The sequence below is a fragment of the Fibrobacter sp. UWOV1 genome (assembly GCF_900142495.1).
Taxonomy (GTDB): Bacteria; Fibrobacterota; Fibrobacteria; order Fibrobacterales; family Fibrobacteraceae; genus Fibrobacter.
This window is the reverse complement of the sequence record NZ_FRBA01000002.1, coordinates 1-115,343: the sequence shown is the minus strand read 5'-3', so window position 1 is coordinate 115,343 and position 115,343 is coordinate 1. Positions and strand designations below refer to the sequence as shown.

Genomic DNA, 115,343 nt, shown 5'->3' with positions numbered 1-115,343 from the left:
CGGTGCGGTCATCGTGATGCTCTTCGACGAAGAAGGCCAGGCCACCAACTATGAGCGCCGCGTACAGATCGCCGCCCGCGCGTACGACATCATGGTCAAAAAGCTCGGCTTCGACCCCTCCGACATCATTTACGACCCGAATGTTTTGACAGTCGCTACGGGCATGGCAGAACACAACGCTTACGCCATCGACTTTATCCGCGCCGTCCGCTGGATTATGGACAACCTTCCTGGCGTGCGTATTTCGGGCGGTCTTTCGAACCTTTCGTTCGCTTTCCGCGGCAACAACTACCTGCGCGAAGCGATGCATACCACCTTCTTGCATTACGCGATTCCGAACGGCATGGGCATGGCCATCATGAACCCGAGCGCGATTATCGAATACAAGACGATTCCGCTGGAACTCCGCATGGCCATTACCGAAGTCATCTACAACACGGAACCGGATGCGAGCGAAGCGCTCATCGAAATTGCAAGCCGCATGACCGCAGCCGCCGCTGCCGCCAAGGAAGCGGGCACCAAATACGACCCGAAGGCGATTTTCGCCATGAGCACAGGCGCAAGCTCTTCTGACGACAACGCCAGCGCTGCCGCCGAAGCAAAGCCTACCACACCCGAAGAACGCCTGCAAGAAGCATTGCTCAAGGGAACTTCCACGACGCTTCAGCCCGACTTGATGGAACTTATCAACCGCGGCGATAGCCCGGTGGGAATCATCTCTGGCCCGCTCATGGACGGCATGAACGAAGTCGGCCGTCGCTTCGGCGAAGGCAAGATGTTCTTGCCGCAGGTGGTGAAGACTGCACGCACCATGAAGAAGGCCGTGGAAATTTTGCAGCCCTACATCGAGGCGGGCAAGGACGCCAATGCATCGAGCCGCGGCAAGATCGTAATCGCCACCGTCAAAGGCGACGTGCACGATATCGGCAAGAACATCGTCTCCGTGATCATGGCCTGTAACGGCTACGAAATGGTGGACCTCGGCGTGATGGTTCCCGAAGATGTCATCGTGAAGGCGGTCATCGAAAACAAGGCCGACATCTTGAGCCTTTCCGGGCTGATTACGCCCTCCCTTGAAGAAATGTGCACTGTGGCGAAGGCCATGCAAGATGCAGGCCAACGCATCCCGATTATCGTCGGCGGCGCAACGACCTCGCCCACGCACACTGCCGTAAAGATCGCACCGTGCTACGACGGTCCCGTATTCCACGTACGCGATGCCGCAAGTAACCCGGGCCTCGCCCAGAAACTTTTGGATCCGGCTACTAGCGAACAGACCATCCGCGAAAACCGCGAAGAACAGCAGCGCATTCGCGACAAGCAGAACGGCATCCAGACCGAAGCCGCAAGCGCCATGGCTGCAGCAGAGAAGACGCCCCTCGAACGCCGCTACCTTTGCGACTGGAGCAAGTACCAGCCCGTGGAACCGCCGTTCATGGGCGAAAGCAAGCTCCCGCCGATTCCGCTCGAAAAAGTCATCCCGCTTATCAGCTGGGAATACTTCTTCTTCACCTGGAAAATCAAGCCGGACCAGGAAGAAGCAAAGAAACTCAAGGCCGACGCAGAAGAACTTATCAAGAGTCTCACAAAGCCCGAGTATGCGCTGCGTGCCGTGCAGGCGTTCTACCCTGCAGCCGGTACGGAAAATTCCATCAAGTTCAACACGGGCCGTACCGGCACCGACTCCGACCTTGTCGAAGTCGCCACGGCACGCCAGCAGAACCCGGAAGGCACCTGCCTCGCCCTCTGCGACTACGTGGCGCCCGCCAATGCGAACACCGCAAGCGTCTTCGCCGCTCCCGCCGGTAAGGATGTTTTCCGCGACATCGTGGGCGCCTTCGCCGTCACCGTGAGCGACGCCTTCGTGAAGCGCCTCGAAAAGCTCAAGGCCGAACAGGGCGGCTGCGACTACGACGTTCTTTTGATGCAGACTGTCGCCGACCGCCTCGCCGAAGCCGGCGCCGAATACTTGAGCCAGGAACTCGCGCGCACCAACGGCTGGAAAGGCATCCGCCCAGCCGTCGGCTACCCCGTGCTCCCGAACATCAAGGAAATCTTCAACGTCGCAAAACTCATCGATTTCGGCAGTGTCGGAATATCGCTCACCGAGAACGGCGCCATGTACCCGCAGGCCTCCGTGAGCGGCCTCTACATCAGCCACCCCGAAATCGATTATTTCCACGTGAAGGTGTAATTTTTATATATTCCCTTTAAGTTCATACAACTTAAAGGGATTTATATGGAAAGCAAAGAAGATATTCAGGCCGAAGAAAACAACACTGAAGTTTTCGAAGGCCGCGAAGAAGCAATGGCGGCATCCGCTGCAGATATCAGGGCCTACGCCCGCGAAGCCTTGCACGGCAAATGGGGTTACGGCATCATCGTCTGGCTTCTGTTGATGCTACTCGACACACTTTTCTCCCTACCAGAATATATCGCAGACGAAGGAAGTTCTTTCGGCGACATTTGGGGCATTATTTCAACAACCTTTAGTTGGTGCATGTGGTTTGGTCTCATGGCGTGTTTCCTCGACGTCGCCCGAAAAACACACCTATCCTATAAACGACTTTTCACGGCATTCCGTAACGTCGAATTCTTTTTCAAGTTTGTCATTACGGAGATATTACAGACAATATTCCTTATCTGCTGGTACCTTCTCCTCATCATCCCCGGCATCATCAAGTACTATTCTTACGCCATGACCGAATTCATTCTCATGGACCACCCGGAATACGGCCCCCTGCAAGCAATCACCGAAAGCCGAAAGATGATGTACGGCCACCGCATGCAACTTTTCATTCTCGGTCTTTCTTTCATCGGCTGGTTCTTACTTTGTATTATCACGCTCGGCATAGCCTCCTTATGGGTAGTACCATACTACAGCACGGCTAGAGCCAAATTCTACTTAGATATCAAAAAAGAGTACGAAAAGAAACTCGCCGCTGCCCCCATCCAAGAAGCAGAGACGATTCCTACCGAACCCGTTGAAGAAGAAAAAGAATTTGAAGTCGAAGAATAAAGTTTATAATTACTTTTCTACAACGATCAATTCAGCCGCACCGCGCCCCGGGAGCGGCTTAAATATTTTCACGTTTGTCTGAGTTGCCGGGCCACCGAAGGCCTTCATTTCGCAAACGAACAAATAATTCGTTCCGGCCACCACCTGCGTCGAAACAGAAAGCGGCTTGAGGCTCAGGTAAGCGTAATCCTTGGTCGCCTCGGCAAACACGGCGGAATCTTCCGCGGTAAGCGGGCGCTGTTCCGAGTAGCCGCCCAGGAGCATTTCGTCAGTCTTACCCGTTTCAAGATCCGCAAAGAACCCCTCGACTTCCTTCGCCGCAACTTCGGCTCCATTTTCCGCCGTAATTCGCTTGTTCGAAATCCCAAAAGCGAGAGTCACGTTCGCATTCGGTTCGAGTGTCTTGAGTTCTTCGGCAGAAGCCTTACGGCCACCGCTACCATACGTGCAGAACGGCACCACCACCTTGCCGCTCAACTCGTTCGAATCGAGGAAGGTGTAAATCGGCGGAGCGAAACTCCCGAACATAATCGGGTAGCCAAGGTAAACCGTATCGTACTTGGCAATATCCACCTTCGCGTTTTCAAGAGCAGGCCACTGCTTGCTTTCACGTTCGGCACCAACCGCGGCAACAGTGCTGTCGTAAGTCGAGGGGTACGGTTTCACAAGCTTGAGTTCCACCGCATCGGCATTCTTTGCCTTCGTGAAAATTTCGGCAAGTTTTTTTGTCGCGCCAGTCTGCGAAAAATACACCACCACGGACTTCGAGGGCGCACTCGCCGCGACTTCGGCGGATTTCGCAGCTTTAGCCGCTTCAAGAGAATCTTTCTTTGCATCCTGCTCGTTGCAGGCGGTAAACACCATCGAAGCCGCCAATACAGACATAGCAGCGGTCCACTTCATCTTGTTAAACATAGGTTTCTCCTATTTAACTTTTAGACTGTTCCGGAGCGGCACCAGCATCAGCATTCGCAATCACTCCTTCTGGCTGCGGGGGCAGCTTGGTTCTTGCGCCGTATAGTCTTTCCGAAATATGCGTAAAGGCTTCCACGATATCTGGGTCAAAATGCTTACCCGCACCTTCGGTAATAATCGCCATCGCCTTTTCGTAGGTAAACGGTTTCTTGTACACGCGTTCTGCCACCAAGGCGTCGAACACGTCGGCCACCGCCATGATTCTTGCAGACAGCGGAATTTCTTCGCCCTTGATGTGGGTCGGATAGCCGGAGCCGTCCCACTTTTCGTGGTGATAATGCGCCATGTCAATCGATTCGACCATGTAGTCCGCATCGATCGTATCGCCGGCATCTTCCACCATCTTGGTCAAAATCTTCCAACCTTCGGTGGTATGGCTCTTCATGATGGAAAATTCTTCATCGGTGAGCTTACCCGGCTTGTTCAAAATCAAGTCCGATACGGCAATCTTGCCGATATCGTGCAACGGAGCGGCACGTTTCAATTTTTCAATGTAGGCATCCGTGAGCACATCCTTGAACTTGCCTTCGGCCTTGAGCTGCAAGGCAATCGCCTCCACGTATTCGGCAGTTTTCTTAATGTGGTTACCCGTACTCTTGTCGCGGGCTTCAACCACTTCAGCGAATTCCATAATAATGATTTCCTGCATGCGCCGGATACGTTCGTTCTGTTCCTGCACACGCTGGATAAAGTTATAGGTATCGCTCGCCATCGTATAGATGGACTCGTACAAGTGCTCAATTTCGTCGCTAGTTTTGACCCCGATTTTCCCGAGGCGTTCCACGCTATCCCTAATGCTTTCAAGGTCCACCTTTTCGGATTCAAGCATGCTGGCGCGAGTCGTATTGGCGGCAATCTTCATTGCGGCCAACGACATCTGGTTCATGGGAATCACAACGCCGCGCTTCACCAGTTCAAGCACGATACTCATGATGATAATCGAAAGACCAAAGAACAGCGAAAGCATCTTGATAAAGAAGATTGCTTCGTCGTGAATGATATTTTCCATCGAGATATCAGCCGCAACATAGGCAACCGTCTTGTTCGACGAATTGCGGATCGGTCGATATACGGTCAACAACCATCCGTACTTGTCATCCGAGATAATCGGTTCAATCTCGCCGCCGGCCAAAAGAGTCGACAAATACGGTTCAAAACTCGGATCGAATTCCACAACGTCGCCCGGAGAACTTCCCGGTTCATCTTCGGTATCCAAGTCGAATACCACATGGCAACCGTCTTCCCGAATCTGGTACACGTACAGGTACTTGGTCTGGGGGAAGCTTTCTCTAATAGAGTGCAGGACCTTCCTCACAAACGCATAGTCATCGACCTCGTAGCCGCGGGCTATATAATCTTCGACCTTTTCAGGATCAATTGCCGTAGACGCCGCCTTGGTCACACCATTTGCAATACCGATAAAGCTATTGACGGAATTTTCACGATACAGGAAGAAGCCGATCGTACAAGCGAGACCACCCAACAGGACTTCTGCCACAATCACCATGTACACCACCTTGCGGAGCAAGGAATGACGTACCATCTTCTTCATGACATCGTTGCTGTTGACGCGCAGGAACACCCTATTCAAGTGGTTCTTGATGAAGCGGGGAATAAAGCGGAAAAGGAACACCGCAAAAATAACGACAACGCCCTTGTCAAAAAAGTCGAGGACAATGTCGGCCCAAAGCTGCGAAGTAAATTTGCTCCAGCCAAGGACTTCGTGGAATGCAATCGAGAACGGAGCCGAAATGCCTTCGCCAAAATTGAATCCGTACAGGAAATAGGTAAATACAGATCCGATTCCGCCGCCGATCAAGGCAAACGAAAGGATCACGACAAACAGGCGCGGAATGTTCTTGAAAAAGCGCTGGTGGTAAAAGAATGTTGCAAGGGCTGCAATAAAAATACTGATCACCCCGTAGAACATGGTCACGGGTTCCGAAATACCGTTAATCGCATTCGAGGTAAAACCGACGATGACTGCCGGCAGGTTTCCGCCAAGCATGGCGGTAATGATGGTACCCAGGCAGTCCAAGTAAAGCGGCAAATGGAGGGCGAGAGCCATCTTCGCCGGAATGATGTTCAATAACAGGCCGGCAATAATGAGCAATACCACGCTTTTTAAGCTGGAGCCGTTTTCAAAATCAAAAAACTTTTTGAGAGCCGTTTTCATTTGACCCAATACATCCTTCTTAATACTTCTAAAATAAATAAAAAAAGGACTCCCAAGAGTCCTACTTTATAATTTCCACTATTTTTTTGTTGTTTGTAGCGCCCGAAACTACCGAAACATCCCTTTTGTGCACTCCAAAATGGTCTGCCAGGAGTTCACAGATGGCTTCGTTCGCCGCCCCATCTACCGGAGGAGCCTTGACTTCGACCTTGTAGCTCCCGTCCGGGAGTTCACTCACGCTTTCGCGCTTGCTCCGGGCATGTACCTTGATATTTATTCGCATAAAGTACTAGGCGAGCACGTTCCCCGGTGCTGCCGGGCGAGCTTTCAGCTCTTCCTGCATGCGCTGGTCATTTTCCATGGCCGTCAAGAGCTCTTCCTGGCCCCTAATCAAGGCACGGCAACGAATAAAATAGTTTGTACGTAATTGTTTAAGCTGTTCAATTTCCATGCGGAGTTCTTCAGCCTCTTTCTTGGTGGACTCCACCTCGCGGACCGCTCTCGCCTTTGCTTCGGCAACAATAATTTCAGCTTCCTTTTCGGCGGTAGCCTTGACTTCGTCAACAGTCTTCTGCATGGTGACTACGGCGTCTTGAATCGTCTTTTCGATCTGGCGATAGTAATTCACGCGTTCTTCGGCAACCTTCAGGCGTTCCGTAAGGTCGGTCTTGTCTCTGGACATCTGTTCAAATGCGTTGGCAGCTGTTTCCAAGAAAGCCTTGACCTCTTCGGGATCGATTCCCCCGAGATTCTTCTTGTGGAAGTTCTGGTTTCGGATATCCAAAGGTGTAAGTTCCATACTAAACCTGCAAAAAATTGAAATTTGCCGTTCCTGGCGTTGACAGAAATATAACAACTTGCACAGGATGACACCGTTGATATCAAAAAATAAGATATAAAAAGCCCACTAGCCCATTCCGATTCAAATTATATCAAGTTATATTTGTTTTACATCTATATGATAAAGTCCTTTAAACAATTCTGGGGGAATCAGGACACGCTGGAACGTAAAATGTTCTGGTCAATACTAGTGGTCGTCACTTTGGTAGCGACCTGTTCTGCTCTTTTTACCATTTACGAGGGGCTGAACTTTTCAGCATCGCTTGCAAGTCTCGGTTGCGCCGTACTTTGCTTCGTAATCGCCTTTGTCGCCGTAAAAACAACACTCTACAACCAGTGCTACCTGGTCATGTGTTGTGCGCTTAGTTGCTTTCTAATGCCCATGCTGTTCCTATTTTGCGGCGGCATCACCAGCGGCATGCCCCTTTACTGCATCACCTCGCTTGCGCTGATTGCCTTTGCAGTCCGCGGACGCGCCAAGAACATTTCTTTTATCATTTCGCTGTTGATCCAGGCTACCATCATCTACTTATCCTGGAAAAAACCGGACATGCTCTACACCACGCTTGACCGCGACGGAGCCTTCCTCGACATTCTGGTCACCCATATTCTGACCGGCATTACGCTTTTTGCAGTCGGTTCGTTCTCGCTCATGTCTTACGTGCAGGAACGCGAAAAAAGCGAAAAGCTGGTGGCTCGACTCGACTACCTGTCGGTCAGGGATTCCCTTACCGGCCTTTACAATCGCAGGTACTTGCTCAAGTTCCTAGACGAAACCGTCTGGAAACACCGCAATGACTACTTTATCGCCATGTTCGACATGGACGATTTTAAACAAATTAACAGCAAGTACGGACACAGCTTTGGCGACACCGTCATTTGCACCGTCGGCAAGCTCATTCAAAAAAGCGAAGACGAAACGTCGGGCGAAATCGTCACCCGTTACGGCTGCGAAAAGTTTATCTACCTTATCAACGCAGGTTCCGAAGTAGAAGCTTACGCGAAGGTCGAATCCATTCGCAAGGCCGTGCGCCTGATTTCTTTCGAAGAACACCCAGAACTGCAACTTACCATCAGCGGCGGGCTGCTCCCCTGCAGCACCAAGTCCGTCGTCGATGTCAACCAACTCCTTTTCCGAGTAGACGAACTCGTGGTTTCCGCCAAAAAACAAGGCAAGAACCAGATTCGCAACATGGTCGAAAACTAAGTTTTTCTATCTTTACCTCTGAAAAAAATTAAAGAGGTCCATTATGACATTCGAAGAAATGTACGCACTGGCCTGCCAGCGCAAGAAAGATATGCCCGAAGGTAAAGGCACTACGGAACTGTTCAAGAAAGGTCCGCACGGCATCGGCAAGAAGCTTGTCGAAGAAGCTGCCGAAAGCTGGATGGCCGCACGCTTTGAAAGCCGCGACGCCCAGTGCCTCGAACTTTCGCAGGTTCTTTACTATGTGGCCGTGATGATGGCCGAAAAAGGTCTCACCCTCGAAGAAGTGTACGCTAAACTATGATTAAGGTAGCTCTCCCCAACAAGGGCATGCTCTTTGAGCCCACCCAGGAACTTTTGAAGGCTTGCGGTTACAAGGCCTCCAAGCCCTACAAGACTTTGACCCAACTCGATACCAAGAACGGAATCGAATTCTTCTTCCTGCGCCCCAGCGACATCCCCATGTACGTGGGCCGCGGCATTATCGACGCAGGTATTACCGGAATTGACTTCAACGCCGAAGCCAAGAGCCCGGCGGTCAAGGTTCTCGACCTGCCCTATGGCGCCTCCAAGATGTGCGCCGCCGTGCCGAACGAAAGCCCGGTGCAGTCCCTCGATGAACTGAAGAATTCCACTATCGCCACCAGCTTCCCGAACATCGTGGAAGGTTTCTACAAGAAGCCGATGGATTTCGTGGTGCTCGAAGGCGCCGTCGAAATCTCGGTGAGCCTCGGTGTGGCAGACGCCATTGTCGACGTGGTCGAAACCGGCACGACGCTTAAGCAGGCTGGACTTCGCATTGTGGGCGAACCGCTCTTCCGTAGCAACGCCGCCCTCTTCTGCAACCCGCAGAAGACCGAACTCGAAGAAGTCCACACGCTAATCCGCCGCATCGAGGGCAAGCTCGTTGCCCAGTCGTACATGATGATCGAATACGACTGCCCCTCCGAACTGCTCCAGAAAGCATGCGAACTCACGCCGGGCCTCGACGCCCCGACGGTGACCAAGCTCCACGGCCGCGAATGGTACTCCGTGAAGGCCATGGTTCCGCAAGACGAAGCCAATTCCATCATGGACAAGCTTTGGGACGCAGGCGCACGCAGCATTCTCCTGTTTGGGATCAAGAGCGCTCGTATTTAAGACATGCAAACACTCGCCTACTTAGCACGCCAGCCTATCCTCGACCGCGAGGGTAAGATTTACGCGTATGAGCTTCTGTTTCGCGATTCGCCCGAAAGCGACATCGCCATCATTGCAAGCGACGTGCTCGCCACGGCGCAGGTGCTTGAAAACGTTCTGAACAATATCGGCATCGAGCGCCTGATCGGAAACAACAAGGCCTTCGTGAACTGCAGCCGCAACATGCTGCTCGACAACCTGTTCGGACTTTTGAACCCCAAGTACTTTGTACTCGAGGTTCTCGAAGACGTGGAAGTCGACGAGGCAATCGTCAAGGCCGTCCAGCGCTACAGGGCCCTAGGCTTTGAACTAGCGCTCGACGACTTTATTTTCAACGACGAATTCATCACCCGCTTCAAGCCGCTGTTCCCGTACGTAAGCTACGTCAAGATGGACGTGGTGGATAATTCGCAAGAATCCATGAACGCAGCCGCAGTCTTCTTCAAGACCATGGGAATCAAGCTCCTGGCCGAAAAGGTGGAAGACGAAGCCACATTCAAACGCTGCGAAGAAGCGGGCTACGATTACTTCCAGGGATTCTTCTTTGCAAAGCCCGAACTGGTGACCGGCCGTAAAATCGACGCGACCTCGGCAACGCTTCTGCAACTGCTGCTCCGCATCAAGTCGAGACCCAGCCTCGAAGACATGGTCGAAAGCCTTACCAAGCACGAAGACATCGCCCAAAACCTGCTCCGGTTCGTGAACTCCGACTCCGAGACCCGCCATAGCCGCATCGACAACGTCAAGGACGCCATCGTCTGGGTCGGCATGCGCCGCATCCAGGAATGGCTCATGCTTATGCTGTACGCCCGCCCGGAACTCGGTATGACGCCGCAGGCCTCGCCCTTGTTCCAGAACGCAAGCCACCGCGCGAAGTTCATGGAAAGCCTCGCCCGCTGCATCGACGAGAACAACGACGACTTCTGTGCCAAGGCATTCATGGTCGGGCTCATCAGTCGCATGGACGCTCTCGTGCGCGCCCCGCTCGAAACAATCTTGCCGGACGCCCCTGCCGACGACGAAATGCAGGACGCCCTCCTCAACCGCACGGGCCGCCTCGGCACGCTGCTCCGCCTCGCAGACGCTGTGGAACTCGACGACCGCGAAGCCATTCAGGCATGTCTCAAGGAAGAAGGCATCCATTTTGCACAACTGAAACTCTGCCTCAACGAATCCTACAGTTTTGCCAATGAACATTGAGCCGCAAAGTCTTGAAGCGTTAATCGGGGAATTTTCATCGCTCCCCGGAATCGGGCAGAAGACCGCCCGAAGGCTTGCGTATCATATTCTTTCCAAAAACGAAGGCGATGTAGAACGGTTCTCGGCGAACTTGCTGAACGCCAAGAAGAACGTACACCCCTGCCCGCGCTGCTACGCATTCACCGACGAAGACCTGTGCCCTGTATGCAAGGCAAGGCCCGACTCCAAGTGCATTTGCGTAGTCGAAAAAAGCTCCGACATTGTCCCCTTTGAACGCTCGGGCATTTACAAGGGCACCTATTTTGTTCTGGGCGGCGTGATTTCGCCCCTCGACGGGATCGGCCCCGAGCACCTGCACCTGCCCGAACTGGTAAAGCGCATTAAGGACGAAGGCATCGAAGAACTTATATTTGCATTAGGTTCTAGCCCCGAAGCCGACAGCACCGCGCTCATGCTCGACCACATGCTTCAAGGCGTAAACGTCAAGCGCACGCGCCTTGCCCGCGGAATCCCCATGGGTTCGGACCTGGAATTTGTCGACGAAGTCACCATGCTCCGCGCATTCGAAGGGAGAGTCAGCTTATGATGGAAAAATCACCGAAAGGGACAAAGGCGAATTTACCGCCCAAGACCGTTCATCACGGCCCTGTCACGGTAGGCGACTATAAAATCGTCTCCGCTGAATTTGTCAAAGGTTCGACAAGCATCAAGCACCTTCCCGAAGAACGCTTACCGCAAATAGCCTTCCTTGGACGCTCCAATGTGGGCAAATCTTCGCTCATGAACGCCCTGATGGGCCGAAAAGACCTGGTAAAAGTAGGCAGAACCCCCGGAAAAACCCGCGAATTGAATTTTTTCAAAGTCAACGGGCAATTTTTTCTAGTAGATTTACCAGGTGTAGGCTTTGCAAAAGTCAGCAACGCCAAACGCGACCAAATGGCAGACTTTATCCGCGAATACGTGGAAAAGTGTAAAGACCTGAAAGGACTCGTATATTTGGTAGACGTGCGCCATGGCGGCCACGCTATCGACATCGAGACGGTCGAAGCCATTCGGGCCAGCGGTTGCCCCGTACTGATCGTTGCAAGCAAACGCGACAAGGCAAACCAGTCGGAACTCGCCAAGGGACTCCGCAGCATCAAGGAAAAATTCGGGCTCGACCAGAATCCTTTGAGCGTGAGCTCTTTCAAGAAATTCGGACTCGGCGACTTGTGGCACCAAATTTTGGAAGCGATCGAACAGAAGAATGAGAGTAAGGAGCCCTAGAAACTGGCAGCGATTCACAGCCCCTGCAAAGGCATTCCATTTGCTGGGCCTGTTCTTGTTGCGCCGTCCCTTCGGCCAACAAATCGCCTTGTTCTTCAGGGCCATCTCCAGTATATTCGCCAAAAACCGTAGTTTAAAGACCGACTCCCGTAATATCATCATGCAGACGTATTTTACGGCCGTCGAAATTTTCCCGATTCTTATTGTCGTCGCTACCTTGTTCGGAACCATCACCATTATCGAAGTGATTTCGATGATGGGCAAGATGGGCTTTGCAGACTTCGTGGGCAGCATGATCGTGGTAGTCGTCATCCGTGAACTAGGCCCTGTCCTTACAGCGTTCTTGATTGCAGGCCGAAGCGGTTCTTCGCTCACGACCTATATCGGCAGCATGGTGATCAACTACGAAGTCGACGCGCTTGCCACCATGGGCGTAAACCCGATCCGTTTCTTGGTCATGCCGAGCCTGATCGGCGGCTGTATCGCCATGTTCATCATGAACATCTTCTTTAGCGCAAGCGCCATTTGCGGCGGATACATTCTTACCAAGTGCGCGATTTTCATGAGCGGTATGAGCGGCGTCATGCAAAGCGAAATGTCCAGCATTCAGCTGACTTGGACTTATCTGACCGATGAAATCCTGAAAGCGCTTACTCTCGATGACTTCCTCTTTATCGTCGTAAAGCCCCTTGTCTTTGGCGCCATCATTACCACCAACGCCTGCTACCAGGCCCTGAACATTCCGCGTGACGTGCGCCAGGTGCCCAAGGCTGTTTCGCGCTCCGTGATTAAATCGTTCCTGTACGTTGTCATTGCCGATGTGATTATTTCGATATTCTACTTAGTGGACTACATGAACAACCTCAACCAGCTGATCTAATGTTTGACGAAGCCTTAAGAATGGAAGATATCCACCTCGCCTATAGGGACCTCGTAGGAGCGATGTTCTCTAAGCCGAGAATTTTGGGGTATTTCAGAGGCATCGAAATGGACCCGCAAAAAGAGTTGTTCTCGAACGTCAACCTTTCGGTAAAACGCGGCGAAACCATTTGCATTGGCGGACCTTCCGGTCAAGGAAAGAGCGCTCTGCTCCGAGTCATTGCCGGGCTTACCCGCCCCACCCGCGGAAACATCTACTATTTCGGCGAATATATCCCGCCCGAAAAGTTAACAGCCTTGGAAGTCGCCAAGCGTCAGGTGGGAATGGTGTTCCAAAACGGAGCCTTGATATCGAACTTGCGCGTGCGCGACAATATCGCGCTCCCGCTTCGTTACCACAAGATGGGAACAGCCGCCGAAATCGAAGAAAAAATCAACATGGCCATGGACTTGATGCGCGTGCGCGACGAAGCCGACTTGTTCCCGCACATGCTCAGTATGGGCATGCAAAAGCGTGTGGCAATCGCCCGCAGCTGGGCCATGGACCCGAAGCTTTTGTTGATGGACGAACCGACAGCTGGTCTTGACAACTATAACCGCCGTAACTTGCTGCCGCTGATCGACAACATGCGTACGCTGTTTAAAACCACGATCCTTATCGTGACTCACGACTTGATGATTTCCAAGGAACTCGGCTGCAACATTTGCTTTTTGCACCGCAAGACTTTGACGGAGCCCAAGCCCTTCGATTACTGGCTCAACTCCGACAGCGAAATTTCCAGGGAACTGTTCCGCGACCTCCGCAATAGCGGGTAGAGCGGCGAAGCCGCGATGTGAAATGTGAAATGACAAATGAATAATTAACCATTACACATTCCACATCCCACACTACACATTTTACAAAAGGATTTCAAAATGTTTCTCCCTCTACCCGACGACTTTCATGCGCATTTGCGCCAGGGCGATTTAATGCCCGGTTATGTACGCGACTTGGTTCAGCAATTTGGCCGAGCCATCATCATGCCGAACACGGTGCCTGCAATGACATCTGCGAAGGCGATTGCCGATTACAAGACGCAGATCTTGGATGCGGCAAAGGCCATACGCCCCGACTTTGTCCCGCTCATGACGTTCAAGCTGAATCCGAATTACACCGAGCAAGATCTGAAGGACATGATGGCGGTCGGCGTTGTGGCGGGCAAGTATTACCCCGCCGGCGTGACCACCAACAGCGCCGACGGCATCAGCGATTTCGAGGGAATCTTCCCCGTGGTCGCCATGATGGAGCATCTTGGCCTTGTGCTGTGCGTGCACGGCGAAGAACCGGGCGAATTCTGCCTGGACCGCGAGAGCGCCTTCATCAAGCGCGTAGAGACCTTGGCCGAAAAATTCCCGAAGTTGAGAATCGTCTTTGAGCACCTGAGTTCGGCGAAGTCGGTCGAGGCAGTCAAGCGCCTGCCTGCAAACGTGGCAGCCACCTTTACCGTGCACCACCTGATGATGACTCTTGACGATATCGTCGGGGACGCCTTACGGCCGCACCATTTCTGCAAGCCCTTACCGAAGCGGCCGGAAGACCGTGCCGCCATCCGCGAAGCCGCCTTCAGCGGCAACCCCAAGTTCTTTCTCGGCACGGACTCTGCGCCGCACCAGCTGGGCAAAAAGGAATGCCCCTGCGGCGCAGCCGGCGTCTACAGCGCCCCGGTCGCCATTCCGCTTCTGGTGCAAGAATTCGAACGGGCTGGCCACCTCGACAAGCTCCCGAATTTCATTGCCGGCTACGGCGCCGACTTCTACGGCCTTCCGCGCACGACTAAGCAAATCGAGGTCGTCCGCGAAAAATGGACCGTGCCATCAATCGTAAACGGCGTGGTCCCGCTCGCCGCCGGCCAGGAACTCGACTGGAAACTCGCATAATTTTTATATTTGCGCCATGCCATCCGATTCCCGCAAATACCTTGTTGGCCTTGTAGGCCCAGACGTTCTCGAAGCCGCCGAAAAGGACTTGTTCCACCCCGTGCGTCTCGACCTCGACAATTGCGACGCGATCGAAATCCGTTACGATTTCTTCGACGAATCGGAATGGCCCGCGCTCTCGGAAAGAGTCCGCCGCATCGTCGGCAACAAGATCCAGATCGGCACCATCCGCCTGCAACGCGACGGCGGCAAGTTCCCCGACGCCCGCGCCGTAGAACGCCTGGAACTCTGGCAGCGCATTCTTTCGGGCAAGCAGGTTCCCGAATGGCTCGACCTCGAACGCGACTGCCTGAACGATTTTAAGGCATTAAACCTTATGGCCAACCCCATCGGCGTAAGCTTGCTCATTTCGGAGCACAATTTCGTGCGCATTCCGACCGACATGGAACTCGATACCTTTGCCGCCGACATCAAGCGCGTGGGCGCCCAGGGGCTAAAGATTGCCGCCATGAGCAATTCCGACAGCGACTGCGACCGCCTATACAAGTTCGCAAAAAAATACGGCAAGAAATTCCAGCTGTTCGCCGCCTTCGGCATGGGCGAAACAGGCAGGGTCAGCCGTCTCTGGTCCTTAAGCGAAGGCGCCAACCTCACCTACGGCTCTATCGGGCATTCCGAGGCTCCCGGGCAAATCGAAGTCTCCATTATGCGCCGCGCCCTCGAACAAGCCGAAAATTTGCACTCCCAGATGGAAATTTTGGCATTTTTGAACCAATTTTAGTCATTTTTGATATTTTTTCGTTTCAAAGGGCATATTTTTGTCCAAACGGCGCTTTTTTTTGCTAAATATCCATATTGAATATTATAAAAGGAAAACAATATGCGTCTTTCCGAAAGATTTGTCGACAATTGCATCTTGATCAACTCCAAGAGCACGTCCAAGGAAGAGATCCTGAACGAACTCGTGGATACGCTTTGCAGTGCCTACAAATTGGAACACCGCGACGAAATTTTCAATGCCGTCTGGACCCGCGAACAGAGCCGTTCAACCGGTATCGGTTGCGGTCTTGCCGTTCCGCACGCCAAGATTGACTGCGTGGACCGCATGTGCATGGCAGCAGCCACTATCGAAGGCGGCATCGATTTCGCCTCGTTCGACGGCGAACCGGTTTACCTGATTATCTTGATTGTGAGCCCGGGCAATACCGTTGGCCCGCACCTCAAGGCACTTTCCTCTGTCAGCCGTCTTTTGGCCGACGGTGGCGTCCGCAAGGACCTGATCGCCTCCAAGGACCCGGCCGAATTCCTGACCATTCTCCGCGCCGCCGAGGACAAATACCTGTAATCTAGAGCGGGGCTCCGCCCCTCTTAGAGCTTAGAACTTAGACCGCTTCGCTCTTAGAAAAACAACTAAGCTCTAAGTTCTTCCAACTAAGTTCTAGGAATCCCTTGACAAACTGATTTAGATTTTATATATTTGCGCCTACCTCGGACGGTTAGCTCAGTTGGTTTAGAGCGCTGCTTTCACACGGCAGAGGTCACTGGTTCAAATCCAGTACCGTCCACTACCAAGGTTTTAGAAAGGCTTCCTACCCCGGAAGTCTTTTTTGTTTCCTGGGCACTCCGGGCGAGTAATTTTGTTATCTTGTCTCCACAACGCAACTTTTTTAAGCCTGTAGGCATCTAAAAGGCATGATTAACACCAAAGTCCTCATCAATGCATTCTTCGCCATGGCCGCCTTTACGACGGTTTTTGCCGAAGGCACCTGGACCTTAGAAGACTGCCTCAAGCAGGCCAAAAAGTCTAGCCTAAAGCTTGAATCCGCAAAGCTCCGCGAGCAGTCCGCCGACATTTCCGTTAAACAGGCCAAGACGGGCAACTACCCCACCGTAAGCGCCAACATCCAGAACACGCTTTACGACCACCCTTACGTCTATAACGAAGACCATTACCGTTTGAACCTCGGCATTTCCGGTTCCTACACCCTGTGGGACGGCGGCGCCACGAGCCTGAACGTAGAATCCAAGACGCTCACCAAGGAAGCGACGGCCCTTGCCACCCAGCAGACCGAACGCAGCGTACAGGAAAGCGTGCTGAACGCCTACATGAGCCTTTTGGCCGCAAGCGAGAACCTACACACCGCAGACGCCTCGGTCGAACTGGCGCAAGCCGAATTCGAGCACTACACCAAGCTTTACGAAGCGGGATCCATCACCAAGAAGGACCTGACCCAGTCGCAGTCCAACGTACTGCAAAAGCAGACCTCGCAGCTCACGGCCCAGCTCTCCGTCAGCACTGCCAAGACAACGCTCCGCCAGCTTCTGGAACTGGACGACAATGTCGAATTCCAGATTTCCGCTCCCGAAACCAATATCGAAAGTCCCGACTCTCTCGAAGCGCTCCCGACATACGAACAGCTGAAGGCTGACGCCCAGAACGCACACCCCGGACTCAAGTCCGACAGCGTATCCATTCGCGCCGCCCAAAAGAACACGCAAGTCGCCGGCAAGGGCAGTTCCATTACCGTGACCCTGGGCGCCAATTCCAGCACGGGTTTGCAGGCCTGGCAGTCCAAGGCTTACAAGGACCAGCTCAAGTACGGCTGGCAAAATTCCATTACGCTCGGCATCAACATCCCGATTATCGATGGCGGCGCCACCGCAAGCAAGGTCCTGCAGGCCCAAGTCAGCGAAACCGAATCGCAGGTCAGCCTCAAGGAAGACTTGAAAACCCTCGAGAACAACCTCGAAAAGCTCTACCTGAACGCCATGAGCGCCGACATGCAATGGAAGGCAGCCATCCTCCAAGTGCAAGCCGAATCCGAAGCCCTCGTCGTTGCCGAAGAACAGCGCAATGCAGGCGCGCTCACCTACACGGATTTCTTGACCCAGAAGAACAATCTGGAAAAAGCCCAGATCACGCTCACCAACGCCAAGTACACGAGCCTGCTTTCACGCAAGCTTCTGGAACTTTATCAGGGCAAGCTGGACTAGTCTCGCGTTCCGGACTAGTCATGCGTTCCGGTCAAAACGGAAGACATGACGGTTGTAGTTGGAAGTCAGCAGGTAGCATTTGTCTTCCTGCACCGTCATAAACATATTGACAAGGTACATGCGCAAATCGGTCACGCGCTGTTCAAAGTCGGTCAAGTCCATCAGGACTCCGTCGTCTTTAATGACCATCGTCAGGCTATCGGGTTTCAGGTTCACGTCGATTTCGACAAAGACCTTCTTGCCCTTGTTCCGTTCGTAAACCACCATTCCCAATTCTTCTAGAATCAGCATGGCCTTGATTCGAACGTCCCCGCTCACGCCGCGGTGAGTCAAGAGCTTGCTGATACTGTTTCGGTAAAGAATCAGGTTCTTGGGCGTAAGTTCCATGTCATGCATGAACCAGTAATTTTCGATCGAGAATTCCTCGAGTTCAAGCGGGAAATGCCTCTTGCCATGAAGCAGCAAATGGACGGCGACACTCGCGCCAAGCGCCACATAGGGCGCGACACCGAAGGCGCTCCACATGGCCTGTTCGCCCACGAAGGCATGCATGCCGAGAACACCCGCGAAGGGGCAAATGAACATCACCAAAGAAATAAAGACGAACGAAAGCAGCGGCAGTTCGTGCACATGGTAACTGGCGTAAGTCTTGACCAGGGCGAGCGGGAAAAGCCCCACCGCGCAAGCACGAATGGCAAACGCGGTTTCGTCGGCAAGCGATTCGGAATGAATGCCGAACAGATGCGTCATGACGGGCGCAAAAATCACCAGGAACGCGGTAAAGAACACGCCCTCCTTGACAAGCGCCCAGTTAACAAACCGCATGGTCTGCAAGATACCCTTGCCGTTCCTTTCGCCGCGGTAAATATTGATGAGCGGTTCAGCCGCAAGCCAGATCCCGTTGAATATGACGCTCATCTCCACGATTTCGTACACAATGGAAAGCACCGTCAACTTTTCAACGGCGAAGTGTTCGACAAAGTAGAAGTTCAACAAGGCCGTCAGCAAAGAGAAATAAAGGTATTCGCAGGCCTCCGCCATGCTAAAACGGAACGTACGCCCCACGTCGGCAATCTTGAAATGCCATACAAAGCGAAGGCTGTTGTTCTTCCTGAAGAAGTGCAGGCAGAGTACCGCGATACTCAACACAATCGAAAGCAGGGTGCCAAGCGCAATTCCCGACATGCCCATGCGCGTGCAGAGCAAGCAGGAAAGCACAATGTTTCCGACAAGAAGCATGGCATACGACGCGTTGCATATCCTGGTGTCGCCATCGGCAAAAATCATCTCTTGCAAGACATTGCAGAGCGGCATGAAAAACGCGATTCCCAGGAACCAGACATAGAATTCGTCGACATACTGCAACAGTTCCGGATCCACGTGCATAAAGTGGAACATGAATCCCTTTCCGAAGGTAAAGAGGAGCACCATCAAGATCCCAACCACAAACGACAGCAGAATGCTCTGTCCAAAGAACCTGTTTGCGCGGTCACGATCCATGCGGCCAAGCTCTATAGAATAGCAGGCGAGGCTACCCACGGCGACAAGCGCGTTCAGGAAAAAGATGAACGAGAACAGGGGCGAGAAAAACGAAATGGAGGCCAGCGCCTTTTCGCCAAGAAACTGGGCGGCTACAATTTTATCAATAAAAACGTTCGCGATTTCGGCACACACCGAAATCGAGGCCGTCATGAGCATTGCGCGAAACCGCTGCCCGGAGAATGTCTTCTTGATAAGCATTCATCCCTAATTTAACAAAAAACGGGAAATTTCCAAAAATAAACACCCGATGTTGCGCCCCTGAAACAGAGGGCGTTTCTTTTTGTACCCAAAGTCATGCCGGAGCGGGGACGACACCTCCTTTTCGCCCCAGAAAAGCCCGTTTCTTCTTTCACGGCCAAAACTCCTGCAGAATTGGCACGGTCTTTGCTATTAGGTGGGTGTAAACAAAAACAGGGTGCCAAGCCGAGGCAAACCGCCAAAGATTGGACCCACATCCAAAGAGGTTAAAATTATGACACAGTTTATTCCGAGCACTTTCTACGGTATCCAGAACTTCCTTGACAACTTGAACGCCTGCAACGCCCAGAACGAATGCTGCTACACGCCTAAGGCCGACTACTATGAAGTCGACAACGGCTTCATGCTTGAAGTGGAACTCCCGGGCGTTAAAAAGGAAGACTTGGACATCCAGGTCGAAAAGAACATTATCACCGTCAAGGCAACCCGTGCCCGCAAGGAAAGCAAGTGCACTTACGAGCGCAGCTTCCGCCTGACCGACGACATCGACACCGAAAATATCAAGGTCTCCCTTGAAAACGGCGTGTTGTCATTCCAGCTTGCCAAAAAGCAGCAGGCGGCCGCCCGTAAATTGACGGTCGATTAAGGCCTAAAACGGGGCCAAAAACGCGAAAAACGCCCTCAAAATGGGCGCAATTCGTGTAAAAATTTCTCTTTTTCATCATACTCCTTCCCCCAAAAGACCCCGAAAGGGGTCTTTTTTGTGTAAACTTTTTGTTATGGACAGTTTGTCAATGAGCCCTTTGCTTTTTTCGGAACAATACATCCCGCGGAATATATTTTAAGGGCAATGAGGCTTAAAGAGTGTATTTGGGCCAAAAAAGGAGTAAGTATGGGAAAGCAGTTCTCTACGCTGTTGTCAGCAGCACTTGTCGCTGCATTGTGCGGCACAGCATCAGCATATACATTGAGCGGAACCGTTACCGATAAGGATGGCAAGGCTATCCAGGGTGCAGACGTCAAGCTCATCAAGAAAAACAAGTCCACCACCACGGACGCCCAGGGAAAATTCACCTTCAAGGAAGAAACGATCGGCCTTACGCAGGCTCGTAGCGCCGGCGGCTTCAGCGTCACCAACGGTGTCTTGAATTTCACCCAGAACGGCAGCAATCCGGTTCAAGTCAAGATTTTCGACATGGTCGGTAACCAGGTATTTGCCCAAACCTTCCAGGGTTCCGGCGCCGTGGACCTGAATTCCGTTATCGAAGCCCAGGGCACCTACCTCGCCCGCGTCAAGCTCGGTTCCGCACAAGAAACAATCCGCTTTAACGCTTCGGGCAACTTCTCGGGTTCCGCCGTGCAGGGCCACAAGGCTCTCGCAAGACTGTCTAACGACAAGGACACCTTGAGTGTCGCTTTCGAAGGCTTCGATACCTACAAGACGTACCTTCCGAACCTCGACACAACCGTGAGCATCAAACTCACAGAAGCAGGTTCCTCCGTGAATCCGGGCTCGGGTGACGAAGAAACATTCGCCTTCGGTTACGCCTTGAAGAACACTCCGCGTCCGAGTAAGGGTTGCGGCAAGAATTCTTCCATCAACTCGATCGGTTCCGTCGAAAACGGTCAGAAGTTCCAGATCAACGTCGGCGGCAAGAACCGTATCTTCTTCCTCACCTTGCCGAAGAACTACGACAACTCCAAGCCGCACAAGGTTCTCATTGCAAACCACTGCATGGGTTCCAAGGCCGAAGACTTCGTGCACCATTCTCCGGACTATGACCATCCGACTCCGTACTATGGCCAGCAGAACCTGGACAAGAACGGCGACTACATCTTCGCCGCTCCGCAGGGTAATGACAATGGTACTTGGAACGGACAGGAAGACCACGATTTCGTCAACCAGATGATTACGACGATCCAGGACAACTACTGCGTCGATACCACCCGCGTGTTCGCAACGGGCTTCAGCTTCGGCGCCATGTTCACGAACTCTCTCGCCCAGCACATGCAGGACCGCCTCCGCGCTGTGGCTGTGTATGCTACCGCCGACTACAACATTTGGCTCCCGTCCAACACGGGTAAGCCGATTGCATGGATGGGCGTACACGGTAAGAACGACCAGATGTGCAGCTATGACCGCGCCAAGACCAGCGCTCTTCCGCGAATCCTGAAGAACAACGGTAAGCCCGGTGCAGACGGCAAGTTCACTGACGCAAGCTCCGAAAAGCCGACCGAAGTGAACGGCAACACCGGACACGTCTGCTACGACTTCAAGACCGTCGACGAACGCTTCCCGGTCAAGTGGTGCAGCTGGCCGGGTGGACACCAGTGGACCGCCCACGACAACGGCAGCATGAACGTCGGTGCCGGCTGGCAGGAAACCTGGGTGCCCGAAGAAGTCCACAAGTTCTTCGAACAGTTCTAAAATTTCCTACACACACACTCCAACCTCAAGGGCTTGCCGGAATCGGCAGGCCCTTTTGTTGTATGCGAACAAAGATCTATGAGAACTCCAAAAGGATTAACCAGTCATTGCTCTACAAGCCATGACAGGTTCGCCTCGGTAATAGGAATGCATGCATTCCTGCTACACTCGGCTCCCATGTCATCGTTCGCCCTTCGTTTCAGCAACGGGCTAATGCCCGTTGCCTCAACTCGGCACTTGTTATAGCAGCCCACGAGCACCCTTCGGTAAAAAACATTTTGTAGATAAATCGTCCATAAGCAAGGCGATTCTCCATGTAATATTTATCACATTTCAGATTAATTTATAAGAAGGTCTGGTGAAAAAGGAGTCATGATGAAAGCACCTAATCTTTTTACGGCAGCATGCCTTTTGGCCTTCTGCGGCTACGCATCTGCATACACTTTAAACGGCACTGTTACCACTAAAGACGGCAAGGCCATTCAAGGGGCCGACGTAAAGCTCGTCAAGAAGAACAAGGCCACCACCACCGACGAACAAGGCAAATTCACCTTCAAGGAAGAATCGGCCCATTTGAACGCGGTCCGTAGCGCCGGAAGTTTCAGCCTTAGCAACGGTGTCTTGAATTTCTCCCAAAACGGGTACTCCCCGGTGCAGGTCAAGATTTTCGACATGGTCGGAAACCAGGTATTCGCACAGACCTTGCAGGGTTCCGGCTCCATGGACTTGAATTCCGTCATCGAGTCGCAGGGCACCTACCTCGCCCGCGTCAAGCTCGGCTCGGCGCAAGAATCCATCCGCTTTAACGCCACAGGCAACTATTCGGGATCTTTCAGGCAGAATCGGAATGCCCTCATGAAGGTCGACGGCGTCGATAAAGACACCTTGAGTGTCGCGTTCGAAGGCTACGAAACCGTAAAGGTCTACCTTCCGAATCTCGATACGACTGTCGCAATCAAGATGAACGAAGTGTCTACCGAAGAAACTTTCAAGTTCGGTTACGCTCTCGGCAACTCGCCGACCCCGAGTAAGGGCTGCGGCACCAATTCCAAATTGCAAAAAGTCAAGAGCGTCGAAAATGGCGACCAGTTCGAAATTAAGGTCGGCGGCGACTCCCGCAAATACTTTATCACCCTGCCCAAAAACTACGACAACAAGAAGCCGCACAAGGTGCTTTTCGCGCTGCACTGCTACGGCAGCAATGGCGAGGACTTTGTACACCACAAGGCCGACTACGATCACCCTACTCCGTACTACGGCCAGCAGGTGCTTGACAAGAACGACGACTACATCTTTGTCTCTCTCGATGCGGTTGGAGGCCTGTGGAGCAAGGGCCAGGCCGACCATGACTTCTTCGCCCAGACGCTCACCACCCTGAACGAGAACTACTGTATCGATACGAGCCGCGTATTCATCACGGGCTTCAGCTACGGCGCCATGTTCAGCTACTCGCTGATGCAGGACATGCAGACCCGCGTGCGTGCCGCGGCCACCTACGCCGTAGCCGATTACAACATCTGGCTCCCCGAAGGCAACAACATGAAGAACCTGCCTATCGCCTGGATGAACGTCCATGGTGTAAACGACGGCCGCTGCGATTACAACCGTGCCAAAAACAGCGCCCTCCCGCGTATTTTGAAACGTAACGGCAAGGCCGACGCAAATGGCGACTTCACCGACGCAAGTAGCGAAAAACCCAAGGAAGTCAGCGGCAATACGGGACACGTCTGCTACGACTTTACGACGGTCGACGAACGCTTCCCCGTCAAGTGGTGCAGCTGGCCGGGTGACCACCAGTGGACTGCGCATGACACCGGAAACATGGGCGTGGGCTGGAACTGGGAAAGCACGTGGGTGCCGGAAGAGGTACACAAATTCTTTGAACAGTTCTAAGACCGCTCAGCTCTATCGCATAAACCAGAATGTGATATCGCCTCGCTCTCGCAACAGCCCCAGCTTAACGCCTGGGGCTTTTTGCTCACAGAAGACCGCTCAGCCCTAACGCAAAAAAGCCCGCATAAAGCGGGCTCTAAATTATCACATACATGAATCAAAGAAAAACTTAGAGAGTCAAGCTAGGCCAGGCGCGAGCCCCCGTAGCGTACTAAGTCGTACGTGAGGGGGCGAGTAACGCCGCATAGCGAAGACTATATAAGTTTTTCGACTTTAGAGCAGAGGGCTTCGGCCTCAGCCGCAGTCGGTGCTTCTGCAATCACGCGGATTACGGGTTCCGTATTGCTTGCGCGCACATGCACCCAGGACTTTTCGGAACCGAGCCACAGGCCGTCGCGTTCATCCATGGTCCAGCCGGCAAATTCGGCCTTCACCTTGGGCAAGATGTCTGCGACCTTCTTGTCGCCAAGTTCAAACTTTTTCTTGGGCATGGCATAAGACGGATTTTCGGCAACGAACTTTTCCGGGCCACCGTCATGGTGAGCCATCCAGCTAAGCACGAGTGCTGCCGCCACGAGACTGTCGCGACCATAGTGGAGCGCCGGCAGAATCACGCCTCCGTTACCTTCGCCACCGATGACACAGCCCTTTTCGATCATCTGCAGGCTCACGTTGATTTCGCCGACCTTGGCACGGCTGAATTCGCAGCCGTACTTTTCGGCGACATCCTGGTTCATGCGACTTGTAGACAAATTAACGCAAACACCGCCCTTCTTCTGGCTAAGCACTTCATCGGTTGCAATAGCGAGCGTGTATTCTTCGCCAATGCTCTGGCCAAGGCCATCGACAAGGGCGCAGCGGTCCGCATCCGGGTCCACGGCAAAGCCTACAGCGCAGCCGTTATCCTTCACTGCCTTGCGCAAGTCGCCCAGGTTTTCGGGAATCGGTTCGGCGCCACGCGGGAAGGTGCCATCGGGTTCGCAGTGCACGCGCACCACTTCGCAACCGAGCTGTTCCAGCAAGCGCGGCACAATGTAGCTGCCGGCGCCGTTCACGGCATCCACAGCCACCTTGAAATGCCTGGCCTTAATGGCTTCGACATCCACGAACGGGATCTTCAAGGTGCCATCGACGTGAACGCCATCGGCATCCTTCATGTATTCATACTTGCCCATGCCGCGGTAATCCGGATACTGGAAGTTATCGGCATCGGCCAATTCGAACAACTTCTTCACGTCATCGGGCCCCAGGAACAAACCCTTGTTATTCAGGAACTTGAGGGCGTTCCATTCGAGCGGATTGTGGCTTGCGGTAATGATGATACCGGCATCTGCCTTGAGTTCGGTCGTGAGGATTTCAACCGAAGGCGTCGTCGAAAGGCCGACTTCCACCACATCCACGCCCGACAGGCGGCAAATGCCTGCAACGTACTGGCTAATCGCATCGCCGGTAGGACGGCTGTCACGGCCAATCACCACACGCTTGGCCTTGGTAATCTGCAAAAAGGCACTTACATGGCTCTTCAAAACCTGGGGGGTAAGGGTATCGCCCACGATTCCGCGGATACCCGAAATAGAACGCATCAGTTTAGACATGATTTACTCCAATTTTTGCCAAAAGATACAAAAATATTATCTATAATTAAAGCGGTGTCGGGGGGAATGCTATGAATCCTTTATTCAATCTAGAGAGCATCTACGTCGCAAATATCATCGGCATTATTTTGCTTGCCGTCATGATTGTCTGCAACCTTTGGCGCCTGCAAAGTAGGACTCACGCAAACATGAACCTATTGGCGATGATGTTCCTTACCTTGGTCAGTTGCATTGCCGACCCCATCTCTTACACCATGAAAGGCCTGCCAGGGGTTCTCCCGAAAATCGCCGTCTATGCATCTAGCACTTGGCTCTTTGCAGCCAACATGCTCGCCGTTTTCTGCTGGAACCGATTCCTCGCCTACTACCTGAACGGGAGCTTGTCCAAAAAATCCCGGCGTATGTTGAACGCGATTGTATCCTTCGGTCTGCTTCTCCTCGTCATCAACTTCTTTTATCCCATCGTATTCTCGATCGACGACGACAACCTTTATTCCCGCGAAAAGTTTTATTCGTTCTTCTTGATTGCCGACTACCTTCTTGTCATCAACAGTCTCGTTACTTACTACAAAAGCAAGAGAAACGGCGGCATTCTAAAATTCTTCCCTATCTGGGTTTATATCGTTCCCATTTTTATAGGCGGAGTCGTCCAGACTCTTTTTTATGGAATCTCCGTCATCCCGACAAGCATCGCCATTTCTATTGCAGGAATTCTCGCTAGCCTGCAAAACGAAATGATATACCGAGATGTTCTTACAGGCGTTTTCAACCGAGCCTATCTGGACTACAAGCTCAACAAATTCGCAAAGCATCCTAACAAGCAAAGCATCACGGGCCTTATGCTTGACTTGAACGATTTCAAGAAGATCAACGACGACCTGGGACACTCCGTCGGCGACGAAGCCCTGATCGCCACTACAAAAATTCTGCAAAGGGCCATAGGCAGCCACGGGCTCGTCACACGCTATGCGGGCGACGAATTCATTCTCCTCATCAACACGCAAGACGATGACGAAATCCAGACCCACATCGACAGAATACAGAACCTGTTTGACCAATATAACCAAGCTAATGAAAAGCCATACAAGCTAAGCGCATCTATCGGTTCACACAAGCTTAACCTCAAGAAAGAAAGCGTCGATAGCTTTATCAACACTATCGATTTCCGTATGTACGAGAACAAGAAGGCTTTTTACGCATCTCATAGGGTTCTAGACCGCAGAAAGCACTAAAAAGCTCTCTTTGTATTACACCGCATCACAAGAACGCGGGTTCTTACATATTTATTACCTTTTTTGCGAAAAAGATATTATATTAAGGGTGGGGAATCGTATGGAACCGACTTTTCAACTTACAGCGGTTTACGCAACAAATATTTTCGGCATTGTGTTACTTGCCGTTCTGATGGCAGGCAACGCCTGGCGCTTTCGTGAAAAAGGATCCGAGAACGCCTACCTTCAGCTATTACTCTTCTTCACGTTCTGCACCTGTGTCCTTGACCCTATCGCCTACACTGCCGACGGTCGTCCCGGAACAATCGCCCGCATACTCGTATACGGCGGCAACGACCTCCTCTACCTCACCAATATGTTCAGCAGTTTCTTCTGGCTTCTGTTTCTTTCAGAACACCTGAACTACCGCTTTTCGAACGCCCACCGAAACATTCTCGGTTTCATCATCGTGCTCGGGGTAGTCCTTGTCATCATCAACAATTTCGTCCCGATTATTTTTGACATCTCTGCAAACAATGTCTATACCCGCAGATACTTCTGGATCTACACCATTATAGATTACGGGCTCATGCTGGACAGCCTTATCATCTATTTCATTTGCAAGCACAAGGGCGGTCCTCTCAAGTCCTTCCCCATCTGGATTTTCTTCGCCCCGATAATTGCAGGCACTGTCGCCCAATCCCTCTTTTACGGAATCTCCGCGATTTCTTCGTGCACGGCCATTGCGATTGCGGGAGTGTTCTCGTCCATTCACGGCGAACGCGTCTATAGGGACAAACTCACCAACGTTTACAATTACGCCTACCTCGCCATTCTCGGCCGCGCATACAAGAAAAAGAAAGAACTGCATGTCACAGGCATTCTCGTAGACATCAACGGTTTCAAGAAAATCAACAACGACTACGGCAGGGTCACAGGCAACAAGGTGCTTGTGCAGATGACCAAGATTCTGAACCGTGCTGTCGGCGAGCTCGGGCTCATCATCCGCTATTCCAGCGATGAATTTATCGCATTCATCAATACCACGAACGAAATGGCCGTGAGCATGTGTATTACGCGCATCCGCTCAAGCCTCAACGAACTCAACACCTTCAGCAAGTCCTACAAGCTCACCACTTGCATTTGCAGCCAATGCTACGATCCTTCCAAGAGCATGGACGATTTCATCGACGAAATCTCCAGATCCATGCAAGAAGAAAAGACCAGTTATTACACGCAGCTGCAATACAGCCGCCGCGATAACGAAGGATAATTTTCGGTTGAACTACTTCAATGCCGCTTTGATGTCGTCGACGGAGCCGACGACTTTTTGCTTGTTGTTCCAGATGCGCATGAAAGTCTTGCCATAGTGTTCGACCACCACGCGGTTATCGAGAATAAGCACTTTGCCGGAATCTTCTTCGGAGCGGATTAGGCGGCCAAGGCCCTGGCGGAGTTCCATGAACGCTTCGGGGACAAAGAATTCCTTGAAAGCATTCTTGCCTTCGGACTTCATCTTGTTGGTGATGCCGGCGACCAGCGGATCCATCGGATTCGGGAACGGGAGTTTCGGAATGACAAGCAGCTTAAGGGCATCGCCCGGGAAATCTACGCCTTCCCACAGGCTCTGGCAGCCGAGCAGGCATGCGCCGCGAGACTTGCGGAACATCGCCACAAGGCCATCCAGGGCGCCGTCTACATGCTGGCACAAGAGCAGTTTGCCCTTTTCGGCAAAGAGCGGAGCCAAGGCCGCTTGCGCCTTCATCATGGCAGATACGCTGGTAAAGAGGACCATCGTATTTTCTTCGACTTCGGGCAGAATATGCGCAAGCGTATCGTTCACGGCGTCGTTGTATTCCGGAACCGAGGGCTTGGGCAAGAATTTTGCGACAATCACCGAGCGGTTTTCGGCGTTCTTTGCAGATTCGTTATACACGCGCAAGAACGGGGACTTCTTTCCGCCCGGAGCGTCCATGCCCATTCTCTGCACAAAATAAGTCAAGTCTCCCTGAACAGAAAGCGTTGCCGAGGTAAACGTAGCGGACTTGATCCACGGATAGAATTTTTCTTTCCAGGTGGCGCTCGCATCGAGCGGGCTTGCATGCAGCTTGATGGTGTGCGGGTTGAAAGGTTCTTCCATGTAGAAGGCCCAATCTTCGCGGCCCGCCTTGGTAATGAATTCAAAGTCCTGCAAGAAGCGAGAAAGTTCGGTCATGCGGCCGCTCACGTCGCTTAACAAGCCCGAAATAGCCTGCTGTGCACGCACCGAGGCGGCCAAGGTATCGGCAAGCTTGATTGCATTGAGGCCCTGTTCAATGAAGGCGCTCGGGTCGGCTTCGTATTCGGCCAGAATGCCCGAAGTGTAGGTGAAGCCGTTGCGGGAATTTTTCTGCTTTGCGAGTTTCTTGCCAATCTTCATGAAGAAACGGTGCAGGGCCTTTTCGGTTTCAGAAAGCGATTCCGCAAGGTTGACACAGAGCGCACGGATTTCTGTTTCTTCGACAGGAATACGGTTTTCGATTTCGGCCAACAGACCATCCCGATTTTCGTTTTCACGCCCCTTCGACGGAACAAGTGTCTTGATGATGTTTCTGAGCGCAAAGAATGAAATGGTCCGGCCGAATGCCTGGCGGCTCACTTGCGGGAGTCTATGCGCTTCGTCAAACACGATGTGTTCATAAAGCGGGAGCAGGGCGAAATCGAGGCCCATGTCGGCAAGGAACAGCGAATGGTTCACCAGCACCAGGTTGGAATTCATGGCGCGGCGCTTGGCGGCGAGGGCCGGGCACTTATTGTAATGCGGACACTTTTCGCCGAGGCAAGACTTTGCAGAGCTTGCAAGTTTGGACCACAGCACGCGATTGCGGCCCTGGCTAAAGGAATTGCATTCGTTCACGTCGCCCGTTTCGGTGGTAAACACCCACGGTACAATCGCCATAAAGGAGTCGCGTTCATCGCTTAGCAAAAGACTTTGCGGTGCATTCAGAATTTCTTCAAACTTGCGAAGACACAGGTAGTTTTCGCGACCCTTGAGTACGGCGGCCTTCAACTTACCATCAAATAGACTTGCAACCGTAGGAATATCTTTATTCCAAAGCTGTTCCTGCAGCGCCCGGGTCGCGGTGCTTATCACCACGCGCTCGCCCGACACTGCCTTGCAGGCGGCAGATACCAGATAGGCAAGCGACTTGCCCGAACCGGTCGGAGCTTCAAGTACGCAGAGGCCGCCCTTGTGCATGTTGCGTTCCACCACCGAGGCGAAATCCTGCTGATTGTGGCGGACCTGGAAATTTTCCACCTTCATCGAAAGAAGACCGTCTTCTTTAAAGAATTCACTGACGCGCGGGGCACGTTCCTTGGCCGGCGCATCTTCAAGCGGGACATCCGGTAGCCTGTACTGCGGAAATTCGCAAGCCCCGTCCGATTCGTTCCAGACCAGCGACCAGTCCGAACCCCTGGCCACCTTCGAAAGGGCATTCACAAGCCACGGGTCCGCACTTGCAATCTTTTCAAGCGCCATCACAAAGAGCTCGCCACACGCAATGGCATCCGGCAAGGCGCGGTGCGCGCGGCTCCGCTCGATACCCAGTTCCTGCACCAAGGTATCTAGGCGGTGATTCGGCACATTCTGGTAGGCAATGCGCGAAACCGTGAGCGAATCCCAAACCGGGTGATTGTCGAACGAAATGCCCACCTTGGCAAAAGTCTGTTTCAGGAACTTGGAATCGAACATTGCATTGTGTGCGACAATCGGCAAGTCCCCAATGAACGAATAAATCTTCTGGGCGACAGCCGCAAAGGGTTCCGCATTTTCAAGATCGGAGTTGCTAATGCCCGTCAGGCTTTCGATAAAAGGGCGGAGTGTCACACTCGTCGGCTTGACCAAATAATCGACCGATTCGCCTTCTACTCCGTTTTCAAAGCGCACCAGCGCCACCTCGATGATTTCGTCTTTTTCAAAATCGAGGCCCGTCGTTTCCAGGTCAATTGCAACGAATGATTTCATTTCCATTTGAATCCTCTTAAAAACTTTTTGCCGTCATCGCTAAAGCGCGGGTACCACTTCCGTCAAGCTGTCCAACAGGTTTTCGCCGTTCTTGACTTTGAGCGTATCGTTAATGGCTCGCCACGGAGAACCATAACGCAGCGGGTTCACCGAGCCGCCATCCGGCAACATCTTGCCTTCTTCGGGCAAATAATAATCCATCAGGTAAGCGCCTTCAACCAGATCGCCAAAACTGAAGCTTCCGTCGGCCTTGCAGTTTTCGAAATAGTAGTTCTTGGTTTCTGCCGAAAGCAAGCGCACAACCGTCTTCGTAGAGCCACCCGGAATCTTACCGTTCAACTTGGCAAGTTTAAGTTTGCTCACCGTCTCGAACTTTTGCAGGCGCTGGTACTTGAGTTCTATAACCGTATCGCGCTTTCCGTTGCTGTCGGCCGCGGCAAGTGTCGTATCCATATAGCCCATCAAGAAATTCACCGAGACGTCAGTGCCCCACGGCGCGGGCTTTTCAACCGCAAAGCGCACCGGGTCCATCTGCTTCACCTGAACTTGAGTCGTGTCCTTGTTGATTGCGATGTAGAATGTCTGCTCCAGCGAATCGAGCTTGGGCTTGTCGAAGTACACCACCAGCGAATCATCCGGGAACAGGGTCTTCGCCTTGGAATTCGTCCTCACGCCGGCCACCTTTGGCGGAAGCGTATCGCCTTCCATCTTTTTCCATTCCCACTCCACTTCGTTGCGGAGCGTATCGAGCGTACGGAACAGCGAATCCTTCGCCGCCGAGCAAATGAACTTGTAAAGCACTTCCTTTTTCGGCGCCGGATCAAAATAGAACTGCGGGCGATTGGTGCTTGCGCCCAAATAAACCAGTTTCGGATAGAGTTTCTTACTTTCCGGAGATTCCAGGTAACAATTCGACGTATCAGCAAAGGCGGAATCAAAGTACACGTTGCGCGTAAAGGTCGCCTCGAGCACGTTGGCGTAAGGCTGCGTCACAGAAGAAAGTTCGAGCTTGGTCGTGTCCATGTCGGCAATGGCAAGCCATAACGTATCCTTTGTCTCGGCGGTCAACTCCAAGTCACCCGTCCAAAGGCCCACCTGTTCTGTCGAAAGTTCGATTTTTTGGTTGCCGTTGCCATCCATAAAGGCGACAACGCGGTAATGGCCCGCCTTAAGCCCGGTAAGCGTAAAGTGGCCGGCGCTGTCCGCACGCGTCAGGTACAGCGGCGGTTCCTTCAACAGCATCGGTTCCTTGCTCAGTTCCTTCGTTGTCGTATCGCGGTACTTGTCCAGGTAATGCTTGGATTCTCGTTCCTCGCCCATCAAGAACAAACCGATACTCGGGTATTCCTTTTTGCGTGCCATCGCCTGGTCCACAAGCACGCGGCCCGAAAGCGTGAGCGAATCGATTATCGAACCCGTCGAGAACACCACATGGAACGGCTTTGACAAGGCGTTGCCATGCAAGTCCTTGATGCCGCCCGCAAAAGTCACGGTGTAAGTCGTTCCGGTATCGAGTACCGCACGCGATGTGAGCACAAGCGTCTTGCCACTCACCTCAAAGCGCAACTTCTTGTCAATCGGAGGTGAAATAGAGACTGCGCTACGCGGAACCGAAGCGTTAATCCATTCGTCAAATTCGAGCTTGATCATGAGCTCGTTAGGGTGATTCGTCGTATTCGGGGCCGGATAAACGCCCGCAATGCGCGGAGGCAGTTTATCTTCGGGGCCGCCACTAGGCGCCACCTGCGTTGCACACGACAAGAATACCGTCGTACACAAAGCAGCAAAAGCAGTGCCATATTTTTTCAACAACGAACGCATCAGTCAATCATCTGGATAATCTTGCCAAGACGGCCCCAACGGATTCTAAACGGCAGGCGCCACCAGGTAAACGGATTCTTCAAGGCGAAAGCTTCGTCGTCGTTTTCGAACGAGAAGTAAATCACGAACGCCTTGGCGCGAATATTCCTGAGCGACACAAAGCCCCAGTAGCGGCTATCGGCAGAATTGTCGCGGTTGTCGCCCATCATAAAGAACTGCGGAGTCTTGACCACATAAGTATCAATTGGCTTGCCGCCCACGAGCAACCTGCGGCGGATTTCAAACTTCGACTTTGCCGGAGCATCAAGAGTATCGCCTGCCACACCCTCTACGGTCGAGCCGCCATCTTGCGGGGCATCGACTTCTACAAGTTCCACGGTTCCTGCGTTATCTTCTTCGGCCTGGTTCAGCAAAGCCACGTTACCTTCAAGGTCACGCAAGAGCGAGCCTTCAAACGCCATGTAGCTTACCGGGCGCGTGAATCCGCCTTGAATGTTCGGATCGATCATGGGCAAATACGTCATGCGCGAAAGTTCCTTGAAGTAGGCAAAGGACATCACGCCCGAAATCGTATCGCCCTGCGTAAGGCGTTGCTGCAGCACTGTACGGTTTCTGCGGAACAGTTCGTTCAGCGCAAGGCCACGATCGTTTTCCACCGGAATCTTGAATTCCTCGAAATCGTAATTATTGATTTCAACAGAATCCTTCCACAGCGAAATATCGAGTTCCACCGTTTCATCGGGGTTTTCTTGCGCCACCAGGGAACGCAGCCACCACAATTTTTCAAGCGGCATCGATTCAATCGTAAACGTATCGCCCACCGACGGCACTACGAATTCATCGCGTTCATCGCGCGGAGAGAACGTACGGGCAGAAGCCGTGTACTTGCCGCGACCGGGCAGAGATTCCTGCATTTTGCCGTTCACGAAAAGGCGACCCTTGTGGACAGCGACCGTATCACCGCTCACCGCCACGCAACGCTTGATGTAGTCCTTCGGACCGTCAGCGTAGTGGATTAAGTGCGGCTGGCCAGCCTTCGGTTCGTGATCCCAGTAGAAGTTTCCGAACATGAGCGCGTTAAACAAGTGCGTATAACGTTCTGGATTGCCATCAGGATATTCCGGCTCGCCCGGATAGCGGAAAATCACCACGTCGCCCTTGGCCGGATAAGCATACCCCGGGAATTTCTGGTTGCTGAACGGAATCGGCGAACCGTAAGTGAACTTGAGGCCCAGCAAAAAGTCACCCGTATGCAAGGTATCTTCCATAGACCCGCTCGGGATCTGGAAAGCCTGAATCACATACTGGATTACAACCAAGGCAAGCGCCACCGGGACGATGATTTCCCGAAGCAGGCCTTTCACAAACTTTTTCCACGAAAACGGCTGTTTATCTTTTTCCATAAAATTCAACGTTAAAGAATGACAAGTGCAATTTAGAAAAACGCGAATGACTCTACAGTGTTCTAATCTTCTTGACCAAGGAGCGGCTCACCACCAACTGGGTTGCCGCCTTGTCGCGGAGCACCATCACCATGCGGCCCGCATCACCCTTGCGGCATTCGGCAATGTAGTCGATCGCCACGATATGGGAACGGTGGACTCGGGTAAAATGTTTCGGGTCCAGTTTCTTTTCCAGTTCCACCAGCGGGGTATCAATCACGTACTGACCGTTCACGGTGTAAACTGTCGTGTACTTTTCTTCGCTATGGAAACGGATCACCTCGTCAATATTCACAAATACAATGCGGTCGCCCACTTTCACCTGCAAGCGCTGCAGGTAGAGTCCGCTCATGTCCACCAGGTTACGCAGCTTTTCCCAGTTCAAGTCGGACGGGATTGTCGTGTCGTCCACTTGCGGAATCACCTTGCGGAGTTTTTCAATCGCAGAGGCCAAACGTTCCGGAGCCACCGGCTTCAAAAGGTAATCCACCGTATTTTCTTCGAACGCCTTGAGCGCGAAATTGTCAAACGCCGTCGTGAATATCACGAGCGGGACGTCGTCCCCTTGCAAAGAATGCAACACTTCAAACGCATCCATGTCAGGCATCTGGATATCCAAAAACACCACGTCAGGCATCATCTCGTGAATCATCTTGACGGCCTGCGCACCGGAGCCCGCCTCCCCCAAGATTTCAATCTCGGAGGCATAAGGTTCCAAAAGCGAAATCATGCGCTTGCGGGCAAGCGGTTCGTCGTCAATGACTAGTGCAGTACACTGCATATTACTCCTTAGGCTGTTCTTCCTTCTTGACTGAATCAGCAGCGGCAGAATCTGTTTTCTTCGTAAGCGTCTTCGGCGCTACCTTGAAAATGCGAATCAGTTCGGCCTTCATTCCGTCTTCATCTTCATAAACCGTGCCTGCGGCCGTCATATATTGCAAATTGCCGAACTTGGCACGCTTAAAGTTCCAATGGCCTTTATCGCCAGCGAGCGTCACCTTGATTGTACTGTCGGTAATTGAATAAGTTCCCTTCAGGGAGTCCGTTTCCATCGTATCCTTCAAAACCAGCTGGATTGCTTCGACAGAGCTATCCTCACCAAGAGTCATACGCACCATACGGCTGGTGCAATCGTCACACGGCAAGCGGCCAGAATAAAGTCCCGGTACATCCTTCGGGATTTCAATCGGAGGCAAATCCGGCAGGGGCGCGGACTTTTCTTCTTCGCAAGCCATCAGGGCAAAGACAGCAAGCAACGGCATAGCCATTCTTGCGACAGGGAGAACCATGTTTTTCAATATCGTCATGGTTCATAATTTAGCAATAAAAGTTTCAAACAAGCTTTTATAGGGCCTAAAATCCGGCGGAATAAACAACCCTGAAGCCAATAGTCTGGCTACGGTGTGAGGGGACTTTCTTTTCGCGTTCAGCAGAGGCAAGTGCCGGAGCCTTGTCTGACCAGCCTCCGCCGCGAATTCCTTTGTACTTACCCTCTTCCGGGCCAGTGTAATTTTCTTGCGAAACCGTCGGATACGAACCATACCAGTCGTTCACCCATTCGGCGACATTGCCCGCCATATCATAAAGACCGAGCGCATTCGGGATAAAGCCGGCAACCGCCACAGGGCCCTTATCTTGTGCGTAATACGCATATTTCGAGGCAACATCGGTATCCCAGTAGTAAGTGGTCAAGGTACCTGCACGGGCCGCAATTTCCCATTCCATTTCAGTCGGGAGGCGTACTGCCACCACAGCGTAATTCACAGACAAATTAATCAATTCGCCACCATCGTTGACCGAATCATAAACGTAGGCCGTATCTAGCCCCGACTTTTTAGAAAGCGCATTGCAAAAGAGGGCCGCATCATACCAACTCACATTAAAAATCGGATAATCGTCACCCAAGGCATCATCTTCAGGCACGCTTTCCATTACAGTTCGGTACAAGCCTTGACTGACCTCGGTTTTCCCGATTGCAAATGCGTCCACACTGTATTCAACCGTCCCGCGAGAAAAAGCAACAGCGGGAACACTTACCATCTCGACAAGATCATGAATCGAGTATTCCGAAGGTCCCGAATCCGTCGAAGAACTGGAAGTTTCCTTGTCGTCGGAACCCTTATCCGTACTTGCATTGCCCCCTCGATGAGATGTCGGTGATGTATCGGCAGAATCCCCGTTCGCCGTGCAAGCTCCGAATGTGAACATGGCCGCAAGCAAAGCCATAAACAAGGCAGAAGAAAGTGCAGACTTATTCATCATTCCCCATCTCACATTTTCAAGCGTTTACTTCACCACGCCCACGCGGTAGAGCTTCTGCTTGGTCTTGCCGCTTTCAAACTTCACCTTGAGGCGTGCAGTGTAAACGTCAGAACCCAAATCCTTCAAGTCAAGGTTTTCAAACTGGTTTCGGCCCTGTTTTACGCCAATTACCTTTTTCTTGAATACACAAAGGCCTGTAATGTCGTAAAGTTCAAGGGTCGCATTCTGCGCCGCAGCGCCGACTTCAAAACGAGCCTTCGCCACGCCTCCACGGACCGGGTTCGGGAACATGAAGAATTCCGTAATTTCATCTTTTGCGGTCACCTTCTTTACGTCGGCAAGCTTGGAGGCATCAAAGTAACCCGCGCGTTCGTTACCGCCGGCCGGGAGCGTCCATGCCGCCTCCGATTCTGCCGCGGCGCTAGAAGCCTTGCGCAGGCGGAATGCAGTCACGTTATTGCGGTGCAATGCATAAAGTTCCGGGCCCGCAGACTTCTTGTCAGAAACCGCATTCGCCACAAAGATACTCATGGGCTGAATCACGCTCGTAGAATCCATATCTTCGTAACTGCCCGCCGCAATGGGGAAGCCGTCCTTGCTAGTAAGCATCTTTCCCTTGCCGGTCACCGCGTAAACCAGGCCATTGTTACTCGGCACCAGAATTTCAGGCACGTCATCGCCATTGACGTCTACGAGAATCGGGTCGCTAAAGAATCCGTAAACCGGAGCGCCGCGGCTAATCTTCACCGGGAATCCGGCAATGGGGAGTCCCGAACGGTCAAGCGCATAAACCATGTTATCGCCCAGGAACACGACTTCAGGGTAGCCGTCATTGTTGATATCGCCGATGGCGATGCCGGAGGTTTCATCCTTCAGGCCACTTGTGCCTGCAGCACCGCGCTTGTAAAATTTATTCCACTTGCCCTTCGCAATTGCCGTACCGCGACTACCGACAGCGACCACATCCTCTTTACCGTCACGGTCTAAATCTGTACATGCAATGCGATACTTTTCATCAGCACGGCCATTCAGTTTCAACTCGGCGCCATTCAAGAAAACAGAATTCACCGAAGCCACATAATAAGCGATTGCAGGCTTTCCATCAGCCGTTCCGCAATAAGCCATATCTGTCATATCAGAATAGTCGCCGTTAGAACCTTCATTACGCGGGGCAATCTTGCCTTCATTCACATTGTAGGCAAAGAGGCCTTTTTTGGTCGTAAAGTAAACGTCGCCATCAACAATCATCGGCCCCGCCACCGCAGAATCAACGCTAACCGGTTCCTGCGTCGGCAAACCGCCCACAAAGCGGGTCCTTACCAGCTTGTTTGCATGCAGGCTATAAACGTCCTTGCCGTCGCTTGCCATGCCCACCAGCGGACCGTAGCTTGCGCCCACGCGGTACAGCGGGACTTCGCTTTCCGCCTTATCGCGGTTCAACGTATTCCGCTTGATGACCGTATCTGCCGCGAACAAGGTGTCACCCAAAGCGTCAAACACCTGGAGCGTACCATCCATGGCGCCCACAACCAAGAGCTTTTCGCCATCCTTTTCAGGATTGTCCACAAACACAGCTCCACGCACGGCAGAGGCAAGGCCAATGTTGCGCGGGAATGCAGCACCGTCGATGCTTCCGTCGTCAATACTGATGGTCACACTGATCTTCTGCGCACCAAAATTCACCACGCTATCGCCCATGAACGAATTCGCGGTCTTTTCGGTACGGGCGCCCTTCGGGACATTCACCGCAATCTTGATTCCGGTATAGCCACCTTGGGTCGTCATGGTGTTTGCATAACCGGTAGAACCAATCGTCTTGACCGTATCGAACTTTTGCTTGGAATCCTTAGCGGGCTTGCGCAGGTGCGGCAACAAGTCTGTACCCGAACCGTAGTCGTAAGTATCTTCGCCCAGCGCATTCTTGAACGTCTTACCGATGCTCAAGATTCCGTCGGCTTCGACCATCGCAATACCGAACTGGTGATCGCGCAAAGTATCGCCACCCCAGAAGTTTGCAATGCCGTATTCCAGCGTCTGTCGCAAGTACCAGTCATTCACGCGCCAGACCACAATGCCGCTCGCCGGGATACCTGCATCGTAGCTGCTGATGTCGACAATAACTCCCTTCGCTTTTTTCTTGTTGACCTTGCACTTTTTCGCGCAATCTACGCTATCCTCAAAAACCAGGTGCAAGCTGTCTACAGGCACAGTCTTGATTGTGGTATCGGAACTTTCGCCAGCACCGCTTAGCGACACGCTGACATCGCCCTCTTTATTCCAGCTGCGCTGGCGGTTTTCAATCAGCAGGTATTCACTTGCAGAAAGCGGGACTTTCACAATCTCGGTTCCCTTGCCGGTACCCGCCGCCGAAATTTCAACCGTCACGGGCTTGCCGGCCACCGGGCGGACTTCTTTTACCGGAGTCCAGCCCATGTAGGCGCGCTCCCATGCAGCAGGCAGCGAAGGCAAGAACCCGTTGCCCGCATTGTAGCCCGCAAAGTCCATCACGTCGTAATAACCCAGGCGGCTAATGCCCTTCACCACATCGTATGTATTCGGGAGCCCGAGTTCGCGCGCGATCTGGTTCACAATGATTCCGTTCACGCCCCAGTTCAGGCCGTCCTGCGACGCGGTTTCGCTCGTGACCATAATCGATTTCAGCGTATCGATGGCGGAGCCCTTCAAAATCAAGCCCTCGGCCACCAGCGAATCCTTGCCGTTCGCCTTCTTGCCCTCCTTGCGGAAGGCCGCATTCTTGATTGAATCCGGCAAGTACTGCCAGGCGGACTTGTCAATGTATACATCCATAAAGTCGCCCGGCGTATCGGCGCCGCGCGTCCCCATGCTACCGCCGTCAACCAGCCGGCTTGCGCCCGCATGAATGATCATGTAGGCACGTTTGGTATTCGGGTTTTCCGAAAGCGGTTCGTTAAACGGAGAATCACCCGATTCGTGCGCCGCCATCACGGCATCATAAATAAACTGCAAGTAGTCGCGACTGCGGGCATCGTCGAATTCCGCCGTCTTTTCGCCTTTCATCTTGCTCGTGCGGTTATAGTCGATAATCTGCTTTTTCAGCTTGTAGGCACTCGATTCCTTCGGGTAAACATGCGCATCAATTACTACGTTGCCATTACTCGCCTTGTTAAAATAGGCGTTGGCAAACTCAAAATGTTTTCTCCAGTAAGGCGTGCTGTTTCGCACCCCCTGCGGGTCCAGGCTATAGGCGTCTTTTTTCGCCTTGTCAGAATCAAAAAGCCCCGTTCCGGTTGTCAGGCTATTATCTGTTTTTTCTTCGGCAAATTCTACGCGAATGGCAAAAATCTGTAGCGTATCCGCAGCAAAAGACGTCGCTAAAGCGAATAGCCCAAAAACCAATGCAAAAATCTTAGCATTTAACTTCATAACCATAATTTACAAAATAGACGAAAACCTAGACGCGACTCATTCTAGATTTTTGACACAACGGACTGGATTCGCCGAATTTTTCAGTCCGGAAGACATTGACAAACGCGTCGAATACGCATCAAAGTAGGCGATTTCCGCCATTTCATTTTCAAACGCGAGTCCGGCATACATATCCTCTCTAAACGACCAAAAACCGGTATAATATTTATTGGCTTGAAAACTATACTGGTAGGTAGAAACCGGCAATATCGAGAATCCGTACTCATCCGTACCGTTTCCGCGTCCGTCCCACCCCTTGTTCGATTTAAGGAGCGTCCCCGCCACGGACACCCCTCCTATCTCTCGGGCGAGATATTCCCATTCATACCTATCGGGCAAATGCCACCCTTCGGGGCATACCCCACGCACCACAGAACTCAGATATATCTTTTCGGAACAATAAACGTCATAACCGCAGCCTTTACCCATTTCACTAAACATGGCTACGCTATCCATCGCGGCACTCCACAGATACAGGCGCCCATACACGTCACAACTGTCAGTCTCGTTAAAAGGACAAAAACTCGACGAATCCAGTTCAGCCGTTTTCTGCGTATAACGGTAATTCAAGTTTTCAGCCATCCAGGTAAAGCCAACTATCGTCACCGTCTTATAGACATGTCCATCGCGGGAATCTGTCATTGTCCCCATTTCAAATTCAACGGATTTGCGGCGCGCATTATCCTTATAATCAAAAGACGGTTCCATGGAATCGGGCATAAACCCTTCGGAATCCATAACGCAGCGAACAGAAGCTGCACCTTGGTCGTCACCGCATTCATAATCCCCGACGTCAAAATCATCTCCAATAATGACTTTCGTCCCGCACCGATCCGCCTGCGAAGACGCCCAGAAATATCCAGCATCCCGATCATCCACATAGTTGGCATCCCAGCTTTTATATCCCCCGGCACGAGCTCCAAAGCCATAAGTATCAAGTCCCCCTTTAGGGCAAGCGTCATCAAAATCGCACCATTCTTCACTCTGCGATTTTAATTTATGCACAATATCCGTTCCAACAAAGGCAAAAAGAGTATCCCATTCCGCAAGCGATGGCAAATGCCACCCTTCAGGGCACACGCCACGCATTACTGGAGCCAAGTCGCAGGAATCTTTTTCGGCACAGTCAGGCCTACCTACGGCAACATACCACGGATACAGTTTTCCATACGTATCGCAATATTCAAACTTGTCATCAAAGCAAAAAGAATCACCCGCTTCCAGCCTTAAATTTTCCGCCATCCAAGTCTGGCTGCCTATCATCACCGTCCTGTATGATTTCCCATCGCGACGGTCAACCAAGTTCCCGTAGGCAACCGACAGATTCCATTTCATAGGATTCTTCTCGGTGACTTCCGATTCATCATCTTGCTTAGCAGAAGTTGTATTTGAGCCATCGCCACTACACGCAGCCAGTACAAGGCCCAACATCACGATCGTGTAAAACAGTTTTCTCATTGTTCCTCCCCCTTGGAAGAATCAAGGCTATTCCCCGACGCGCTTGAAGCTCTTGGGAATGTTCAAACGCCAAGTTCCAGAACTGAACGACTTGTTGCGAGTCACCTTCTTGATTTTTATTTCAAGGAATTTCTCGCCGTCTAATTCAAATATAATATTTGACGGAGTTTCTACGCCCTCGAATTGCTTGAAATCATTAAAATGAATCGTTTCGGTCTTGCCGCCGCGGCCCATGCGCGAAAGCCAGGCGACATGTTCGCCCTCTTTTGCAAAACGGAAAAAGCGCCCCGTCTTTTCGCGGGCATAAATCGCGCCTTCTACACGCGTCGAATCTTCGGGCGGAGCCACTTCTTCGTAGACTTCAGGCAACAGGCGGCCATCAAAAATGTCGGCCACCTGGTGAATATGCACCATCGGGAGACCGTCGTTATTCAAGAGTCCCACCATATAGCCCACACCCTTCATGTAAAGTTTTTCAGTCGGGAAAGTCATCTGCCAGCCTTCTTCTTGCCACAGGAGCGAGGCCACGCCAATACCCAGCGGGCCCGTAAGTTCCATGCGGTAACGCTTGCCCGGCACCGAGAACAAGACCGCATCAAACTCCTGGGTTTTCAATTCCTGTGTCGCAGAATCCTGCTGATATATCGTGAGCAAGAACTTGGCGCGCAGACTATCGCGCGGAGCTTCGACAGTCGCATTGCTATCGGCCGCAGCAGTCGGTTCTATCACAGGCTTTTTACCCGCGCATCCGGCAAGAATGCACAACGCAAGTAGAATGACAGATATAGAACAAAAAAACTTCAACAAAAGATCCTTCGATTTGATCAATTTGACACTTGTGACATGCAATGTGTAATGTGTGATTTATCATCTCACATTTCTCATTTCACATCTCACATTAGCCTCAGTTTACTTCCTACCGTCTTGCCTACTTCTTAAAAAACTTTTTCACGGCAGGGTGATGCGGCTGCAGCTTTTTCAGTTTCTTGTAAGCGGCCTTGGTTTCAGTCTTCATGCCAAGCGCTTCGTAAATGGCCGCCATGTGTTCCCAGTAAACATAGTCGTCATCAAAATGCGGGCTCTTGATGAGTTTCATCACCGTGAGCGCATCTTCGAATTTTCCCTTGCGGTAAAATCCCCAGGCTCTCGAATCAAGGTACGCTTCCGAGGGTTCGCCGCCCTGTTCCATCAAGAGGGCTTTGTCAACCATGGCAATTCCCTTGTCCAATTCTTCGGGGCTGCGGTTCAAGTCAATCAGCGTGTAGCCATAGTAATTCAAGACTTCGGCGCGGTCAATCGAAGTTTTTTCAAAGCGAAGTACGTACTCGAATATGGCAAACGCTTCATCGTAGCGTTCCAGGCGTTCCAGGTTCATGGCGCGCAGCACACGGGTCTGCAAGTCCGAAGAATCCTTCGAGGCAAGATCTTTGTAGAATTCGTCGGCACGTTCACGCAAAGCCTTCGACTTCTTGATTCTTGCCGGATCCCCGATATCCTTCTGCCAGATTTCCTGGGCTTCGGCACTCAAAAGGCGGGCATACACGTTGCGGAACTGACGCCTGTTACGTTCGACATCCATCTTCATGCGCATCATCGAGGCAGAATCAGCGATTCCTTCCATCGGAGTCCACTTGTCCCACACGGCAATCACCGAGTCGAGCATCTTGTAAGCCTTGGGGTACATGCCGGCCGAGCCGTAAGTCAACGCGAGCGAGGCCTTGTCGCCACCCATGGCGGCAGAGTCCGCCTTTTCGGCGTAGCGCACGGCATCCTTAATCTTCTTTTCTTTAAAGGCAATGGCCGAAAGCGTGTGGTAGGCGCCCGTCACATAAATGCGCTGGTCAGCAATATTCTCTGCGGCATATTTCAAGTGCACCTTGGCGCTGTCATAGTCACCGTACACGTTTTCGTACTGGCCCAAGAAATTTGCAAGGAGCGGAGTACGCACTTGGTCCACCGAATACTTTTTCTTGAGCAAGGCGTAGGCAGAATCGCGCTTGTTGCTTTCGGCAAGCGAACTCATCAAAAGAACGACCATCGATTCATCATCTTCCGTCGATTCCGTTAGCGTATCTACAATCGCCTGAGCCTCTTTCATGCGTTTCTGGAACACAAGCCCTTGCACCATCTGCAAAAGCATCTTCTTGTCGCCAGTCGCCTCGTGGCCCTTTTCAAAGAGTTCCACGACAGCAGAATCCTTGCCCAAGTCAAGTAAAAGCTTTAGCTGGCGCTGGAACAGCGACGGCATGTAATTCACTTGCGGCAAAAGCAAGTCATAAATGCGAACCAATTCCTTGGCGTCTTGAATCGCTTCCAGGAACAGGCTGTAATCGTACAAGAGCGTCATGTCCTGGTAACGCGAAGAATCGAGCGCCGCATTAAAATACTTGCGGGCCGAATCGGCGCGGCCGTCTTTCACGTACAAATGGGCAAGAATTCCCAGCTGCGAAGCCGTTGTTCGACCCTTTAAAGTCTGTGCGTGCTGGGCCTGCACCAAGGCGGCGGAATCCGCTCCGCGAGCCATCATGATTTCAGCAAGCTTGAACGCCAAAAAGCGGTTCTTGGTATCCGATTCTGCAGCATGCTGCCAGAACACATTTGCCAAGGCCTTTTCGCCGCGGAGTTCCATTTCCTGGGCGCGAATGAACGATTCATGCGCCGCATCTACATTCAGCGCATAAGCCTGTTCTTCTGCAAATTTGATTGAATCGATTTTTGCATTGACAGCAGCCGCAATAGCCGCAGAATCAGCAGCGGTCAAGGCACTCCCTTTTTTTGACGAAGCGCACGCCCCGAGCGAAAGCGACATCGCAAAGAGAGTCGCTATAAAAGAAAGTGAAAGTAGCAATGCCCTCATGAGCCTTTTAGTCCGCAATCACGAAGTTAATCTTGGTGTCGGGCGGCAAATAATCGCCATGCTTCGGCGAAGTCTCGATCACCGTACCAGGCGCACGGCCTTCTTCGTCTTTCTTGCGCTTGATTTTTCCGACTTTAAAGCCGAGAGTTTCAAGTTTAATATAAACGTTATCAATCTGCTCGCCGCTAAAGTCCGGCAGAACTGTTTTACCCTGGGTAGCGCCAGCCGAAATCACGACCTTCACCGTGTCGCCAATGCGGACCTTTTCGCCGGCCACAGGAATCGTGCGAATCACGACACCGCGGGGAATGCTCTGGTGAGCGCCCTTCACGATAGCGCCTTGCACAAGGCCAGCGCGAGCAAGCGAGATAGAAGCCTGTTTCTGGCTCTTGCCGCGCAGATCAGGAATTTCCACTTCGCGAAGTCCCAAGCTCCTGGTAAGTTTGACCGTGCGGCCAAGCTTTGCTGTACGGCCAGCGGCAGGCATCTGCACAAGGACCATGCCGGCCGGAATCTGCGCGCTGTAGCGGCCTTCTTCAAGCCATTCGTACTTGAATCCGGCATTTTCCAAAGCCTTCTGGGCGGCATCTTCGCTCATGCCTTCCAAATTCGGGACTTCGCCTGTAGAGGCAAAATGGCCCGAAAAAATCGGCATGACAAGTTTGTCCACAAAGAACGCCAACAGGACCAGTAATACAATCCAGACGCAAAGAGCCTTCACTACAGGCGCCTTTTTGGCCCAGGACAAAACTTTATTCAAAACAGACTTTACTTTATCCATAACTAATTCTGAATTCCGAAATCCGAACTCCGAATTCACCTACCCTTTAGTAGCTTTCTCCTGCAAAGCGGTTTCATCGAAAATGACAATGTCTTTTCCGGTCATGGCGATGGCGTTTGCCTTTACAAGCATCGAGCAAATGCGACTCACCGTTTCGCGAGTGGTACCCGACATGTCTGCCAACTGCTGCTGAGTCGGGCGGTTGTGAATCACCGTCACCATCTGGCCGTTGTCCGTATGAATACGCATGCCGCGTTCTTCCATGAGGTTCAGGAGAGTACCTGCCACGCGGCCACTTACGGACATAGTCGACAGGGAACCGATTTGCTTGTTCGCCTTACGCAGTCTCTTGCTCATTTCGGACAAAAGAGACATCGCAATTTCAGGAGTCTGGCGAATCAGCGTCAAGAACGGTTCGCGGTGAATGATCATCAGCTGCGCATCGGTGACGGTGCGCACCGAGGCAGACCTCGGTTCGCCGTCGATGAGCGACATTTCACCAAAGAAGTCACCGCGTTCCAAGAAACTGAGGATCGTTTCGCGCCCATCGACGCCGGTCATATAGACCTGCACCGTCCCCGATGCAATCAGGTACAGCGCCTTCATCGAACAGTCGCCTTCGAGCACCACCGTTTCGTCGCGGTTGAAGTCCTGGACAACAACCAAATTGGCAAGCAAGCCAAGTTGTTCTTCCGTCAATTCTGAGAAAAGGTCAACCCCTTTCAAGAGTCCACATACATTGCTGTCCATTTCTTCTTTCTCCTTCGGTTAGATTCCTAGTCCAAATCTACAATGATGCTCTGGTCGCGCTTTGCGCCGATGGAGATCATGCCGATTTTCACGCCCACCAGTTCCGCCATGCGGTTCAGGTACTTGCGGGCGTTTTCGGGCAGGTCTTCCAGCTTGCGGCACTTGGTGGTGTCGCACTTCCAGCCGGGCATTTCTTCGTAGACCGGCACGCAGCGGCCCACCTTCGAAAGCTGGTTCGGGAAGTTCTCGATCTTTTCGCCGTCGCATTCGTAGTGGGTGCAAATCTTGATGGTGTCGAAGGTGTCCAGCACGTCGAGCTTGGTGATGGCGAGGTGAGTGAGGCCGTTCACCACGGCAGCCTTGCGGACGACCGGGGCGTCGAACCAACCGCAGCGGCGGTTGCGGCCCGTGGTGGCGCCGTATTCGTTACCGATCTTGCGGAGGGTGTCGCCGGTTTCGTCCAGAAGTTCTGTCGGGAAGGGGCCGTTACCCACGCGGGTGGTGTAGGCCTTGACCACGCCTACCACCTGGTCAATGGCGGTGGGGCCGATGCCCGCGCCGCAGCTGGCGTAGCCGGCCACGGTGTTGCTGGAGGTCACGAAGGGGTAGGTTCCCTGGTCCACGTCGAGGATGGTGCCCTGGGCACCTTCGAACACCAGGCGCTTGCCGGCCTTCACGGCGGCGTAGAGCATGGCGCTCACGTCGCGCACGAAGGGCTTGATCTTCTGGCCCAGTTCCAGGTAGTCCTTGATGACCTGTTCGGGGTCGATTTCGGGCACGTCGTACATCACCTTGAATTCTTCGTTGTGGACCTTGGCCATCGCTTCGACACGGGGGCGCAGTTCGCGTTCGTCCATGAGGTCGCCTACGCGGACTCCAATACGGTTCACCTTGTCGCTGTAGCAGGGGCCGATGCCACGGCCCGTAGTACCGATAGCACCCTTGCCAGCCTTCTTTTCCTTGGCCTTGTCGAGGGTAGAGTGGTACGGGAGCACCACGTGTGCGTTGTCGGCAATGAACAAACGGCCTTCCGGGTTAATTCCCTTGGTATGCAAGTCGGCGATTTCGGCGAGCGTCTGCACCGGGTCAAGCACCACGCCGTTACCGATCACACAAATCTTGTCATCATGCATAATGCCCGAGGGAATCAGGTGGAACACAAACTTCTTGTCACCCACCTCTACGGTATGGCCAGCGTTTGCGCCACCCTGGAAACGCACGATGTAGTCTGCGTCCAGAGTCAGAAAATCAACAACCTTGGCCTTGCCTTCGTCACCCCACTGGGAACCGATTACAACACGATTTGCCATATATCCTTCGTTTTTCTTTCTAGTTAAACACGAAAATAAGCTACCCAGAGGATTTCCCTGAGCCCTTTTTCGCCATAAAGATAAAAAATCGCCATGTTTTTAGGACGCCGTTGTCTAGGTAAATGCCCCAAAAAAGAAAAAAATGGCATTGTTGGTGCGTATCAGCCCTTAATCACTGCACTCGGACGCAGCGTATTCGGAACAGACGACATCGGCGAGAAGCGTATCATCCGTCCGTCGCATGCATTCGTCATACATCGAGCTCTCGCACGGGTCCGAAGACGAATGGCTGCATGCACATAGAATAAGCAAAAGGAGACTTGCAACAAGCCCCCTTTTTATAGCACGTTTAGAACAAATTAATTGCACAACAACCTAATTGTTACGGCACTTTACATGACCGCAACGCTCCTCTGCAAAAGATATTCCTCCGGTAAGAGCGTTGCTCTCGCTTCCACGACTCGTCAATACGAGTCGCTCCAGCTCACTGACACGACCGCAACGCTCCTCCGCAAATGACATGCCTCCGGTCTGAGCGTTGCTCTCGCTTCCACGACTCGTCAATACGAGTCGCTCCAGCTCACTGACACGACCGCAACGCTCCTCCGCAAATGACATGCCTCCGGTCTGAGCGTTGCTCTCGCTTCCACGACTCGTCAATACGAGTCGCTCCAGGCTCACTAAGGAACCTCTACAGAATCCAAAATCTTCTGCACCACAGTCTCGGCGGAGACTTCTTCCGCTTCGGCCTCGTAACTGAGGATAATGCGGTGACGGAGCACTTCCATGGCGACGGCCTTCACGTCTTCGGGCGTCACGTAGGCGCGCCCCTGAATGAACGCATGAGCCTTCGAAGCCTGGGCAAGGCCGATAGAAGCACGCGGAGAGGCACCCACTTCCACAAAGCCCACCAGGTCGCTACGCTTGATGCTACCCGGATCGCGGGTCGCAAGCACCAGGTTCACGATGTATTCGCGCACGCGTTCGTCCACGTACACCTGCTTCACCAGCTGACGGGCGGCAAGAATATCTTCCTTCGTGGCGACGGCCTGCGGCTGACGGAGCCCCGCACCGGCAACGGCGTCCAGAATCTTCATTTCGTCGGCCTTGTTCGGGTAGCTGACCTTCACCTTCAACAGGAAACGGTCCACCTGGGCTTCGGGCAGCGGATACGTACCTTCCTGCTCGATGGGGTTCTGCGTAGCAAGCACCAGGAACGGTTCATCCAGCTTGAACGTCTCGTCGCCGATGGTGATGTGGCGTTCCTGCATCGCTTCGAGGAGGGCGCTCTGCACCTTCGACGGAGCACGGTTAATTTCGTCGGCGAGCACCAGGTTCGTAAACAGCGGGCCCTTGCGGGTCTCGAACTTCGCTTCCTTCGCGTTGTAAATCGTGGTACCCAGCAAGTCGGCCGGCAACAGGTCGGGCGTGAACTGGATGCGCTTGAAATCCAGCGACACGGCATCGGCAAAAGCCTTCACCGCAGTCGTCTTGGCAAGGCCCGGCAGGCCTTCCAGCAGCACGTGGCCGTCCGCCAAAATACCCGTCAGAATGCTTTCAACCAACGCCTTCTGACCAATAACCGTACCTTCCACTTCACGCAGCAAGTTCATGCAAAAAGCGCTCTGTTGGCGCACCTTTTCCGAAAGTTCCTGAATATCCATTTAGTTAACCTCTTCTGTTTTCGCGATTTAAGATACAAAATTCCACGAAAAAAGGCAAATGAGGGATTAAGTTGGCAGAACTTAGAGCTTAGAACTTAGACAAAATGTAACCGAGCGGTCATTAAAAGGGGGGGGGGACACCCCCTAATGCCCTTGATTTCTACCAGCCAATTATACTCGCTGTTATAGAATAGCGGTTAATATCTCTTACAACATCCTCATCGGAAGAATTCTTTTCAACTCGTTTATACGTCAAATCTCGACCATATCGAAACTCAACACCAATCCTTAGCGTTTCCATAAGAGGAAAAGACACATAACCTCCTCCTCCTATTTCATCGTAAAAAATAGGCATCGGCATCGGGATTCCAAATCCAATCGCATCTCCATATGTATAATCCTCACGACCATTTCTAGACCAGTGCTGAGTCAAACCTATACGAATTTTTTTGCCAATGGGCAATTGTTCAATAATGGACACTCCTCCGCCCCATTGAAAATACTTGTGTTCCACTTTTTCTTGTTGCCACACCCAAAGATTACTCCAGCCCATTATGCCGAAATAATCACACACAAATCCAGCTTGTATATAAGGCGTTATAAAATCTAAACCCAAGCCATATTTAAAATAGCCAACACTTCGTTGCATCGATACTGAAAATTCAATCGGCCATTCAGTCGCTTTATAAAACCAATCTTCATGTTCAATTCGACCCACTTTTTCTTTTGCAATATAACGCTCATCATTTTCCCCATAAGCAATATCGCCCACAGTTACAGTAAGAGAAGCATTCCTTACAAAAGATTCTTCGTTCTTCTCCATAAACGCAGCAGCGGATGGCGGATGAATAATGGCAACACTGCACCCCACAAACAGCAGGGAGCACATAGCCAAGACTATCCATAAAATTCCGCGGGCCATTATCTACAAAATAGAATATCTAGCCAAAACCCGGATTCATTCCATCCAGCAATTTGCAAGCTTTATCAAATAAAATAGAGCCAAACAATGTCAAAACAGTTAAATACGCACATAAAACATTGACTTTTTTGTGATTTTTATGTATATTTCACTTAGAATCCACCCACTTAAAAGAGGGCACAATGGCAAATCTGACGATTACACTGGACGACGACGACAAAAAGGGCATCGCCGATTTTTGCGAAAAGGTGGGAATGACCATCTCGGGGCTATACAACGTATTTACCAAGCAGGTTCTACGCGAAGGAAGAATCCCTTTTGAAATTTCCATCAACCGTCCGAATCGGGATACCATCAAGGCGATGGAAGAGTCCGATGAAATTTATGCGAAATACCTGAAGAACCCCGCGAAGATGAAGACGTATACGGTCAACGAAGCCATTCGGGAGATGAAATCTTGGTAGAGAAAGGACCTAGATACAAAATCCTATGGACATCACAATACAAGAAAGATGTCAAGCGAGCAAAGAAACGGAATTACGATATGGAGGAATTATACGCCGTTGTTTCAAAGCTCGCAAATGACGACCCTCTTGAAGACAAGTATCGGGATCATGCTCTTGGAGGAAATTGGTCCGGGCATAGAGAACTTCACATCAAGCCGGATTGGCTCTTGGTTTACCGTAAACAAGACGATGTATTGATATTGGAACTTGTCCGCACAGGATCGCACTCGGACCTGTTTGACAAATAAAATCACATCGCCGCGGGCACAGGCTTCACCAGCAGGCGGTCATCGTAAATCCCGCCGAAGATTTTCCCGTCGGCATAGAGGATGTATTCGCCCATCATCTTGCGGGTCGTCACGCGGAATCCGCCTTCAAGCAGCTTTCCATTGAACTGCTCCAAAACATGGTCACGAAACTTCTCTGAACTCGGCATGGATTCCTCTCAACTTTTTTCACAATATAAAAAATTAATTTGTATATTCTCCTCATGTCCAATTATCTATTCCTCATCCTCGCCATTGTCGCAGAAGCCGCTGGTACCAAAAAGCACCGAAAAGGTGGTGCAATACCACCTTTTCGCAAAAAAAGTACAGATTAAGCACAAAAATTCATATTAAAAGGTGGTACAATACCACCTTTTAAGCAAATTTTATTATATTTAGGATATGAAGCGCCCAAATCTCGAAAATACCCTTGCCGAATGGCAGGCAATGCAGCCCCTTAGCGAGCACGACCAATTTCGCCTGAGCCGTCGTTTTTCGGTGGATTTCAACTACAACAGCAACCATATCGAGGGCAATACGTTAACATACGGACAAACGGAATTGCTGCTCTTTTTTGGCAAGGTGGAAGGCATCGCGAAGGTTAGGGATTGCGAAGAAATGAAGGCCAGCGAAGTTTGTCTTAAAATAACTTCAGAAAAATCGCAGGACACACTCTCACCATTAACTCAAAATTTCATCCGCCAATTGCACAGGACCCTGATTCGAGAAGATTATCAAGTCCATTACACTCTTCCCGACGGGAACCACTCAGCATATACAATTCATGCGGGGCAATACAAAACGCGCCCGAACAGCGTCATTACACGTTATGGAGATATTTTCACCTACGCATCCCCAGAAGAAACTCCTGCCTTAATGGCTGACCTTGTAGATTGGTACAACGAAACGGAATCGTCAAAATCAATGAATCCTGTCGATCTCGCCGCTTTGTTCCATTACCGTTATATCCGCATTCACCCCTTTGAAGATGGAAACGGACGAATTGCACGATTACTCGTCAACTACATTCTAGCCAGGCACGGCTACCCGATGATGGTGGTCCGTAGCCGCAAGAAAAACGAATACCTTGACGCTCTACACCAATCCGATTTGGAAATCGGCGACGCCCCTTCTGATGGAGCACAAGCGACTCTTCGACAAATCAGGGCATTCAAGAATTATTTCAAGAAAATTTATGCCGAAGAAATCGCATACAACATAGGCTTTGTTCAGGAGCATTCACCCGATGTTTGGTGGTACGATGGGGAACGGATAACATTCCGCAGCGAGAACTCGACAAGAATTCTCGAAAGCTTATTGGATAACCCATCCATTACATACCGAGAACTACAACAAAAAATCGGGATCAACATGTCAGCCATTCAAAAACAGTTAAAAAATATGACCGACAAGGGGTATATCCTGCGGTCGGAAAACGAATGGCGAGTGATTATCGTTCCTTCTACGTAGAACAAACACCCCTAAAAACATGGTCACGAAACTTCTCTGAACTCGTCCTGATTATTTCAGGCGTCGCCGTACTGAATCTATTTTCGAAAATGGATCTCCACTAGGATATTCTATTCGACGGGTTCTATCTGCGGTCTTATCCTGCAGGGGGAGATAACCATTTCGGCGAAAGCCCCCCCCCTCGCACAGATTAATTTATTTTCAATAGAAAATCACCTTAAAAAAGTTATATTTAACAGAGAAAAGGAGGAAATATGAAAATTCTCGCTTTGGTGTCACTCATCGTATCCACAATCGCATTTGCCGCTCCGCAGTACCCGTTTCCCCAGAACAAGCAGTATGCATACGGGCATATCTTCAACCCCGACCTGAAAAAGACGGAAACCGCCATCCGCCAAAAGTTCGATGACTGGCGCAAAAAATGGGTGACTGAGAATGTCATGGTCGATGGCGTTCCGACCGCATACATTAAAATGTCTGATTCCAAAATTTTCCGAATTTCTTCTAAAGACATTGCATACGGTATGTTGGTTTCGGTTTATATGGCCGATGCGTCCAACGACGCCCAATCGCTATTCAACCAATTCATGAACTTCTACCGTTGCTTCGCTCTCGAGAACAAAGAACCAAAAACCTGCAAAAGTCAAAACTTCAAAATTATGGCAGGCGAGGTTTCCGAAAATGATTCCAGTTTAGTTCGTTTTATGGGCGTGTCCAACCCCATTGCCGACATGGGTGCCGCTCTTGCACTTCTCTTGGCCGACAAGCAGTGGGGTTCCGAAGGTGCAGAAAAATACGCAACCTATGCAGAAACGCTATTGCAGGACATCTACAACAATGATGTAGATGCCAGCGAAAAGACTCATATCAAGGCTTATTCGGACTATGATCCCGCATTTAACCCTAGTTATTCCGCCTTTGCCAACTTTAAAATTTTTGCTGAATCTGGAGCGGCACTCAAGGATGCATGGAATACATTGGCAAAGAATACCGCTGCAGAACTCGTCCTCTGTCAGGATTCCGCAACAGGACTCGTTCCGCTCTGGTGTGATTATAGCACGCATAAACCAGTGAAGGTTATGGATGATTATTCTTATGAAGAAGATCCTGGTTTCAATTATGACGCTTTATTGGTCCCATGGAGAATGGCTACGGCCTATTATTGGTACGGCGACGAAAACGCCAAGAAAGTTAATGATAAACTTGCCAAGTGGTTGTCATCTGCATCGTATGGACATGCTAGCTATATCAAAACCTATTATAAATTGGATGGTTCAAACTCGATTTACGGCAAGAAGGATGTCGCAGAAGCTAGCGGTGTCGGTCTAGCATTTAGTTCTACAGACAAGTACGATCCCTATTTGGAGACGGTCTACGAATCACTGATGAACCTGAATTCCAAAACGGCAAGAACGGAGACGGAACGTATTTTGGAACTGTTACTCTTGACCGGAAACATGCCGGACTTGACACATATGGAAAATACGAAAAACATCGTAACCGCATCGGTTATGCGTCAGCCACAAATGCCCAAAGGCACGCAGGATTCTACGCTCAAGGTTTCCGGTTTCGGAAACTGGGTTACCAAATCGAACGGCTTTAACAAAATCACCATCTTCCCCGATTCCACCAAGAAACCGCTCTTTGCCGATAACGGAAAGGCTTTTGTCAAAGCCGAAATGCGTGCGGAGTCTAGCGTAGGCAAGGATTGCACAGGAGCAGATTGTTACGTCTTTAGCGGACTCGCTCTTTATCTGGACGACAAGTACCAAGACCTGAGCGATGTAGATACCATCCGCATGACACTCAAGACGCAAGGCGTAATCGAAGTTTCTGCACTTTGCTACGGCAAAAACGAAGATGGGCTCGGGATTCCCTGTTGGAAAGGGGGCCCCATTAACCCCAGCGAAAATTTTACAACCTTAAGCTTCTGGATCGACAACCATGAAATAGAAAAAGAAACCATGGGCAAAGTCAAGGGCTTTGCTTTCGAACCCATGATGACTCCGGGCGGCTACGCCTCTATCGAAATCCAGGACATCAAGTTCTTAACCCAAGACGGCAAACTTGCCAAGCTTTATAACGTTCTTGGAATCGACACGACGCAGCAGCCGGTAATACTCGCCACCTTGAAAACAAGCAAGCCCGCCATCCATGTCGCAGGCCGCACCATCAGCATCCAAAACAGCATGGTTGCAAAGACGCAACTTTTCGACATGCAGGGCCGCCTGCTTCTTGAAAAGACAATCCGTCCGAACGACTTCATAAACGTACCCTGCTCAGGCTCTTATATTTTGCGCTTGAACAACCAGGTAATACCGATAAAGGTTCACGAATAATTCGCGCGCTATTCTAGCGCTAATCTTCTTCCTCGGAAATGCCCATAAGGGTCATGGCACCTTTCCAGGTTTCCTTGTTTTCAAAGCCGTCGCGCTTGCCGCCGCCGTAGCGGGCGTGTGCGAATTCTTCTACAAGGGATTCCCAGCCTTCCAATTTACCCTCTTTCACGAGGTTGTCGAGATTGACCGCGGAGGCGGCCATTCCAAATTTATCGGCCACGTATTCCTTGCAGATGCTTTCGAGCTCCAGGAGCCATTCGCGACTGTCGGCCGTATTCACGCGCTGTTTGAGCACCAGCATTTGTTCGCGCAGGGCGTTTTCTGCGGCATTTTTAGCCGCGACAGCCTCTCGCACGGCAGCACGGCGTCTCACGCGCCACAGGCCCGCTAAAAGCACGCAAACAGCCACAATAAGCCCCACACCAAGCGGAAGCGGATTAAACGGTTCATTCACGCGCACGTCCACGCTTTCGCTGCGCAAATCGAGCGGTTGCCCCATTTGCGTCGGAATTTCAAACCGCATCGCCGGAATATGCAAGTCGCCCGTATCGGCAGCCAAAATCTTGTAGGTAAACGTAATCGAGGCGACTTCCTTGCCGTCTTTCACCGACCGCGCCGATTCCTGCGACATGCCCACCTGAGTCAGGCCCTTCGCATTCGCCGAGCCCGTCGGCACCACCAAAAGCGCACTCCCTTGCACGCCCCATGAAACAGTCACCGGAAATTCAAACGTGTCGCCCACGGTCACCGCGGGCATTCCACCCTGCGGCCCTGCCGAAATCGAAATCCCGAGCTGTTCCGGCGTCGGCATTTCGATCTCCGGCGCTGCGACAACGCTATCGCCAGCACCAGCAGACTGCAACGAATCCGCCGCCACACTTTCCACATTCAAAGAATCATTTTCCATACGCGAAGAATATACAAAAGCCGAGAGTCGTGGGCAATTCGCTTGCACATGACCGAGGCGCCAATTATGGCTCTGCGAAAGCAGAGCCCATATACAAAAAGAAGCCCTTGACGTTTAGTCAAGGGCTTCTTATGCCGATGAGGGGACGCTGGCTTACGCCAATGCAATCTTATAACCGTCCCCGAATCTCTATTTAAAACGGTCTTACAAAGGCTCCGTTCAGCAAGGCGCTATACATTCCAAGCAAAATATCGGTAAAGTAGCTGCTACCGCTGTTGCTCGGGACCTTCGCGTTGACCAAGGCCGTGCAAGATTCAAGCCAAGCCGGGTTGTTGCCAAGGCCAGTTGCGCACCAAGCCGAAAGCCAATGGGCCGGAACTGTCGAAGTATTAGCATCTTTCTTGGCCGGATCCCACGAGTAGTTGATTGCAAGAGCCGCACTGGAAGGGTCGCCACCGGATTTTCCGACAATAAAGGTATTCAGCGTGGTCAGCACACTGAGAGCACGCGGATCCTGGAACCAGTAGTAGTCCCACGCAATACGCCACGGAATACGCACCGATTCCTTGTTGAACGTCCAGTAAGTATTATCGGCAGAACCATTGGCCGGCTTTGCAGCAGCGCCAGCGGCATCGCTCCAGTCAGGGAACACGCCGGTACCCGCAGCCTGCACCGTGGCCATGTAGTTATACATGGCATCAAGCACGCCAGCCCAGTTGTGGTTCGGGTCAACCATGGCGAACAAGCGGAGCGCCACCGGAGAGAAGTAACTCAAGTTGTAGACAATCGGGCCCGTGGAGCCGTCCCACATGGGAGTGTCGCCCGACAAGAGCAGCAGGCTTGTCTTGTTGACTTCGTGATCCCAAATAGCGCCAATGATATTCAAGGCATCGGCAAGGTATGCCTGGTTCAGCGTCTTGTAGTACATCAACACCAACGAAGTCGCGATATCCAGGTCGGCATCTGTCGCGCTGGAATTGTCGATTTCGTTATAGTGGAAACTGAACGTAATCCACGGAGTCAAATAAACCGGAACTGTCGATGTAGAATTGTACGAACGATAAGCCCTGGAGTAATTCCACAAGCGAATGAATGCATCTTCATCACCGTTGAAGTAGGTCAACAACATGCCGTAACCCGTACCTTCAGACACCGTGCAACCACGGGCCTTCATGCCAGGAACAGTAGAGTTCTTGTCTTGGCATTGCTTGGCGTAATAGCCCGTAGTCTGAGAAGACCAAATGACACGACCCGCAGGCAGAAATTCAGGGAGGAAGATGTCCGCATAGTCTTGGGCAATGTCAGCATAATAAACAGATTCTTCTTCAAACGTGACAAAGTGGAAAGGCTTCCAAGCCTGGTAAACCGTTGCCGGATAAGCCGTATTGGCGGTAGAGGCAAGAGGCACCGTCGGAGTCCACGGAGCCGTCGGATCAACAACCACCGGCGGCGTCGTCGGATCGGTCGGAGTCACAGTCGGATTCGTGCTGGGATCCGTCGGGTTCACAGACGGATTCGTGGAGGGGTCTGTCGGAATCAAAGAAGGGTCGGTCGAAGGATCTACAACCGGATTAGCAGGAGCTGCCGACGAATCATCGCCACAAGCCATTAAACCAAATGCCGCACTTAAAACCAGAGGGGCAAACATCGGAGCTAAAAGTTTTTTAATCTGCATAATAGCCTCATTTATAGTTTTGAGTTAAATATATATTTTATTCCCCCTATACGGAAAAATAACCCTCAAAAATTATAATAGGTATGGTCTAAATCACAATTTCGTATACAATTAGAAAAGGCCGCGCTATGCGCGACCTTTTCTTAAGATTTTACCGAAGTAAGATTACTTCAGCATGATCTGCTGAGAGAGACCCGCAGCGCGAACCATGTAGACACCAGCCTGAAGCTTGGAGAGGTCCATGGTCTTCACGGAGGAAGCAGCCATCACGACCTGGCCCTGGAGGTTCACGATTTCAGCCTTGGCAACAGACTTGCCGAAGGAGAGGGTGCGGCCAGAGAGCTGAGCCTTGAGGGAGCCAGCAATAGCCTTGGCACCGATAGCACTACCACCTTTACCAGCCGTCAGAGCGCAGCCACCACCGTTAGCACCGATGGCCATGATGTTAAATTCACCAGAGGTACCATCCTTAGCCTGGATCTTGAACTTCAGAGCAACGAGCTTAGCGGCAGCTTCTTCACCGGTAATCTTGCCGTCGCCCCAGCCAGCCTGCTTGAAGCCGGACCAAGCGAATTCCTTCACGGTACCGGCAGTAGACTTAGCGAGAGTCACAAACGGGTTATCGTAGCCGAGAGCCTTGTCTTCAGCGTCGCCGAGACCCATTTCGAGGCTTGCGCCCACGTCAACGGAGTAAGCGATGCAAACACCGCCCATAGCGGTAGCGTCAGCAGCGACCATCACGTCAGAATCAGCGTCCGTGCTACCGGCAACGTTAAAGCCGATACCAACGAACGGGTCATAAGTCAAAGTACCCTTGCTCAACTTGAAGGTACCGCAAACACCGTTGCAGTAGTCGATAATCGGGTCGAGTGCATCCGGAGACCATTCAGTACCCTTATCAACCGGCCAAGTAACAGTAGATGCGCCACCGTCGGCGTCGTCACCGTAGTTGAACCAGTAACCGGACTTTTCGCCACCGGCGTCAAGTTCGGTGTTGACCTGATAGACCATAGCGTCACCCTGCCAAGTTTCGAAGCCGAAAGACATCGAAGCTGCGGCCAGGAAGGCAGAAGCAGTAAGAATTTTCTTGTTCATAATTCTCTCTCTTTTTTTAATGTGATAGCTCAAAATGAGCGGTTTGCCCCTTAATATATCTTTTTTTTCGCCCCCTTGTCAAAGATTTTTTCTCATTTTACGGCATTTGTTAACTAGGCTTGCAATAAACGCCTAATTTTCGCGAAAAACGCAAACAAGTCTACAAAAATTTACAAGAAACCCCTAAATTCGTTCAAATTCCAAATGTTAGCTACATCACACTTGGCACATGCTCAACTTTTTTATTTCTTTCATAAAAGTGATAAAAAAGGAAAATAATTTAATTTTATCGCTATGCCTAAAAAATCTCTATATAATGTGCTAGCTGCAGCATCTATCGCCACGCTCCTTGCAACGCAGGCTTTTGCAGCACCTCAATACCCATTCCCCCAGCAAATGACATATAAGTACGGCAACACCGCAACGTATGTCGACCCAAACGTCATCCAGACTCATTTCAACGACTGGAAAAGTGCCTGGTACGAAGACATGGGCAACGGAACCGCACGAATCATCAGCCCCAACGACAGTACCGAAATGTCGGTGTCCGAAGGTATTGCCTACGGCATGATGATTATGGTCTACATGTCGAGCACCCAAGCCGACCACCAAAGCGAATTCGACAAACTGTGGGCCTACTGGAAAAAGTACGCCGGCGGTTCTGCCGCGGGCATGAACTGGCATGTGAACAACAAGAACGGAAACGCCGACAACGGTTCAGCTTCTGACGCAGACATCGATGCCGCATTCGCCTTGATCATGGCCTCCAAGCAGTGGAACAACACCACCTACTTGAACGACGCCAAAACCCTTATCAGCTGGATGAAATCCAAGGACATGGAAAGCGACGGCCGCGTCAAGGCCGGCAGCAATTGGAACCCGGCATTGAACCCCAGCTACGTGATTCCCGCCGCATTCAAGCTCTTTGCCGACGTCACCGGAGATTCCTTCTGGGAAACCGCCGTCAGCACAAACCTCAAACACCTTTCGCAGTGCCAGAATGCAACCTCGGGCCTGATGCCCGACTGGTGCGATTGGAGCAGCCACAAGGCCGCCGACAATACGGGAGCAGCCGTTTCGGGCGGCAAGGGCGGATTCTTCGATGACGCCGCACGCACCCCCTGGCGCATGGCCATGGCCTACAACTGGTACGGAATCAAGGAAGCAAAGCAGGTAAACGACAAGATTGTCCCGTGGCTCGAAAAATCGACTTACGGCGACGCCAATATGATTTGGCCGGGCTACTCTCTTGACGGAGCAAGCTGCCCCTACGCCTTCTTTACCACATCTACCTATGTCGGGGGCCTCGGACTCGCCATGGGTTCGGCAGACGACCCCAAGAATTACCTGGAATCCGTCTACACGGTTCTTGCAAATTCCGAAGGCGCCAAGAAGGCCGGCGCCTACAAGGGCGAAAAGTACTACCCCGCCACGCTCAATATTCTGTACATGCTCTCCATGAGCGGCAACATGCCCAACCTATACGACATGACGGGGCTTACCAAGTACACCCTGACCAAGACCCGCATGCCAACCGCCCCGAACGCCACCTTGATGCCGGTCAATTCCGGCGCAGCCGTATGGGGTTACGAAAACTGGGGCACCTACGCCGACAAGTACGGCGTCACGGTCATGGTTCCCGATTCCGGCAGCTCGGGTGTTTACAAGATGGCCGATGGCAGATACATTGTGAGCGCCGAAATGCGAATCGCCTCCGAACCCACCTACGAAGCCGGTGCCGACTTGATTTACCCCTTTGCAGGGGTCGCCCTTTCTTTCGACAAGCAGGACGGTTACTACGACCTTTCCGACCTTGCCGCCATCAGGCTCACCTACACGAGCCAGGGCGTTATCCGCTTGGCCATTTTGGACCAGCAGACCATCATTGACCAAAACGAAGGGGGCGAACCCGGATTCTTCTTGCACCCGTCAGCCGAAGGCACGACCGTGAATATCGGCGTCACCGAAGACGATTTCGGCTACAGTTACGAAGACTACCTGAAAGACAAGTTTGTAACGCCCTCCTGGGTAAGCGGCGGCGGAAACGACCGCGATATGGTCATGAAGGCTGTCCGCGGACTCAAATTCGAGCCCAAAATGAGCAAGGGCGGCTTCGGCGCCATCACCATTTACGCCCTCGAGCTCCTGGACGCCCAGGATCAGGTGATTACCCGCCTTACGAACGGGAATTTCGACGCCATTAGCCCCAAACGTGCCGTAAACGCCCAAAATGCCCAAATTCAGGGCAAAAACATCGTTTTCAGCAATATGCCAGGCAACGCCAAGCTTGAAATCTTCGACATGAACGGCAACAAAATCGCCTCGACGGGCCTCCAGAAGTCCGGTTCCCTGGCTATTGACCAGCTTGTTCACGCCAAGGGCAACTACATCGCCCAAATCAAGGGCGAAGGCATCCAAAAAAGTCTCCGTATTCGCAGGTAAACATTATTTTAAGGGTTAATAGCCCCAATTTCTCCGTAATTAAGGTATCTTTAACATCGATGGGAAAAAGTATGGGAATCTATAAGGGAAAACTCATGAAAGCTACAAAATTACTCCCCTGCCTGCTCGCCTTCGCAGCCATTCCTGCAATGGCCGCTGCAGCAAATGCAACCCCAAAACGTATTGGCCCCGTAAGCTACTACGGAGCACTTCACACCAGTGGTGGTAAAATCATCGGTTCCAAGAACAACGAAGAAGCCGTGATCCGCGGCATGAGCCTTTTCTGGTCCGACGCTACAGGTATACCCTACTACAACAAGAACGTCATTAGCTGGGCAGCCGAAAACCTGCCCATGGACGTTTTCCGTTTCGCCATGGGTATTAACTATTACGACAGCAATGGCGGTACTAGCAATGCCCTCGACAAGAGTTATTCCTATGCGGGCGCACCCGAAGGATACATGACCACGATCGACCAAATGGTGGAAGCCGCTATCGAAAACGACATCTACATCATTCTCGACTGGCACAGCCACCGCGCCGACAGCGAACAAAGCATCGCCAAGGAATTCTTCAAGAAGATGGCGGAAAAGTACAAAGACGTTCCTAACGTCATTTACGAAATCTTTAACGAACCCGTGAACCAGGGCTGGAGCCAGATCCAGAGCTATGCCAATGCCGTTATCCCCGGTATTCGCGCAAGCACCGAAAACCTGGTGCTGGTCGGCACCCCGAGCTGGTCTCAGATGACCCAGTACGGTGGCGTCAGCGGCACGAACGTGGGCTACGTGCTCCACTTCTATGCAGGCACCCATGGTGTCGGAACCTACGGTGGACGCGCTACCCAGGCCAAGAGCTCCGGTAACGCCGTGTTCATTACCGAATGGGGCACCACCAATGCCGACGGTGCTGGCAGCCCGAGCAGCGGCAGCACCCAGGAATGGATGAGCTTCATGGACCAGAACAACATCAGTAACTGTAACTGGAGTCTGCGCGCTGTCGGTAGCCAATACGCAACCGATGGCAAGCAAGAAACTTCAGCCATATTCGATGGAGGCTCCGACGGAGATTTGAACACTGTCGGCAAGCTCAACAGCGCAAGCTACAGTGCTTCTGGCAAGCTGGTTCAGCCGTACCTTGCAAAGCACAAACGCGACTGGGCAAGCATGCTAGCCAAAACCCTGAAGAGCGGTTCCTGCTCCTTTAACGCTACGACGGTCAAGGAATCCGAATCTAGCGTCGCAAGCGCCTTCAAGTCCGGTTGTACTTACTCGTCCAGCAACGAAGGCGTCGTGACCTCTACCGGCGATGTCAAGAGCGCTGGTTACGTCATCATGACCGCTAACGACGGCTCTCAATCCGTGGTGCAGGTGACGGCTATTCCCAAGCAGACTATTCCGAACTTCCAGGATCTGTCTTGCAACTACAGTGGTACCTGCAACGTCAACCGCGCAATCTCTTACTCGAAGAAAGACGACAAGACCCTCAAGGAATGGATTCTGACAACGGAAACCAAGACTCTTGAAGGATCCACCTTCACCCTCACCTCTCTCAACCCTGAAATCGTCACAGTCAAGAAGGCCTCCTGCGTTTCTTCTTCCTGCTCTAATACACAGAGCGGCAAGCAGGTCACCATGTTCGAGTTCAAGGGCTTCGGTACGGCAAAGATTGTCGGAACCGCTCCGGCAGCCACCGGTTTTGGCGCTCTGAACGACACCATCACGGTGACCTTCACCAAGGCTACCAACAAGATGACCAACAACTTCAAGAACACTACGCTCGCCTTCGGTGCAAGCGCACCCAAGTTGCTCCCGGACACCACGATGTACCACACCAAGGTTACCTACACCTTCAACGGCAAGGATTCCTCTCCTTACGTGACCAAGAGTGGTAACGGCCTTACCGCCGGCAACCAGAACGCTATCGTGCGCATTACCGCTAACGCCCCAGAAGCAGACAACTACCAGGAATTCCACCAGAGCATTACGGTAATCGTGGGTGACAGCTCTCAGGCTGTGAACAAGGACGAATACTACAGCTCTGAACCGGTCGTCGTTCCGCCGGATACTGGCGTTGGCATTCTCAAGACGAACAAGGTCCTGCCTCTGCACGCCACTATCGCCAAGTCCATGCTGAGCGTAGGCTCTCGCGATGCTGGCGACATCAACGTGGACGTATTCTCGGTGACGGGCCAGAAGGTTCTCTCCAAGACCATGCGCAACAACGCAACGATGTCTCTCGCCAATGTCCCGACCGGTTCTTACCTGATCGTGATTACCCAGGACATCAAGCAGCTGAACGTCAAGTGGAACAAGGCTGAATAATCCAGTTCCCGCGAACTAAAGCGCAGTACATTTTAAATACAGGCTAAGCAATTAGCCTGTATTTTTTTTGCCCTCATTTTTACGCACATTGTATTGCTGCATACAGCAAGCGCATATTGCCTAAACGCATATTGCCGGCAACCATACTGTGCCATGACAGTCTGCAATTATAGCAGGCGCAACGCAACAAACAACACGAAGCCCTAATCATTCACTCATAGACGGCGATTGCAGGCGATTTATGACAAGGGTTCTTGCCCACGCAACACATCGAATAAGCAGCGTAGCGCAGGCATATACCAGAAGAACGACGTGTTGCCAAGAAGATTACTGTACCCGACTACTACCGCATAAAAAAAGACCCCGCTTCGAGCGAGGTCCTAAAGAACTTTCCCAGCGAACTAAGGATTACTTCTTCTTAGCCTTGTAGTTGACTTCGGGGCGGAGCTGCAAGCCGATGGTCACGAGGAGCGAGACAATCGGTTCGTGATGGTCTTGGGAGAGGTCATAGACCGCAACACCGGCCATGCCTTCGCTCTTGACCTGTTCGGCCACTGCCTTCACAGAAGGGATGCCCATGAACACGATGGTTTCTGCATCGCTCACGGCCACTTCGGACTTGGAAGAAGCATCGAAGGTCACCTTGTATTCCGGAGAATCAAACTTGCCCATGAGTTCGGCGTAGGACACATAACCTTCGTTACCGCTACCCGTACCCTGGTGAGAAGTTCCGAGGCCCTTGGCACCGCTCCAGGTCTTGCCATAAAGGAAGATTACCGGCACGAGCAAGTCGCCGTTCACGCCGGCGCCCTTCACTGCATCCAAGGTTTCTTCGACAGATTTAGCACTCTGGTTCGGGACCACGGAGGAATTGTCTTCGGTCATCTGGTCGGCCATGAACACGTCCACGTAAGCGAGGCGGTTCAGAGCGTCTGCCTTGTAGGCATCCATGCCGGCAGCCGGATAAATCACGGCGGTCACCGTAGAGCCCGAAAGGCCATCGACCAAGGCATTCAACAACTTGGCGTAATCTTCGGCATCTTCTGCCGTGAGGTTCTGCCAGTCCACTTCCACGCCGTCGCCGCCGTTTGCAGAAAGCCAGCTAGAGACATTCGAAACGAAAGTCGGCAAAAGTTCTTCGGAAGAAGCGATAGCCTTCAAGTTGCCTTCGTTTTCGATACCACCCACGGAGACAATCAACTTCACGTTGTTGTCTTTGGACATCTGCACAAGCGTCTTGAAGTTTTCGGCGTCGTTTTCGTCAGCAAAGGCGACCGAGCCGTCTTCACCGGCTGCGAGGCCGACATAGTGAATGTCGGTCACAAAGTTGTAGCGGATATCCTTCGGATAGAACTGAGAATACTGGCTCCAGTAAGGGTAGAATCCAACCACCTTGTCGGCGGCAGCCTGGGCAGTAACCGCAGCTCCAAGAGCAAAAGTCAAAAGAATCGATTTAATGTTCATAATTTCACCTCGCCCTAGTTAATTTCACGGATCTGACCATTGTCGTCGCAGTAAAGCTTGGTTGCCGGATAAACCTCGGTTTTCACCGGGTTGGCCTTTTCAGCTTCGGTACAGGCGCGATAAGCCCAGCCATGAGCCTTACCGAACATGACGTACTGGTAAGAAATGGCGAACGTATCGATGGCAACACTCTGCAGCATCGTCAAGTCGTCGTCAACACCGTAGAAGTTCAACTGGTTCAAAACCTTCATGTGTGCGGCGGAAATCGCACCTGCAGTCGGCACCGAGATGGTGTCCATCTTCAAGGTATCCGTTTCAGCCTTGGTACCCTTTTTATTGAAGCTCATCTTTTCGGTGATTTCAATATCCACAGTATCAGAGCAAGCGGTCTTGTCGCATGTCTTGTAGCCATGAACAGCCGTAATGGTCGTGCCATCTTCTGCATAGTCGATCTTACCGGTTACAGCACCCTTCTTTACGCCAAAGTAAACAAGGGTCACAACAGGAGCCGCAGCATCGGTAGAATCGTCAATCGCAAGTATCAAGGTGTCCCTTTTCGTTTCGCTTGCGAAAACGGAATCCTTAGTGCCACCGGCCCAGTCCTTTTCCCAGTCAGCTTCGGTAAAGCCGCCAAGCTGGGTAGAGACCATGATCGTGTGGAGCATTTCCGTACTGTCGGCATACTTGGCAATGTCAGCTTCCTTTGTAGAATCAAAAGCAGCCTGAGTGCCATTTGCCTTGGCGGCATCGGCAAGTTTCGAATTGTAGCTTGCCACAAAATCCTTAATCTGGACACGGACCAATTCAGGGTGCAGCTGAATGTAAGCAGCATCGCTGAAATCTGCGGGGAAGTTTCCGGCCAAGGCCTCTTCGTCGTCAACATCCATGGAGGAGCAGCCGATAAGAGCAGAGGCAACCGCAGCAGAGAATAAAAGCTTAAAATTTTTCATTGCACACCTCTTAGAAGTTCACCGTCACGTCGGCGATGATAACGTTCTTGTCGATAGAAAGTTCTTGATTAGCAGGAGCGCCGGTAGCAAGGTCGATCGTCTGGAACGTCACCTTGTCCGTCAGCAAACCGTACTGGACAGAAAGGTAGGAGTTCGGAGCGATCTTGACTCGAGGACCAGCCAGGAGCAAGGATTCTTCGGCCTTGTTGATTAAGGCGGAACCGGACACCGGGTAAGCGATGCCGAATTCGCGAGTAGACATCTGGTAACCGGCTAGGAGAGCGAGAGGACCAACGACATCTACGTTCAAGCCGGCCATGATGCGGTCGTTCTTACGCTGGAAACCCTTGTCTTCTTCGCTGTGGTCGTAGGAGCCCTGGACCTTGATCTTGCGATCGAGACCCGCAATGCGGCCGACATCCACGCCGAGGCCTGCGCCATAACGCGTGTACTTGATTTCTTCGACATCGGAAGAGACCGTCGAAATCATGCCGAAGATCGCATTCAGTTCAACTGCGCTGTTCCAGTTGAGGTCGACATTGACATTCAAACCCTTGCGGTCGGGAGTTGCAACACCCATAGGCAGGGACATGTCATTTGCCGGATCCATCAGGAACAAGGCCTTGTTCTGGTCAGCAAGTTCAAGACGCTTCAGGACATCGGCATTGTAGCCGTTGCGATAGAAGTGGGCGTTCTTGTAGTTGTTGAACAGGCGAGAGTACATGTTGTTGGATTCCGCATCGTCGGTCAAGACGTTCTTGGAATAAGACGTCATGAGGTTCGTTGCGTTGAGCGGATTGGAATTGTACACGGCCAGGTACATGTTTTCGAGGCTAGCCATGCCGAATTCATCAACCAGGCTAGTGTAGTTGGCGTCCTTGAACAGGGCATTAGCGTTCAGCACCGAGGTGCCGCCACGGTATACCGGGCTAGAAGCCATTTCGCTCCAGAACTTTTCATCGTTCTGCAAGTACATCACCTTGATGGAACCTTCGATACCTGCAATATCCAGGTTCACGAACGGTTCCACATAGAAGGCCATTCCGTCGTCCTTGAAAATTTCTTCTTCATGGACTTCTTCCTGCTTGGTGCTTTCAGAAACCTTGATGTAAATGAAGGACGTATCCATCGGGTTCGTGATAGCCGGATCCATCTTGCTGGTGAATTCGGTAAGAGCGTATTCCTGCTTCTTGTAGTCCCTGACGTAGTCGCGGTCAACGCTCCACCAGCTCTTGGCAAGTTCGCCGTTCAAGCCGAAGGAAACCGGAAGATTCGAGAGCAGTTCCTTGGAATCGAAACCGATTTCAGCAGAAACCACTGCGTTGTCTTCGTAGTACACGGTGTCGGACTTAGCGATAGCGCGGGAGCGACGGCTCTTTTCGCGGTCAAACACATCGGTGTAGTTCACGCCCAAGTGTGCGCCAAAGGCGTCGGCACCGAGACGCAGGCCGTAGAAGTAGCGGTCAGAGAAATCGAAGTCGAAGAACACCTGGTCATACTTCTTGGCAGTGTTGCGCATACGGGCGCCCGTTGCCTGAGCATGAATATCGCTGAAGGGGCCGACATTGCCGCTATGGAAGTCGGCGTTCAAGCCCTGCATCAGGCGGTTGCTCGTGGTATCGAGGTTACGCATGGCCAAAGCTTCGACTCGCTTCTGGGCAAAGATTTCGGGTTCCTGAAGCAGTTTCTGCTGCGGAGTGTACAAGGTGTAGGGAGTAAAGCCTACGCGCATGTAACCCAGGTTGAAATCCAGGTGCTTGTTCAAGATAGAGCCATCGTAGCTGAACCAGTGGCCAATCACCGGATTGTTGTTTTCGTCAAAAGCGTTCTGCCAATCCTTGTGCAGGCGGAGTTCCAAGTGGATCTGGGTCTCAGAGCTCGGGCGTGCCGTGAGCACCAGGTTAGCGTCTGTATAAGCCTGGTTTTCCTGAGTCGGAGAATCGTCGCTGAACTGGTCGGACTTGGCCATGGAGGTAAGGCCACCAGCCTTGATGTTTCCGTTGAGTTTAAGTCCCAAAACTGCGGCGTTCAGAGAGTCAAGCTTCTGCAGCAAAGAAGTCTGCTGGGCTTCCACGCTCTCGCCTTCGGCAAAGGCCGTTGCAGCAGAGAAGAGGATTGCGGAAGTAAGACCGAAAGCGGAAATTTTCTTATTGAACATCATACTTACACCCTCCCATTAAAATTCCACGTTAATGGAGGCTTCAAGGAGCATCTGCGAGAATTCATGCTTGAACTTTCCAGTCGCATCCTTCTTTACATCGTAATAATCCGGCAGGTTCGGGGAGCCGTCGACGGCGCCGGCGACAAGGAGACCGGTATTGTATTCATTTTCGACATTGATCATACCAAAGTTCACGGCGAGCCATGCGTTAGGAGCAATGTTGTAGTCGAGGCCGACCATCCACTGCATCTGCGTCCCCTTCAGCAAGGGAGCATTCTGCGTAATCGCATTAGACGTATTCGTGAATTCCGTATTGATCATCTGCACGCCGAGATTCACGCCGAGACGCGGCAGGTACTGCACGTAGAGGCCGCCGTTGATGAAGTCGGACTTTACTTCGGACTTCAGCTCAGCTGCGCCAAGCGCTGCCATGAAATCGGTTTCCAAGGAACGTTCGGAATGCTTGTAGGAACCGGAGATTTCAAGCGGCTTCGTGAAACCGACCATCTTGAAGATGTCGACCTTGGCGCCGCCGCCGAATTCCATGTAGTTTGCAGCCTTGTAACTGATGGTCGAAACGTTGCCCATATGGTCGTCTTTCACAACCTTCAGGCCCTTGACCTGGTTGAACATGCTGAACATACCCTGGACTTCGGCAAAGTCCTTGAAATTGCCGGTCAAGGTAGCACGGGCACCCATGCGGTTCGGAGTAGCAAGGCCGTTAGGCAAGGCAAGCTGGAGAGCCGGGTCATAGAGCGTTTCCATCAAAGCGAGCTGGTTGCGCGTGAAGACGTTGGTCGTCCAGGAATTCTTGTTGTAGTTAGCGATGCTGTAGCTTTCGACATCGGAACCGGCAAATGCGTTATCGTCGGTACCGAGAGTCGTTGCCACCGGGCTGAACTTCGGGTCGAAATTGTAGAGAGCGTCAAAGGAAGAATACAGCGGAGAGTTCACGCCGAACTTGACCGTCTGGCCGTCCTTATCGGAGTTCTGGATGCGCTGGGCAAAGAATCGCGGAGACTGAGCGAGGTTATTGAACCAGTTGCTGTCGTTCATCACGAAGTCGACACCAAGGCGGGCACCGAAGGTTTCGTTCTTGTAGCCCACGTTCGCATTGACCAAGAGAGCCGTACCGCTCAGGTCTTCGGTATGGAAGCTGTCGAGAGCGACATAAGGTTCTTCATCTTCGTTCAAGGCGAGTCCGACCAGGTTACCCATTTCGTCGTACTGGAGAGCGTAAGAAGAGTCGGCCGTATAAACCTTGTCGTTGGACATCGCGAATTCGCCAGTCACATCGAGAATCAGGTTGTTGTTCCCCATAAGCGAGGCCACGTCGGCACCCAAGCGACCGCTTACGACCAAAGTCTTCTGCGGGTTGAGTTCGTAGGGGTTGATCGATTCGCGTTCATACGGGTTCGTGTAGTTATTTTTCGGATGACGGTAAGTGTAGGAATAGCTGTCTTCGTTATCGAAGATGTACATGGGAGTCACACCCACGTAGACATTGCGATTGACAGGCAGGAGTTCGAAGTTACCGGCCAAGAGGAACTTGTCCATGTTGGCTGCCTGGGAGGCGCCCCAGACTTGTTCGTTAGGCATGATGTTGCCTTCGGCACCGCCGAGGTCCAAGACCGCGGTACGGTTGATACGGGCGAACAAACCTTCGGCACGGACCTGACCAAGGGCAGAACCGAGATCCTTACGGAACTGGAGGTTGACACCCTGCAGGTTACGCTGGTTGCCTTCGATCATCTGTTCGTGTTCGGCCATGTAACGCTTGCGGGCAAAGATCTGCGGTTCGTACATGATATCGAGGCTCGGCAAGAACAACGTCAGCGGAGAGTACTGCTGGCGGAAATCACCGACGACCCAGTAGAAGGAATCATCCAGATTGCCTTCGACATTGAGCCATGCGACCGAGACGGTCTTTGCGGCAGAAGCGAAGTATTCCTGCATGCCGGCGCCCAGGCGTACCATTGCGTTTGCACGCACATTTTCCCAGGGGCGGAAACCGAAGTTAATGTCAGCAGTCACGAATTCGTCTTTTTCGACACTCGGCATGTGGTTGAGACCCGAATAATCGTTGTCGGTTTCGAACCTGGACGACTGGGCAACCGCGCGAATGGCACCGGTAATTTCAAGACCGCGCTTGGCGTTGATGGAATCTACCTTGCTCTCGAGCAATTCCTGATTTTCTACAGCCGTAGCTGCAGAAGCGGCCATGGAGGCGGCAAGAATGGCGGCAAAAGTCTTTTTCATATTCATAATCTTTTTCATGTTCTGCACCCCCTATTAGAACCAAGCCTTAGCTTCGGCAGAAATGTAGTGGGAATGCCAGTCATTAACCGAAATCGCTTCGTCGGAATGAGTCATCCACTTATAGCGAACGTGCAGACCAGCGCGATCGGCGAAGTCCCAGTCAAAGCCGATACCGATTGCGGTTTCGAGGTAGTTGATCGGGGCCTTTTCGTAGTACAGAGAAGTAAAGCTGTTGATCAGGCTAGAGGTCTTGGAAATGTTCGGGGATACTTCCTTGGCCGTATAAGCGTTTTCGGCGCGGAAGGTTTCAAGACCGAGAACACCCACCATGTGGAAGGTCGGGGTCACAGCGACAGACGGTTCAAAGTGACCGTAGAAGCTCCACAAGAGCATGTCCTTCTGGGATTCGCTATAGGCAATCGGGGCAATCGTCGTAGAGAGACCGGAAATTGCGGCGTAGCCCGTCATCATGATCGTGCGGTCGGTACCGAACCAGCCACCGATATCATAGCCACCCATGAAGGAGAGGTAAGAAGACCACTTGGTGTGAGACGGAACTTCACCCTTTTCGATCTGTTCGGTGCTTTCGTAGGCAACGAAAGATTCCCAGAGTTCCCAGGTTCCACCATAGAGACCGCCCTGCTGGCGATACTGCTTGATACCCCTGTCGGAACCAACCATGGTACCGGTACGGGCCACGTAGGCAGCGCCATCGGCGTTACCGGAGTCTGCCACGAACAGAGGCTTGTGCTTGGTCCAGGAATTCGTGGATTCCCACATGTTACGACCGTTCAAGCGGTAGTTGAAGAAAATGACATCCTGACCGTCTTCGATCTGACGATGCAAACCGTACTGCAAGTCAAAGTAGCCACGGTTGAAGGTCGGTTCCAACTTGAAGTTGAGGCCGGCCATGTTCGGGGTGTAGCGGAGAGAACCACCGTTCAGGTAGGCTTCGTCCTTACGCCAGCTGTTGAAGCGGGACGGGTTGCTCAAAGAATACGGAGAGTAGAAATCCTTCGGGAGGAAGATCGCTTCGACCGTCATGGGCCAGCCTTCGACATACTTGGACTGGGCCTTCACGTAAACACCCACCTGCGGGGTATTCATCTTGGATTCGTTAGCATCCGGGAGGTAACCACTACTGACGTTTGCTTCGTTGTAGTTAGCGGCATCGGCAGTCTGGTAGAAGCGGACAGAGTCCGTCATGCTGAGGGCCACATCGGCCATCAAGTAGAGTTTCGGAGTAACGTTACCCTTGACGTCGATAGAAGCGACATGCGTATTGAGGATCGTAGGGCCGACATCGGAGAACTTAATCCACTGGTTACGGAATTCGTCTTCGTAAATGATGTCGTCGTCAAAGATGACGCCCATGTAGTTCAAACCGAGAGTCAGGTTGTCCGCAATTTTTTCCTTGGCGATACGGCCATGGTAAATGGAACCGCGGAAGTCGTAAGTACCGGACATTTCAAGTTCGCCAGGCTGGCCACCGTACATGCGCAGACCGTCACGGGTACCGATGTCGGCGTCGGCCGGCTGGGACACGAGGAACTGGGCCTTCATGTTGAACGGGAGCTGGTAGACGTTGGCAAACACACCACCGAAGCTGCGGTTGGTCCAGAATGCACGGCCACCTTCCTTGACGGGCTTGAACACCTTTTCCTTATAGTAGGTAGAAACAGTCTTTTCGTCTTCGAACAGTTCATACTGCCAAGCGAAGCGCGGGTTGGTTTCACGTTCCCACATAGTGAGCGGAGAAGCGTTTGCCCAGATAACACCACCGGCGGTCACGTAAGCGCCAAAGACGCCTGCACGAATGTCCACGCCGAAGTTCATTTCTTCGTTCACGGTCGTGGAGTAGTAGTCCGTGGAGTGGTCATACAGGACATGTTCGTCCTTGTTGCCAGGAACCTGAGTCGGGTGCTTGGCAAGGTTGTTGCCATAGAGACCGGACAGGTCGAACGGGAAGCTCATGTTCGTCCAGAGGGTCATGTACGAGTTCGGCATGGCCACAATGTTCATGTTGAGCACGGCGTCCACCGAAGTACGAGCCATGTCGTTCTTGATCCAGGGGCTCTCGTCAGAGTAATGGAAGTTCTTGAGACGGAAGGCCAAGTAACCGGAAACCGCCATCGGAAGATCGTCCTTACCCATAATGGTCGATTCCATGTTGTTGGCAAGGGTATCGAGACCTTCTTCCACGTTGGCCATCTGCGTCTTGGGATCAAGATGCGAGGAGGCGTTCACGACGAGCGGCTGGTAGGGAGCCTTTTCGGCCGGAGTCGCAAGGTCGCGAGCGGGGGCGGCTTCTTCAGCCACCGGTTCGGGCTCGTAAGCCGGTTCAGGTTCGGCGGCAGCTTCTTCGACAGGTTCTTCTGCCGGAGTTTCTTCAGCGGGTTCTTCGGCAGCAGATTCTTCTGCGGCCGGTTCAGATTCGGATGCTTCCGCAACAGATTCTTCGGAGCTTTCTTCAGCAGCGGGAGCGGCTTCTTCGAATTCTTCGGTAGAAGACACTTCGTCGTCCATCTGGGCCAGGGCCAAAGACGTGCAGCAAAGCAGAGTCGTAAATAGTGTAGGTAATTTGCGCATAAAATCCTCTTAAATCTCGTTGCGGAACGGATAGTTCATCGGACCTTCGTAAGCCTTACCGTGCTTCTTGATCACGATATCGTCAATCCAGACCTTGAAGGACTCGTTTTCGTCTTTACGGACTTCGAGACGGAATCCCTTGAAGTTGCTCCAGCTAAACGGCAACATGACTTCGCGGGTATTCTTGGCATCCCAGTACACACCAGTCGTACCGAACAACTTGAGGGGAATGCTAAAGTGTTTCCATTCCGTAGTGATTTCGCCAAGGCTCTTGGAACGGAGCTTCACCTGCAGGGATTCGCCACCGCTCTTCACGCCGTCATCAACGAGCACGAACAAGGCGTTTTCGCCGCCCTGGGCACCCTTGATCCAGAATTCCAGGACACCTTCTTCGAAATACGGAGTCAAGTCGACAGAACCGGCAATACAAATAGCCACACCGGAATAGTCGCTTGCGATAAGTTCAATTTCCATGGAAAGGGCGCCTTCCATGGCATACTTGTCCGTAAGTACCGGTTCGGGGTTTTCACGCGGGTACTGGTAGGTATATCCACCACCACGCGGAATAGCTTCACGCATCACGACGGACACGACATCTTTGTCGGGTCGGAACGGCTTCGCCTGTTTAGTGACAAAACGGGACTGGTCGCGGTCGCGATAGTCGCTAAAACCATAACCAGCAAAAGAGAAAGACGCTAAAAGGAGTACGCCCAAGGCGCACACCCAGCTTGCTTTATGCGGATTTGCTTTCATAATATCTAAAATTCTCCAGATACGGACGGGTACAATATAACTTGTTTTTGAGGGGTTCGGAGGCGCTGTTTTGCAAAAAAAAGGTTGAAGTGGGGTAAATTCTCCCCAAATTTCTTATTTTTCGCTATTTTTCGCGTTTTCGTAAGTAAACACATTATTTTTACTACAGATTGTCCAATCCGTAAAAAAAGTGTAATTTTATTTTACAACCAAGATATTGCCTAATATAGAGGTCTTTATGAAATTTCCGCACTCCTATTCGTTAGCTCTTGCGCTCGCAGGCAGCGTTCTATTTTCCGCCTGTTCTAGCGAAAGCAGCCACAAAGCCGTGGAGCCGACTCCAGAAGAACCTGAACACCAGGTAATCGCCGTAGACTATTCCAAAGGCCGCGCCATGAACAAGCGCCTCGGCAAGGGAATCAACTTGGGAAACTCCTGGGATTCTCAGGGCAACTCGCTGGATTGCAGCTGGGGCAACTGCATCGAAGACAATGACTTTGCCGTAATCAAGAAAACGGGTTTCAACTCCGTCCGTCTCCCGGTTCGTTGGCAGCAGAATTCCGACTACAGCACGCATACCGTCGATCCCGAACGTCTTGAAGGCGTAAAAGAAGATATCAAGCTCGCCTTGGCGCAAGACCTCGCTGTCGTCGTGAACTTCCACCACTACGTGGAATTGAACAACGCCGGTAACAAGTTCAGTTCTGATCCGGCTGCCTACAACGCCGAAAAGGAACATTTCTTGCAGTTGTGGGCACAGGTCGCAGCCGAGCTGGACGCTATCGCTCCGGACTCCATGCTTGTTTTCGAGATCCTGAACGAACCCACCATCGCAAACGCACAAATGGTGGACGAACTCCTGAACGACGCATACAAAGTAATTCGCGCTACAGCACCCGGAAAGACGATCATGTTCGAATCTTACCACGCCGCCAAATTTGCCGACTTGAGTATACTGCACTTGCCGCAAGACGGCAACATCATTTATTCCGGCCATTATTACGAACCCTTCGGCTATAGCCACCAAGGGCACAGCTACCCCTGCAAGGGCGACGCCGCCTACGCCAACAACGCCATGTACGACCTTCAGACTTATGTCAAGCAGGCAACGGCTCTTTATCCGGACGTAAATGGCGGGCACATTCCCATGAACATGGGTGAATTCGGTATTTCGGGCGGTGGCGACTTCGCAAACTCCAGGGAATGCGACGCCGACGGCGTTCTCCCGTCTGCAAGAATGAAGGCCCAGTGGGCAGAAAAGTCGATTGAAATTGCCGAAAGCCTGGACATGTCTTGGCACTATTGGGGCTTTACGAAGGTCGGCGGATTCGAAGCCTACGACCGCAATGAAGCCACCTGGTACGAAGGCTTCCCTGCAGCATTCGGACTTTAATAAGGCTTTTTACGGGCGAACGAGAGTGCCGCCCCAATGCTCGTCAAAGAAGGCTTGGAACAAAGGTTCCGGGCCTTTTTTGAGTTCTTCGATAACTTCGGCAGTGGGGCGCGTGCCGCGATACAGTTCGCGGTAGGCGCGCTGCAAATTCTGGACACGCTCTTCGGGGAAACTTTCGGGATGCAGGCGCAGGGCGTGCAGGTTCAAGGCGCCGTAGCGGATGGGGTTCCCCGACGCCTTGGTGCATGGGGGAACGTCGCGGTCCACCTTGTGCGTGCCACCCACAAAAGCGTAGGCGCCGACTTGATTGCGCTGCTGGATTGCAGTCACGCCACCGATGGTCGCATATTCGCCGATGCGCACGTGGCCGCCCAACTGGCAACTGTTCGCAATGACGACTCCTGTTCGAATGTCGCAGTCATGGGCGATATGCGAGTAGGCCATCACCAAGACATGGTCTGCGACGCGTGTGCAACCGCCGCCCTGTACCGTGCCACGGTTGAGCGTACAATATTCGCGTATGGTGCAGTTTTCGCCAATTTCGAGCCGGGTGGGTTCGCCCGCATATTTTAGATCTTGCGGAGGGCCGCCCAAAATGGCACCGTCATAGACATGCGTATTTTTGCCGACCGATACCCCGCCGTACACATGCACGCGGGACTCCAAGATGACTCCTTCGGCAATTTCGGCACTGGCATCTACCAAACACCACGGACCAATAACGGCAGAATCGTGAACTTTGGCTTGCGGGCTTACAAATGCAGAAGGATGGATCATACTTATGAATTCAGAATTCGGAGTTCAGAGTTAAAAATTAGAAAATACAATTCCGAATTCCGAAATCCGAATTCCGATTTTTCTAACTTTAAGCACATGGGTGGTATTATCATTGCATGCCTTACTGCGCTGTACGTATTGTTGTTCCTATTTTTCATAATAGGAGTGATTCGCACACACCGTTACAGAGGGCCCAAGGCCACCCCGAGCGTCACCGTAGTCGTGCCCATGCGCAACGAAGAAGAATTCGCGCAGCGCACGCTGGAAGCTCTCGCCGAGCAGGATTACGTTGGTGAGTGGGAAGTGATTTGTGTCGATGACCGTTCGACCGATTCCACCAAGGAAATTCTCGAAAAGTTCGCGGCCACCCACCCGAAATTCAGGGTACTCAGCCTTTCGCCTGATTTACCGCAAATCGCAAGCCCCAAGAAGCGCGCCCTAGAAAGCGCATTCAAGATTGCAAAGTACGAAGTGCTTTTGACCATGGACGCCGACTGCATTCCGCGCAAGAGCTGGATTACCGCCATGGCAGGCCGCTTTAACGACGGCATTTGCATTGTGCAGGGCCCCAAGCAGAATAACGGCAGCCGTACCATGCCGCACCTGTACCAGAAACTCGAAACCTTGGGCTACACCGCCATGGAAGCCGCCGGATTCAGCTGGGGACACCCCATTGTGGCGAGCGCGGCCTGCCTTGCCTACAAAAAGGATTTGTTCTTTGCCGTGGGCGGTTTCGGCGACTTGGTGAACCTTTCGAGCGGCGACGACGACATGCTCATCCACAAGATGATGAAAATCCCGGGCACCAAAGTTTGCTACAACCTCGATAAAGACGCGGTCATTGAAACAGCCCCGGTGCATACCTGGAAGCAACTCTTTAACCAACGCGCCCGCTGGAGCAGCAACGGCACCAACTACGAAAGCAAGGCGTACGTCTTGATGCTCACGCTGATTTACACCTACTACATCTGGATGTTCATTAGCCCGTGGTGCGTGCTCTTTTTGGATTGCCCCTGGCAGTGGTGCATTTTCAGCATTCTGCCCAAGATTCTGGTGGACTTTGTATTCCTGATGATTGCTTCGTGGAAATTACACGCCAAGCGCAAGATGCTTGCATTCTTGCCCACCGAAATCATCCAGGTTCCGATGATTGTGTTTGCCGTGCCCGCAGGGATTACAGGTTTATTCCGCTGGAAATAAAAACAATGTGAAATGTGAAGTGTGAAATGTGTAATTAATCATTCCACATCCCACATTAAACATTACACATCTTTTTCGCCCAAGCGATTGCCTCTTCGGCATTCTTGATTTTGCCGTCGAGCTGGAGTTCGAAACTCTTCTTGATAATTTCGCCCATTTGCTTGCCCGGCTTGACGCCCATATCCATGAGCATTTTGCCCATTAGGTAAGGTTGCGGGGCGTTTTCAATCAAATTCAGCTCGTTTGAAGCATTCCAGAACTTGTCGGCAAAGCATTCGCCATCGGCCGTGGAGCCCGCATAGAATTCGCGGGGAGTGCTTTTTACGAGCAAGCCGAGCAACTTTAAGCCGCCGAGCTTTACAGCGAGGCGACGAAGTGCCGGAGCGTCGTTTACGATTGCCGTATCCAGCTCTTGGTAAGCCTTCAAAAGCGGAGGCACAATCTTGAGCAGGTGCGTTTCGTTCGTGATGCGTTCCAGGAACTTGAGCGAAGTTCCAGCGGAGCCACACAAGAGGGTGGCAAAGGCAAATTCCATCGCCTGCGCCTCGGGCAAGGTGTCGCGCAAGGCTACCATGTTGTCGAGAACGATTCCAAGCGTTTCCCAGGAATTCTTGAACGGATGAATCTCGGGGAAATATTCGTCAAGTTTGATGTCCAAGAATGCCTTGAGGCCGAGCGAAGGTTTGCCGGGCTTCAAAAGCCACTTCTTGAATTCTTCGAACAGGCGTTCTACGCTCAAGTCGTCGAGCGAAAGCGTGCGGCAAAGTTCTACCGTAGAGGGCGCAAGCGTGCAACCGAAACGGCTGGCAAACTGCACCCCGCGCAAAATACGCAAGGAATCTTCGGCAAAGGCAGGCCCCACATGACGCAGCGTATGCGACTTCAAGTCATCAATACCGCCGTAAGGGTCGCATAGCGTGAGTTCCGGCAGTTCCATGCCCATGGCATTAATCGTAAAGTCGCGGCGGAGGGCAGCTTCCTTGAAGGAGAGTTTTTCGTCGGTATGCACCACGAAGCCGCGGTGGCCATAGCCCACCTTGCTTTCAGTACGCGGGAACGAAAAATCGAGCGAGAGGCCCTTCATGGCCAAGTGAATCACGCCGAAAGCCTTGCCCACCAAATTCGTGCGGCCGTACTTCGAAAGAATCGGAACAAGCGCGTCTTGCGCCATATCGTAGACTTCGACATCGTAGTCGCGGCAGGACTTGCCTAAAAGCGCATCGCGGACCCAGCCGCCTACTAAAAACGCACGGCCGCCCGCTTCGCGGATATCGCCCGCAATCTTGAGAAGGCGCCCCGGCAAATCCGGTTCGAACCACTCACCTGCAAGTGTCTGCAATTTAGCCATCTACAAGGACCGCCTTACTGGAAATTCCCTGCATCTGCAGTGGAGGTATCCGGTTCCGGAGTTTCGGCTGTCTCTTCGGCAGACTTGTAGCGGTCATAAATACTGGTCGTCTTTACATCCGACGAATCATGAAGCGCCTTGGTCACAGACACTTCGCCATCTTCACCGGCCTTTGTCGAATCGGTCAACTTGGACTTTGTCGTATCCGATGCGGCAAAGCGGTCATAAATGCTCTTGCGGGTGGCGGCCCCTTCGGCCTTCTTCAGCGCCTCTTCTTCGCGGCAAACGCGCAATTCTTCTTCGGCATAGGCGCGCTGGTCAGGCGAATAGGTCATGGTGTTTAGGCGGTATTCCATTTCTTCGCACACCAGTCCTTGACGCTCGCCCGCACAACTAACCAAAAGCATGGCAATGCCAAAAAGCATCCACACAGCAACACGATTCATAAAAACCTCTGCGCCCATTAATGGGCAATAATAAACTTGCCCTTCTTGACCTTGGAGCCTTTTTTCACGACGTAGTAGTAGACTCCCGGTGTTACCAACTTGCCGGAATCCTCGCGACCGTTCCATTCCACCTTGCCACCCGCAACTTCTTCGTTGCGGAAATATTTGATCAGGGCGCCTCCACGGTTATAAATGCTCACCGTAGACTTTTCGGCAATGCCATCGATCGTGAGGAAGGCTTGAGTCTTGGGCCTAAACGGAACCGGATAGGCATGAACTTTCACCTCGGCGGAATCGGTCATATTCTTATGGGCGTCCTTAAGGTCGTTACGGCGGTAGTAGCTCACGCCCTTTTCGTGGGCAAACCAGGCTGCCCCCACAACCGGGTCAATGGCGAGGTCAGCGACATTGTTGTCAAGCAAGCCGTCTTTTGTGGTAAAGTGCAAGATCTTCAACGTATCGGGAGAACCATTCTTGGGTGTCAAGCGATATACACCCTGGTTTGTCGTTCCGACCCACAAGTTGCCATGACTATCCACATCGATCGACGTAAATTCGGCACCGAGCATACCATTTGTCGAAGCAGGCGTCATGATCGTATCCGCTTCTTCATCCAGATAAGCCAGTGACGACATCGAGACCAACCACAACCTGTCACCCACAGGGTCGTATACCATGTCGACCGGGGCAGGGTTCATGCCGCCATAATATTTGACTTGGCCGTTAACGAGTTCGCCGCCATTGGCTTTCGGCGAAGGGAACGTGATTACGTCGAGGCCGCCTTCGCTTGCAAGAGCCGTACCGTCCTTGTTAGCGATATATACAACCCATTTGCCGTCTTCGTCGATTTTAGAATGCATCACGCCAGGTACCGGGTTACTGCCGATTCCGTTTGCACAATGTACTTCGCCATCTTTGGTAAAGTAGACGACTCCGTAATTGGGATTCTTACCTGTTGACGTCAAGAAGCCGGAATTGTCGGGAGCCGCAATGGTTGCAACAGAGATTGCGTAATTGGGAAGGTACTTGTCAAAACAATGATTGTCTTCGGCCTTAAAATCATATTCAAGATGGGCGCCCCATTTCGAATACATCAAATACACAAAGCCCCAAATATGGTAAAACATGGAACCATCGGGCAAATAGGACAAGGTCTTCATTCTTGCAGAATAGCCATTCGGTCCATTTGACAAAGTTGAATAAGCGTAATGGGGTTCGCCCCAGCCACCGATGCTACCGTAGCTCAACTTGCCATCGACAGACATCGCCAAGACACCCCCTTCGGGAGTCGCCTTCACTTCGTACACTTCACCGGGACTATATCCATTGAACCCGGTAAGATCCGTAACGGTTTTTTCGCCAGTCTTGTTAAAGAAGACGTATTCAGAACCGACGAGATACGTTCCATCTGCCGTTTTAACCTGCCACTTGACCTTGCTAGAGCCATCATCGTGATAGAGTTGCTCATCAGTCAAAACTTGAGAATCTACCGTCACCTTCTTGACCGGTTCGTCAAAGCCTTCTACAACAGTGCCCGCAGGAACTAGGGACCACGAATTCGGGTCGCTCAGGCGCTTGTCAGAAGCCAGGTTTGCCCAATCCATTTTACGGACATAGGTTTCCTTGTCCATCTTGGCGTACAGGGAATCGCCACGGATCAAAAGTTCGCGAACAGGAGTAATGGAAAGGGACCTCGAACCGATACGATCAATCGTCAATAACGAACGGCCTTGGAAGGCGTCAAAGAACGCAAGACGGTCCTCGAATGCAATCGTCATGATATGACCGCTCATAACGGTGCCGTGGGGTACCGCACGAACATTGTTCTTGACATAGGAGCGGTTGATAATGCGCCAAGGAATACTGCCATCGGCAAACACAGCCACAAGACCGTATTCCGAAACGGCGTAGACCGCATTGTTCGAAGAAACAACGGAATGAAACCTGGATGTTTCAAGGCCATGTTCCGAATGATACACGACATTTTCGTAAATGGAACGGAAACGCAGGCCGCCATCGGTTGCCAAAAGAACTCCGTTAGCAAAAGGCGTCACATCATGTATCGGAAACGGGTCCGAAAACGCACCCCATTTATCGTAGGCGCCCACATACGCTGCCCAAAGCAGCAAACAAAAAACTAGAGATTTGAACTTCACCCCCTAAAATTACGAAAATTCACTCGCCCGCGTTAGCAAATCGTCCAAATTCATGCAAGAACTTTCATTATTTTTATACTTGGACATATATACATTCTTCGATCTACGCATCTTCTTGATTGCATCGGTTTTTCTTTTTTGGAATGTACTGCGATTCACGCCACAATAAAGACACGCCTCGGAGGCCCGAATTTCGCCGATATAGGAATATTCCACTGCCATTTTCTCGGCAGAGGTGAGTCCCTCCATCAAGCGGTCCAGTTCCCGGCGGATGACACGCCTGCGGCGTTGTTCATAGACTTCGCAGGCAACAGCGTCCGTTCCCGAAGCGTCGTAAGCGACAAAATTGTCTGCCAGCTGCGAAAACGGAGTTACCGGGGGCAATCTTCTGTTCATGTCATGAAAAGCGTTATGGATAACAGCCCGAAACCATGGGGTCATCGGCTTATTCAAGTCCAAAGTATACGCAGACCGGCACAAACGGAGCGCAACCTCCTGAAAAAGGTCTTTTGCGCCGTCGGGGTCGCTACTCTGAAACTGACAGAGTTTGTAAATTTGTGAAGCGTTCTTACGCCACACCTTTTCAACCCATTTGGGAGGTTCTTCTGTTAAAATTCTGGATTTAGCCATAAGCCTATCGGAATTTTGACAGCGAACTTTCAGTTGCGATAAAATTTATGAAAATAAAAGCGAAAAAACGGATTTTTGGAATTTTTGCAAACTATTGTTTGCAGCTATCAACAGTTTTTTTTAGTTTGGCTTCATTTTTGGTAATTTATCCACAATCTGTTAACGCACAGGAGTTCAATATGAACTCCATGCCACCCCCGGAAATGCAGATGCAGTACAGCGCGGGCGCCTTGAAAGACAGTGGAAAACTGACCGTATGGGTAACCATTCCCGAAAAGTGGCACGTGAACGCGAACGAAGTCACCGACGAATTCTTGAAGCCCTCTTCGATCGAAGTGAAGGCCGAGGGAATTGAATTCGGCGATGTGGTGTGGCCCAAGCCGATTAAAGAATATAACGAGGCGCTGGAACTCGAGATTCTGACCTTCCGCGGAGAATTCAAGATTGAAATCCCGGTGAAGGCAGTCGCCGACAAGTACGACAGCCTTGGAACCGAGGCGACCTTCCATTACCAGGCTTGTGACAATTCCATTTGCCTGGCACCTGCGAGCAAGACGATTTCGCTCAGCGAAAATGCGGCTGGCGCAAAATCCAGCAACGTGAATAGCAGCGCAAAAAAAAACGATTCCGAAAATGAAGTAGCCGCTAATAAGCGCGGCAACGAAAACTTGGAAGCAAGCACCACGGAAGCAGCGGAGAACAGCGCCGCTTCGGCCGGAATTATCGCACTCTTGTTTTTCGCATTCCTCGGCGGAATTATTCTGAACCTGATGCCGTGCGTATTGCCGGTGCTTTCGCTCAAGCTCTTTAGCCTGATTAAGCAGGCCGGTGAAAGTCGCGGACGGCTCCTCGCTTTGGGAGGAGCCACAACGGCGGGCATTCTGGCAAGTTTCTGGGTGCTCGCCGCCGTTGTCGCCGCCGTCAAGGCCGGCGGCGGGTCCGCGGGCTGGGGCATGCAATTCCAAAGTGCCGGATTCATCGCCTTCATGGTCGTGATTCTGACCGCATTTGCCATGAGCTTCTTTGGCGTATTCGAAGTGTGGCTTCCGTGGGGTGCCACCACCAAGATGGACGAAGCCGGCCATAAGGCGGGCTTTGCTGGAGCCTTCTTTACCGGCGCGCTCCTCGTTCTTTTAAGTACGCCGTGTTCGGCCCCCTTCCTCGGAACCGCGATGGGATTCGCCTTTGCGCAAACGACCCCCGTACTCTTCTTGTTCTTTACCGCGGCTGGGCTAGGCCTTGCTCTCCCCTACATGCTCGTGAGCGCCTTCCCGAAAGTCCTCAAGGTCTTCCCGAAACCGGGCCCGTGGATGGTCAAGCTGCAAAAGGTGATGGGCGTATTGCTCCTTGCAAGCGTCGCATGGCTATTGTGGATTGTGAACGAACAGGCCGGCACCGCAGGCGTCAGGATGTTCGCTATTGTCGTCTTCACAAGCGTTGCCTGCAGTGTTCTGCTTGGCAAGTTCGCACCTCCGGGAGTCGCCTTCGGGCGCGAAGTCGCAGGATTTGGATTGAGCGTCATCGTCATTGCAGCACTCTGGTTCGCCGTCATTTCGCCACGCTACGAAAGTGCTGCCAGCGAAAAGTTCAACGCCCGCATGCAAGAACAGATGACTGCAGACGGTTGGTACCGCTACAGCCCCGCCCTAATCGAAGAATTTGCAAAAGCGAAGCGCACCATATTCATCGACGCGACCGCCGACTGGTGTCTCACTTGCAAGACGAACGAAGCCGCAGTCCTCAACCGTGACGAATTCCGCCGCGCCATGGACAGCTTGAATGTGGCGCTGGTAAAAGCCGACTGGACTCGCGAAACCCCCGAAGTGAATGCATTATTACGCAGCATGGGAAAGTCGGGCGTACCCGCTTACGCGATTTACCCCGCAGGCGATGCCACTAAAAAAATCGTGCTGCCGGAATTGCTCACGACAGCAGCGATTGTAGAGAATATTGTAGGAAGTAGGAAGTAGGAAGTTAGAAGAATTTTTCTGCAACAGACTTCCTACTGTTTACCATCTACTGTCTACTATTTTATCTCTTGCCTTCTTTTTTATAGCGGTCAATGCATTCCTGGTAGAAGTCGTATGTCTGCTTGGCAATCGACTTCCAGCTGAATACGTCAATCGCGCGCTTGCGGCTGACTTCGCCCATCTTCTTTGCAAGTTCCGGATTTTCAAGAATCTTGTTGAGCTTGTTCGCAAAATCAGTCTGGAAAGCCTTCGGGTCAGCCGGTTCAAAATCCGTTTCGGATACATGTTTCAACGGAACCAGGAATCCGGTTTCGCCGTCCACGATGATTTCGGGAATTCCACCCACTGCAGAGCCCACCACCGGAGTACCGCAGCTCATGGCTTCAAGGTTGATGATACCGAACGGTTCGTAGAGCGAGGGCGTTGCAAACACGGTCGCATGGCTGTAAAGCACGCGGAGTTCTTCGTGCGGAACCGCTTCTTGAATCCACACGACACCGTCGCGCGTCTTCTGCACCTCTTCGATGAGAGCCTTGCATTCGTCGGCAAGTTCGATGGTATCCGGAGCACCGGCGCAGAGCACCACCTGGGCACTCTTGTCGATTTGCGGAATCGCCTGAATCAGCTGGCTGATGCCCTTCTGTCGCGTAATGCGACCCACGAACAGCACATACGGACGCTTCGGATCGACACCCCACTTGGTGAGGATGCTTTCGTCGAAAGTCGGAGCATAAAAGTCCGGATCGATACCGTTGTAAATCACCTTCACGCGATCCTCGGGAACGCCGTAAAGTTTCATCACGTCGCGCTTCATGCCCTGGCTTACGGCAATCACACCGTCGGCAGCCTCGTAAGCGGTGCGTTCGATCCAGCAGCTCATGGCGTAACCGCCGTCGCCCAACTGTTCGGCCTTCCACGGACGGTGCGGTTCGAGCGAGTGCGTCGTAAGAATTAGCGGGCACTGCAAAAGGCGGCTAGCGAGCACGCCGCCAAAATGACTGTACCATGTATGACAGTGAATGACGTCGATATTGTCGAGCGCGGCAGCCCACTGGAGGTTAATGTCCAGCGGCTTGAAAATCTTCTGAAAACGATCATCATGCGGGTTCAAGCCCAGCTTGCGCGAAAATCCGATTGCACGGATATTGTCCTTGTCTTCGTCTTGCACGCCAAAGCAACGTGCTTCCACATGACAAAGCTTTGCAAGCTCTTGGGTAAGGAACTTAACATGGATACCTGCACCACCATAAATTTCTGGAGGGAATTCATTCGTCAAAATTGCAGCGTTCATAAAACAAACTCCGTTTACTGTATTAAGATAGCTTTGTTTTGCCTACCGGACAAATCTGTAATAAAAATGTAGGTGTATTCTTTTAATTTCTGCGGCATAAACGAAGCCCCAGACATTAGTCTGGAGCTGAGTATGCCGGCGAGGGGGCGCTGGCTTACGCCAATGCAATCTCAGTTTCGCCCCCGAGCTTTCATTATAACAAAAACACCCAAGCCGAGAGTCGCGGGCAAGCTCGCTTGCCCATGACCGAGGCGCCGCGTTTTGAATTGACTTCGTCAATAAAAAACACCCCGCCCATTCGGACGGGATGTAAGGAGTGAGTGTGGAGTTTCTTAGAAGTTCTTGCACTGGCCTTTCCACTTGCCCGGCTGGCCAAGGATAGCGCCATTAATGTACTTGCCAGAAGAACCTACAAAATCATCTTTGCGGAATGTTTCGCCACCGAGGTGCCAACGCATCCAAGCAACGGTCGCTGCCATGCCGCCCCACGGACCGGAACCATGGCCCCAGCCGCATTCGCCGTTCTGGCATTCATTGCCCTGACCACCAGTCATCTTGAGGAGGCAAGCCGGAATCTTGACGTTATTGTTGTTGTAGTCGCCTTCGGCGTTCGGGCGTTCCATACCGCCTTCACCGTAGACGATTGCAGCAGTCTTTCCGGCAGGGACATTCGCTAGTTCAGCATGGTTGAATGCACCGCTGTTGTTGAGGACAGCCGTAATCACGCGCTTGTCGTTGATAAGCATCTTTTCGGACTGGAGACCGCCCATGGAGTGGCCGCTTGCGCCCACCTTCGTCATATCGAGCTTGCCGTACAGCACATCACCCTGGGTAGAATTCTTCTTGGCAAGCCAGTCGAGTGCGGGGATACCACGGTTCGTACCATCCGGAGATTCGCTGGTAGCCACCACCACGAAACCGTGAGAGGCGAGACGACGAATGATACCTTCGTAATCGTTGGGGCTAGAGCCGCCACCCGGGCCCCACAAGATAACACCATGCTTCTTGGTATTGGAAAGCTGCTTCGGGTAGCAAAGGACGCCACCGCCGTTGTCGGCCGTATTCTTGATATATTCGACTTCCAGGTAGTTCTTTTCTTCTTCCTTGCCATCAACGAGGAAGATGCCGTCATCGGCCTTCACTTCGCTAGAAGAGCTGGCCGGCTTTACGGCTTCGCTGGAGCTGGACTTGGGGGAATCCACGGCAGAGCTAGAAGTCGGAACGGGATCGGAACCAGCGGCAGAGCTGCTAGAGATTGCAGGAGGATTCGTTGCCGTCGTATCGATAGGCTGCTGTTCACCGCCAGGTCCAACCACAGGTTCGGTAACCTGAGCAGTCGTGTCTGCGGGCTGAACAGTCTGCGAAGGATCTGCAGGCTGAGTGGGGTCAGTCACGCCCTGATTCGGATCTGTCGGAGTCGCATTCGGGTCTGCCGGATCCACAGGAGTAACGGTCCCCTGTTGTGCAGGGTCAGTCACCGTCTGTGAGGGATTTGTAGCCGGATCAGTGGCCAAGCCACCGCCCTGTTGCTGATCCTGGTACTGTTGCTGGGCTTCAGCAACGGCGTTATTGACTTGATCCGCAGCATCGCCGCAGTTGACCAAAGCAAAGGCGGCACCTGCAACCACCAGGCCCTTTGCCAGATTCTTGAAATATTTCGATTTCATTGTGACTCCTTTTATACCTTTCCCTTAACACCATTTTAAAGATACCTTGAAAAACAAGCGAAAAAAACAGTCCGAAACGAGTTTCTATGGACAATAAGTCCATAGTCAAAAGGAGCCAAAAATGGCGAAATTAACTCAAAAAGCAAGATTTTCGCATTCTAATTTATATGTAATTTATCCATAATGGATAAGGTTATTCTTACACACGCAAAAATCCATTATTCCGCTTATTTGTCCTAAAAAAAGAAATCCCCCGATCAAATCGGAGGAAAACTCTCAGGAAAAAATAACACAATTTAAAAAACAACTTACCTAGGAGCGTAAATCCTGGACATGAATTCGGCGCGGGTCTTTTCGTCGGTCTTGAATCGACCCAAAAGCTGAGTCGTCACCATGGTGGCCCCCGGCTTTTTCACCCCGCGCATGGTCATGCACATGTGGGACGCTTCCAAAACCACAGCAACACCCTTCGGATTCAGTTCCTTCTGGATGAGCTCTGCAATCTGACGCGTCATGCGTTCCTGAATCTGCGGGAAACGTGCGTAGAATTCCACCACGCGCGGAATCTTGGAAAGACCGACCACGCAATCGCCCGGAATGTAGGCCACGTGAGCCTTGCCCGTGAACGGAAGAAAATGGTGTTCGCACATACTGGCAAACTGGATATCCGGCACGATAATCATTTCATCGTACTTTTCGTGGAAGCGCGTCTTGAGAATGTCTTCGGCACGCATCTCGCCCGAAAGGCCCGTCATGAGTTCGGCGTACATTTTGGCGACACGCTTGGGCGTATCGACAAGACCTTCGCGGTTCGGGTTTTCGCCCATGCCTTCCAGAATCATCCGGAAGCCGTCTTCCATTTTCTTGAAATCCATCATGGGGCCAAAGATAGCAAAATCAGCGAATCGTGACAGCGCGAGTTTCGTTTCCGTAGCGGATCAGGAACTTGCCCGCATCCATGAAATCCATAAGCATCGTCGGTTCCGTCCTTTCGCGGCGAAGCAGGCGGCCCTGCAGGTCGTACACGAAAAGCATCTTGCCCGGAGCAAGCCCGAACAGGCTTACGCTCTTGCCGCCCACTACGGCGCGCCATTCGCCCTGGAGCGTTCCGGGCTGAGCAGGCATGGTGCCGCCGGTAATGACAAAGTTGTCGATGTAGCCAAATTCTTGGACGTACGAGCCATTCACTTTGACATTCACGACATTCTTGTAGCTGCTCGCATTGCAGAACAGGCCCGCGAACAGGTGTTCGTCACCGCAGCTACTATTTGCAAGCAAGCCCGTAATGGTGTGCCCGTTACCCAGGAAAGTTCCTTCGTAATCCCAGATGGCGTCCCACACGAAATAGGTCAGCGAATCGTCGAGATTCAAAACGGAATCTTGCCACATGTTTTCGTTGATGACAATGTCGGAATCGAGCGTAGCGCATGCCTTGGGGTTGCGCTCGGTGCTGTCCAAGGTGCCGTTGACAAGGCCCGCGAACCAGTAGAGTTCTTCCTTGTTCTTCAAGTGGTAACAGCCCGCTGTATCCTGTTCGGGCATTTGCGGGGCCGGAGTCCATTCCGCAAACAGATCGATGCTTTTCTTTTCCGTCAACTGGACTGCCGAATAGTAGCCGAGCTTTTCCGGCGTCCAGCGGTAGAATTTCGCACCTTCGCGAGCGGGAGCCTTGAATTCAAAACCGACATCGGCGGCATTGAACGCAGTCAAGTTTTCCAGGCTGTTTTCGCCACCGTTCATGTGGTACGTAATCGTATATTCCGTCGTATTCCACTTGGCATAAACAGTAAGGTCTTCGGTATTGCCCGCAGGGATTTCCGTGATTTCCTGTTCCAATAGCGAGTCCGCATACCAGCCCGCAAATTCAAAGCCGGACCAGTAAGCCTTACCGAGCACATAGGCCGCAGAATCCGCCGACCACTTGACTACATGCGGCTTGTAGAATTCGGTACCATTGTAGAACTGGCCGCCGTTCATTTCGATATCGACGACAAAGTAGCTTTTCCATTTTGCATAGAGAGTCCAATCGCCAAAATGCTCCGTCTTGATGGTATCGATTTTTTGCGTAAAGTCTTCGTCCAGGAACCAGCCTTCGAATTCATCGTTTTCTTTTTGCGGGTCGGCAAGAACGATGGCAGAATCACCCTTGGCATACCCCGCCGGATTCAGTTCGCTGTTTTCGCCTCCGTTCAAGACGTAGTGAATTTCAAACCGGACGCTGTCGGCTGCGGGAGTGCTGCTTGCGACCGTAGAACGCAAGCCTTGAATAGAGACATCGGCATAGACATTCGTCATCTGGACAAGGCCAACGACTTTGCCTACAATTCCGCTAGCATCGCTGCCCGAGAAATAAGAATCCGTAACGCCCAGGTTCCTTACGACCGTGACATTCTTGCCCCACACATCGTTTTCGTCGCCGAGGGTCACGAACAAGCCGTCGTTTCCGCGCAGGCCAGAAATCTTGAAACCGTTACCTTCAAAAGTTCCCTTGAACTTCAAAGGTACCCACCACACGTAATCTTCCCTGGACAAGTTGCCGGTAGAATCCAGAAGATTTTCGTTCACCACGATATCGTTCTGGAGCGAGATGCAGCCTTCGAATTTATAATCATCCTTTTTGGAGAAGGCGGTAGAATCGGCAATCGAAACCGTGGCGATACCGTAAAGTTCTTCGGCGGTATAAATCAAATAGCAGCCGCGTTCATCTTGCTTGGGCGTTTGCGGTACAAGGCCCCAGCGTGCATACACGCTGAAACTGCCCAGGTAGTTTGCAAGCACGAACATGGAGTAATCTTGATACTCGCCATAATACATGTTGGGCGGAACGTCCACCCCTTCAGCAAATTCAATATACCAGCCTAAAAAGGAATACCCTTCGCGCGTCGGTTCTTTTAAATCGAAACGGCCCGCCGCCTCGTCGTAGCTTTCGGGATTTTCAGGATGGTTCACGCCGCCGTTCAGATTATAATTGATCGTGTAGGCGTTAGCCGACACTGCGGCTAACAGCATTAAGTACCCTAACACTGCGTAAACTGAACGAAACATGTATTCTCTTCATCACTCAAAGTGACAAACTGAATATATATCAAAAAAATCCAGATTCTCACGGAACCTGGATTTTCCTTGGACATTAAACGTAATTTTACAAATTAACGGACCGATATTGTTTTCATTTGTTTACCATAGCGAATCAAGTACCGCCCCGCCATAGGAATATCGATCTCCATCGAAGACTGCGTTGTCATACGGCAGATAACACGGCCCTGCACATCCATTACAAGAAGCGTACGCCCAGGCACGAGTCCAGACAAAGTAACGCTATTGCCGCGAACAGAGGCTTGCCAATCGCTTTTTGCCTCAACATTCGAAAGGGCCATACGGTTTCCTGTAATGTAAAACGACTTTATAAAACCAACGTCACGAAGGTACGAATCCTTAATCAAAATATCAACAACCTGCTTATAAGACCTTACGACATAGAACATTCCGCCATACGTTTCAAAATCAGAATAACGATTGTGCATCAGCAATCCTGAAATAGAATGCCCGTTCCCGTTAAAACTGCCATCAAAATATTCAATGGGTTGCCACACAAAATAATCCTTTCCGGCAAGGTCCAGAACATCATCCTTCGCTATACTGTCATTGACGACAATGTCTGCTTCTAGTGATGCACACGCTTCTGCATTGCGTTCAACACCTTCTAGCCGCCCATTGACCATTTCAGCAAACCAGTACAATTCTTCCCTTGTGCCAATGAGATAACAGCCTTTCGAATTCTGTTTGGGCTTCTGCGGCTTAGGGAACCATTCCGCATACAAATCAATATTTTGCATCCTGGAAATTTTTTCTGCTACCCCGCCCAGTTCACCATAAGTCCAACGGTAAAAATCTGCACCCTCACGGGTCGGCGCCTTGAACTTGAAACCGTCATCTTCTCCTGTAAAAGTACTCGGATTGTCCGGATGGTTTGTACCGCCATTCAAGTGATACGTTATCGTATATGTCTTCGGGCTCCATTTGGCGTACACCGTAACATCCTCGGTATTCCCGGCAGGAATTTCCGTAATCTTTTTCGTGAAAAGCGAATCCGCATACCAGCCGTCAAATTCAAATCCGGATCCCCGGCTAGCCGTACCTAGCACAAATGCAGCAGAATCTGCCGACCACCTGAATTCCAAAGGTAAATAGAAGGTGCGCCCGTTGTAAGTTTGGCCTTTATTCATTTCGAAATGAATGACAAAGAAGCTTTTCCACTTTGCATAAAGTTTCCAATCGCCATAATATTGCGTCTTTATGGTATCGATTTTTTGGACAAAGTTGCTATCCAGGAACCAACCCTCGAACACATCGTTTTCTTTTTGCGGGGCACTCAACACAATGGCAGAATCGCCCTTGATATAACTAGCCGGATTTTGCTCACTGTTTACACCGCCATACAAGACATAATCAATCGAGAACGCGTTTTCTTTAAAGACAGGGTACGCCGCCGTGTCACCATTATCGATACACTTGGAGTTTTCCACCTCAAATATGATACTGCTTGTAGAGCAGGCATTGCCCTTTTTTGCCACAATGCAGTCTGTAGAAGTCCCTTTCACTTGGCCCGCGAAAGAGACTTTCCTTAAAACGGCGACATCCATTTCGCCAACAATGCCGCCCGCATAAGCGCCTTCAACAAGCCCTAAACTGTAGGAATTTTCAATGAAGGCTGCACGCGAATAATCAGCGGCACTTTTACCGGCGTACTGTGGGGCATTCAAGGCCGGCCTCATAGCCGTCACACATTCATCTGGAGCCAAGAATACACTACCGATCAGGCCACCGGCATAATCTTCCGCATGGACCGACACGTCCGTATATACATTATTCATTTGAACCGGCCCGCCAATTGTCGCCGCGATACCGCCGACAACTTTACCAGAAAAGTAGGAATCCGTAACGCCCAAGTTCTTGACAAAAGTAGGCGCTACGTTTCCACCATAAATATTTCCGAGTTCCATAAAAAGGCCGTAGTTTCCGCGCAGGCCCGAAATCTTGAACCCGTTGCCTTCGAACGTTCCCTTGAAAAGAACCGGAATCCAGTACACAAATTCTTCCAAAGACAGATTCTTGTCTTTATCAAGCAAGTTCTTGTTAACGACAATATCATTCAAGAGAGAAATACAACCTTCAAATCGATACTCGGGACTGTATTCATAATCCTGTTTAGAAACCGAAGCAATACCATACAATTCCCTGGCGGTTCGGATCAAGTAACAGCCTCGTTCATCTTGCTGCGGAATTTCAGGAACAAGACCCCACCTTGCTTCCACCGTAAAATTTTCAATATCACTCACGAGCCAGCTTCTTGAGAGATTCCTGAAACGAGCAAAATTTTCCCCTTTATAATAGCTGGAGTCCTTGCCGCTTGCAGACACAACATACCACCCTAAGAAGGCATAGCCTTCCTTTGAAGGTGCTTTCAGAATAAGCTTGGTCGTATCACGTTCGTAACTCGCCGGATTGTCCGGATGGTTAACGCCACCCATCAAGTTGTACGTGATTGTATAGGCCTGCGCCGAAATTGCGGCGACAAGCACAAACGCCAAAAGGATAAAACCCCTGAAAAATGAGTATAACATGTCTCCTCCTTATATCTCATACAAAATATATATCAAAAAAGCCGAACGTTACGGGACATCCGTTTTTTTCCGTTGACAAAATGTCACAATCTACACAGAAAGCGCTATAAATACTCCACCTGGTTCCCGGTACGCGGAGATTCCGTGCGGTTCGGGAGTCCACTTTCGGTGTCGGCATAGCCAATAGCGACGGAGGCGTACACGCGCTCGTCCTCGCGCAAGCCAAAACCGCGCAGGTATTCGAGGAGCGTCGGGTCTTCGTTCAGCCACTTGAGCTGATTGATGTAGCAACTGCCAAGATCGAGTTCATTTGCAGCAAGCATCATGTTTTCGACGGCACAAGCGACATCGGCCATATTGTTGCCGTAATCTTTTTTGTTTGCGACCACAATCAGAACGGGAGCCGTATAGCAGAAAGAATAATTGCCTTTTTGCGATAGGCGAATGGAATTCTGGAGGCTCTTATAAAGATTATCGCGGAGTTCCATTTTGGCAAATGCGGCCTGTACAAGTTCCTTGAGTTTTGCAATCACCACGGCATCCGAAATTACGAAAAAGTGATTACTCTGGCAGTTGCCGCCGGTGGGGCCGAATCGGCCCGCATCCACGATGGTCTGCAACTTTTCAAGTTCCACCGGCTGCGCCTTGAACTTGCGTGTGCTGCGACGAGTTTTGATAGCTTCGAGAGTATTCATTACTTCTCCAGCGGCAAAATCAAGATACGGGATTTACGTTTCTGGTTGTAGTGGTCGCGCTTGCTCTTGGGCAAATCGCTGACCGTACCATCTTCGAATCCGAAATGGTAGAACCAGTCGAGTGCCTGCGTCGTGAGCAAGAACAGCTTCTTGTAGCCCTTCATGCGGCCGACCGAAATCAGGTGGCGAACGATGGCGTCGCCAATGCCCGACTTGCGGTAGTTCGCGCCCACGGCAATGCCTGCGACTTCGGCCATGCCATCTTCGAATGCATGCAAGGCGCCACAGCCGTGAATACTGTTGTCGATGCTGTAGACAACGTAATCGTTGAGTTTTTCGGAAATGCTTTCCTGCGTACGCGGCACCAAGAATCCCTTGTCGATGTAGTCCTGCATAATGCGCAAGATATCGGGAATGTCTTCGATGTTTGCAGGCCTAATGCTCGAGTACTGGTTGGCGTACACCATGGTACCGTCACCGCGGGCGCTGAATACTTCTTGCAGCACGCTGCCCTGGAATTCACCGCTCAGCAAGTGAACACGATTCGCACCCGCTTCGCAGGCCCGAATAGCATTCATCAGGTAGTCCATCTGTGCAAAGTCGAGCTGGTCGGAATTCAGTTCCAACAGTTCCTTTGCCTGGTCCACGTCCATAGCTGAGATAACGCCCGAATCCGTGGGTTCCAGGTACTTGGTGTTCCGGCCGGTCACAAGGCCTTCGAGTTTGATACCGTTCTGGTTACCGATGAAGAAGAGCTTGCCCACCTTCATGTACTTGCAGAGTTCGGTCGCCAGTTCGGTAGAACTGATATTGTAGGCGTGCCCAAGTTTGTTCCAACCAATCGGCGGAATAATCGGCACGAACTTTTCGTCTAAAAGCTGTTCCAGAATATCACGTTGAATGCGTTCGATACGGCCGGTACGCATGTAGTCAACGCCATCAATCACACCCATGCTGCGAGCCAGCACCCAGTTGCCCTGAATGCCCCTGAGGCCGCTTGCCGTGAGGTGGCTCATGATATGCTGTGCAACGCCCAGAGACGCCTGCTCGATGTGCGGCAGGGCCTCTTCGCTTGTAAGACGCACGCCGGCATGGAAGCTGGATTCCAGTTCCCACGCCTTGAGCTGGGCATCGATGCTGTTACGCGTACCCGGCACGATAATGATGCGGATACCCGCCTTGTGCAAAAGCGCAATGTCACGCATGAGCACCGGGAAAAGCGGGTGACTCATCAAGTCATCCTCGATTTTCAGCACAAACAGCTGGCCCTTGAAGCGTTCCATATAACCGAACACTTCGCGAATAAAACCGGCAACTTCAAAATGCTGCGAATTAAAGTCAGGCGTTGCGTTATTCATAGTAAATAAGTTAGAAAAATGTTTTGTTCATAAAACAAGCGCGGCCCCATGGGACCGCGCTCGTTTAGTTGAGATAGAATACTCTTTCTCGAATCTTAGTCTTGGATTCGAGTCCAGTTGAGGATTCCCTTCTTGACCAGGTAGATATAGCCTGCTTCAAGAATCACGAGAAATCCGAGCAACACGAACAACAAGTCCCAGCCGCCCTTGAGGAACTGGACGGTCCAGGGGTAGAGGAACGCCACTTCGAGGTCAAAGACCAGGAACAACATGGCGACCATGTAATACTTTACGGGATATCGTTCGCCCGAAGTACCGGAAACATGCGCGACACCGCATTCGTAGGACGTACCTTTGATCGAGGTCCCCTTGATTTTCCCAGGGTGCAGGAACCAGTTTGCCACCAAAAGGGCAGTGGGAACAACGAGTGCAAGGACCACGAGAATGGTCATCGCAAAAGTAGTATCAAAGATTTCAACGTTCGACATAGTGAGTTCAAACATAGTAAATTTCTTTTTTCTCGTTAAGTCCCAAAATGTAAACTATATTTACTGGCATGAAAAAGATCACTACATTTTTGGGATGTGTGGGTGTGGTGTGCTTATTCTGGGGGTGTTCCGACAATGATATCCTGACCCCGAACGGACCTATTGCTGAAGAACCTGCTATTTCTTCCGCAAAAGAATCTCCGGTCGCGTCATCTTCTTCATCATTAACGGATGCTCCTGCAACAAGCTCTTCCTCTATTAATGGCAATTCGAACCCGACTCCGTCGTCCAGCGATGGAAAACCCAGCCCGGTAACGATTACCCGTGATTCCATCGTCAAGCAAGACATTGACTTGAGCAAGATCGAAACCCCGAACTACAGCAGTGGCGTTTTCTGCTGGAGCCAGGAGTGCGAAACCAAGTATGCCGGAATGACTTCCAACCCGGATCTCCAGTCCTCGTCGTCTGCCATCAGCATCGACATCGGCATGTCCGAAGAAGCAAAGGTTCCGCCGACCATCAGCGGCAACACCATGACGGATATGCGCGACAGCCAATCCTATAAACTGGAAACAGTCGCTGGCGTCCGCTGGATGGCCGAAAACCTGAGGTACAAGACCGAAAACGGAAGCTTCTGCGAAGACAAGGAAGGCAACGACGTATGCGCCAAGAACAAGAGCGTGTACTACACTTACGGCGTTGCACAGAGAGTCTGCCCCATGGGCTGGCGTCTCCCGACCGCAGACGAAGTCACCGCCGCAGCCGCAGCCCAGCCCGATAGCTGGTGGGTCATTGGCGGAAGATTCAAGCTCGACGAAGAGGGCAAGGTCTCGGAATTCGGCCTGAACGACGGACAAGGCTACATCTGGATTATCCAAAACGGTAGCAACACCTCTTGGAGAATCAAGGCCTATTCCGGCGACGAGGTGGAAAAGGCTTTCCAGTCCAGCGAAGGCCCGCGAGCCTACAACGTGCGCTGCGTCGAAGGCGCCGACATCGAATAAAACTGAACCTTTAACAACAAAAACCCGGGCGCACGCTCGGGTTTCTTTTTATCTGTAAGACTTGTTATAGCTGATCGATATTGTCCACGCCTTCGTCCAAAAGGAGCGTAAGGTTCTGGACTTCCTTTTCCATCTGGTCGTAGTAGTTTTTCGCGCGACCCAGCTGCTTGCGGAGTTCCATGATTTCGGACATAAGCTCCACGGCAAGCAACGCCATGCGCTTTCGATTGTCCATCTGGAATTTCGCCGAGCGTTCAAAACGCTGGTTGATGCTTTCCACAATGTCATTCAGTTCCGCATCGGGTAAGTCGGTGCGAATCTGAATGGACTCCTGGGCAACGGAAATGGTTACCGATTTCAAAGGTTCGATACTAGCCATTATTTAATCCCTACGCCGAATGGATCATCGTCCATCAGCATCCTTATCCGAAAAAACTTGTCTGCGAGCCCTCCTGCTTGCTCGCGAACAGATCATTGTCCTTTTCATCGGCCCCATGAACTTCGATAGTCGGAACATCGTCTTCGGGTTCCTGTGCCGTTTCTTCTGCGGGTTCTTCGGCGGGCACTTCTTCAAGTACCAAGTCGTCTGCAGCTTCGCCCTGTTCCGTGGATTCTTCAGCAGGTTCTTCCGGGGCTTCTTCTGCAACTTCTTCAGCAGATTCTTCTGCGGGCTGTTCGGCCGATTCATCCTGATCGATAGAAATGTCTGTACCCAGTTCGTTTTCGATAGTCGCTACCAACTGGTTGAACTTTTCCTGGGCTTCGGCAATTTCGTCGTTCTGGGCCTGTAGCTGTTCGTTCAGGCTGTCTACAAGAGCATTCTTTTCGGAAAGCTGTTCCATGAGGCTTGCGATAGTCGCATCCTTTTCGGCCACCTGGGTATTGAGGGCGCCCAGGAGTTCCGCCTTTTCGTTCACCTGGCCGGTCAGCAAGTCGGACTTTTCAGTCAGTTCGCGAATCTTGTCGTTCAGACTTTCAATGCAACCGTCTTTTTCGACAAGCTGCTGCCCGAATACCGTAACCCGGTCGACAAATTTTGCAATTTCGGCATCTTTCTGGTTCAGCATTTCTTGCTGTGCATTTGCCTGGTTGGCGCGGGCGTCAAGGGCGGCCTTGCAGTCTGCCAGGTCGTGCTTGGCCGATTCAAGCAACAGGGTCTTGTCCTGCGCCATGGCCACAGCCTGCGACAATTCGCGTTTGATTTTGGCGTTTTCTTCTTTGAGGGTACGGACCGTGCCCAGCACACCCTCGATTTTTTGAGATAAAACACTCATTTTTTCTAAATTCATTTCTGCTCCGTCTAATGAGTTTTAGAACTTTAACATTATTAAGATAACTAAATTTTTTCATAAAAACCAAATGATTTCTGTAAATGAACATATACAGCGGCGACTGACGGAATTGCCGGACCGACCGGGCGTTTACATCATGAAGAACGCCCAGGGGAAAATCATTTACATCGGAAAGGCTAAAGTTCTAAAGAACCGCGTGCGCAGCTACTTCGACGGTTCCGAGCACAACGGACACCGCGCGGCAACGCTGATGCTCCCCTACATTCGCGACATCGAATGGATCATTACCGAAAGCGAGCAAGAGGCACTGATTCTCGAAGCAAACCTGATCCGCAAGCACACGCCCAAGTACAACGTGCTTTTGAAAGACGACAAGCACTTTCCGTACCTCGCGTTCTCGGTCAAGGAGCCCTTCCCGCGGCTAGCGCTTTCACGCTCGGTCAAAAAAGACGGCCGACAGTATTATGGCCCGTACATGAGTTCGCGCTATATCGACAAGCTGATCGACATTTCGGCAAGGCTGTTCAAGATTCGCGAATGCTCCATGGAACTGCCGGCCAAGCACCCCGTGCGCCCCTGCCTCAACTACCACATCGGTCGTTGCAGCGCTCCTTGTGCCGGGCTCATTACGCAAGAGGAATACGCCAAAGATGTAGAAAGCACGCGCCTGATGCTTGAAGGCAAGCGCGACGACTTGATCGACAAATGGCAGCGTGAAATGGAAGAGGCGAGCGCCAATCTGGATTTTGAAACCGCCATGAAAAAGCGCGATGCGATTCAGGCGTTGCAAGCTTCCGGCACACACCAGAAAACCGACACCACCGACCCGAACTTGTCGCTCGACGTGGTAACGCTCCGCCGCAACGGCGACATGGCCGCGGCCGTGATTTTGGAATACCGCAAGGGCGTGCTCATGGGGCGCAGGCATTACCGGCTCGAATGCAAGCTCGAAGACGACGAGACCGAAATATTCCGGCAGATGGTGCTCCCGTGGTACATGGAGGCGCCCCTGATCCCTGCCGAAATCGCAACCGACATCGTGCTCCCGGAAGACCGCGAGATTCTGGAACAGGCACTTTCGGAAAAAGCCGGAAGAAAGGTGCGTTTTTCAAGCCCCCAGCGCGGCGAAAAACTCGGATTCCTGAAGCTTGCAGGCGCGAACGCCGATATGATTCTCGTTGAAATGCGCGCCGAAGTGCAAAAGTACAGCGAAATCGACCAGAGCGTCTTTGAATTGCAAAAGGTTCTCGGGCTTAAAAAGACTCCGTTCCGCATCGAGTGCGTCGACATTTCTCACCTTTCGGGCACAAATACCGTCGCAAGCCTCGTGGCGTTCAAGAACGGGCGGCCCGACAAGGCGAACTACCGCAAGTTTATCATTAAAACGGTAGAAGGCGTCGACGACTTCGCCAGCATGCGCGAAGTGATGACCCGCCGCATTCGCAGGCTCGAAAACGAGGGCGTTCCCATGCCCGACCTGTGGGTATGCGACGGCGGTAAAGGCCAAGTAGACGCCACCATGCAGATTCTAAAGGAACTCGGCCACGACCAGGATTTACCGCTCATCGGACTTGCCAAGCGCCTCGAAGAAATCGTATTCCCCGACGACCGCAAAAGCATCGTGCTGCACCGTACAAGTCCGGCACTAAAGCTTTTGCAGAACGCCCGCGACGAAGCGCACCGATTCGCCATTACCTACCAGCGCAGCAAGCGCAAAAAAGACCTGGAAGTCGAATGGCTCAAGATGCCAGGTGTGGGTCACGAAACCCGCGTCAAGATTTTGAGCAAATACAGGAGCGCCGAAGCGTTCATGGCAGCCCCCATCGAAGACATCGAAATCCTGCTCGGAAAGGTCCGCGGCAACAACTTGCGCGACCAAGTCGCAAAATATTGTGCAGATTTTATCAGACCATCCGGTTTAGATGACAACAAAGACTCAGAAGGCTGAATATTCCAAAGTGGACTAAGGCTCGTTTGTATAAAAACGACCTTTATGAACTAATTTCGCCAAGCAAGGATAAGAATTCTTTACTTATCGTTTATTTTAAAAGGACAAAAAAATAATTTTCGTTTTTTTGCTTGCTTTTGCCCTTCAAGTTGTCTATATTACGGATAAGGCATCCCACGGATTAACGCCCGATCTAACAGTATTTTTAAAGCTCGTCGCTCTTGGTGTTCAGTTTAGGCGCGCATCGACGCGAAAAACAAAGCCCCGAGGCACTGCTATCATTTTTAAGTGAGTAGCTTCGAGTGTTCCACCGTGAGGGATGCCTTTTTTGTACCCTGAAAAAGTTTTCCCACAAAAAACACCCTATAAAGGGTGCTTTTTAGTTGAGTACCTGTAGGCTTATGCCTGCGGCTTGACCGTTGCACGAATCAGCATGAGCTGCGCCGGCACGTACAGCCACCAGATAATATTGTTCGCAATTTCGGCAACCGACTGCAGTGCGCTGTGGTCGTCACCCGTGACCATCGAAAGACCGACGCACACATCACCGAAGAAGAAGGCGACCATGCCCCAGCAGATAAACTTTGCATTCACTGCCGGGAAATACCCTTTGCGCGGAGCAAGCATACCCATTACGACAGAGGTAATCACAAATATGCCATAAACCACGACAACAGCCACCGTAAGGCCCAATGTGCCGGTAGCGATCAGGGCGATGCCTGCGATAACAGCCACGGCTAACAACCAGTAAATCTTGGGGAGGCTCTTGTCTGCTTCGGACTTGCGGGAATGCCTGTAAATCAAGATGGTCTGGAACACCATGAAGAAGGTGATACCGAGAACGGTGCTTATGGTTCCTGCATCAGGAGCAAAAGCCTTAATCAGGCTAAAGCTGTAGTCCGCCAACAGCGAGAACACGAACGCCGCACGCAGCAGCTTGCCATCGCGGCCAGAGAATGCGCTCGATGCCGTGATAAAGGCAAGAATCGTCAGCATGGTTGTCATGACCGACTTGGTGTAAAGCTGCAGGGTGCCAGAATCCGACAGGCATTGGCTTACCGCGCCGCAGGAATAAAAGTCAAACCAATCCTTGCCGGCCGTAATGAGGAGGAACACAGCAAGGACAGAAAAAACGATTTTTTGAGCAGTTGTTTGTAAAAGCATGAATAAAGGATAGCAAAATTCACGCTTGTTTGGTAAGCTTTTTGTAATATTTTACAAAATAATCGGTCAAACCTACTTGATTCGTACCTGACGCAAGTTTTTACCCTGTCGGACAAGGTAAGTTCCCGGAGCCTGCTTTAAAGAATGCCCCAAGAATCGGCCCTGCATATCAAAGACCTGGATAGATTCGCCCGCATTCAACGGCTGTAGCATTCCGACAATGCCGCGCTGACCAATGGCTGTCGTAGAATCTTCATCAGTCGAATCCTGTTTGGTGGTATCCGGTTCCACGAAGGGGTGGTCCGGGTCGTCCACCACCACCTTGAAGGTCACGGAGCCTTCGCAGCCCGAGGCGTTCGTGTGGACCGCCTTGTAGTAGCCGCTCATGGTGCCGTCCATGTTCTTGAAGCGGATTTCACGACTTGTCGACTTGAATTCCGCCGGACCACTCCACACCCAGCGACCGCCTTCCCACGGGTGCGGGCCAATCGAAAGCGAATCGCCCTTGTTCAGCTTCACGTCGGTCGTCTCGTTCCAGCCGCCATCGTGGATTTTTACATACGGTATTATGGTATCCGGCTTGCATGCGCCACCTTCGGCGCCTTCGATCACCATCGTGGTAATCGTGTTGGACTTCGCGGTCATCGAAAGCGCCTTGCCCGAAATCACGATATCGGATTGCTTGGTGAGGCTGCCGGGCAGTTCGAACCGCACCACCTTCGCGCTCGTGCCAATCTTCACGAATTCACCCAGGTCGAAGCTGTACTTCACGTCGCTAGAACCGCTATTGCGCACGATAAGCACCAGCGCACCCTCGGGCGTGAGCGCCGCGAGCGTGTTGCCGTTGTCGCTATCGATAATGCGCGAACCCGGACGGATGTAGCGGCTGAATGCGGCGTGCATGTAGTAGCGCGCGTTCGGGCTGAATGTCTGCTTGCTGTGGTTCAGCGCGAGACTCCGCCAGTTCTCGGCCGGGTCGCCAATCTGCCAGTCCACCCAGGCGCTCGCCTTCATGTCGCGCAGGTCTGCAAGAATCACGCCCGCCATCCAGAGCGCAATGTTCTCGTCGCCGCTCTTGTGAAGCGGGCCCGTTTCGGACTGCCACACCTTCTTGTCTTTCGCGAACGCCGCATTGAAAAGTTTGGCGCGGTTGTCGCCGCCGGAATAGCTGTGTGTGTTCACCTGGAACATGTAAGAAAGCGCTTCGGAACTGTACTTGTTGAACTGGTTCAAGGCATCGCCAATGTTCGTCTCGTCGGCGGCACTCACCGAAGTCTCGGGGAACAGGCCCTTCTTCTGAAGCGCCTTGCCGAGTTCCACAATCATCTTCGTCTGGTTGTTCTTGAAGCCGCAACCTTCCTGCCCGCCATTGGACTTCCACCAGCCGGCACTCGGCTCGTTGAACGGTTCCACCGTACGGAACGTGATTCCCCATTCCGTCTTGAAATGCAACGCCACTTCGGAGAGGTAGTCCGCGAAGTCGTCGAAATAATCTTCCTTGAGGTTGTCGCTACCGTCGCTAGAGCCCGAAACGCAGCCGCTCTTGGTCATCCACCACGGGGGCGAATTGCTGAACGCCTCGAAAATCGGGTCCTTTACGCGCTTGGAAAGTTCAATCGCGATTGTGCGCTGGTAAGGGTCGGCCGTCCAGTCGAAATCGCCCTTTTCCGTGGGCTTGTAGCCGGGAACGTTCGCGCCGCCGTCGCCCTTCGTTAGGTGATTATGGCCTGGCTGGTCGCCGCCGCCAATATTGTAGCGGAAAATCGTATAACCGAGACCCGTATCGGGGTCGGCAATCGCACCCAGAAGCTTGCTGCGGTTCGCCTCGCTCCAGGCACCCGCCTTCACGGCCCACCAGCAGAGGCTCGTGCCCCAGCCCTCGAAAACCTGGTACTTTTTGCCGGGGTCCACAACGACCTTAGTCTGTGCATGCGCAGGGACAAATAAACCTGCTAAACAGAACGCGGCAAGGGCCACGCCCGAGACTTTAAAATCTTTACCAATACCCATCATACCCCTAAATATACCCCCAAAATGACTAAATGTCAAATGTGGACTTTTTGGGGCTTTTTTATCGGGAACACAAAAATTCCCTAATATATTCCTAATTAGTCCAAATGAAGAATTCCCGTAACTTCTGATTTAGGGATAACTTCTCCATTTTTCAATGGTATATTATAGTCGGAGTCTAAGTTTCCATCAGCCCGACATTTGGGGATAAATTCCTGTATCCTTCGCCAGGCTTTGGGCAAATCAATTCTGTGCATTGGATATATTTCCATCACAATGTTTTTGCAATATACAATCACCGGATACTCAATAAGATCTGATGAATAATAAGCATAAATATGCCTGTCATTAATTGAGTCGTTTAACAGAACAGAGAATTTACTCAAATCATATCGGTTAAATGTATACTCTTGATCAACAACAGGCTTTTTTATAAACCACAAGAAAAAAAAGTAGTTATCAACACTAGTTCCGAGAAAGTAGTAACCTACCTCTGTTACGTAAGCAGTATCTAAAGCAAAACCATAATGATGAACTAAATCTGTATAATCATATCGGTTAATTTTATTTGAAATCTTCGTTTCGAATACATATGTATACATCGAAGTTACAGGATGGAAAAAAAGGAAATAAACCAATGCCACTAGAAATAAAATAATGGCCGATATGATTTTTATTTTTTTCATTGTTGGTACTCTTGAATTACTGTTTTACACGCGATTTTTATTTCAGCCCACGCAGGGTTTATTTTTGCTCCTGCGTGATGCGGTAGCTTTCGCAGGCTTTTTGGATGGATTTTGCGTGAATCCAGGGCGAAAGTTTGCGGCCTTTGATGTAGGGGAAAGTTGCGTCCCATTGCTTGGCGAGGGCGGTTGCCATGTACCAAGCGATAACCATTTGCACGTAGTAACGGTCGGTGGGACGGGCGGCATTTACAGAAGCCAGCGCAGCGCCTGTCGAATCGTCGTCGAAACGATTTTCATCGATGGCGGCAACAAGTTTCAAATGTTCCTTGCTGAAGCGCTCGTCCAAGAAATAATTCATGAGCATGTTCACGCCGAAACGCACCGTGTACGGGTGATTCGACTTAAGCCATGCCTGAATGCGTTCCAAGAATTGCGTTTCGTCTTTAAGCAAAGCCTTCGGAGATTTGCCGTCGCATACGGCCCAGTTATCAATGTAAGGCAAGAACTGCTCAATGCGGCGCATGCATTCGTCAAAATCCTTGATGCGTTCCACCGCAAAAAGGTGCACCTGGTTTTCTTCGAAATACTTGTGCGGCAACTTGTCTAAAAAGTTCGCAACATCCTTCGGCATGATTTTTGCGGCCTTCGTGGAGTCCTTCGCAGCCCCCTTCACCGCTGAATCCACAAACTCCTTCGCAATCTTTCGCATCGTGGGCACACGCACGCCGATAATCGATTTCTTGTCGATGTTCGGCAACAGCGACGCATGAAAGTCGCGGTACTTTAAATCCTGTTCCGCCAACAGGCGCTTAACAAGTTCTGCATGATTCATTACGCCCCCACTTTTGGATTGTCGCGATGCGCTTGCGCAATGAGAAATATAATTATTCTTTTTTCGGCTTAATCCTTGCGCTCAGATAACTGAGCACCAGGTTCTGCCACACCACGTAGCAAGTCGGGGCAAGTGCCACCACGGGGCCCGCATACAAAGTGGCAATCCAAATGACGAGCGTAGTGTTCTTTTGGCCCATGCTCTGCGCACTTTCGATGGGGCGACGGTTCCTTTCGACATACCAACCGAGGGCGTACAACAGAATGCAAAGAATCAGCGAAATTCCCGCCATCATGGGGAGCTTTCCGCTATTCCACAAATCAGAGAATCCCATTTCGCGAATGTCGTAGCTTGCTTTCGCCAAAATCACGAACACCGAGAAGGTCCACACGAACATGGTGTACTTTTGGTATTTGGCGGCACGGTCGGCAAGTTCCGGGTAAAATGCCCGCAGGCCAAGCGCAAACGCAAGCGGAATGCTGATGATGGGCTGAATCGTATTGAAAATCTTCATCGCGATTTCAGAGAGGCCCGCATCGGTGCCGGTCAGGTAACCGAACACAATGGGAATCGAAAAGCAGGCAATCAGGTTCCCGCTCAAGAAAATCTTTAACGCAAGCGAGGCCGAACCGCCGAGCATCTTGGCCATGGCAGGGGCAGCGTTTGCAGGCGGGCAAAGTGCAATGATGGCGCCACCCAAAAGCACTTCGCGCGGGAGGTCGAAAAGCTTTACGATGCCCGCGATAGCGGCGACCAGAATCAGGCTCACCACCAAGGCGCGAATTTCAATCTTGAACGTGTAGCCATGCGTTTGCGGCGGAATTTTAGTCACAAACGTCAAAAACATCATGGTACCGATCAAAAAAGGCATCAGGGGCGAAAGCACGTGCGCCTGCGGGAGCAGAATCCCGAGCAAAATCGCAATCGGCATCAAAATGGCACGTAAATTCTTCATACGCGGCCAAATGTAGAAAACCGCCCAAACCTAGGCAAGATAGGGATTAATTTCTATATTGTGGCCCATGTTACGTTCAAGGTACGAAGCGTTTGACTTCGTGGAAAAGAAGGCCGAAGTCAAGAAAAAGTCGGGCAACCCGATTTTGATGATTGTGTCCGGCTACCTCGCGCTGGTTTCTTTGGGAGCACTCCTGTTGTCGCTTCCGTTTGCGCAGCGTGAACCGGTAGGCGTTCTCGACGCCTTCTTTACGGCCATGTCTGCCGTGTGCGTTACGGGTCTTTCTACCATCGATATCAGTGCAAGCTTTACCACTTTTGGCAACTGGGTTCTAGTCATTCTCATGCAGGCGGGCGGTCTTGGAATCATGACGATTTCTACCGTGATCATCCTCCTTGCCGGCATGCACCCGGGATTCAACCACCAGTCGGCCCTCCTTGCCAACTACACGCAGGAAGGTAACGTCGATGCCGGCCGAATCCTAAAGGCTGTGCTCCCCTTTACCTTCGGGCTCGAAGCCATCGGCGCCGTCATCTACTTTACGCAGTTCAGCGGCATGGAACTTTACGACCGCATATTCTGCAGTCTGTTCCAGGCGGTCAGCTCCTTCTGTAACGTGGGCTTCACCTTGTTCCCCGATTCTCTGGTACGTTTCCAGCTGAACCCACTCATGAACATCACGACCTGCGTGCTTGCGCTCGCCGGCGGTTTCGGTTTCTTGGCCATTACCGAAATCCGTTACCTGTTCGACTTCAAGAAGCGCGCTATCCGCAAGGTGTCGCTGCATACCCACATTGCCACTGGCTTTACCCTGATTATCGTTCTCGTGAGTATCGCCTTCTTCATGTTCAGCGAATGGAGCAATACTTTTGCAGGTCTGAACTTCGGAGAAAAGCTGGAATCCAGCGCCTTCATGGCATTCACCAGCCGTACCGCAGGTCTCAACAACATCGACACCTCGGCCCTGAGCGTGGGCTCGTTGTTCTTCTTCGTAATCATCATGCTCATCGGTGCAAACCCCGGTAGCTGCGGCGGCGGTATCAAGACGACTACGACCGCCGTGATTTTCTTGCTAGGGTTCAACCGCCTGCTGGGCCGCAACAAGACCCAGATTCTGGGTCGCACCATTCCCGAAACCACGGTCGATAAGGCCGTGCGAATCTTCGTGGTGGCAATCGTGGTCGTGGTGGTGGCAACGCTCGTACTGCTCGAAACCGAGGCCGCCGGCAACTCCATCGAACAGGTTTCGTTCCTCAAGGTATTCTTCGAAGTGGCAAGCGCCTACAGCACCTGCGGCCTTTCCATGGGGCTCACCCCGGATCTTTCGATTCCTGGCCGAATTGTGATCTGTACAGTGATGTTTGTCGGCCGCATGGGTCCGCTGTTCCTGATTTCTGCAGTGGCTAAAAAGCAGGAGCAGGGCATGTGGTATGCCGAAGAAGACATCATGGTGGGCTAAGGCGCCTACGGCGCAGTTGGCAGAGCTTAGTCGGTAGAACTTAGATAAAAACACGATAAGCAGTTCATTTCATACTTTTTTTAGGCTCTAAGTTCTAAGCTCTAAGTTCTAAGTTCTAAATTTAACCTATGGCTTCTAAACAATTTGTAGTAATCGGACTGGGTAACACGGGCTACTTTTTGGCCCGCCATTTGACCGCACTCGGACACGACGTGATGGTCGTAGACCCAAGTCCCGAAAAAATCCAGGATATTTCGAACCAGGTGGCCCAGGCAGTCGTTGCCGACGGTACCCGCAAAAAACAGCTCCAGTCGCTCCCGCTTTCCAAGGTGGACAGCGTCATCTGCTGTATCGGCGAAGACCTGCAGGCATCGCTTCTCACGGTCCTGAATCTCAAGGAACTGGGCGTCAAGCACATTATTGCCAAATCCAGTAGCCCGGCACACACGATTATCCTCGAAAAGCTCGGCGTGGCGGACATCTTCCACCCGGAACGCGACATGGCCATTTCCTTGGCCGAGCGTCTCAACCGCCCGAACATGCTCGACTACCTGCCGTTCATGGAAGGCTTCTCCATCGTCGAAATCGCCTGCCCCGACGCCTTCCTCGGCAAGACGCTCAAGGACCTCTCGCTCACCCACAAGTACGGCATCCAGGTGATCGCTATCCGCGACCCGCTGGAACCCACCCCCAAAATCGGTAACATCGCCGACTACGTGCTCAAGGAAAACGACGTGCTATTCGTGATTGGCCCGAACGAGGCCCTGGACAAACTCAAGGCCTAACAGGCTCTCAAACACAAAATTTTAAAGCCGGCGAAATTCGTCGGCTTTTTCTATCTGAACTAATTTCAAATAAACTAGAATACAGGCTTGTTGGAAGTGGCGCGTTCTGCGGAGCGGCTTGCGCTCGAATTCTTTTCGGTTGCAAGCTTGCGGTGCGTCACGGCACCTACAGCAAAGTAACGGCCGTCCTTCTGGACCAGTCCAGTGTAAATATTCAGAACCTTTTGGGAGAACCACTGCTGGTACAGGTTCAAAATGCTTTCCTTGAGGGCCGAAGTTTCGTCGATAGCCGGGTTGCCCGAGGGCTTGCCGTACTTGAGCGTAAACTGTTCGGACATATAAGCTACCGCTTCAAAAGACTTGTTCAGACGGGCGCGTTCGACACGACCGGTGCGAATTTCAAAAGAATAGAACTTGTCATTCTTGTTAAAAATAAAGTCAACCTGGACCGGCAGTTCACCGAACATGAATACGGGAATGACGACACGTTCGCCTTCGCCACTTTGACCATACGGCTCGTAACCGAGCTTCATCACCTCTTCGATAACGGTCTCACGGGTGGCACCGAAGGGAATACCCGCAAAGTCATTATAACGCTGGGCGGCCGCTTCCAGAGAAAGCAGCAGGGTCAAAATCGTTATAATAAATCCAAAGTGTTTCACAGGATTCTCCTAGAATCTTTGTAAAAGATAGTAAACTTTGCCATGTTGGTAAGTCCTTATCTGATATTTTCTTAGAAAAAACGCCGATTATCTATATTTTGACTCATGGCAAGCACATTTGGCAAAATTTTTAGCGTTACTACCTGGGGCGAATCCCATGGTCCGGCCGTAGGTTCGGTCCTGGATGGCTGCCCTGCAGGTCTCGAAATCACCGAAGAAGAAGTCCAGGCGGAACTCAACCGCCGCCGCCCCGGGCAGGGCAAAATGACCACCGCCCGCGACGAAAAGGACCAGGTAAAAATCCTTTCGGGAGTCTTCGAAGGAAAAACCACCGGAACCCCGATTTCATTCGCCGTCTTTAACGAAGACCAGCGCAGCCACGACTACGCCGAAATCCAAAAGTGGTACCGTCCGGGCCACGCCGACCTGTGCTACGACCTTAAGTACGGGTTCAGGGACTACCGCGGCGGTGGACGCAGCTCTGCCCGCGAAACCATCGGACGCGTTGCCGCAGGTGCAGTCGCCAAGAAACTCTTGAAGCAGATCAACGGCACCGAAATCATCGCCTGGGTGAATTCCATTGGCGAAGTCGATTGCGGCCCGCTGGACCTGAACAGCCTCACGCTCGAACAGATTGAAGAATCTCCTGTGCGCTGCCCCGACAAGGAAGCCAGCGCCAAGATGGAACAAGCCGTACTCGATGCCCGCGCAAACGGAGACAGCATTGGCGGCACCGTATGCCTCCTGGTCAAGAATCCGCCGGTGGCGCTGGGCGAACCGGTGTTCGACCGCCTGGACGCGTTGCTCGCCCAGGCAATGCTGTCGATTCCCGCCTGCAAGGGTTTTGAAATCGGAAGCGGCTTCGCCTCGGCTCGCATGCACGGCAGCAAGCACAACGACGAACTTTACTTTGATGGCCACGCCTACCACACCCGCACCAACAATGCAGGCGGTTCCCTCGGCGGAATCAGCAACGGCGAGCCCATTTACTGCCGCATGGCATTCAAGCCCACCGCCACCATTTCGCAGGAACAGAAGACTGCTGGTCGCGGTGGTGAAAACGGAACGCTTGCCGCCCGCGGTCGCCACGACCCGTGCGTTGCAGTCCGTGCACCGGTAATCGTCGAAAGCATGGCAGCCCTTGTACTCGCAGACCTCTATCTACAGCAAAAGAGAAACTGCTTGTAATAGAAAGTAGACAGCGGTTAAGAAAGTGAGATGTGAAATGAAACAACCCTCATTCCACATTACACATTTCAAATTGTAGAATCTGTTTTAACTTCTATGCTCCGCTATATTCTAGCTCTCTGCTATCGTGCCGCATACTTGCTGCATCACGCGCTCCGCCTTCGGCCGGGCGCACCTCTAGAACATTCCAAGCTAATCGTCGTCGGAAGCTTTCGCACCGGTGGTGCCGGAAAGACGCCTTTCTGCATCTGGCTTTGTAAGCACTTGGCTGCACAAGGCAAGACGGTAGCACTCCTCGCCCACGAATACGCCTTCGACGAAATCAAAATGCTTCGTCAGAAATTTGCAGGCAACGAAAGCGTCCAGGTTTTTGCGACCCGCAACCGTTACCGCCTGGCCCACGAACTCGACAAGTCGTGCAAGTTCGATTGTATCGTCTGCGACGACGGATTCGAAGACAGCCGTTTAGTCGGAGCAACCACCATCCTCTTGCAGTGGGAAAGCATCCCAACAAAAATTTCGGAACTCTGGCCCTGCGGGGGCATGCGCAGTCTCGCGAAAGACCACGATCTAGACCACGACAAGAGTTCTCCTATGGTCCGCATACTGAGGTGTGAAGGCGGAAATCCGGCCGTACGATTCGTTATAGATAAAGTATTGCATTTTTATTCGGGCAAAGAATTTGTCAAGAAAAACGCTAAAGCAAACATCGTGTGCGGCCTCGGAAATCCCGAGCGGTTCTGCAGCGACCTTCAAGATTTCGGAATCGAAATCGGCCACAAGTTCTTTTTCAAGGATCACAGCAAAGCATTTGCGGCCCAATTTGAAAAAATCATTCAAAACCGTCCGCAAGAAACTTTCGTGATTTCAGAAAAAGATGCTGCCAGGCTACCCGCCGAATTCATACAAAAAAACGAAAAATCGCAGATTTTCGTTGCATCGCAGACAACAGAAATTTCAACCGAAATCGCCCAAAATCTGTTCTAAGCGCGCCTACCCCTTTCATAATTCTTTCCCAGTTTTTATATTTCGGAGAAAGAAGGAAGAAATCATGACGCTCACAAACCGTATCCAGAACTTGATGCAGGCCCTTTGTCAGGAATTTCCTGAAAGACAAGACAGACTCCAGTTGGCATTCCTGGCCGCCATCAATGACGAGCCTTTTTACCTGTACGGTCGCACTGGTTCGGGCAAGAATTTCATGATCAACCGCTTGCTTGCGGCATTCAAAAAGCCCCGCTTTATCGAAATGGGCAGCCGCCCGCAAGAAATCCCCGGCTCTATCGATGACTATGACGTAATCCTGTTCAAGGGGTTCAATCCGATTGACGACGCCACCAAGGAATGCGTACGCAACGCCTTGCAAAAGCGCAAGCACACCACGCTGATTCTCAGCAGCGACGTTCGCCCCGAAAACGCCATGGGCCGCGCCGACATCGTCGACGAAATCACGCTGACCATTTGTATGCCCGACAATCTTTCTTCGGAATCCCTGTGCATGCTGTTGCAAAACTACAGCTTAAGCGAAGACTTCAAGGCTCCCGAAGAATACACCATTTCTGAAGAAGAAAAAACAACGTGGGCAGATGAAATCCAGAAGATCGCCCTTTCCACCGAAACCATGGCAATCATCGGGAAGCTCTCGGACCTCTGCATTCAAAACGCCATCTACGTACCTATCAGCAAGTGGCTCTCGCTTGCCAATATCGCGCGCACCATCGCCTTCTTTAACGGGCGCAACCAAACGACATTCTCTGACACGCTCTTCCTCGGCACTCCGATTTGGGGCCGTTCTACATCGAACAACTCCATCGTGGAAAGCTTTATCGATATTGTCAAGAGCGTAATCCTCAAAGACCTTGCAAACGTCATCGCCACGACTTACGATGCAGACACCCTTTACCGCAAAGTCAAGGGCATGCTGAACAGTTCAAATAATTTGTACGAAACGAAGGAGTTCAACGGCGAGCCCTGCATCAGTTACCGCATTACGGTGGCAGGCGAACAGACTCCGCTCTACGTTCCGTTGCATTATGTAGAAACCGTCGAAGATTTCAACCCGTACAACGAACTTCGCAAAATCGAAAAGAACGTGCGCTGCAACTTCCACGGAACGTCGAGTTGCACAATCTCCATCAATTCCACCGTCAAGAGCGTGGGCCTTCGTAACAACAATTCCAGAAACGAGAATTCCGCGCCGGCCAAGTTCGAAGATTTCGCAACCCTTCCGACGTACATTCTTCGCGAAAACGACCCTGAAGTCGCCAAGAAAAAACGCATTGAGCTTGAGGCTTGCCAAAAAGAAGCGCAGACGCAAATGGAACAGCAGGCAAAGATACTGCGCTCGCTGCGCGACCTTTACCAGTCGAACAAGACTTTCCGAAATGACCTGTTCTGCAATCTCGAAATCTTCGACAAGATTCAGGCAGACCTGAGCGATATTTTCAACACCATCAACGGCGTTGCCACCAAGCTCAAGGAAACGCTTGAGCTGTACAACTCCGCCAGCAAGAATTAATTCTTGCTGCGGCGAATGCCGATCACGAAGGTGTTGTCGCTACTGCCGGCCTGTTCTTTTCCACTCTTGATTTTTACCTTCATCTTGGAAATGTAGGCACCCGTGCCTACGAGGCGGCCCTTGTCGCTACGAGCGCCCCATTCGAAGAACAGGTTGCCCGGATTGTCGTAACAGTTCGATTTGCTCGGGTCTGCGGCATTGTAGAACACGGTCGCATCGTTACAGGCAATGCTTCCGCCGGCCTTGTTCACAAAGCTACCCAAGTGCGAGTAGTAGTAGTTTTCCCAGTTAATCTTGATCAGCGCAAGGGCGGAATCCTTGTTGGCCCCGCTCGGCAAGTTCATGATTGCCGAAGTGGCGAGTTCACCCAGGTTAAAGCTCAGCAACAAGCCCGGCTTACCGATGCTGTCGATGATTTCCTTGACCGTTTTGTTCATCGGCACCACCACAGGAACGACCGGTTCACTGTAGGGCCATTCTTCGGCATCGCCCGAAATCGTCACCACGCCAGGGGCCTTGACATCGGTTCTCTGGTCGCCAACAATACGGACCTTCGGGTTGTTCACGTGGGCCGCATTTTCGCTGCGGTCCTTGAGTTCGCCCGGCAACAGCCTTACGTAATCGCCCACTTCCGGAAGCGCCATCTGCGCTGTACGCTGGAAGTACAATCTGAACACATTGCCCTGTGCATTCTTGTCGCAGCTCACGATATTGAGCGAATCCATAAAGACTGCAGAATCGCGGTAGAACACGAAGGCGTTCTTCGCATCAAGCGCCTTGATGTTCGAGCCTTCGCTCAAATTGATAGTCACCACGCTCACGTCTTCGGATTTCGGCTCGACCGATGCACTCAGAATAATCGGAGCCACATGGTCCTCGACCAAGGTGTTCATCGAAAGCTTGACTTCTTCGAAAGAATCTTCGTCGGTATAAGTGTAGTGGTACAAGAGCGAGCCCGAATAAACTTGGTCAGATAAACCCGTGAATACATCTTCGCGAAGCCCTTCCGGATTGAACAAGGTGATAATCGATTCCTGTTCTACCAGCGGCCAGATATTTTCTTGACCCGCTATCGTATGGAATTGCGTACCGCCAAACGCCCACGAAACCGTATCGGGCACGACCTTGTCAAACGCCTTGCTGAACGGAACCGAAAGACTATCCGGAATGCCGTCGCCATTCACATCGAACATGGCAGCCTTTACCGCAAACGGTACAGGCGGTTCCTTGAAATGAATATCAGTCCAGTGAATCTTGTTTGCAACGCCTTCGCCTTCAATGGTAAAGAAGGCATCGACTGTTGCAGAATCACCCACTACATAGAAACTTGCATACCCCGTAGAATCGGTCGTAATCGAAGTGACTCGCTGGTTGTCGGCATCCAAGAAACTGAGCGGATACTTCGTCTTCAAATTCAATGTGGCCAAGCAATTGACATTCGAGCTTGCAAGCATGTTGCCACACGGCGTCGAACCATACAACAGCACCACTTTTAACGGCACCGTATCCGGGTAAGTCACATGCGCAAGCAATGTGTCGTTCTTGCCGCCATCGAGCCCAAGTACATCGCCACGCAGCGTATAGCCCTTCGGGTCAAACACCAATGAATCGGTCACATGGAACACATCGACAAACGCAATGTCCGGAAGCGGGTATTCAGGCACCGTAAACGGAATCATCTGATACTGGCTTTCATCTGCGGCCAAGTAGCAAATCAGCACATACTGACCCGGGCTAAGCGTGCGCGAATTCACGAAGGCCGAAGTATCAATCGTGAAACCCGCCATGTTTTCGCTAATGAAAATACCACCGTAATTCAGGCCCGGTTCTAGCAGCTCTCCGTCGGCAGGGAGTCCGCCACCAACCAGGCGGAACACGGACTGCGCGTAAGTCGTATCGATCTTGGACACACTCGACACGTCGCAGCTCAGGGATTCATCGACAAGCAACTGCAATAGTTCGTATTCGATAACACCCTTCGAATTCTGTTTCTCGACCGGGAAATACGTCTTTTGCGTCTGCAAGTTAATCGAAGTGCGCATCTTGAAGTTAGAACCCGTGGCGTTACGTTCCGAGAAGAAAATCTGGAACGGATATTCCTTGCCTTCGGTAAGGCCAAGCGTATCGAGGTCGACAGCTCCTTCCACCGGGCTGTGGCAGCCGCCAATGTCGACGACCAGTCGGTTATTGATAAACACCCACACATCGTCATCGCCGCGGAATTCGAAGAACTGTCCCTTCACGTACTTGAACTGCGCATTGATCTTCATCGAGAAACTGTAGTTGTGCTTGCAACCCTGAATATCCCAGTCGTATTTCGGGTTCTTGATAGTCTTTGCCGAATCAAGATACTGGAAGTCATCAATCGGGTAGAATCCCGGATTCACGGGGTCGTTACAGCCGTTCGGAGATTCCGTCACATCGGCCAGCCAGAATCCTTCGGCATCGAGCACCAAGTCGATATCGCGGCAGGTCGCATTCGTGTATTCGCGCCCAGTAGCAGGATCGGTCGCCAGGACCTCGGGAATAAACCACTTGTCGATTTCGCGGCCTGCAGAGCACTGTTCCCACGGGAAAGCAAGCGAATCCACACGCAGCGGGAGCCCGAGTTCACTCAAGGTGTCCTGCACCATGCCAAGCACATGACCGCCGCAAGTCTTGTATTCAGAACCATTATGGACAACCGTCGTATATTCGTTACCGCCGTAAATTCCGCCAAAGTCAATATCGATTGCATCAGCATACGATTCGCCCGCCCAGTCAAGAATCATCGCCGAAATCTTCATGGTCGGGCAAATCCCCAGGCGACCTGGGAATGTTTCGCTGAATTTGGGCGTACTGCTCGAAAGCGGGTAGGGGTAAACCCACACCGTGTCATAAAGCGCGACCATGGAATCGAGAGAAATCGGAGTACCGGCTTCCTTGCCTTCGCCCATCAGGCCCTCAAGGCTATAGAAATCCGTACCGAAGGACTGCCTGAACTGCACACTCCAATCATCGGTATGCTTGTAATACGTGCCCTGGTACCAGCCGCAAGTATCGCTCTGGGTCGAATCAAACGGACTTGCCGAAATCGGGCCCATGCGCACCAATTCGCCGGCCACAATCATCGAAGGAGACATGTTGTCCCACGGGCTCATCAAGCGAATCGTCTTCGGTTCCAGCGGGCTGAACGAAAGATCGAGCTCTCCATTGCTATTGGTAAACAGCCAAGTCTCGTAGACACCCGTCGGGAACAGCTTAGATGCAAGCGGACGCTTGTCTTCGGCAAAATAAGTGACCTGAGGCCATTCATTCTGACGGCGGTAAATGTTAAACTGGGCCATCGTAGAATTCCAGTTCGCCGAATTCACCGTTGCAGGCGCAAAATCATAATGGTACCAGTACGGGTACGCATCCTTTTCGGTTGCAACAGGATTATTGATAATATTGTTGCCAACCGTAATAAAAATCGTGCTGTCCTTGAACGTGGAATTCGTACGCCACGGATGGTAAATGTGCAGCACGCGGGTAGAATCAAAACATTCGCCAAGCGAACCGAGCTTGTCGCCTACTTCAGAATTTGCAACCGTACCATCCACAAAAACGGTATCCATGACGGCAAAGTAATTGCCAAGTTCAACTACACCCTGCGCGGGGTATGCCATGTAAGGCGTATTCAAACGAATAAAGTGCGCAGACTGCACGGGATTGCGAGCAATCATCGCCGGCGAAATCGCACCATAGAACCAACCGCAGTTCGACTTGTCATCGACTGCATAGCGCATCATCACAGAATCGGTCCCGAAAATCATCTGCGGAAGCGCATGATTACCCCACGGGCTCTTGAACCACACCATCTTGGAACCCGGAGCCACAAAAGATTTGGTATAGCTCTTGTCGGACAGATCAGTATAAAGCCAGACTTCTACATCGGTACCGAATTGAATTCGCCACCGGCCTTCCACTGCTCGCCATTATTGTTATTGTAGTTGTTGTCGGCTGTATTCGGATAAATGCTTACCGTAAAGGATTCCCAGTCCTGAAAATCGGACACATTCTTGTTCCAGGTGTAGCTGAACCAGCCGTCACCTTCGTCAGTCATGATTGTCGTGGAACCTGCACCAAACGAGGGGTTATAACCGCCACCAGCACCCCCAAGAACATGCAAGAAATAATCGGCCTTGGAAGCATCATCACGCCAAGGAGACTGAATATGCAGCGTAAGCGCCGCATTCGCCGATACAAACATGAATAAAATGGTATAGAGTACCCAAACCCAATACTTCATAAACGCGACTCCTTTGATAATCGCAAACAACCCATCTATAAAATATATTCCTTATTCTAAATCGGAATAATTATGAGCTTTTCGGCAGAAAAACGTTGTGTAAAGCACAATAAAAAGGGAGAAGAATTATTATTTTATGAAAAAATTTATGGAATTCAGCAAAAAAGGGGCCTAATATGAAAATTAAAGACAATGACAGTGAATTACTTGCATTGTGGAATTTTTTGAAAGTTTGCGCAAAAGAAATTATCTTCATCACAATCGTTATAGCAATTCTCTTTTTTTCCAATCACGTTTATATGGTTTATGCCATATTGATTTTTGCCATCATATTAATAGGAAATTTCTGGATATCAAATAATAAACGAAATAATAGAATTTCAGCTTCGATAGAAAAAGTAACTAATACAGGTTTTAAAATAAGCAAACAATTTGAATTAATTAATTATTTCAAAGCAGATGACTCTCAAATTCTTTTAATTGACGAAGAAAACAAGCGGTTTGGAGTACTTGATTATAACGGGAAAACAACCCAAAGTGAATTTGTTTTTTGGAATTATACCCAACTAGTTTCTTTTAAATTAATCGACGAAGATGATACTATTGTTTCAGCTCGAGAACTATTAAGCAACGATTTCTATTCGACTTTTAATGCTATGAAATCTCGTAAAGGATATACACGAGTTATGTTTATTCAGATAGCAACGAATGATTTGGATAATGCTGTAAAGGAATTTTATGTTGGCTTTAATTTTAAGCGCAAGCCTAAGAAAGAACAAAAAGAATTCTATGATTTTCTTGACACCATACTTCGTACTCTTGCAGATATTCTGAAGGAAAATACATCAGTAGATTCTTTGAAAAAAATCAATTGATATATTTAAAAGAATATATTTTATAAAAATGGGAAATCGATTGATTTTCCATTTTTTTTGATTAAAAAACCGGTGGCATAAAAAAAGCCCCCTGCGAGGTTTACCTCGTAGGGGGCGTGAATCCAGCGGCGACCTACTCTCCCGGGCCCGTGGGCCAGGTACCATCGGCGATGAGGGGCTTGACTTCCGTGTTCGGAAAGGGAACGGGTATGA

Annotated in this window: 91 protein-coding genes, 1 tRNA gene and 1 rRNA gene (1 of these 93 running past the window's edge); 38 read left to right on the top strand and 55 right to left on the bottom strand. The window is 51.6% G+C overall.

Annotated elements, in window-relative coordinates:
- Together metH and BUC02_RS04280 are read left to right on the top strand one after the other, a co-directional pair.
- Positions 1-2,194, top strand: partial view of a methionine synthase gene (gene metH / locus BUC02_RS04285; RefSeq protein WP_254794092.1) — the 3' portion only. Its footprint begins 1,466 nt before the window's first position; the window shows 2,194 of its 3,660 coding nt (coding positions 1,467-3,660); its start codon lies beyond the left edge, outside the window; it ends in the stop codon at positions 2,192-2,194.
- Positions 2,195-2,239: 45 nt separating this feature from the next.
- The gene (locus tag BUC02_RS04280; protein WP_073319172.1) at positions 2,240-3,019 is read left to right on the top strand and encodes a DUF975 family protein; all 780 of its coding nucleotides are present in this window, start codon (positions 2,240-2,242) and stop codon (positions 3,017-3,019) included.
- A 9-nt stretch (positions 3,020-3,028) separates the two neighbouring features.
- On the opposite strand, the gene BUC02_RS04275 is transcribed toward BUC02_RS04280, so the two are convergent.
- From BUC02_RS04275 to BUC02_RS04260, 4 genes are all read right to left on the bottom strand, one after another.
- Complete coding sequence (locus BUC02_RS04275; protein ID WP_073319169.1) at positions 3,029-3,934, bottom strand: flavodoxin; 906 nt, start codon at positions 3,932-3,934, stop codon at positions 3,029-3,031.
- 13 nt (positions 3,935-3,947) lie between these two features.
- The gene (locus BUC02_RS04270) at positions 3,948-6,170 is read right to left on the bottom strand and encodes an HD domain-containing phosphohydrolase (RefSeq protein ID WP_073319166.1); all 2,223 of its coding nucleotides are present in this window, start codon (positions 6,168-6,170) and stop codon (positions 3,948-3,950) included.
- A gap of 61 nt (positions 6,171-6,231) precedes the next feature.
- Positions 6,232-6,453: a DUF167 domain-containing protein gene (locus BUC02_RS04265; RefSeq protein ID WP_073319163.1), complete on the bottom strand. Its 222-nt coding sequence runs from the start codon at positions 6,451-6,453 to the stop codon at positions 6,232-6,234.
- Positions 6,454-6,459: 6 nt separating this feature from the next.
- A complete protein-coding gene (locus BUC02_RS04260) occupies positions 6,460-6,969 on the bottom strand; it encodes a DivIVA domain-containing protein (protein WP_073319160.1) in 510 nt (169 codons plus the stop codon).
- Positions 6,970-7,182: 213 nt separating this feature from the next.
- On the opposite strand from BUC02_RS04260, the gene BUC02_RS04255 reads away from it, so the two are divergent.
- From BUC02_RS04255 to BUC02_RS04195, 13 genes are all read left to right on the top strand, one after another.
- Positions 7,183-8,217, top strand: a complete 1,035-nt coding sequence (locus tag BUC02_RS04255) for a GGDEF domain-containing protein (protein WP_217653068.1) — start codon at positions 7,183-7,185, stop codon at positions 8,215-8,217.
- A 43-nt stretch (positions 8,218-8,260) separates the two neighbouring features.
- Positions 8,261-8,521 carry a phosphoribosyl-ATP diphosphatase gene (gene hisE / locus BUC02_RS04250; RefSeq protein ID WP_014545870.1) on the top strand — a complete coding sequence of 87 codons (261 nt, stop codon included), beginning with the start codon at positions 8,261-8,263 and terminating at the stop codon, positions 8,519-8,521.
- Positions 8,518-9,357 carry an ATP phosphoribosyltransferase gene (gene hisG / locus BUC02_RS04245; protein ID WP_073319155.1) on the top strand — a complete coding sequence of 280 codons (840 nt, stop codon included), beginning with the start codon at positions 8,518-8,520 and terminating at the stop codon, positions 9,355-9,357. Before hisE ends, hisG begins: the two co-directional genes overlap by 4 nt.
- A gap of 3 nt (positions 9,358-9,360) precedes the next feature.
- A complete protein-coding gene (locus tag BUC02_RS04240; protein WP_073319152.1) occupies positions 9,361-10,596 on the top strand; it encodes an EAL and HDOD domain-containing protein in 1,236 nt (411 codons plus the stop codon).
- Positions 10,586-11,182: a recombination mediator RecR gene (gene recR / locus BUC02_RS04235; protein WP_073055328.1), complete on the top strand. Its 597-nt coding sequence runs from the start codon at positions 10,586-10,588 to the stop codon at positions 11,180-11,182. The genes BUC02_RS04240 and recR overlap by 11 nt, the downstream gene beginning before the upstream one ends.
- Positions 11,179-11,862: a ribosome biogenesis GTP-binding protein YihA/YsxC gene (gene yihA / locus BUC02_RS04230; RefSeq protein ID WP_249268972.1), complete on the top strand. Its 684-nt coding sequence runs from the start codon at positions 11,179-11,181 to the stop codon at positions 11,860-11,862. Before recR ends, yihA begins: the two co-directional genes overlap by 4 nt.
- On the top strand, positions 11,843-12,742 hold the full coding sequence (locus BUC02_RS04225; protein WP_073319149.1) for an MlaE family ABC transporter permease: 900 nt from the start codon (positions 11,843-11,845) through the stop codon (positions 12,740-12,742). Before yihA ends, BUC02_RS04225 begins: the two co-directional genes overlap by 20 nt.
- Positions 12,743-12,762: 20 nt before the next feature.
- Entirely contained in the window at positions 12,763-13,557 is a 795-nt protein-coding gene (locus BUC02_RS04220) for an ABC transporter ATP-binding protein (protein ID WP_249268973.1), read from the top strand.
- A gap of 99 nt (positions 13,558-13,656) precedes the next feature.
- Complete coding sequence (gene pyrC / locus BUC02_RS04215) at positions 13,657-14,658, top strand: dihydroorotase (RefSeq protein ID WP_073319147.1); 1,002 nt, start codon at positions 13,657-13,659, stop codon at positions 14,656-14,658.
- 16 nt (positions 14,659-14,674) lie between these two features.
- A complete protein-coding gene (locus BUC02_RS04210) occupies positions 14,675-15,439 on the top strand; it encodes a type I 3-dehydroquinate dehydratase (protein ID WP_073319145.1) in 765 nt (254 codons plus the stop codon).
- 99 nt (positions 15,440-15,538) lie between these two features.
- On the top strand, positions 15,539-16,003 hold the full coding sequence (locus tag BUC02_RS04205) for a PTS sugar transporter subunit IIA (RefSeq protein ID WP_073319143.1): 465 nt from the start codon (positions 15,539-15,541) through the stop codon (positions 16,001-16,003).
- A gap of 145 nt (positions 16,004-16,148) precedes the next feature.
- Positions 16,149-16,223: transfer RNA gene (locus tag BUC02_RS04200), tRNA-Val, on the top strand.
- Between the two features lie 127 nt (positions 16,224-16,350).
- Positions 16,351-17,652, top strand: a complete 1,302-nt coding sequence (locus BUC02_RS04195) for a TolC family protein (RefSeq protein WP_073319141.1) — start codon at positions 16,351-16,353, stop codon at positions 17,650-17,652.
- Positions 17,653-17,670: 18 nt separating this feature from the next.
- Here BUC02_RS04195 and BUC02_RS04190 read toward each other — a convergent pair whose 3' ends face one another.
- Positions 17,671-19,392: an MATE family efflux transporter gene (locus BUC02_RS04190; RefSeq protein ID WP_073319139.1), complete on the bottom strand. Its 1,722-nt coding sequence runs from the start codon at positions 19,390-19,392 to the stop codon at positions 17,671-17,673.
- Positions 19,393-19,666: 274 nt separating this feature from the next.
- On the opposite strand from BUC02_RS04190, the gene BUC02_RS04185 reads away from it, so the two are divergent.
- From BUC02_RS04185 to BUC02_RS04175, 3 genes are all read left to right on the top strand, one after another.
- On the top strand, positions 19,667-20,038 hold the full coding sequence (locus BUC02_RS04185) for an Hsp20/alpha crystallin family protein (protein ID WP_073319137.1): 372 nt from the start codon (positions 19,667-19,669) through the stop codon (positions 20,036-20,038).
- A gap of 246 nt (positions 20,039-20,284) precedes the next feature.
- A complete protein-coding gene (locus tag BUC02_RS04180) occupies positions 20,285-21,820 on the top strand; it encodes a carboxypeptidase regulatory-like domain-containing protein (RefSeq protein ID WP_073319135.1) in 1,536 nt (511 codons plus the stop codon).
- A gap of 372 nt (positions 21,821-22,192) precedes the next feature.
- A complete protein-coding gene (locus BUC02_RS04175) occupies positions 22,193-23,713 on the top strand; it encodes an esterase (RefSeq protein WP_073319133.1) in 1,521 nt (506 codons plus the stop codon).
- Positions 23,714-23,967: 254 nt separating this feature from the next.
- Here BUC02_RS04175 and glmM read toward each other — a convergent pair whose 3' ends face one another.
- Positions 23,968-25,308 (bottom strand): phosphoglucosamine mutase, encoded by a 1,341-nt coding sequence (glmM, locus tag BUC02_RS04170; RefSeq protein ID WP_073319131.1) that lies wholly within the window; start codon positions 25,306-25,308, stop codon positions 23,968-23,970.
- A gap of 71 nt (positions 25,309-25,379) precedes the next feature.
- Here glmM and BUC02_RS04165 point away from each other — a divergent pair, with 71 nt between their 5' ends.
- Positions 25,380-26,540, top strand: coding sequence for a GGDEF domain-containing protein (locus tag BUC02_RS04165; RefSeq protein WP_073319128.1), 1,161 nt, complete (start codon positions 25,380-25,382; stop codon positions 26,538-26,540).
- 100 nt (positions 26,541-26,640) lie between these two features.
- Entirely contained in the window at positions 26,641-27,792 is a 1,152-nt protein-coding gene (locus BUC02_RS04160; RefSeq protein ID WP_073319126.1) for a GGDEF domain-containing protein, read from the top strand.
- A gap of 12 nt (positions 27,793-27,804) precedes the next feature.
- Here the strand turns inward: BUC02_RS04160 and BUC02_RS04155 are convergent, their stop codons facing one another.
- From BUC02_RS04155 to BUC02_RS04095, 13 genes are all read right to left on the bottom strand, one after another.
- Entirely contained in the window at positions 27,805-30,531 is a 2,727-nt protein-coding gene (locus BUC02_RS04155; RefSeq protein WP_073319125.1) for a helicase C-terminal domain-containing protein, read from the bottom strand.
- 33 nt (positions 30,532-30,564) lie between these two features.
- On the bottom strand, positions 30,565-32,346 hold the full coding sequence (locus tag BUC02_RS04150; RefSeq protein ID WP_083564385.1) for an Ig-like domain-containing domain: 1,782 nt from the start codon (positions 32,344-32,346) through the stop codon (positions 30,565-30,567).
- Positions 32,346-33,749: a signal peptidase I gene (gene lepB, locus BUC02_RS04145; protein ID WP_073319122.1), complete on the bottom strand. Its 1,404-nt coding sequence runs from the start codon at positions 33,747-33,749 to the stop codon at positions 32,346-32,348. The genes BUC02_RS04150 and lepB overlap by 1 nt, the downstream gene beginning before the upstream one ends.
- Before the next feature lie 52 nt (positions 33,750-33,801).
- Complete coding sequence (locus tag BUC02_RS04140; RefSeq protein ID WP_073319119.1) at positions 33,802-34,569, bottom strand: LytR/AlgR family response regulator transcription factor; 768 nt, start codon at positions 34,567-34,569, stop codon at positions 33,802-33,804.
- Position 34,570: 1 nt separating this feature from the next.
- Positions 34,571-35,095 (bottom strand): copper resistance protein NlpE N-terminal domain-containing protein, encoded by a 525-nt coding sequence (locus BUC02_RS04135; protein WP_249268960.1) that lies wholly within the window; start codon positions 35,093-35,095, stop codon positions 34,571-34,573.
- A gap of 46 nt (positions 35,096-35,141) precedes the next feature.
- Positions 35,142-36,050 carry a formylglycine-generating enzyme family protein gene (locus BUC02_RS04130; RefSeq protein ID WP_139261015.1) on the bottom strand — a complete coding sequence of 303 codons (909 nt, stop codon included), beginning with the start codon at positions 36,048-36,050 and terminating at the stop codon, positions 35,142-35,144.
- Positions 36,051-36,074: 24 nt separating this feature from the next.
- Complete coding sequence (locus tag BUC02_RS04125) at positions 36,075-39,455, bottom strand: FG-GAP-like repeat-containing protein (RefSeq protein WP_073319781.1); 3,381 nt, start codon at positions 39,453-39,455, stop codon at positions 36,075-36,077.
- A 39-nt stretch (positions 39,456-39,494) separates the two neighbouring features.
- A complete protein-coding gene (locus BUC02_RS04120; RefSeq protein ID WP_083564384.1) occupies positions 39,495-40,955 on the bottom strand; it encodes an FISUMP domain-containing protein in 1,461 nt (486 codons plus the stop codon).
- A 27-nt stretch (positions 40,956-40,982) separates the two neighbouring features.
- Complete coding sequence (locus BUC02_RS04115; RefSeq protein ID WP_139261014.1) at positions 40,983-41,759, bottom strand: hypothetical protein; 777 nt, start codon at positions 41,757-41,759, stop codon at positions 40,983-40,985.
- A 124-nt stretch (positions 41,760-41,883) separates the two neighbouring features.
- Entirely contained in the window at positions 41,884-43,716 is a 1,833-nt protein-coding gene (locus BUC02_RS04110) for a tetratricopeptide repeat protein (RefSeq protein WP_217653067.1), read from the bottom strand.
- A gap of 103 nt (positions 43,717-43,819) precedes the next feature.
- Positions 43,820-44,593 (bottom strand): PASTA domain-containing protein, encoded by a 774-nt coding sequence (locus tag BUC02_RS04105; RefSeq protein ID WP_073319107.1) that lies wholly within the window; start codon positions 44,591-44,593, stop codon positions 43,820-43,822.
- Positions 44,594-44,632: 39 nt separating this feature from the next.
- Positions 44,633-45,343: a Crp/Fnr family transcriptional regulator gene (locus BUC02_RS04100; RefSeq protein WP_073319104.1), complete on the bottom strand. Its 711-nt coding sequence runs from the start codon at positions 45,341-45,343 to the stop codon at positions 44,633-44,635.
- A 26-nt stretch (positions 45,344-45,369) separates the two neighbouring features.
- A complete protein-coding gene (locus tag BUC02_RS04095; RefSeq protein ID WP_073319101.1) occupies positions 45,370-46,653 on the bottom strand; it encodes an adenylosuccinate synthase in 1,284 nt (427 codons plus the stop codon).
- A 396-nt stretch (positions 46,654-47,049) separates the two neighbouring features.
- Here BUC02_RS04095 and BUC02_RS16620 point away from each other — a divergent pair, with 396 nt between their 5' ends.
- Entirely contained in the window at positions 47,050-47,172 is a 123-nt protein-coding gene (locus BUC02_RS16620) for a hypothetical protein (protein WP_256375136.1), read from the top strand.
- A gap of 161 nt (positions 47,173-47,333) precedes the next feature.
- Here the strand turns inward: BUC02_RS16620 and BUC02_RS04090 are convergent, their stop codons facing one another.
- Complete coding sequence (locus BUC02_RS04090; RefSeq protein ID WP_072807678.1) at positions 47,334-48,317, bottom strand: AAA family ATPase; 984 nt, start codon at positions 48,315-48,317, stop codon at positions 47,334-47,336.
- Positions 48,318-48,477: 160 nt separating this feature from the next.
- Entirely contained in the window at positions 48,478-49,239 is a 762-nt protein-coding gene (locus BUC02_RS04085; protein WP_073319098.1) for a hypothetical protein, read from the bottom strand.
- A 182-nt stretch (positions 49,240-49,421) separates the two neighbouring features.
- Here BUC02_RS04085 and BUC02_RS04080 point away from each other — a divergent pair, with 182 nt between their 5' ends.
- Positions 49,422-49,703 carry a type II toxin-antitoxin system RelB/DinJ family antitoxin gene (locus BUC02_RS04080; RefSeq protein ID WP_073319095.1) on the top strand — a complete coding sequence of 94 codons (282 nt, stop codon included), beginning with the start codon at positions 49,422-49,424 and terminating at the stop codon, positions 49,701-49,703.
- A complete protein-coding gene (locus BUC02_RS04075) occupies positions 49,697-49,993 on the top strand; it encodes a type II toxin-antitoxin system YafQ family toxin (RefSeq protein WP_073319092.1) in 297 nt (98 codons plus the stop codon). The genes BUC02_RS04080 and BUC02_RS04075 overlap by 7 nt, the downstream gene beginning before the upstream one ends.
- 2 nt (positions 49,994-49,995) lie before the next feature.
- Here BUC02_RS04075 and BUC02_RS04070 read toward each other — a convergent pair whose 3' ends face one another.
- On the bottom strand, positions 49,996-50,181 hold the full coding sequence (locus BUC02_RS04070; RefSeq protein WP_083564383.1) for a TfoX/Sxy family protein: 186 nt from the start codon (positions 50,179-50,181) through the stop codon (positions 49,996-49,998).
- A gap of 232 nt (positions 50,182-50,413) precedes the next feature.
- Here BUC02_RS04070 and BUC02_RS04065 point away from each other — a divergent pair, with 232 nt between their 5' ends.
- Positions 50,414-51,481 carry a Fic family protein gene (locus BUC02_RS04065; RefSeq protein ID WP_073319089.1) on the top strand — a complete coding sequence of 356 codons (1,068 nt, stop codon included), beginning with the start codon at positions 50,414-50,416 and terminating at the stop codon, positions 51,479-51,481.
- Between the two features lie 254 nt (positions 51,482-51,735).
- The gene (locus BUC02_RS04060) at positions 51,736-53,820 is read left to right on the top strand and encodes a hypothetical protein (protein WP_073319086.1); all 2,085 of its coding nucleotides are present in this window, start codon (positions 51,736-51,738) and stop codon (positions 53,818-53,820) included.
- A 19-nt stretch (positions 53,821-53,839) separates the two neighbouring features.
- Here BUC02_RS04060 and BUC02_RS04055 read toward each other — a convergent pair whose 3' ends face one another.
- From BUC02_RS04055 to BUC02_RS04045, 3 genes are all read right to left on the bottom strand, one after another.
- Positions 53,840-54,727, bottom strand: a complete 888-nt coding sequence (locus BUC02_RS04055) for a BatD family protein (protein ID WP_073319084.1) — start codon at positions 54,725-54,727, stop codon at positions 53,840-53,842.
- A 193-nt stretch (positions 54,728-54,920) separates the two neighbouring features.
- On the bottom strand, positions 54,921-56,402 hold the full coding sequence (locus tag BUC02_RS04050) for a glycosyl hydrolase family 8 (RefSeq protein WP_073319081.1): 1,482 nt from the start codon (positions 56,400-56,402) through the stop codon (positions 54,921-54,923).
- Positions 56,403-56,567: 165 nt separating this feature from the next.
- A complete protein-coding gene (locus BUC02_RS04045) occupies positions 56,568-57,497 on the bottom strand; it encodes a T9SS type A sorting domain-containing protein (RefSeq protein ID WP_073319078.1) in 930 nt (309 codons plus the stop codon).
- A 294-nt stretch (positions 57,498-57,791) separates the two neighbouring features.
- On the opposite strand from BUC02_RS04045, the gene BUC02_RS04040 reads away from it, so the two are divergent.
- Both BUC02_RS04040 and BUC02_RS04035 read left to right on the top strand, forming a co-directional pair.
- Positions 57,792-59,939 (top strand): glycosyl hydrolase family 8, encoded by a 2,148-nt coding sequence (locus BUC02_RS04040; protein ID WP_083564382.1) that lies wholly within the window; start codon positions 57,792-57,794, stop codon positions 59,937-59,939.
- 95 nt (positions 59,940-60,034) lie between these two features.
- Positions 60,035-62,263 (top strand): cellulase family glycosylhydrolase, encoded by a 2,229-nt coding sequence (locus BUC02_RS04035; RefSeq protein WP_073319776.1) that lies wholly within the window; start codon positions 60,035-60,037, stop codon positions 62,261-62,263.
- A gap of 408 nt (positions 62,264-62,671) precedes the next feature.
- Here the strand turns inward: BUC02_RS04035 and BUC02_RS04030 are convergent, their stop codons facing one another.
- The 6 genes from BUC02_RS04030 to BUC02_RS04005 are packed head-to-tail and all read right to left on the bottom strand — an operon-like array spanning position 62,672 to position 72,439.
- Entirely contained in the window at positions 62,672-63,727 is a 1,056-nt protein-coding gene (locus BUC02_RS04030; protein WP_073319072.1) for a glycoside hydrolase family 18 protein, read from the bottom strand.
- 14 nt (positions 63,728-63,741) lie between these two features.
- Entirely contained in the window at positions 63,742-64,677 is a 936-nt protein-coding gene (locus BUC02_RS04025) for a hypothetical protein (protein WP_073319069.1), read from the bottom strand.
- A 10-nt stretch (positions 64,678-64,687) separates the two neighbouring features.
- The gene (locus BUC02_RS04020; protein ID WP_073319065.1) at positions 64,688-66,838 is read right to left on the bottom strand and encodes a hypothetical protein; all 2,151 of its coding nucleotides are present in this window, start codon (positions 66,836-66,838) and stop codon (positions 64,688-64,690) included.
- Positions 66,839-66,853: 15 nt separating this feature from the next.
- Positions 66,854-69,115, bottom strand: coding sequence for a hypothetical protein (locus BUC02_RS04015; protein ID WP_254794090.1), 2,262 nt, complete (start codon positions 69,113-69,115; stop codon positions 66,854-66,856).
- Between the two features lie 15 nt (positions 69,116-69,130).
- Positions 69,131-71,686 carry a hypothetical protein gene (locus BUC02_RS04010; RefSeq protein WP_175549795.1) on the bottom strand — a complete coding sequence of 852 codons (2,556 nt, stop codon included), beginning with the start codon at positions 71,684-71,686 and terminating at the stop codon, positions 69,131-69,133.
- Between the two features lie 9 nt (positions 71,687-71,695).
- The gene (locus tag BUC02_RS04005) at positions 71,696-72,439 is read right to left on the bottom strand and encodes a carbohydrate binding domain-containing protein (RefSeq protein ID WP_073319062.1); all 744 of its coding nucleotides are present in this window, start codon (positions 72,437-72,439) and stop codon (positions 71,696-71,698) included.
- Between the two features lie 238 nt (positions 72,440-72,677).
- On the opposite strand from BUC02_RS04005, the gene BUC02_RS04000 reads away from it, so the two are divergent.
- A complete protein-coding gene (locus BUC02_RS04000) occupies positions 72,678-73,832 on the top strand; it encodes a glycoside hydrolase family 5 protein (protein ID WP_073319059.1) in 1,155 nt (384 codons plus the stop codon).
- A 9-nt stretch (positions 73,833-73,841) separates the two neighbouring features.
- Here the strand turns inward: BUC02_RS04000 and lpxA are convergent, their stop codons facing one another.
- Positions 73,842-74,609 carry an acyl-ACP--UDP-N-acetylglucosamine O-acyltransferase gene (lpxA, locus tag BUC02_RS03995; RefSeq protein ID WP_073319056.1) on the bottom strand — a complete coding sequence of 256 codons (768 nt, stop codon included), beginning with the start codon at positions 74,607-74,609 and terminating at the stop codon, positions 73,842-73,844.
- Between the two features lie 165 nt (positions 74,610-74,774).
- Here lpxA and BUC02_RS03990 point away from each other — a divergent pair, with 165 nt between their 5' ends.
- Positions 74,775-75,809 carry a glycosyltransferase gene (locus BUC02_RS03990; RefSeq protein ID WP_254794088.1) on the top strand — a complete coding sequence of 345 codons (1,035 nt, stop codon included), beginning with the start codon at positions 74,775-74,777 and terminating at the stop codon, positions 75,807-75,809.
- A gap of 55 nt (positions 75,810-75,864) precedes the next feature.
- On the opposite strand, the gene BUC02_RS03985 is transcribed toward BUC02_RS03990, so the two are convergent.
- Genes BUC02_RS03985 through BUC02_RS03970 form a run of 4 tightly spaced genes read right to left on the bottom strand, consistent with a single transcriptional unit; the run spans position 75,865 to position 80,389 of the window.
- On the bottom strand, positions 75,865-77,157 hold the full coding sequence (locus BUC02_RS03985; protein ID WP_073319050.1) for a CCA tRNA nucleotidyltransferase: 1,293 nt from the start codon (positions 77,155-77,157) through the stop codon (positions 75,865-75,867).
- A gap of 14 nt (positions 77,158-77,171) precedes the next feature.
- Complete coding sequence (locus BUC02_RS03980; RefSeq protein WP_083564409.1) at positions 77,172-77,603, bottom strand: hypothetical protein; 432 nt, start codon at positions 77,601-77,603, stop codon at positions 77,172-77,174.
- 17 nt (positions 77,604-77,620) lie between these two features.
- Positions 77,621-79,732, bottom strand: a complete 2,112-nt coding sequence (locus tag BUC02_RS03975) for a T9SS type B sorting domain-containing protein (RefSeq protein WP_073319043.1) — start codon at positions 79,730-79,732, stop codon at positions 77,621-77,623.
- Between the two features lie 36 nt (positions 79,733-79,768).
- Positions 79,769-80,389 carry an RNA polymerase sigma factor gene (locus tag BUC02_RS03970; protein WP_073319040.1) on the bottom strand — a complete coding sequence of 207 codons (621 nt, stop codon included), beginning with the start codon at positions 80,387-80,389 and terminating at the stop codon, positions 79,769-79,771.
- Between the two features lie 179 nt (positions 80,390-80,568).
- Between BUC02_RS03970 and BUC02_RS03965 the strand changes: the two genes are divergently transcribed.
- Positions 80,569-82,359: a protein-disulfide reductase DsbD family protein gene (locus tag BUC02_RS03965; protein ID WP_073319037.1), complete on the top strand. Its 1,791-nt coding sequence runs from the start codon at positions 80,569-80,571 to the stop codon at positions 82,357-82,359.
- 61 nt (positions 82,360-82,420) lie between these two features.
- Here the strand turns inward: BUC02_RS03965 and glgA are convergent, their stop codons facing one another.
- The 8 genes from glgA to BUC02_RS03925 form a co-directional block, all read right to left on the bottom strand.
- Positions 82,421-83,650 carry a glycogen synthase gene (gene glgA, locus BUC02_RS03960; protein ID WP_073319034.1) on the bottom strand — a complete coding sequence of 410 codons (1,230 nt, stop codon included), beginning with the start codon at positions 83,648-83,650 and terminating at the stop codon, positions 82,421-82,423.
- A gap of 332 nt (positions 83,651-83,982) precedes the next feature.
- Entirely contained in the window at positions 83,983-85,317 is a 1,335-nt protein-coding gene (locus BUC02_RS03955; RefSeq protein ID WP_073319031.1) for a poly(ethylene terephthalate) hydrolase family protein, read from the bottom strand.
- A 308-nt stretch (positions 85,318-85,625) separates the two neighbouring features.
- The gene (gene folE, locus BUC02_RS03950; protein ID WP_073319028.1) at positions 85,626-86,195 is read right to left on the bottom strand and encodes a GTP cyclohydrolase I FolE; all 570 of its coding nucleotides are present in this window, start codon (positions 86,193-86,195) and stop codon (positions 85,626-85,628) included.
- Between the two features lie 19 nt (positions 86,196-86,214).
- Positions 86,215-88,326, bottom strand: coding sequence for an InlB B-repeat-containing protein (locus tag BUC02_RS03945; protein ID WP_254794087.1), 2,112 nt, complete (start codon positions 88,324-88,326; stop codon positions 86,215-86,217).
- Between the two features lie 140 nt (positions 88,327-88,466).
- Positions 88,467-90,941 (bottom strand): InlB B-repeat-containing protein, encoded by a 2,475-nt coding sequence (locus tag BUC02_RS03940; RefSeq protein WP_073319022.1) that lies wholly within the window; start codon positions 90,939-90,941, stop codon positions 88,467-88,469.
- Positions 90,942-91,045: 104 nt separating this feature from the next.
- Positions 91,046-91,636 carry a nitroreductase family protein gene (locus BUC02_RS03935; protein WP_073319019.1) on the bottom strand — a complete coding sequence of 197 codons (591 nt, stop codon included), beginning with the start codon at positions 91,634-91,636 and terminating at the stop codon, positions 91,046-91,048.
- On the bottom strand, positions 91,636-92,994 hold the full coding sequence (gene argA / locus BUC02_RS03930) for an amino-acid N-acetyltransferase (RefSeq protein ID WP_073319016.1): 1,359 nt from the start codon (positions 92,992-92,994) through the stop codon (positions 91,636-91,638). The genes BUC02_RS03935 and argA overlap by 1 nt, the downstream gene beginning before the upstream one ends.
- Before the next feature lie 95 nt (positions 92,995-93,089).
- Positions 93,090-93,497 carry an NADH-quinone oxidoreductase subunit A gene (locus BUC02_RS03925; protein ID WP_249268965.1) on the bottom strand — a complete coding sequence of 136 codons (408 nt, stop codon included), beginning with the start codon at positions 93,495-93,497 and terminating at the stop codon, positions 93,090-93,092.
- A gap of 53 nt (positions 93,498-93,550) precedes the next feature.
- Between BUC02_RS03925 and BUC02_RS03920 the strand changes: the two genes are divergently transcribed.
- The gene (locus BUC02_RS03920) at positions 93,551-94,486 is read left to right on the top strand and encodes an FISUMP domain-containing protein (protein WP_073319013.1); all 936 of its coding nucleotides are present in this window, start codon (positions 93,551-93,553) and stop codon (positions 94,484-94,486) included.
- A 64-nt stretch (positions 94,487-94,550) separates the two neighbouring features.
- On the opposite strand, the gene BUC02_RS03915 is transcribed toward BUC02_RS03920, so the two are convergent.
- The gene (locus tag BUC02_RS03915) at positions 94,551-94,865 is read right to left on the bottom strand and encodes a hypothetical protein (RefSeq protein ID WP_073319009.1); all 315 of its coding nucleotides are present in this window, start codon (positions 94,863-94,865) and stop codon (positions 94,551-94,553) included.
- Between the two features lie 43 nt (positions 94,866-94,908).
- Positions 94,909-95,775, bottom strand: coding sequence for a coiled-coil domain-containing protein (locus BUC02_RS03910; protein ID WP_073319006.1), 867 nt, complete (start codon positions 95,773-95,775; stop codon positions 94,909-94,911).
- Positions 95,776-95,845: 70 nt separating this feature from the next.
- Between BUC02_RS03910 and uvrC the strand changes: the two genes are divergently transcribed.
- Positions 95,846-97,726 carry an excinuclease ABC subunit UvrC gene (gene uvrC, locus BUC02_RS03905; RefSeq protein ID WP_073319003.1) on the top strand — a complete coding sequence of 627 codons (1,881 nt, stop codon included), beginning with the start codon at positions 95,846-95,848 and terminating at the stop codon, positions 97,724-97,726.
- A gap of 399 nt (positions 97,727-98,125) precedes the next feature.
- On the opposite strand, the gene BUC02_RS03900 is transcribed toward uvrC, so the two are convergent.
- From BUC02_RS03900 to BUC02_RS03880, 5 genes are all read right to left on the bottom strand, one after another.
- Positions 98,126-98,890 (bottom strand): hypothetical protein, encoded by a 765-nt coding sequence (locus BUC02_RS03900; protein WP_073319000.1) that lies wholly within the window; start codon positions 98,888-98,890, stop codon positions 98,126-98,128.
- 72 nt (positions 98,891-98,962) lie between these two features.
- On the bottom strand, positions 98,963-100,903 hold the full coding sequence (locus BUC02_RS03895) for a glycoside hydrolase family 30 protein (RefSeq protein ID WP_073318997.1): 1,941 nt from the start codon (positions 100,901-100,903) through the stop codon (positions 98,963-98,965).
- 95 nt (positions 100,904-100,998) lie between these two features.
- The gene (locus tag BUC02_RS03890) at positions 100,999-101,586 is read right to left on the bottom strand and encodes a hypothetical protein (protein WP_073318994.1); all 588 of its coding nucleotides are present in this window, start codon (positions 101,584-101,586) and stop codon (positions 100,999-101,001) included.
- Positions 101,587-101,644: 58 nt separating this feature from the next.
- Positions 101,645-102,418: a DNA alkylation repair protein gene (locus BUC02_RS03885; protein WP_073318991.1), complete on the bottom strand. Its 774-nt coding sequence runs from the start codon at positions 102,416-102,418 to the stop codon at positions 101,645-101,647.
- Between the two features lie 52 nt (positions 102,419-102,470).
- Positions 102,471-103,373 (bottom strand): bile acid:sodium symporter family protein, encoded by a 903-nt coding sequence (locus tag BUC02_RS03880; RefSeq protein WP_139261012.1) that lies wholly within the window; start codon positions 103,371-103,373, stop codon positions 102,471-102,473.
- A gap of 67 nt (positions 103,374-103,440) precedes the next feature.
- On the opposite strand from BUC02_RS03880, the gene BUC02_RS03875 reads away from it, so the two are divergent.
- Both BUC02_RS03875 and BUC02_RS03870 read left to right on the top strand, forming a co-directional pair.
- Positions 103,441-104,832, top strand: coding sequence for a TrkH family potassium uptake protein (locus BUC02_RS03875; RefSeq protein ID WP_073318985.1), 1,392 nt, complete (start codon positions 103,441-103,443; stop codon positions 104,830-104,832).
- Positions 104,833-104,960: 128 nt separating this feature from the next.
- Positions 104,961-105,617, top strand: a complete 657-nt coding sequence (locus tag BUC02_RS03870) for a potassium channel family protein (protein WP_073058332.1) — start codon at positions 104,961-104,963, stop codon at positions 105,615-105,617.
- A 74-nt stretch (positions 105,618-105,691) separates the two neighbouring features.
- On the opposite strand, the gene BUC02_RS03865 is transcribed toward BUC02_RS03870, so the two are convergent.
- Positions 105,692-106,279, bottom strand: a complete 588-nt coding sequence (locus BUC02_RS03865; protein WP_073318982.1) for a hypothetical protein — start codon at positions 106,277-106,279, stop codon at positions 105,692-105,694.
- Positions 106,280-106,384: 105 nt separating this feature from the next.
- On the opposite strand from BUC02_RS03865, the gene aroC reads away from it, so the two are divergent.
- From aroC to BUC02_RS03850, 3 genes are all read left to right on the top strand, one after another.
- Positions 106,385-107,467 carry a chorismate synthase gene (aroC, locus tag BUC02_RS03860; RefSeq protein WP_073318978.1) on the top strand — a complete coding sequence of 361 codons (1,083 nt, stop codon included), beginning with the start codon at positions 106,385-106,387 and terminating at the stop codon, positions 107,465-107,467.
- A 96-nt stretch (positions 107,468-107,563) separates the two neighbouring features.
- Positions 107,564-108,454: a tetraacyldisaccharide 4'-kinase gene (locus BUC02_RS03855; protein ID WP_073318975.1), complete on the top strand. Its 891-nt coding sequence runs from the start codon at positions 107,564-107,566 to the stop codon at positions 108,452-108,454.
- Between the two features lie 64 nt (positions 108,455-108,518).
- Entirely contained in the window at positions 108,519-109,985 is a 1,467-nt protein-coding gene (locus tag BUC02_RS03850) for a hypothetical protein (RefSeq protein WP_073318972.1), read from the top strand.
- On the opposite strand, the gene BUC02_RS03845 is transcribed toward BUC02_RS03850, so the two are convergent.
- Together BUC02_RS03845 and BUC02_RS16535 are read right to left on the bottom strand one after the other, a co-directional pair.
- Positions 109,982-113,932 carry a fibro-slime domain-containing protein gene (locus BUC02_RS03845; RefSeq protein WP_254794085.1) on the bottom strand — a complete coding sequence of 1,317 codons (3,951 nt, stop codon included), beginning with the start codon at positions 113,930-113,932 and terminating at the stop codon, positions 109,982-109,984. The genes BUC02_RS03850 and BUC02_RS03845 overlap by 4 nt on opposite strands.
- Positions 113,893-114,255 (bottom strand): hypothetical protein, encoded by a 363-nt coding sequence (locus BUC02_RS16535; RefSeq protein ID WP_254794083.1) that lies wholly within the window; start codon positions 114,253-114,255, stop codon positions 113,893-113,895. Before BUC02_RS16535 ends, BUC02_RS03845 begins: the two co-directional genes overlap by 40 nt.
- Positions 114,256-114,431: 176 nt before the next feature.
- Here BUC02_RS16535 and BUC02_RS03840 point away from each other — a divergent pair, with 176 nt between their 5' ends.
- Positions 114,432-115,130: a hypothetical protein gene (locus tag BUC02_RS03840; RefSeq protein WP_073318969.1), complete on the top strand. Its 699-nt coding sequence runs from the start codon at positions 114,432-114,434 to the stop codon at positions 115,128-115,130.
- A gap of 120 nt (positions 115,131-115,250) precedes the next feature.
- Here the strand turns inward: BUC02_RS03840 and rrf are convergent.
- Positions 115,251-115,343, bottom strand: a 5S ribosomal RNA gene (gene rrf, locus BUC02_RS03835); the annotation flags it as partial.

Excerpts from the sequence above, each read along its gene's own strand:
- BUC02_RS04280 (WP_073319172.1), top strand. The coding sequence starts at position 2,240 with ATGGAAAGCAAAGAAGATATTCAGGCCGAAGAAAACAACACTGAAGTT.
- BUC02_RS04275 (WP_073319169.1), bottom strand. The coding sequence starts at position 3,934 with ATGTTTAACAAGATGAAGTGGACCGCTGCTATGTCTGTATTGGCGGCT.
- BUC02_RS04270 (WP_073319166.1), bottom strand. The coding sequence starts at position 6,170 with ATGAAAACGGCTCTCAAAAAGTTTTTTGATTTTGAAAACGGCTCCAGC.
- BUC02_RS04265 (WP_073319163.1), bottom strand. The coding sequence starts at position 6,453 with ATGCGAATAAATATCAAGGTACATGCCCGGAGCAAGCGCGAAAGCGTG.
- BUC02_RS04260 (WP_073319160.1), bottom strand. The coding sequence starts at position 6,969 with ATGGAACTTACACCTTTGGATATCCGAAACCAGAACTTCCACAAGAAG.
- BUC02_RS04255 (WP_217653068.1), top strand. The coding sequence starts at position 7,183 with ATGTTCTGGTCAATACTAGTGGTCGTCACTTTGGTAGCGACCTGTTCT.
- hisE (WP_014545870.1), top strand. The coding sequence starts at position 8,261 with ATGACATTCGAAGAAATGTACGCACTGGCCTGCCAGCGCAAGAAAGAT.
- hisG (WP_073319155.1), top strand. The coding sequence starts at position 8,518 with ATGATTAAGGTAGCTCTCCCCAACAAGGGCATGCTCTTTGAGCCCACC.
- BUC02_RS04240 (WP_073319152.1), top strand. The coding sequence starts at position 9,361 with ATGCAAACACTCGCCTACTTAGCACGCCAGCCTATCCTCGACCGCGAG.
- recR (WP_073055328.1), top strand. The coding sequence starts at position 10,586 with ATGAACATTGAGCCGCAAAGTCTTGAAGCGTTAATCGGGGAATTTTCA.
- yihA (WP_249268972.1), top strand. The coding sequence starts at position 11,179 with ATGATGGAAAAATCACCGAAAGGGACAAAGGCGAATTTACCGCCCAAG.
- BUC02_RS04225 (WP_073319149.1), top strand. The coding sequence starts at position 11,843 with ATGAGAGTAAGGAGCCCTAGAAACTGGCAGCGATTCACAGCCCCTGCA.
- BUC02_RS04220 (WP_249268973.1), top strand. The coding sequence starts at position 12,763 with ATGGAAGATATCCACCTCGCCTATAGGGACCTCGTAGGAGCGATGTTC.
- pyrC (WP_073319147.1), top strand. The coding sequence starts at position 13,657 with ATGTTTCTCCCTCTACCCGACGACTTTCATGCGCATTTGCGCCAGGGC.
- BUC02_RS04210 (WP_073319145.1), top strand. The coding sequence starts at position 14,675 with ATGCCATCCGATTCCCGCAAATACCTTGTTGGCCTTGTAGGCCCAGAC.
- BUC02_RS04205 (WP_073319143.1), top strand. The coding sequence starts at position 15,539 with ATGCGTCTTTCCGAAAGATTTGTCGACAATTGCATCTTGATCAACTCC.
- BUC02_RS04195 (WP_073319141.1), top strand. The coding sequence starts at position 16,351 with ATGATTAACACCAAAGTCCTCATCAATGCATTCTTCGCCATGGCCGCC.
- BUC02_RS04190 (WP_073319139.1), bottom strand. The coding sequence starts at position 19,392 with ATGCTTATCAAGAAGACATTCTCCGGGCAGCGGTTTCGCGCAATGCTC.
- BUC02_RS04185 (WP_073319137.1), top strand. The coding sequence starts at position 19,667 with ATGACACAGTTTATTCCGAGCACTTTCTACGGTATCCAGAACTTCCTT.
- BUC02_RS04180 (WP_073319135.1), top strand. The coding sequence starts at position 20,285 with ATGGGAAAGCAGTTCTCTACGCTGTTGTCAGCAGCACTTGTCGCTGCA.
- BUC02_RS04175 (WP_073319133.1), top strand. The coding sequence starts at position 22,193 with ATGATGAAAGCACCTAATCTTTTTACGGCAGCATGCCTTTTGGCCTTC.
- glmM (WP_073319131.1), bottom strand. The coding sequence starts at position 25,308 with ATGTCTAAACTGATGCGTTCTATTTCGGGTATCCGCGGAATCGTGGGC.
- BUC02_RS04165 (WP_073319128.1), top strand. The coding sequence starts at position 25,380 with ATGAATCCTTTATTCAATCTAGAGAGCATCTACGTCGCAAATATCATC.
- BUC02_RS04160 (WP_073319126.1), top strand. The coding sequence starts at position 26,641 with ATGGAACCGACTTTTCAACTTACAGCGGTTTACGCAACAAATATTTTC.
- BUC02_RS04155 (WP_073319125.1), bottom strand. The coding sequence starts at position 30,531 with ATGGAAATGAAATCATTCGTTGCAATTGACCTGGAAACGACGGGCCTC.
- BUC02_RS04150 (WP_083564385.1), bottom strand. The coding sequence starts at position 32,346 with ATGCGTTCGTTGTTGAAAAAATATGGCACTGCTTTTGCTGCTTTGTGT.
- lepB (WP_073319122.1), bottom strand. The coding sequence starts at position 33,749 with ATGGAAAAAGATAAACAGCCGTTTTCGTGGAAAAAGTTTGTGAAAGGC.
- BUC02_RS04140 (WP_073319119.1), bottom strand. The coding sequence starts at position 34,569 with ATGCAGTGTACTGCACTAGTCATTGACGACGAACCGCTTGCCCGCAAG.
- BUC02_RS04135 (WP_249268960.1), bottom strand. The coding sequence starts at position 35,095 with ATGACGATATTGAAAAACATGGTTCTCCCTGTCGCAAGAATGGCTATG.
- BUC02_RS04130 (WP_139261015.1), bottom strand. The coding sequence starts at position 36,050 with ATGATGAATAAGTCTGCACTTTCTTCTGCCTTGTTTATGGCTTTGCTT.
- BUC02_RS04125 (WP_073319781.1), bottom strand. The coding sequence starts at position 39,455 with ATGAAGTTAAATGCTAAGATTTTTGCATTGGTTTTTGGGCTATTCGCT.
- BUC02_RS04120 (WP_083564384.1), bottom strand. The coding sequence starts at position 40,955 with ATGAGAAAACTGTTTTACACGATCGTGATGTTGGGCCTTGTACTGGCT.
- BUC02_RS04105 (WP_073319107.1), bottom strand. The coding sequence starts at position 44,593 with ATGGATAAAGTAAAGTCTGTTTTGAATAAAGTTTTGTCCTGGGCCAAA.
- BUC02_RS04100 (WP_073319104.1), bottom strand. The coding sequence starts at position 45,343 with ATGGACAGCAATGTATGTGGACTCTTGAAAGGGGTTGACCTTTTCTCA.
- BUC02_RS04095 (WP_073319101.1), bottom strand. The coding sequence starts at position 46,653 with ATGGCAAATCGTGTTGTAATCGGTTCCCAGTGGGGTGACGAAGGCAAG.
- BUC02_RS16620 (WP_256375136.1), top strand. The coding sequence starts at position 47,050 with ATGACCGCAACGCTCCTCTGCAAAAGATATTCCTCCGGTAAGAGCGTT.
- BUC02_RS04090 (WP_072807678.1), bottom strand. The coding sequence starts at position 48,317 with ATGGATATTCAGGAACTTTCGGAAAAGGTGCGCCAACAGAGCGCTTTT.
- BUC02_RS04085 (WP_073319098.1), bottom strand. The coding sequence starts at position 49,239 with ATGGCCCGCGGAATTTTATGGATAGTCTTGGCTATGTGCTCCCTGCTG.
- BUC02_RS04080 (WP_073319095.1), top strand. The coding sequence starts at position 49,422 with ATGGCAAATCTGACGATTACACTGGACGACGACGACAAAAAGGGCATC.
- BUC02_RS04070 (WP_083564383.1), bottom strand. The coding sequence starts at position 50,181 with ATGCCGAGTTCAGAGAAGTTTCGTGACCATGTTTTGGAGCAGTTCAAT.
- BUC02_RS04065 (WP_073319089.1), top strand. The coding sequence starts at position 50,414 with ATGAAGCGCCCAAATCTCGAAAATACCCTTGCCGAATGGCAGGCAATG.
- BUC02_RS04060 (WP_073319086.1), top strand. The coding sequence starts at position 51,736 with ATGAAAATTCTCGCTTTGGTGTCACTCATCGTATCCACAATCGCATTT.
- BUC02_RS04055 (WP_073319084.1), bottom strand. The coding sequence starts at position 54,727 with ATGGAAAATGATTCTTTGAATGTGGAAAGTGTGGCGGCGGATTCGTTG.
- BUC02_RS04050 (WP_073319081.1), bottom strand. The coding sequence starts at position 56,402 with ATGCAGATTAAAAAACTTTTAGCTCCGATGTTTGCCCCTCTGGTTTTA.
- BUC02_RS04045 (WP_073319078.1), bottom strand. The coding sequence starts at position 57,497 with ATGAACAAGAAAATTCTTACTGCTTCTGCCTTCCTGGCCGCAGCTTCG.
- BUC02_RS04040 (WP_083564382.1), top strand. The coding sequence starts at position 57,792 with ATGCCTAAAAAATCTCTATATAATGTGCTAGCTGCAGCATCTATCGCC.
- BUC02_RS04035 (WP_073319776.1), top strand. The coding sequence starts at position 60,035 with ATGAAAGCTACAAAATTACTCCCCTGCCTGCTCGCCTTCGCAGCCATT.
- BUC02_RS04030 (WP_073319072.1), bottom strand. The coding sequence starts at position 63,727 with ATGAACATTAAATCGATTCTTTTGACTTTTGCTCTTGGAGCTGCGGTT.
- BUC02_RS04025 (WP_073319069.1), bottom strand. The coding sequence starts at position 64,677 with ATGAAAAATTTTAAGCTTTTATTCTCTGCTGCGGTTGCCTCTGCTCTT.
- BUC02_RS04020 (WP_073319065.1), bottom strand. The coding sequence starts at position 66,838 with ATGATGTTCAATAAGAAAATTTCCGCTTTCGGTCTTACTTCCGCAATC.
- BUC02_RS04015 (WP_254794090.1), bottom strand. The coding sequence starts at position 69,115 with ATGAAAAAGATTATGAATATGAAAAAGACTTTTGCCGCCATTCTTGCC.
- BUC02_RS04010 (WP_175549795.1), bottom strand. The coding sequence starts at position 71,686 with ATGCGCAAATTACCTACACTATTTACGACTCTGCTTTGCTGCACGTCT.
- BUC02_RS04005 (WP_073319062.1), bottom strand. The coding sequence starts at position 72,439 with ATGAAAGCAAATCCGCATAAAGCAAGCTGGGTGTGCGCCTTGGGCGTA.
- BUC02_RS04000 (WP_073319059.1), top strand. The coding sequence starts at position 72,678 with ATGAAATTTCCGCACTCCTATTCGTTAGCTCTTGCGCTCGCAGGCAGC.
- lpxA (WP_073319056.1), bottom strand. The coding sequence starts at position 74,609 with ATGATCCATCCTTCTGCATTTGTAAGCCCGCAAGCCAAAGTTCACGAT.
- BUC02_RS03985 (WP_073319050.1), bottom strand. The coding sequence starts at position 77,157 with ATGGCTAAATTGCAGACACTTGCAGGTGAGTGGTTCGAACCGGATTTG.
- BUC02_RS03980 (WP_083564409.1), bottom strand. The coding sequence starts at position 77,603 with ATGAATCGTGTTGCTGTGTGGATGCTTTTTGGCATTGCCATGCTTTTG.
- BUC02_RS03970 (WP_073319040.1), bottom strand. The coding sequence starts at position 80,389 with ATGGCTAAATCCAGAATTTTAACAGAAGAACCTCCCAAATGGGTTGAA.
- BUC02_RS03965 (WP_073319037.1), top strand. The coding sequence starts at position 80,569 with ATGAACTCCATGCCACCCCCGGAAATGCAGATGCAGTACAGCGCGGGC.
- glgA (WP_073319034.1), bottom strand. The coding sequence starts at position 83,650 with ATGAACGCTGCAATTTTGACGAATGAATTCCCTCCAGAAATTTATGGT.
- BUC02_RS03955 (WP_073319031.1), bottom strand. The coding sequence starts at position 85,317 with ATGAAATCGAAATATTTCAAGAATCTGGCAAAGGGCCTGGTGGTTGCA.
- folE (WP_073319028.1), bottom strand. The coding sequence starts at position 86,195 with ATGATGGATTTCAAGAAAATGGAAGACGGCTTCCGGATGATTCTGGAA.
- BUC02_RS03945 (WP_254794087.1), bottom strand. The coding sequence starts at position 88,326 with ATGCTGTTAGCCGCAGTGTCGGCTAACGCCTACACGATCAATTATAAT.
- BUC02_RS03940 (WP_073319022.1), bottom strand. The coding sequence starts at position 90,941 with ATGTTATACTCATTTTTCAGGGGTTTTATCCTTTTGGCGTTTGTGCTT.
- BUC02_RS03935 (WP_073319019.1), bottom strand. The coding sequence starts at position 91,636 with ATGAATACTCTCGAAGCTATCAAAACTCGTCGCAGCACACGCAAGTTC.
- argA (WP_073319016.1), bottom strand. The coding sequence starts at position 92,994 with ATGAATAACGCAACGCCTGACTTTAATTCGCAGCATTTTGAAGTTGCC.
- BUC02_RS03925 (WP_249268965.1), bottom strand. The coding sequence starts at position 93,497 with ATGTTTGAACTCACTATGTCGAACGTTGAAATCTTTGATACTACTTTT.
- BUC02_RS03920 (WP_073319013.1), top strand. The coding sequence starts at position 93,551 with ATGAAAAAGATCACTACATTTTTGGGATGTGTGGGTGTGGTGTGCTTA.
- BUC02_RS03915 (WP_073319009.1), bottom strand. The coding sequence starts at position 94,865 with ATGGCTAGTATCGAACCTTTGAAATCGGTAACCATTTCCGTTGCCCAG.
- BUC02_RS03910 (WP_073319006.1), bottom strand. The coding sequence starts at position 95,775 with ATGAATTTAGAAAAAATGAGTGTTTTATCTCAAAAAATCGAGGGTGTG.
- uvrC (WP_073319003.1), top strand. The coding sequence starts at position 95,846 with ATGATTTCTGTAAATGAACATATACAGCGGCGACTGACGGAATTGCCG.
- BUC02_RS03900 (WP_073319000.1), bottom strand. The coding sequence starts at position 98,890 with ATGCTTTTACAAACAACTGCTCAAAAAATCGTTTTTTCTGTCCTTGCT.
- BUC02_RS03895 (WP_073318997.1), bottom strand. The coding sequence starts at position 100,903 with ATGATGGGTATTGGTAAAGATTTTAAAGTCTCGGGCGTGGCCCTTGCC.
- BUC02_RS03890 (WP_073318994.1), bottom strand. The coding sequence starts at position 101,586 with ATGAAAAAAATAAAAATCATATCGGCCATTATTTTATTTCTAGTGGCA.
- BUC02_RS03885 (WP_073318991.1), bottom strand. The coding sequence starts at position 102,418 with ATGAATCATGCAGAACTTGTTAAGCGCCTGTTGGCGGAACAGGATTTA.
- BUC02_RS03880 (WP_139261012.1), bottom strand. The coding sequence starts at position 103,373 with ATGAAGAATTTACGTGCCATTTTGATGCCGATTGCGATTTTGCTCGGG.
- BUC02_RS03875 (WP_073318985.1), top strand. The coding sequence starts at position 103,441 with ATGTTACGTTCAAGGTACGAAGCGTTTGACTTCGTGGAAAAGAAGGCC.
- BUC02_RS03870 (WP_073058332.1), top strand. The coding sequence starts at position 104,961 with ATGGCTTCTAAACAATTTGTAGTAATCGGACTGGGTAACACGGGCTAC.
- aroC (WP_073318978.1), top strand. The coding sequence starts at position 106,385 with ATGGCAAGCACATTTGGCAAAATTTTTAGCGTTACTACCTGGGGCGAA.
- BUC02_RS03855 (WP_073318975.1), top strand. The coding sequence starts at position 107,564 with ATGCTCCGCTATATTCTAGCTCTCTGCTATCGTGCCGCATACTTGCTG.
- BUC02_RS03850 (WP_073318972.1), top strand. The coding sequence starts at position 108,519 with ATGACGCTCACAAACCGTATCCAGAACTTGATGCAGGCCCTTTGTCAG.
- BUC02_RS16535 (WP_254794083.1), bottom strand. The coding sequence starts at position 114,255 with ATGAAGTATTGGGTTTGGGTACTCTATACCATTTTATTCATGTTTGTA.
- BUC02_RS03840 (WP_073318969.1), top strand. The coding sequence starts at position 114,432 with ATGAAAATTAAAGACAATGACAGTGAATTACTTGCATTGTGGAATTTT.